This is a genomic window from Wolbachia endosymbiont of Wiebesia pumilae (genome assembly GCF_017869285.1).
Taxonomy (GTDB): Bacteria; Pseudomonadota; Alphaproteobacteria; order Rickettsiales; family Anaplasmataceae; genus Wolbachia; species Wolbachia pipientis.
The window spans coordinates 1038089-1153431 of sequence record NZ_CP054557.1 but is presented as its reverse complement, the minus strand read 5'-3'; the positions used below and the strand labels follow the sequence as shown (position 1 = coordinate 1153431).

Here is a 115343-nt window from a genome sequence, read left to right as displayed (position 1 = left end):
GGCATTCAAGATCGTGATGGTGCTCTAAATCTTTTTACTCAAGCTAAACGAAAAGCTTCAACGCTACAAAGGTTTCTCGCTGATCAGGGATATATTGGTAAATTGCAAAATTACTGTTTATTGAAAACAGGATGTTTATTGACGATTACTAAAAAAGCAGCTGATGCTGTAGGATTTCAAGTTATTCCTAAACGGTGGATTGTTGAAAGAACTTTTGCTTGGCTTTCCAATTTTAGACGTATGAGCAAGGATTATGAGCATTCTCCTCTTACTTCAAAAACTAATATCTCCTTTAATATGATTACTATTATGCTTGCTAAATTAGCTGCTTAGTTCCTTTCAAGACAGGTTCTTAACATAGATCCCTTATTTAACCGCCATACCTTAACATAGATCCCGCTAACACGTAGCGGGATGACGAGGTTATCGTCATGTCACCGCGAACCGTCATACCGTCACGAACCGTCATACCGCGATTCATTCGCGGTATCTCAGCCGCTAACAAGAGATCCCGCTAACACGTAGCGGGATGACGGTTGTCGTTTAGCTATAAATATTTAAGAAATTTACCAAACGAAAAAAAAGGCAAAAGAAGCCCCGTGGTTGGCTAATTACTTACATTATACTTTCAAGTATGGCGTTTTTTTATTCTAAACGCTTAATAACCGCGATTTAGCTGCTTTTTAATGCAACTAACCTTTAGTCATAAATGTTTAAGAAATTTACTAAACAGAAAAAAAGGCAAAAGAAACCCTAGGGTAGCTAGTTATTCACTATCCATTTTTTAAGTTGGCGTTTTTTTATGTTTTAAATGCTTTATAAGCGCATTTTAGCTTATATTAGGTAAAAACCTAGAATTTTATAAAGACATAAGGTGCACATAGTGCAAAAAATTAAACATGAGACGCCAGATACGTGAGTTTTTTTGTCATTTAATCTGTACAGAGAAGATAAATAAATAGCTTCAGTTTCATGATAAGGGGGCTGGCGAGGTTTGTCAAGGAATTTTTATGCAAGAGATCTATTGAAATGCCCCTGTAAAATTATACTATTAATTAGTACACTATAAATTTAAAATTATAGATATGTTAAGCAGATTGGTAATTTTGCTATTAGTTTTTATACTTCCTTTTTCTTCATACTCATACCAGTTTAGAACCAAAGCAAAGCAAGCAGTAGTCTTAGATTTAGCTTCAGACTCATTCATTTTTGACCATAATTCTGATGAAAAAATGGCCCCATCTTCAATGAGCAAGCTAATGACTTTATATATAGCCTTCGATTATCTAAAAGCCGGAATAATACACATGGAGGATAAATTTCGAGTAAGTAGAAAAGCGTGGGAAAGGAGAGGCTCTTCTATGTTTTTGAAAGAAGGTCAATCCGTTACGGTGAGGGAATTACTTGAAGGAATTACAATAGTCTCAGGCAATGATGCCTGCATAACACTAGCCGAGGGCATTGCAGGATCAGAAGAGAATTTTGTGGCTGAAATGAATGAAGTTGCACAAAATTTGAATCTGAATGACAGTCATTTTGTCAACTCAAGCGGGTGGCCAGATGAAGATCATTTTATGAACGCAAAAGACTTGGTAATGCTGGCAAAAAGGATTTTCACCGATTTTCCTGAATATTATGATTTATTTTCCGAACAATATTTGACATATAATGAAATTGTACAAAAGAATAAAAATCTTCTACTTTTTCACGATATTGGGGTTGATGGCTTAAAAACCGGTTATACAAATGCTGGTGGTTACGGCATTGTAGCATCTGCAAAACGAAATGATAGGAGAATTTTTGCTGTCGTAAATGGTTTAAACACTGAGAAAGAGCGAATAGAAGAAGCAAAAAGATTGATACAATACTCCTTAAATCATTTTAACACTAAGAAAATATTCGTTAAAGACAGCGTAGTTGAGGAAGTAAATGTTCTCTATGGAAAAGATAGAAAAGTGCCTATTACAGTTGCAAACGATGTTACCATAACTTACAACCGCAAATTGCATGACCAAATTAAGGTGCGTATTGAATATAAAGATATGATACCTGCACCCATTAAAAAAGGTCAAGAAGTGGGCAAAGTTTTTGTAGAAATACCAGGTATTGAGCAACAAACTACACCACTTTATGCAGCAAATGACGTGCAGGAATTGAATTTCGTAGAAAAGTTTTTTAGGATGTTGTTTTAAGTTTGATATTAAAGCAATTCCGAAAGAGAGATCTATTGCACTTTAGTGTAGTTTTAACTAACAATTTCTGTTACAATACAAGATTGAAATGTTACGAAAATGTGCTGGTTGTATTTGTTGCTGTCTAGTATCCTAGAGATACTGTGGGCTGTAACGCTAAAGTTTAGTAACAGTTTTACTAAAGTTGTGCCTTCGATTGCAACATTGGTAATTATGATCATTAGCATTTACTTTTTATCTCTTGCAGCATGCTTTCTACCTATTAGGGTATGCTATGCAGTTTCCTCTGGAATATGCACAATTGGAATAACTATAATTGGTGCAACCACTTTCACAGAGAATATTAATTTATCTCAAGTTTTATGTATCGTTTTAATTGTAATAGGAAGCATAGGGCTAAAGCTCTCTATTTAAACCTAAAAATTTATGCATGAATTGGATATATTTACTCTTATCGTCACTAATTGAAGTGTTCTGGGTCATAACACTTAAGCATAGTTATGGATTTACTCATCTCGTACCATCAATAATTAGCATACTCTCCATGGCTCTTAGTACATATTTACTTTCGCTCGCTACACGTTCTATACCTATCGGAGTATGCTATGCAATTTGGACTGGAGTGGGCGCTATAGGAGCTTCGATACTTGGAGTTTACCTATTTGATGAACCAGTTAATTTATTCGAAGTAATATGCTTTATTTTAGTTACATTCGGGATTATAGGATTAAAATTGTTTGATACTGCAAAACAAACTGTTGATAAAATGGAATAAAAGATCCCACTGGGATGAAAGAAGCAGATACTCCATATTGTCATGCAAATTGGAATCCAGACTTTTTTCTATATAGCATGGTGAAGACGGGAAACCGTAACCGTTCACACAATGGCGTCAACTTAAGGAAAAATGTCAGAGATTGTGTATAAAATTTCTCTCCAAATTTTTTATCATTAAATTATCCAAAGAGTGCAAGGGACAGCACTTTTGTTTCTGTTTTATTTCAACAAAGAAGTCTAAAATGTGTCCTTTTTAGGTGAAATATGCAAAAAGGAAAAAACCTTATTCTACAAATTAAAAATATAATATACTCGAAAACTTTTCAGAAAATCCATTGTGTTGAGTTTTACACGAACAAGAAAACTTCCTTTTTCGACAGTATTTTCTATGATTTTAAAGTTAGTTAAAAAAAGTTTGGGAATAGAATGTGAACTTATGGAGCCATTGACATGTACCCTCAAAGCAAGCTTTTTCTAAAGCAAGGTATAAGATTTGCCATACAGGCTTTCAAGAATCTAAGCATCCAAACAGCCTATCAGGATGAACCTGAGTTGGAGAGGCTATAGACTTATTGCAGCAGATGGTTCTGGTATGAGATTACCCAGCTCTGGGGAAATTGTATCCGAGTTTGAACCAAATGGAACAACAGGCACCATTGGCAATTTGTTTGTTGATTTGTGTACTTCATTGATTTGCAGTGCTCGTCTTGCAGCTTGGAATATAGGTGAACAAACGTTGGCGGCAGAGCAATTACCCGAAGTTATCACTCAAATGCGTTTATTAAATCAAGAGAAATTATTATTTATCTATGATCGTCTTCAGTAAAATTCATTCAGCAGCATTATAATTTGGAAGTAGATTTTATTTTTCGCTTGCAAAAAAGAAATTATAGTAAGCTATGGGAACGCTGGCGAATTAGATTTTGATTTTATATTAGAAAATGAAAAGCTAAAAAATAAAATGAAAGGACAGAAAGTAAGAGTTATAGTGCTGACATTAGCCAACTGAGAAACAGAGTTTTTGACCGAGACTTTGGAGCAAAGCTTATGTGTTAAGGTGGCACATAGAGGAGTGCTATAAACGACTCAAAGTAGGAGAAGAGTTAGAGAATTTTTCTGGAGAGGCTGTATTACAAGAATTTTGGGCAAACTTGGTCATGTGCAATATATTATCGCTTCATATATGTGATGCACAAGGGCCTTGGAACCCAGATCAAATTACTGAGTATCGTTTAAATTTTTCAGTTTTATTTAGTGTAATGAGACAGAAACTCTATCAGGTACTTATTGCGCCAAAAAACTTTCAAGCCCTTTTTAAGTATACGCGCTAAAGTTAAAATCCGACCGGGACAGCCGCAATAAAGTAGATAAGCCTAAACGCCATCATGTCTTTAGGAGAGTTTGCTAATGAAAGTTCTTAAGTTGACGCCATTGGCTGAACGGATACGATTTATTTCAGTGCATGAGCTGGTCCTTTTCGGGTTTTAGCGCTGTGTACATAACTGCACGAACGTCTAGTTTAGGGGTAAGAAAAATTAGGGCCCGCAAATTAATCCAAACACATAAGTGTAGTGTTACCACCAAATGCTGTAGTGTTAACACTTACAACTTTTTCTGTAGAAAAACGCTGTAAATAATGAGGACCACCAGCTTTTGGCCCAGTGCCAGATAGTCCTCTACCACCAAATGGTTGTATCCCAACTGCTGCATCTATCTGGTTACGGTTGATGTAGACATTTCCAACTGATATTTTTTTACTTATAGTGTCAATTTGACTTTGTATACGACTCTGCAAAGAAAACGTAAGCCCATATCCAGTACTATTTATATCACTTATAACTTCATTTAATTGTGACTTGTTAAAACGTATGATATGTAAAATAGGACCAAATACTTCTTGCTTTAATTGCGAAATTTTTTGTATCTCATAAATATATGGAGGAAAGAAATAACCATTATGAGAATTTGTATCCATGGGTACTTTAAATAACAGATTTGAATCTTTATCCTCTGACATTTTTTGCGTATGTTGAGTGAGCATATCGATAGATGCTTTATCAATTATTGGACCAATATCAGTACTAAGTTGTATTGGGTCACCAATCTTGAGTTCTTGCGCTGCACCGCATATCATTTTTATCTGCTTCTCTGCTATGTCCTCTTGAATAAACAGCACTCTAAGCGCAGAACAGCGTTGGCCAGCGCTGCGAAACGCAGAAAGCAAAACATCCGTAGTCACTTGCTCTAAGAGAGCAGAGCTATCAACAATCATAGCATTTAATCCGCCAGTTTCAGCAATAAATGGCACAATAGGACCATCCCTATTTGCAAGCATTCTATTAATTATTTGAGCGGTTTGTGTTGAACCAGTAAAAGCTACACCGGAAATTCTATTGTCTGGAACTAATATTTTGCCTAAATATCCACCATCCCCAGGAATGAGGTGCAACACATTTTTTGATATCCCAGCTTCATGTAGTATCTTAACAGCTTCATAGGCAATAATCGGCGTTTGCTCTGCCGGTTTTGCCAGCACTGCATTACCTGCTGCAAGTGCAGCTGAAACCTGCCCAATGAAGATAGCAAGTGGAAAATTCCACGGTGATATACACAGGAAAACTCCCCTACCTTCAAAAAAGATGAAGTTATCTTCACCTGTTGGCCCTGGCAATTTTTTCCAGTCGCTCAGTTCATTTTTTGCTATCGTTGCGTAGTAACGTAAGAAATCCACTGCCTCTCTTACTTCCGCTATTGCATCAGATAAAATTTTTCCTGCTTCTACGACCAGAATATAAATCAACTCTTTCATCCTTTCTTCAAGCAAATCTGCAGCTTTTTCAAGGCATTTAGCGCGCTCTACTGCTGAAACATTCTGCCATTCAGTAAAAGCATTATGTGCTATTTCAAGAGCGTTTAAAGCTTGAACACTTGTTGTATTTGACACTTCTCCAATTACATTTTCCAAATGTGCAGGATTCACTACTTCGATAAATTCAGCACTATCAAATAGTGCCTTTCCATCAATTATTGGTCCAACTTGCCACTTTTTTTCACTAAAACCCTTTATATCATCTGCAAATTGTGAGACTATCACAGAATCACTAATATCCATTCCCAAAGAATTTTTTCTTTCTGGTCCCAAAATATCTTGTGGTAATGGAATGCCTGGATGAGGCTCATAATTAAAATTTATAGCTTTTTCCAGTGGATCTGAAATTAACTCATCGATTTTAACGTTAGGATCACTTATTTGATTAACAAACGAACTATTAGCTCCATTTTCAAGAAGACGTCTTATAAGATAAGGCAACAAGTCACTATGTTCCCCAACGGGTGCGTAGACACGACAGCTAACATTTGTTGCAAGCTCTGACATTGCATAATCATATAAGTCTTTTGCCATTCCATGTAAGCGTTGAAATTCAAATCCAGGGTGGTTTTTATCAGCAAGTTCCATGATAGAAGCAAAAGTATAGACGTTATGAGTTCCAAAGCATGGGTAAAAGCTGTTTGGTTTACTCAAAAGTTTCTGTGCGCACATGAGGTAAGATACGTCAGTATAGCTTTTTCTTGTAAATACTGAGTAATCATTTAATCCCAATTCTTGCGTACGCTTGATTTCTGAATCCCAATATGCACCTTTTACAAGCCTCACCATAATTTTGTGCTTTGATCGGATAGCAACATCTTCAACAAAGTCAAGAACAGATAAAGCACGTTTTTGATATGCTTGTACAGCCAAGCCGAGCCCTTCCCACTCAGAAAGTGATTCATCAAGCCGTAATTGTTCAAACAAGATTAAGGAAATTTCAAGCCTTTCTGTTTCTTCTGCGTCTATGCATAGTGAAATGTTGTATTTTTTTGCCTCGCGGCAGAGCTCTAAAACCTTAGTGAATATCTCACCAGCAATTCGGCCAAATTGACTAAATTCATAACGTGGGTGTAAAGCAGAAAGTTTGATTGAAATTCCATGGGATTTAAAACAATCATTTATTTCAGTGGATTCACCTATAGCTTTTATCGAGTGCATGTATGAATTAAAATACTCTTCTGCATCCTCAGTTGTGTGAGCAGCTTCGCCAAGCATATCAAAAGAGTATAAAAACTTACTATTGTCATCTAGTTTTGCGTACCTTAAAGCTTCTTCTATGGTTTCTCCAACAACAAAATGATTACCAAGCATAGACATTGCTTGTTTTACTGCTTTGCAAATGATCGGTTCTCCTAAATTCTTAAGTAACTTAGAAATTGCGTAATAGAACTTCGAATCGCCTTCATTACCTCTCAATATACTGCTACCTATCATTAAACTCCACGTGGAAGCATTGACGAACAATGAAGAAGAATATCCTAAATATTTACTCCATTCTTGATTGGCAATTTTATCTTTGATTAGCTCGTCTATTGTATAATCATCTGGTATTCTAAGTAGCGATTCAGCAAGGCACATCAATGCTATTCCTTCATTATTGGAAAGCGAGTATTGCTGCATAAAGGAATCTACAATACTTAATTTATTGTGTTTGATTTTTTCAATAACTTGTTTTGCAATATTATAAATTCTATTTTTTGAATCAGCCGAAAGCTCTGCTTTTTCTACAAGATAACGTATATAACTCTTTTCATCAGTACGATAAAATCCTTGTAAACGTTTTCTGAGTTCATTAGGTTCTTGTATAGAGCTTATCATATATAATTATCTCCAAAAAATACTCCGACACCATATGTATGGTGAAATTATATCATAACTTTGCGCAGAGCAAATTGCTATTTACAAAGGGATCAGGGCTGGCTAAAAGAAGTCCATGCAATAACTTCACTAAATCAAAAAGATTGTGCAAGTATGTAGCTCAACACTCCACCACACATCAAGTATTTAGTCTCAGTTGCGGTTTGTACACAGCATTTGAGTTGAATTGATTGCTTTGAATTATCCTTTCTTTTGATGATGCATTCTAGATTTCCACCTGGCACTATTTCACCTTTTATGCTTATTACCTCGCTACCATCAAATATCTTTCTGGTTATTCCATTTTGGAATATAAGTGGAAGAACACCCATGCCGACCAAGTTGGACCTATGTATACGCTCAAAGCTTTCTGCAATGACAACTTTAACCCCCAACAATAAAGTACCCTTTGCTGCCCAATCCCTACTTGAACCTGTGCCATACTCCTTTCCTGCCACAATGATGAGAGCTTCCTTGTAGCGCATTGCTGCATCAAAAATCGACATAGTTTCTTGAGAAGGAATATATTTTGTATAGCCGCCTTCGATGCTTACCATTTCATTTTTTATTCTAATGTTAGCAAAAGTCCCACGCATCATTACATTGTGGTTACCACGACGAGACCCATACGAATTAAAGTCCTGTGGCTCAATTCCAAGATTTTTTAAATATATACCTGCAGGACTACTTGAGGCAATATTTCCAGCAGGGGAAATGTGGTCAGTGGTTACGCTATCGCCAAACATTGCCAATATTTGTGCACCTTTTATATCGATTTTATTATTTTTAGGTGATAAATTATCAAAATAGGGCGGATTTTGTATGTAAGTGCTATTTGCATCCCAATTATAGATTTCACTTTTTTCACACTTTATCTTTCGCCAATGTTCATCACCAGAAAAAACATCCTTATACTTTTGTATAAACATCTCACGTGTTACCACATTTTTAACACAATCTTCGATTTCATTGTTTGTTGGCCATATATCCTTGAGATGGACGTCATTTCCATTCTTATCTTTGCATATTGAATCTTTTGTCAGATCAATTTGCACAGTACCAGCAAGTGCATATGCAACAACAAGTGGCGGAGATGCCAAGTAATTAGCTTTGACTAACGGATGAATTCTTCCTTCAAAGTTACGATTGCCAGATAAAACTGCAGCAACGGTTAAGTTTTTGTTTTTAATGCCATCTTCTATATCTTTATTAAGTGGACCAGAATTCCCAATGCAAGTTGTGCAACCATATCCAACTAGATTAAAACCCAAAGCATTTAGATCTACCTGCAATCCAGACTTTTCTAAATATTCTGTTACAACTTGTGACCCTGGAGCAAGAGAAGTTTTAACCCAAGGCTTTGATTTTAATCCAAGTTTAATTGCATTACGAGCTACAAGACCTGCAGCAATCATCACACTTGGATTAGAAGTATTAGTGCAGCTTGTTATTGCTGCAATAACTACACTTCCATCTTGGAGTTTATCGCTTTCCTTTGACTCATTAACTAAAAATGATTTAGAAAAAGACTCTGCCACTTGTGAAAGAAAAACCTTATCTTGTGGTCTTTTGGGACCAGCCATTACTGGCTCCACGCTTGATAAATTAAGCTCTAGTGTGTCAAAAAATGCTAACTCGTCACTACTACGCCACAGTCCTTGCTCTTTCGCATAAGCCTCAACTAGCTTAATCAGCTTTTCTGGCCTTCCGGTTAAGCTTAAATAATCTAGCGTTTTTTGATCAATTGGAAAAAATCCACAAGTTGCGCCATACTCCGGGGCCATGTTTGCTATAGTGGCTCTATCTGCCAAAGATAAATAATCTAAACCATCACCATAAAATTCTACAAACTTACCAACAACGCCTTTTGTTCTTAGGATATTGGTAACCATCAGCACTAAATCGGTCGCAGTTACTCCTTCCGACAATCTGCCAATTAATTTAAATCCAACTACTTCTGGAATCACCATACTAATTGGTTGACCAAGCATCACAGACTCAGCTTCTATGCCTCCAACACCCCAACCAAGAACTGATAATCCGTTAACCATTGTAGTATGGCTGTCAGTACCAACTAAAGTATCAGGATATATGACTCCATCATTATTACACACAACTTGCGCTAAATATTCAAGATTCACTTGGTGGCAAATCCCTGTGCCAGGCGGCACTACTCTAAAATTTGTGAAGGACGATTCTCCCCACTTTAAAAATTGATATCTCTCCAAATTTCTTTTTACTTCTAACTCAACATTCTTACTGAATGCGGAAACACTTCCATAACTATCTACTTGAACAGAATGGTCAATCACAAGATCAACCGGTACAGACGGATTTATATTGCTTGGGTTTCCTCCATTTTTCTTAACATAGTCCCGCATTGAAGCTAGATCAACAACAGCAGGAACCCCTGTAAAATCTTGCATCAACACCCTTGCTGGTTTATAGCTAATTTCGTGATTAGTGTGTTTATTAACGCAGTCTGCTAGTACTCTTATGTCATCTAGCTTTACGTTTACTCCATCTTCATTGCGCAATAAACTTTCAAGCAGAACCTTAAGTGAGCAAGGCAATTTAGTCACATCTATTCCTAAAAATTCACTAGCACTACTTAGGCTAAAATAGTTGTATGACTTCCCGTCAATGTTTAAAGTCGTTTTTGCATTTAAAGAATTGTTCATCCTATCACACTATATTAGTTAAAATTGGAATTACTACCGTTACTTTTTTGTTGTTGACCTTGCTGCTCATACATAGTTTCAAAATCTATAGGACCTAGCATCAGTGGGGGAAATCCACCACTACTTGTAACTCTTGCAATTATTTCTCTTGCAAAAGGGAAAAGAAAAGTAGGTCCGCCAATAAACAAAGCTTGTCTTACCTCTTTCTCACTCAACTCTTTTAAATTTTCTATTGAAAAAATGCCACAATATTTCGTCTCACAAATGAAAGCTACACCATCTTTTATGCCTTCATCTTTTACCGTTGCTTTGACTTCTATATGCAAAGTAATTTCATGAAAAGATTTTTCTTCATTCACTTCTTCTTTGTTTTTCGTCCCTTCTAATTTTGCTGAATTGATATTAACCATTACATTAATATCTGGAGCTTTACTAGAAGAAAGGAATGGCGAATTCGGATTCTCAAATGATAGATCTTTAACATATTGACCGTGAATTCTCATTTTTTGTTGTGGCATTTCTTACGTCTCCTTTAATTAAGTTGAGATATTTAATACTTTCTTATATAATATATTCATTTACAAACGAATAGCAAACCTGATTATAAGTTGATATGAAAAACATATTTTCATTAATAATTAATAATGTTCGGATACTTTATATGCCAAGGAGTTGAGTTACTATGATAGAGCTTGTAATATATGCTTTATTAGCGGCGTTCATTTTTTCACGTTTGTATAATTCTTTAGGAAGGTCAGCCAACCTCAACCTAAAAAAGCTAACTAATGTATTGGATGTAAGCCGAAGTAGAGAAGATGTAGTAGAAAACATTGAGGGTTACATTGATAGCAATGATGAAAATTCAATAAAAGTTACTTATAAACAAATATTAAAAAAAAACAAAGATTTTTCTATTTCCCACTTTATAGAAGGTTCAAGCATAGCTTTTGAATTAATAATAAAATGTTTCAATCAAGGAAATTTGTCTCAGTTAAAACCACTTCTCGATAAAGACTTATATGATAATTTTGCAGAGAAGATTAAACATCGTAAAGAGGTGCACGAGTCTATAATTGTTTCTATCGTTTCACAAAAGATTTTAGAAATAAAGCTAGTAAAAAACGCAGTGTTTATTGCAGTATATTTCCTTTCAGAGCAAATTAACTTCGTTAAGAACAATGAAGGAGATATAATATCAGGTAGTACATCCACTATTAATAAAGTTCAGGATGTATGGCAATTCAAAAAAAATGTTAATTCATCAGACCCAAGCTGGTTGCTTGTTTCTATTCACTATAAAAAGACAAGTAACGATAAGACAAATGATAAGTAAGATGAGTTTTATTTGAAATGGAAAGCAAGCTACGCGAAATAGTACTTGACACTGAAACGACAGGTCTTGACACTGAATCTGGTCATCGAATTATTGAAATAGGGTGTGTGGAATTAATTAACCGCATTCCAACAGGTAAAGTATTCCATCGGTACCTTAACCCAGAAAGAGATATACCTTATCACTCGTTTAAGATTCACGGTATTAGTGAAGAATTTTTAGAAGATAAACCACTATTTTCAGATGTTGCACTTGAATTTCTTGACTTTATGTCTAATGATATTTTGGTAATTCACAACGCTGAATTCGATGTTAAGTTCCTTAACATGGAGTTAAGCAAGCTGAATGCTAGGTTAATTTCCTCAGACAGAGTGCTAGATACATTACCTCTTGCGAGGAAAAAATTCGCAGGATCACCTGCTTCTTTGAATGCATTATGTAAGCGTTTTGATATATCGCTAGAGAATAGAGAATTGCACGGAGCACTAGTTGATGCTCAATTGCTTGCAAAGGTATATGTTGAACTTACAGGAGGGTTACAAACCTTTCTGTTTGATAATGAATGCAATCAGGACAGTAACTCTACATTCGTTCAGCATAAAGTACGTAATCTAACTCCCAGAGAACATTTACCAAATAGTGAAGAAATTGATGAACATAAGAAACTGTTAGACAAAATTAACAATACACTTTGGAATAAATATATTGAATAGGTTAACCAATAAAGATACAATTCAATTTTACTGAGAGCATTCTAATGGTAAGGTTTATAAGATTATTATCTAATGTGCTAGCAGCATTAGCAGTTGTTTTTTTAGGTTATTGTTATTTCACTAAAAAAGGCATATTTGCCCCAGCAGCGATTCACAACGCAGAAGTTAAGATAGGCGGAGATTTTTCTTTAATTAATCAGGACGGACAGATCTTGCGCAGTAGTGATTTTAAAGATAAATACATGATGATTTTCTTTGGGTTTTCCTCATGCAAAAGAATTTGCCCTATGAACCTTGGAATAATTTCAGAAACACTTGCAAAGTTAGATGAGAAAACTAACAACAAGCTACAAACATTCTTCATCACAGTCGATCCTGAGCGCGATAGCACGGAAAGACTTAAAGAATTTCAGCAGCAATTTGACCACAGAATACAAATGTTAACTGGTGAAAGAGAAAAAATAGACGAAGTAATTGCAAAGTATAAAGTATATGCTAGCAAAGTTGGTGGAGAAGAAGAAATCAACCATTCTTCAATAATGTACCTTATTGGCCCTGGAGGAAAATATGTTACACACTTTGCAGCTGATTTAAATTCAGACGAAAGTCAATCTGATAAGATTTTGGCTGAGATAAGAAAATACGTAAACTGAATTATAGATTTTTCTGTTAATTAGTCGAGCATGCAACTGCATGAGCATTATGATTTGAGAGCAATCTCCATGGGAAGACACACACAACTGTACGAACGTTGTAGTTTGGGAGCAATTCCCACCAGTGGGGTGTCATCCCAGTGCCCAGACACTGGGATCCAGCTTCTATGCAACTTAATTAAAAACGTTTGTTTTAGCGTAAGACAACTACCTTTAGCTCATCAGCTCAGTTATAAGCAAAATTTCTGGATTCCAGTGGGCTTTGTTGCATCGCTACTTATGAAAGGCTAACTATAGTTAGGATTATAAGTAACCTATTGAAAATCTTGTTTTTTTGCAATCAATCTGATCAAATTTAAGAATAGTAATTTATTATTTACATTAATAAATTTAATTCTATTGAAAATAGCTAAAGCATTGAAATTCTTGAATTTTAGCCGGATTAGTGAGTGGTAGTGAAATTTCTTTTACTCAAATTTGGGTATTCACTGACCGTTCTTGTTATAAATACCAGAATAATAAGCTACTGATATTCTCCATCTTTTTTATCTTTAATCCATCATAGCTAGCGATGCAACAAAGCCATTCCAGTGTCAAGCACTGGAATGACATCATCTGTTGTGCAATTTACCTTCAAAAATGAATGTTCGTACAGTTATGGAAGACACATTGGAATGACACTATTTGCTGTCTTCAAAAATAAACATTCGTAAAGTTGTGCTTTTAATATGGGTTATCAGTTTAAAAATGTTGCTAATCAGCATATATGAATGTAATATTAATTAACATTCATAAACGAAGCAATACCATGGAAAATAGTTATAATGCCGATGCAATAAAAATCTTAAGGGGTCTTGATGCTGTAAGGAAACGTCCAGGTATGTACATTGGTGACACTGACGATGGATCTGGCTTGCACCACATGGTATATGAGGTTGTTGATAACGCAATAGATGAATCTTTAGCTGGGTATTGTGATAAAATTGAAGTTAGCATAAATAAAGATGGTTCAGTATCAGTAACCGACAATGGTCGTGGCATTCCAACTGACATTCATGAAGAAGAAGGAATATCAGCAGCAGAGGTAATAATGACTCAACTCCATGCTGGTGGTAAATTTGACAGCAATACCTATAAAGTTTCTGGGGGATTACATGGTGTTGGAATCTCAGTTGTGAATGCATTATCAAGCTGGTTGGAATTAATTATTTGGCGCAATAAGAAAGAACACTTTATGCGTTTTGAAGATGGTGAGTCTATTGAACCTTTAAAGGTAGTCAACGAAAATACAAACAAAAGAGGAACTAAAGTCACGTTCATGCCATCAACAGAGACTTTTAATGGCATTAATTTCAGTTACTCAACGCTTGAAAGTCGTATAAGAGAATTAGCATTTTTAAATTCAAATATCAACATTACTTTACGTGATCTGCGCAATGAACCATATACAGAATCTCATTTCAATCAGAGCAATCAATCTAAAGACAATTTTGGTACAGCAAATTTTGTGCAGTATTTAGATAAGAATAAGACACATGTAACTAAAATTGCCAGTATGAAAGGAGATGCAGAAGATCTTGGCATCAGCTTGGAAATATCGATGGAATGGAATGATTCCTACTATGAGAATATGTTGTGTTTCACTAATAATATACGGCAACGAGATGGTGGTACGCATTTGGCAGGATTTAGATCTGCACTAACTAGATGTATCAATACCTATGCAACTAATGAAGGGTTTTTAAAGAAAGCAAAAGTAAATTTAACTGGAGAGGACGTTAGAGAAGGTTTAACTTGTGTTTTATCTCTTAAGATGCCTGATCCTAAGTTTTCTTCACAAACAAAAGATAAACTAGTTAGTTCTGAAGCACGTGCAGTTGTAGAAAGTATAGTTTCTGATAAATTGAGCACAATCCTTGAAACTGATCCCAAATTGGCAGCAAGCATAGTAGAAAGAGCAATCAGGTCAGCAAAAGGAAGAGAAGCTGCAAGAAAAGCGCGCGAGCTAGTTAAAAGCAAAAACAATATTGATATTGCAACTCTGCCAGGAAAGCTTGCTGATTGTCAGGAAAAAGCTCCTGAGTTATCGGAATTATTTATAGTAGAGGGTAATTCAGCAGGTGGTACTGCAAAGCAGGGGCGTAATCGTAAAACACAAGCAGTGCTTGCCTTAAGAGGAAAAATTCTAAACGTAGAACGTGTAAGTTTAGATCGTATTTTTTCATCTGCAGAAATAGGCTCTTTAATTACTGCAATTGGTGCTGGAATAGGGAGTGAACACTTCGATATTGAAAAAGCTAGATATCATAAAATTATCATCATGACAGATGCAGATGTTGATGGTTCACATATAAGAACTTTGATTCTAACTTTCTTTTTTAGACATATGCGTGAAGTTATTGAAAAAGGTTACTTATACATAGCACAGCCACCCCTCTATAAAGTTACAAAGAATGCCAAAGACACTTATATTAAAGATGACGAAACTTTTGAAGAGTATATAATAAACTCAGCAGTTAAAAGATTAACACTAAGTGGTACAGCTACAGAATTTAACAACTTGCGCCTTATTTTGAATAAATGCGTTAGCACTTCTAATATTAGCAAAAATTATGATAGAGAAATACCACAAAATCTCTTAGAGTCATTGCTAATTTTAAGTAAAAAGAATGCTCTATCATCGGCTGATGAGATATTAAAGTATTTGAAGTTAATGTACAGCGAATACACTTGGGAAGTGGAAATAAAAGATGAAGAAAAAGAAATTCATATCTCTAAATTGTTTCAAGGATTGGCAGACAAATATATATTTGCACTTAGTATGCTTGAAGGCAAAGATATGCAAAACATATTAAGTTTGCTTGATGGTATAAGTAATTTATTTAATGGTGATTCATTTTTAAAGTCACAAGAAACTGAAATAAGAATCACTTCTCCAAGTACGCTTGCAAAAATAATAATGGACTATGGTAAAAAAGGTTTAACTCTGCAGAGATTTAAAGGTCTTGGTGAAATGAATGCTGATCAGCTATGGGATACTACGTTAAATCCTGAGGCTAGAACTTTATTAAAGGTTGAAATAAAAGATTGTGAAGAAGCTGATTCCATATTTTCAATATTAATGGGTGATATAGTTGAACCACGCCGTGATTTTATTAATAGCAATGCACTTAATGTGCATGATGTTGATATTTGAACTTTTAGCAAAATGTACGAACGTTACGGGTTTAAGCAAAGACTGTGTCATTCAAGTAGCTGACACTGGTTCCTTTATAACGGTGTCATTCCAGTGCTTGACACTGGAATCCAGGTTGCTCACAAGCAAACTAGCATAGAAAGTGGTTACAACGTTTTCGATGAGATTGCAGAAAGGCTGGATTCCAGTGTCAAGCACTGGAATGAAAGCAGTCCTACGTCATGCCGCGATTCATTCGCGGTATCTCTAGATCCCGCTAACAAGCAGCGGGATGACGGTTGTCAGGGTGTCATCCCACTACCTTCTCCTGTCATCCCAGTGCCTCCCTCCCCTGTCATCCAAGTAGCTTGACACTTGTATCTTTATGATGTGAGGCATTAGAGCTAAAATACCTCACAGGGAGGGTGAAGCTGATGCAACGCTAATGCCATTAAGGCCGAATCCCAGATTTTGCTTCCCTCCCATAGAGTTATAGCTCTTCTCATAATAATCCCAATAAGGTAAGAATGGATTTATGGTAGAGGGGTTTGTATGCCAGCAGCGTATAGTTACGACTTAAGGAAAAAAGCAATGGAAGCAATGGAAGCATTGGATGAAGGAGAAAGTAGAGCAACTGTTGCCAAGTGACCTTACCCAGAAAAAGTGGAGAGAAAGAAAGGAGTTTTTTCGGGTAAAATAAAATTTTGGAGGATTAGAAATGGCAAGAGAATATACGGCAGAATTCAAATTGGAAGCTGTTAAACTGGCAAATGAACAAAGAAAGGCAGGTCAAACAATTACAAAAATAGCAAAGGATTTAGGAATAAAGGGTGGTTTATTAGGAAAATGGATAAAGAAACACAACGAAAAAAAGTCGGCAGCAGATGCATTTCCAGGTAGAGGTAACATGGCTCCTTACGACAAAGAGAGGTTTGATTTACAAAGAGAGTTAGCAAGAGTAACAAGGAAAAGAGACATTTAAAAAAAAGCCCTGGCCAGTTAAAAAGAGTAAAATATTTTTTTATATAGTAACTGCTATAAAGTACAGGAATTATGTAGGATTTTCTGCTAGTGGCTACTATAAGTGGACCACAAGAAAAATAAGCAGTAGAGAATCAGCAAATAAAGAGCTACTCGCAGCTATTCAAAAAATATATCAAGTTTCTAAATGTAGATATGGAGCTCCTAAAATTCATGCTGAATTGAAGGCTTTGGGTAAAAGTTGCAACTTAAAAACAGTGCAAAGTATTATGCAGAAAAATGGTATTCAGGCTATATTGAGAAGAAAATTTAAAATTAAGAAACAACAAACGGACAGTAGCTCCCAATATATTAGACCAAAACTTTATTGTCGATCAACCAAATAAAGTATGGGATTACTTATATAAAAACCAAAGAAGGATGGCTATATTTGGCAACAATAATCGATCTATATTCACGCATGGTAGTTAATGAGCAGTTCAATAAATAAACAATTGGTTATGGACTCTTTATTAATGGCCGTTAACAAGCGTAAACCTGCCAAAAATCTACTATTACATAGTGATCAAGGTTCACAATATACTTCGCAAGGTTATCAATATCTCTTATCCATAAAAAACATAGATGAGTTATAAAGGTTGTTGTTACGACAATTCTGTTGTGGAAAGCTTCTTCAGTTCTCTAAAAAGGGAGTTACCAATAGACACCTCTCGGCACTCTAAACAGCATATCAAAACTGCTATATTTGAATATATAGAAATTTTTTATAACAAACAACGTCACTATTAACTATTGCATTCCTGAGCATTTTGATTCATCATTCTCTTTGTGAAAAACATTCCAAACTTTCTCTCCACTTTTTCTGGGTAAGGTCAGTCAAACCTCCATTTTTTTTATATCAATTTATTACTTTTTTTTCGGTTTGACACACTTTTTTGAACATTCCCAACGAAAAAAGAAAAACAAGGTTTAATTTTCTTTTTTATTTGCGATTTATCTATTAATTAACCGTGAAAGGTTACGTGTAATGCTTCTTCACATAATTATCAATAATTGCCTTAAATTCTTCAGAGACATTATCACCTTGTAAAGTTTTGAAATATTTGCCGTTTTTGTAGACTGCTGAAACAGGTTTTTCTCCATATCCAGGTAAGCTGATTCCCAAATTTGCGTGTTTGCTTTCTCCAGGACCATTTACTATGCATCCCATAACAGCAATGTTCATATGCTCTACACCTGGATTTTTTTTCTTCCACATCGGCATATGAGTTTTTATATAGCCATTCACCTCTTCAGTTAATATACGAAAACGATCGCTACTCGTGCGCCCACAACCAGGACATGAATTAACCTGAGGGTTAAAGTGTCGCAAGCCTATAGACTGCAATATTTCCTGACACACCACCACTTCATTAGTACGCGATTCACCAGGACGTTGAGTCAAAGAAGCCCGTATTGTATCTCCAATGCCATTTTGCAATAAATAAGTAAGCCCTGCTGCGGTATTTACCACACCTTTATTGCCCATACCAGCCTCAGTTAAACCCAAATGCAGCGCATAATTGGAAGATTTTGCAAGTGCCATATAAACTAAAATTAAATCTTGTACTTTGCTAACTTTACATGAAATGATTATTTTGTTTGAATTTAGACCAATTTCTTCAGCTTTTTTTGCACTATCAAGAGCAGACATTACAAGTGCTTTGCGCAGTATAACATCAGAAGGCCTTGAATTACTAAGCGAAGAGTTTTCATCCATCAATTTTTGCAAAAGGTATTTATCAAGACTACCCCAATTTACCCCAATTCTAACCGGAAGATCGTGCATTATTGCATACTCTATCACCCTTTCAAACTTCTCATCACGTTTGTCGCCAAAGCCTATATTGCCTGGATTGATTCTAATTTTACCCAGCATTTTGATGTTGTCTGGATAATCTTGAACTAATTTATCTAGCTCATATTGACCGCAGCCTACCAATATTTTACCGTCAAAACCTTCTTTATTTATCTCTTCTACTATATAAGGTATTGCTCTTGCTACCTCCTCTGAGTTCAAGGCAATTCGCACCAATTCTGAACTTGTACGCGCTAGTTCTGTTATCTCTTTTGCATAATGTTTTGCGCTACTTTTTATATTATCAGCATCTATATGCACGCCAAGCGCCATAGATTGTACAACTACAGGATTATTTCCGCCTATCTTTACTTTTCCAACTTCTACAACATGAGTTTTGTGCCTGGAAATCTGCGATAATTCATATGTATTATCATTCAATATCAGGTCTTTATCTAGCATATTATTAATGGCCAATATTGTGATACTATTTTACTGTGTCAGCTACACTGCCAAATGAACTTGAACCATTCAAACTATAAGCATCTACGTTATCCAAATTAGCAATAGAATCATGCGAGCACGTTCTTCTTGATGGAGTTTCTTTTATAGTGACATTTATAGGAGAAACTTTCTTTTCTCGTGTTGAAGTAACTTTCTTCTCTTCTTGTTGTTCACTTTCATGCTGCTTATTTTCATACTGGAAAACTGACTCTTGATCTATAAATACAGTACCCCTTAAACGTGCGATATTAATACCATGCTGATTTATCATAGTGCTCTCTTCATCGTCGACTATGCAAGCTTCCATGTCATTTGGCTCATTATCAAGACTAGCAATTTTTTTCTCTTTTAATTTTTTGATTAGATCTTCTTTATTTATAGCTCGATCTTGTAATTTTTTTTTCTTGAGCAATTCCCTACGCTTCTCATACAGTTTATATGACTCAGCAAAATCCTCATCTGTATGAAAGTTTGCACCACCAGGGTTACCAGGAGGTATGTATCTCTTACTGAGCTTAGATTTAGCTTCAGCACTATGCACAGTAAAAAAGCTAGAAACCAAAAACATTAATATAAATAAAATTTTAGAAAAAACCCTAAGCATATGGTGCTATAGTAAATATCGTGTTTTAAAAGATAGCAATTAACAAACTTTAAGTAAACCAGAATCTTTACTAACTTTACAATACAAATATTTTTCTAAAAAGTGATATGTTTGCTATCAAAAAAACCTACGCAGACTAAGAGCCTGTCTTGAAAAGAAATGAGAAAGAGAATATGATGAGATAAGTAAAAAATAGTAGGTAAAAATGTATCCAAGTGATATAAGTGACAAAGAATGGGAAATTTTGGAGCCAAGTGTTGCACAAGGTGCAGTAGGACGGCCAAGAAAGCACAATATTAGAACAATTATTAATGCAATAAGATACATAATGAAAGGTGGTTGCCAGTGGAGAATGCTGCCAAAAGATTTTCCGCCATGGAAAACGGTGTATGATTATTTTCTCAGGTGGCGTAATAGTGGCAAATTGGAAGAAATACACGATATGTTAGTAAAAAAGGTAAGAAAAATGGTTGGCAAAAATGAAATACCTTCGGTAGGAATAATTGACAGTCAATCAGTGAAAACCACTCAAAAAGGGGATCCAGAGGATATGATGCTGGCAAGAAAATAAAGGGTAGAAAACGTCACATCATTGTGGATACAATAGGCCTAATTATTACAGCTGATGTTCATAGTGCAGGCATTCAAGATCGTGATGGTGCTCTAAATCTTTTTACTCAAGCTAAACGAAAAGCTTCAACGCTACAAAGGTTTCTCGCTGATCAGGGATATATTGGTAAATTGCAAAATTACTGTTTATTGAAAACAGGATGTTTATTGACGATTACTAAAAAAGCAGCTGATGCTGTAGGATTTCAAGTTATTCCTAAACGGTGGATTGTTGAAAGAACTTTTGCTTGGCTTTCCAATTTTAGACGTATGAGCAAGGATTATGAGCATTCTCCTCTTACTTCAAAAACTAATATCTCCTTTAATATGATTACTATTATGCTTGCTAAATTAGCTGCTTAGTTCCTTTCAAGACAGGTTCTAAGAGAAGAGTAAGGTGTTACAAGTTGCGTAACACCTTTTCAAGAAAAGTGTTATGCAGCTATATGTTTGCAACTTTTAAGTTATTCTGTAGTTTTTCAGTACCATCGGTAGTATCTACATTACTAAGTTTTGCGTCTGGCGTATCTTTAGATAAGTCGTTTTTCTTCTCTTTATCAAGCTTAACTCCCTGATAGATACAGAATGCAACAAAAGAAGCGACCGCTATTGCGGCAACAGCACTGACTATGATACAAGTTGCCATTATTTTTTCTTGATCTGCTACTGCTTCTGTAAGTGTTTTCACTTTTTCTTCTAAACCTGTGAAGTTTTCTTGCAAGCCTGTAAGCTTTTCTTGCAAACCATCGAATTTATCGTTCAAACCGTCGAATTTACCTAATAGCTCTTTAAAATTTCCCGTGAATTCACCCGACAGTTTGATTACTTCTTGTTCCAAACCTGCGAAGTTCCCTGATACCTTCTCTAGTTCTCCCACTCTTTTTTGCAATTCTTCTATTGCTAACTTATCAAGACCCTTAAAATTATACATAATACGTTCCCACAAAGACATTTTTAACCTCCTAGCTAATTAATATATTATAATTTTACATTCCAAATGTTTAAATTATTATTAAATTAACTGTCATTATGTATTGACCTTTTAATAATTTTGTTTGACTTGCTTTTTGAAAGTGCGGAAACTTAAATTAAGGTATTACAAGATTGTTATTCAACCAATATCTCTCTTTTCCCTGAGTAATTTGGAGCGCTGACAATACCTTCCTTTTCCATTCTTTCAACGATGTTTGCTGCTCTGTTATAGCCTATTCTAAGCTGCCTTTGAATGTAACTGGTTGAAACTTTTTGATCTCTTTGAATGATGGCCACTGCTTGGTTATAGAGGTCATTTTCTTCATCCTCCGTTTCATCGTGTGACTCTGTAGAAGAATTTTCATCTTCTTTAGTGATTTCCTCCATGTAGTTTGGCTCACCTTGCATTTTCAGATGATCAACTATATCTTGCACCTCATTATCACTTACAAATGGGCCGTGAACTCGAATGATCTTACCACCAGAGGCCATATAGAGCATGTCACCCATGCCGAGCAATTGTTCAGCCCCTTGTTCGCCAAGTATTGTACGGCTATCTATCTTAGAAGTAACAGCAAAACTGATTCTCGTTGGAAAGTTCGCCTTTATCACACCTGTAATCACATCCACAGATGGGCGTTGTGTTGCCATTATGATGTGTATTCCTGCAGCACGAGCCATCTGAGCTAAGCGTTGAATAGAGCACTCTATTTCTTTGCCGGCAACAAGCATCAAATCTGCCATTTCATCCACGATCACTACAATATATGGAAATGTTTCCATCTTGATTGGTATTTTTTCAAACAGAGGTTTGCCTGTTGTTGAGTTAAAGCCAATCTGCACAACGCGCTCCAATTCTATTCCACTATTCATTGCTTCTGTGATTTTTTGATTATAGTTTATAACATTGCGTACATTCAAATACGACATCATGCGATAGCGGTTTTCCATTTCTTTCACGATCCACTTAAGAGCGACTACAGCCTTTTTTGGCTCTGTTACTACTGGCGTTATTAGATGTGGTATTGCATCATATATTGAAAGCTCAAGCATTTTGGGGTCGATCATTATCATCTTGCATTCGTCAGGACTTAATCGATAAACGAGTGAAAGAATCATAGTGTTAATCGCAACTGATTTACCAGACCCTGTGGTTCCAGCAACGAGCAAGTGAGGCATTTTAGTTAGATCTGCAATAACTGGTTTTCCACTTATTTCTTTGCCAAGCGCAATTGGAAGATTTAAGTTTGCATTTTGGTATTCTGGTGATTCAAGCAAATCACGCAGCATTACAATTTCCCGTTCCTTGTTCGGCAACTCTATTCCCATAGCATTTTGCCCACGAATTATTGAAATACGTGCAGAGAGTGCACTCATCGAACGTGCAATGTCATCTGCAAGGCCAATTACTCTTGCAGATTTCGTACCAGCTTGTGGTTCAAGTTTGTATAAAGTCACAACCGGCCCATAGCATACACTGATAATTTTTCCTTGCACGCCAAAATCACTCAGGACTTGTTCCAGCAGAGATAAATTTTTATTGCTCTCCATTTCATTCAGCTGTTTTCTCTGCAAAGACTCCTCTGCTTTGGAAAGTAAATGAATGCTTGGAAATTCGAACTCACTGAAAATTTCTTTGGTGGCTTTTTTCTGTCTTTCTTTTGGTTGTTGTTTAGTAGTGATTTTAGTTTTATGTTTTTCTTCTACTACTAATGGTGCAATTGAATACTCAGTAGTTTTATGTGATCTGAAGAATGGAACATTTACAAATAAGCAAGCTATTTTTTTACATAAGAAGAATAGAGAGTAAATTGCTCCCTTCCAACCAACAGATCCTACAAGACCTATTAATGTTACTATCACAAATACATAAAACGGGCAGTTATTAACGAGTGCATTCCCTATTATTCCACTGTGTCTGTACCTTGCTGTGATGCCTAGCGAAAGTTGTGGTAATATAGCACATACCCCTAAATTGATTAATATTAAATAGAGAATTTTCAGCAGTATTTTTGCTGACCTGAAGATCAACAAGTAAACTATGGTTGTAGCTATTGTAACACTAGTTAATCCAAGAAATTGAACCAATATATCAGCTAAATATGAACCTACTATTCCACCTAAATTTGTCACTTCCTCATTTGTAGCCGTGTTTAAGGAAGGATCTTTATAGTTATAGCTAAAAACTGATATATATATATATATTAAAAGGGATAGATATATTGCTGATTTTAGATATTTTTTTAACATCTACCTAAAGTAGTAAGCTACTGTATATTTTACAAAGTGAATTGTTATTAGCAATATCATTATAGATAAATCTAATCCGTTGAACGGTGGTATATATCTTCTAATAATCTTTAGTGGTGGATATGTCAATTGGTTCAAGATGTGCATTATGCTACTGACAGTTTCATTATATATGTTCACCATATTAAGTTTAACCAGCCAGTTTAGGACAACCCAACATATTAGAATGAAGCTATAAAGATCAAGTAACGTATTGAGTAGATATATGATTGGATGCATACATATCTATTACACGAAAGTTATATAAAAGACAAGTATTTAGCCTTTTCAAACTCAAAATGTTGTTTTTGCTGAACCAAAAAAAACTTCATTTTTTGAGCTGCGCAAAGCCACCTAAAGTAGAGAATGGACAAGGAAGGAGGGGTGTATAATATATATTAATGTTGATATTTATTTCTTATAAATATCATCTCTATGTCCTATCTCTGTGATAGTTACTATATGATCTAATTGATTTACTCTGTAAATTACACGATAGTCACTAACTCTTAGCCTTCTACATCCTTTTAAGTTATGATGTAGTGGTTCACCAAAATTTATTGGGTCAACTGTAAGACGTTCTTTTATAGCCTTTTGAACTCTTAGCCTTATTATCTTTGGAAGGTTTGGTAAATCTTTTTCAACAACACTCTTTAGAGACTTAACCTTGTAACGCTCTAATCCCACTTAATATCTTCAAAATCAACTGTTTCTGCACCTTCAACATCACGCTCATCAGAAATTTTAGATACTAAAAAATCCTCCATTTCAAGCTCAACTGCTTCTCTAAATAGTTTTCCTGCTAATTCTTGAACGGGCTGTTTAGTAAATTCAGATAATTCAGCAAGATGCTTTAAAGTTTCTTCGCTAAGAGCTATGTTAATGCCTGAATTTGCCATATGTTTTACTGAACTCTACTACTGTAACAGGTATACAACATTTTTTTTAATTTTTCAATAAAGAAAGTTGATGATACGTAAGAAAAATTTTGCCACCTGCGTTAATAAATAATTAAAAATTTAGCATATTTATCTACCCTCTATTCTATTACTTAAGTTAGACCACTTTTTTCTATTAATATTTTTTGTTTATAAAGATGAGCAGTTACTCATCACGCAGTTGATCTATGGATATAATACTACCGTTTGATAGTTTTTCAGTACATTTTTCACTTTTGTATTCTTTATCAGAGTCGATACTGATTTTGTCAAATATTAAAACATCTCCTGAAATTTTATCACGAAACTCACTAATAGCAAAAAACGGTATAGTAATTCGCTCTTGTTTTCCTTGAAAACTCAAACTGACGCTAAATTTATCCTCAGAAACTTTTAAATCATAGAATTGATGCTGTAATATAATAAGCATTTGAGTAGGGTATGACTTTTTCAAACGATCTGGCATGGTCACACCATTAAAATATGTGAAAAATAATATTTCTAAGTGAGGGATAAAACCATTACCTGATATAACATCTAAAGTCTTTTTGATAACTTGAAACTTAGCAGAATTAAGCAGTTTTTTGTAATCTGTTTGCTCCATATAACTTTCACATACGTAAATTTTGGGGAACTTCTGTTACCCGGCGTTCCCTAAACCGTGCTTTAGTAATAAACCGGTTGTGCTAAATTAAGCAGCAACACGATATTCTTCAGCAGCAAAATTATCGTTTGCATTTAAATTATGAACTCTTAGCGGTGGTGTCTAACCGAGCAAAGCTACCATCTTTACTATGCATGTCGATCCTTAATCGCCCCCGTATAATTAAAAAACATGGCGGAGGCGCCGAGTACTGCCCTCGGGTCCAATACACCTATTACAAGGTAATTTTATTGCTATAGTACACAAAATGTACATAGCTATTATGTAGCAACATTAAATAAATGTCAAGATATTATGACCTTAAGTTGATTTATTGCTAAAACAAAATTAATATTCCCAGTAAAAAATTCTGTGCTCTTAACCTGACACATATGGCTTTTTGAATACTCCCAATGAAAATATTTATAAATAAATATTTACTCTTCTTTTTTATTGTTTTTAGGTTTTTCTTGATCAACCATTTCTCCACCGATCTCTTTTATTTTTAGTATCAACGACTCTGGTACATACATGTCAATTACTTCTTCTGCTGTCACAAATAAAGCCTGATAAGAGTGTGAATTTATTATCCAATTAGGCAATATGTCTTCTGCTTCTATTTTATACTCTCCCTCTTTTTTGTCATATACTGTGTAGCAATATAAGTGCACAGCAAAAAATAATACATAAGAGAGCAATATTCCTTTAAGCACTCCGAGAAAGATTCCAGTAACTCTATCGATAAACCCCAACCTTATGGGTGATAATATGTACATTAGCCAGTTATTTATTATCATGAATATAAGATTAAGTATAATAAATACAGAGATTGTAGAAAGTATGTTTAGTGTAACTTTAGAATCAAAATATTTACTATAATTTGGAGCGAAAAAATCATAGTGATTAGCTGTCAGAAAGACCGATAAAAATAGAAACATTAGTGCGCATAGCTCTTTTATAAAGCCTCTAGTTACCGAGATTATTACGCATAGAACAACAATGAAGATAATTAGGCTATCGAAAAGCATGTTTTATATCTATATGGTTTTCAAGATATAATAGTTGTAAATAACAAGGTTGTAAAATTAATTGTATTTATGCTGCATCAATTGATCTAAATACCTAGCGATCATGTCAATTTCTAAATTCAAATAATCATTTACTTTGTTGTACTGAAAAGTTGTATTTTCCCATGTATAGGGAGTGATATTTACTGTAAATTCCTGATTAATAACTGAATTCACTGTGAGGGAAACCCCATCTAGTGTAACGGAGCTTTTTTTTGCAACAAATTTAATTAATTCTTGTGGGCACGATAGTTTGATTTCATGAGAATCTAAATTTTGATTAATTGTTAAAAATTTTACTATCCCATCAACATGACCCTGAACCAGGTGGCCATCGATCTTATCGCTTAATCTCATTGCTTGTTCGAGATTTATTTTTTTTCCTATTCTCCACGTATTTAAGTTAGCAACCTTCATAGTTTCTTGAGATGCTTGGACTGTAAATGTATCGCTCATTATATCAACAACAGTTAAACACACACCAGAGCAAGCTATTGAATCTCCTTTATTTATAGAGGATAAATTTTGTGTCTTGATATGGAAAATTTGATCAGAGTTGGAGTGAGTGGTAGTATCAGTTATAGTCCCGATATCCGTGATAATTCCTTTAAACATATGGTGAAAATAAATAATTTTACCATGAAAAATTTTTTACAACAACTTATTTCTATTTTGTTATAGTTAAAGTAATTCTGGTTTACCGACAATTTAAAAAACGACAAATTCGTCATCCCGCTACGTGTTAGCGGGATCTAGAGATACCGTGACGGTATGACGTAGGAAAACTGAGCCTGCACTAGCTATAGGCGCGAGAAAGGGGATCGTTTTCACTTACTTGTTCAATAGATTCTATAGAATATTCAGAATATATGAAATAAGCCAAACTCAGAACACATAATGCAGTTAATATTGGTAACCCTATGTTCAATGCTAGCCCAATACTTTCTCTTTTTTCTGGTGGCACTAATCCTTTTAACATTAGACTTCTTTCGAAACTAGGATAAAGTAGTAAAAATAGTAATTTTGAGGTAAGGAGAAATGAAGTATGAAATAGTGAAAGAGCTCGATAAAGGGGAGTTTCGTCGACTAACAGGAGTAAAGAGATCAACATTTAACAAAATGGTAGGGATTTTATGTGAAGAGAATAAAAAAAAGAAAGCCAAAGGAGGAAGGAAAAATAAGCTAAACGAGGAGAATATGCTGCTCATGGTATTAGAATACTTACGAGAATACCGTACATATTTTCACATAAGTCAAAGTTATGGAGTAAGTGAAAGTACGGCATATAAAACTGTAAAATGGGTAGAGGATACTCTAATACAACACCCAGATTTCGCATTGCCAGGACGAAAAGAACTCCTAAAAAGCGACGTGGAATATAAGATTCTGGTGATTGATGCAACGGAAACACCTGTAGAGAGACCAAAAAAAAGCAGAAAAGATTTTATTCAGGAAAGAAGAAAAAACATACGCTAAAAACCCAAATAATTGCAGAAAAGAAGAGCAAGAAAATTATTTGTACGTCATTTTCAAACGGGAGAAAGCATGACTTTCGGCTTTTCAAGGAGTCAAAAGTGCATGTATCAGAAGGTATAAAAGTTTTAGCCGATGCTGGCTATAGAGGTTTTCAGAAAATTCACAAAAATGTCGAGTTGCCACACAGAAGGATGAAAAAGAGTCCCTTAATTAAGGAAAAAAAGGTAGAAAATCGGGAGCTAGCAAGCAAAAGAGTAGTAGTTGAGAATGTAATTGGTCTGTTAAAAAGATTCAAAATTATTGCAGACAGATACCGCAATCGGAGAAAACGTTTTGGCTTAAGATTCAATTTTATAGCAGGAATTCACAATTTTGAGCTGTCTATATGAGTTTCGAAAGAGGTCTATTGACACTTTTCCTAACGGAAAATGCCATAAGCAAAGTGTTGATGCAGATGCTACTATTATAAATAGACAAAAATAAGCCTTTTTTGAGGAAAATATAGTTTTTAATGATGATTTGAGTGTAATGTTAGTAGGTGGTAGAGTTTTAGCTTCATTTGTTGCTGGTGAAAGATCTTTAATTGGTAAAGGGTTTGTAGATTTATGAGGAGTATTTTCATGTTGTGGAGAAGGTTGTTGTATATAAACACCTGAAACTAATTTAAGCAATTGCTCTTTTTTTCTATATACTTGTTTTTGTAAATATTCTTTACCTAAAAGTGAGTTACTAAGAGGTTGTGGCCTTTCGAGTATCTGTAATACTTCTGATATCTCGCCTGGCTCTAATATTGCATGTAATTGTTTATCTTGAAAGTAAACAATATTGAATACTGAGCTGAAAATATTGCAAAATGTTTCTGGATCTTGATTTTTGTATCCACTCATCACTTCAATAAATATTTTATCGAGTTTTTTCCCCCTGTGCTCAATTTGGTTATCTATCATAGCTACTCTAGCATCATTTTGTGCTTGTTTTATGGCTAATGGTTTTTCTTTCTCTGATAGTTCTTTGGTCTGCTTTTTTGACTTCTTTTTTCTGTTAGCCTTAAAATACTCTGTGTGCGAAGTAGTTTGACCTACATTCTGTTCTGCTTCTTGAGGTATTGGATTTTCTATACTACCCCCTGTCATCCGAGTAGCTTGACTACTTGGATCCATGTTTCTTTTTTCCTGGTCAAACGCTGGAATAACACCAAATGGTATATTGTTGCTCTGTATAGAAAATTTTGGCAATTGTTGGGAAAAGAATTGTGACGTATTAAAAAAATTGGGTAGACAGAAAAAAGATCTAAACCAGAAAACGTTTTCATGCATTGCAGCAACTACTATCGAAACACGTGTAACTTGTTTTCCATTATTTGTTACATCGAAGCCAAATGAGCCTGTAACTGGTACGATTTGTTTATTTTGTGCATTTTTTTGGTTAGTTTCACTCTGTTCTTTTTTGTCTTCATTTTCAGTTTTTTCTGCATGTTGTAGCTTTTCATTTAGAAATAACTCGATTTGGTACAAGTTGTCCAGGTTAATGTTTTCAACGTCTGTTTGTAGCGTTATCGTTGTGCCCTGCAGAAGGATTTGAGGCGGAGCACTATTTACGAATTCTTCTACAGTTTTATAACTGTTAGTTTTACAGTAGTTATTATATAGTTCACTGCTTTCTTTGGGCACTTTTATGTTGGCTGTAAAATTTTTTTTCCCGGGAAAGGCAGATTTTGAAAAAATTAATTAAAGAGTTTATTCGAAATAATCTTATATTAAAGGTGTCTTTATCTGTTGCTGTTAGCTCAAATGAAAATTCTTGTATATTACTTTCAATACTTCTCGAGCGAATAGTACTGATCTTAATTGTTTCGCTAGAAAATGCTTTACTTATGTTTCTGGATTTTTCCTTAAAGAGCTTAGGTAAATCCTCTATTTTATACTTATTCTTAGTTTCAGTATTACTGTTGTGCATAGTTGATACAGCAAATTCATCAACGCAAAGGTAAATAAAAAAGATTAATCAGTCAATAAATTAATAATCAGAATAGGGCAATTTTTCGGATTGTTGATGATATTTAAAATTTCACTATAATGAAAGTTTAAGCCAGCGTTTTTAAGATGAATAAAGAGTTATTAGATGACATACTTTCACTTGAAGATAAAGCAGTTTCCGAAATTGAGAATGCTTCTTCTTTACAAGATTTAGAAAAAGTTAGGCTATCATATTTGGGAAAAAAGGGTGTAATTAAAGCTTATTTTGACAACTTAAAAGAGATAGAAGACGCAGGAAAAAAGCGCAATTTAGGCGAAGTTATCAACGTTTTACGTAATAAGCTAGATCAGCTTATAATGAATAAGGAGAATATACTAAAAGCCGAAGAAGTTAACTTTAAATTGCAGAACGAGGCAGTTGATATCACGTTGCCTGCGAGGCCAGAAAAAATTGGCAAGGTCCATCCACTCAGTAAGGTTCTAAATGAAGTAAAGCTTATTTTTGCACATATGGGTTTTAAGGCAGTTGATGGCCCTGACATTGAAGATGAATTTCATGTATTTGATGCACTGAATACTCCAAGTCATCATCCTGCACGAGAGGAGCAAGATACCTTCTACTTAAAGAATAAAATAGATGATAAAAGAATGGTACTGCGCACTCACACCTCATCTGTACAGATTAGAACCATGGAAAAAACAAAAAAATTCCCAATTAAAATAGTAGCCGCAGGTAGAGTATACAGAAACGACTTTGATGCAACTCACACCCCTATGTTCCATCAAATAGAGGGGTTATATGTCGATGAGAATGTCAATATGGGCCAGTTAAAATTTACTATTCATCACTTCCTTAATAAGTTCTTTGGCGATAAAGGGCTGAAGATACGTTTTCGTAATAGTTTTTTCCCTTTTACCGAGCCTTCTGCGGAAGTGGACATAAGTTATAAAGGTAGTAAATGGATAGAAGTACTGGGATGCGGTATGACGCATCCAAATGTATTTCAAAATGTTGGAATAGACCATACTAAATACAACGGTTTTGCGTTTGGCATTGGTATAGAAAGGCTTGCAATGCTAAAATATCAAATTAGCGACTTGAGGAGCTTTTATGACAACAAAATCAGCTGGCTTGATCATTACGGTTTTCATTTTTCATCTTTAAGATAAGTGATAAGTAAAACTCATACGTTCGTTATACTTGCTGCAGGGCATGGCAGGCGGATGAATTCAGATTTGCCTAAGGTCCTACACAAAATAGGCAGTTTTTCCATGCTCCAGCATGTCATTTACAATGCAAAACAGTTAAATCCTGAAAATATTGCTGTTGTAGTTGATCAGCCTTTAATTGAAAGACTAAAGTGTTTTAAGGATATACAGTTAATTACACAAGAATTAACACTTGGCACGGGAGATGCGGTCAAAACTGCGATGAGAAACCTAAGAGAATTGCCAGATTCAAGCATAGTTGTTGTGCAGTATGGGGATACTCCGCTCATAAAAAGCAGCACAATAACTAAAATGATTAGTTATTTAGAAGGCAAGGCTCTAGTTTGCCTAGGTTTTAGGGCAAGCAATAAAGAATATGGTAGGTTAATCATTGAGAATGGTTCCTTAAGAGAAATCGTAGAAGCAAAGAGTGATAAAAATAATCATGAAGAGTTTCTTGCCAATGCTGGAATAATGGTTGCATATGCAAAGAATTTACGTGAATTGGTGGAGAAAATAGAGTGCAATAGCTCAACTCATGAATATTATTTGACCGATATAGTTTCCATTGCAGTGAAGAGTAATTTAAATGTCGGTTACGTTATTACCGGTGGAGAAGAAGCAACGGGAATAAATAACAGAAATGACCTTATAAAAGCTGAGTTTTACTTTCAAGAAAATAAAAGAAAAATTTTTACCGACTACGGAGTAACGCTTGTTGCACCAGAGACTGTTTTCTTTTCTCTTGATACGCAAATTGCCAGAGATTCAGTTATTTACCCATATGTTTTTTTCGGTACTGGAGTGAAAATAGAGTCTGGTGGGAAAATACTGCCATTTTCGCATTTAGAAAACTGCTTAATTAAAAGTAATGCTGAGGTCGGTCCATTTACCAGAATACGCGGAAACACAACAATTGGTAATAAGGCAAAAATAGGAAATTTTGTGGAAGTGAAAACAAGTGAAGTTGGTCAAAACACTAGAATAAAACACTTAAGTTATATAGGAAATGCTAAAGTAGGGCAGGAGAGTAATATAGGAGCAGGCACTATTGTTTGTAATTATGATGGGAAAAATAAACATGAAACGAATATAGGGAGCAATTGCTTTGTTGGCGCCAATAGCTCACTAATTGCGCCGCTTAATATTCATGATGAATCTGTAATTGCAGCAGGTAGTGTTATAGTTGAGGATGTACCAGAAAAAAGCCTTGCAATAGCAAGAGAAAAGCAAGTAACTAAGAGAATAAAGTAGTCTAATTTAATTATGTTGTTGTGTCATTTTTAATATTAGACTTCTTGCATAACCATATAACAAACTTTTATTGGGAATAGAAACAAAAAAACTTCCTTGACAAACTCCGCCAGCCCCCTTATCATAACAGTGAAGCTATTGTATTTGCTTTCGCCAATCTGCAGATTAAAAGGTAAGGATTACTTAATGTATCGGCGTCTTATGTTTAATTTTTTGCAGTATATAGATACTGTATGTCTTTACAAAACTTCATCTACATCTAGATTTTTATCTAAATAAGCTGAACGCGCTTATAAAGCGTTACAAGACATCAAAAAATGCCAATACTCGACAGAGATAGTAAAAGACTAGCTAACTCGGGGGTCCTTTGTCTTTTTTTCTGCTTAGTAAATTTCTTAAACATTTGCAGCGTAGGTTAGTTGCAATTAAAAGCAGCTAAATTGCAGTGTTTAAGACTTAAAAAACGCCAATACTGAAAATAGACAATGACTAGGGTTTCTTTTGCCTTTTTTTTCATTTGGTAAATTCCTTAATGTTTATGGCTAAACGACAATCGTCATCCCGCTGCTTGTTAGCGGGATCTATTGCTGAGATACCGCGAATGAATCGCGGTATGACGGTTCGCGGCGGTATGACGTAGGACTGCTGTCATCCCAGTGCGTGACACTGGAATCCCAAAAAAGGATGATGTCATCCTAGTGCTCCTTTTTTTGTCATCCGAGTAGCTGACACTTGGATGACATCGTCATAAAGGAACCAGTGTCAAGCTACTCGGATGACAGGAGAAGGGGCTACTTGCATGACGGTGTCGGTAAACTTAGAGCTATAATAACTATTTGCCTTTTTTCTGCTTAGGTTATGCAAGAAGTCTACTGTCTGAGAAAAGGTAGATAAAAGATGAAAACAGATAGAAGTATTTTAGTAGCTCAAAAAGAACGTTAAGTCATGCTTTTTATTTATATTGACAGCGTATATGACATCGTTTACGATTAAAGTTAATAACAATAATTTATATTTATCATGTTTGCAGTAATTGAGACTGGTGGAAAGCAATATTTAGTAAAAGAAGGTAGTATAATAAAGGTAGAGAAGTTAGAAGCTGAAGAAAAAAAAGAGGTGGAAATCAATAAGGTGATTTGTATTTCAAATAATGGCTTATCTTATTCATCTAATGCTACTGTTAAAGCTGAAGTGTTGGAGCAGTGCAGGGGGGAAAAAATTATAATCTTTAAGAAGAAAAGAAGAAAAAATTACCGTAGGAAAACTGGTCATAGGCAGTATATAACTGTTCTTCGTATAAATGAAATTAGTCTTCAAAAGTAAGAGGTAAGATATGGCAACTAAAAAATCAGGTGGTAGTTCCTGTAATGGTAGAGATTCAGCGGGTCGTAGGTTAGGAATAAAGAAGAATGGGAAGGTTATTCCTGGTAACATAATTGTGCGCCAAAGAGGCACAAAATTCCATCCTGGGAAGAATGTTGGTATAGGTAAAGATCATACGATTTTTGCTAAAATAGAAGGCTGGGTCAGCTTTAGAAGATCAGCAAATAAAAAGACTTTTATTGATATCGTGCCTACAGATAATATGAAAGCTTCAGCTTGAATAAATCATGGGTCTGTAGCTCAGGTGGTTAGAGCGCACGCCTGATAAGCGTGAGGTCGGAGGTTCAACTCTTCCCAGACCCACCATTTAGTAGTTACTAACTGTGTTTTCTATAGCGGTTTTGATATTGTATAAGCAAAAACATGAGTTTATATAAAAATTTAGTAACCAGTGAATCAGTGGCGGCTGGTCATCCAGATAAAGTAGCAGATCAAATTTCAGATGCAATACTTGATGAGTACCTTTTTACTGATCCTTTTGCGCGAGCTGCAATAGAGACTTTAGTCACCAAAGATAACGTTATTATAGCTGGGGAAGTGTTTGGGCCTAACATCAAAAATAGCAGGATTGAAAGTATTGTACGGAATACAATAAAAGATATTGGTTACAAGCACGATGGGTTCCACTGGAGAAAAGTGAAAGTAAATATATTGCTGCATGAGCAATCAAATGACATTGCAATAGGGTTGGATCAAGGTGCTGGAGATCAGGGCATAATGTATGGCTATGCAACAACAGAGACAGAAAACCTTATGCCGGCACCCATTTTTTATGCACACTCGATTCTGAAAAATATCATGAGCGCAGTTAAAGAAGCAAAACTTGGTCCAGATGCAAAGTCACAAATCACTTTGGCATATGAGAATAACCTCCCGGTACGTGCTGAAAGTATTATTGTCTCAATACAGCACCCTGAGGATTTGGATCAATCAAAAGTAAAAGAAATAATTTACCCTTACATAGTTTCATCTTTACCTGAAGGATGGATGTGTCCTGAGGAAAATCTCTTAGTCAATCCAACTGGTAGATTTGTTATTGGTGGACCGGTTAGTGATTGTGGATTAACCGGACGAAAAATTATGGTTGATACTTATGGAGGTTATATTCCACACGGTGGAGGAGCGTTTTCCGGAAAAGATGCAACCAAAGTTGATAGATCTGCGGCTTATATGGCAAGATATCTTGCTAAAAATATTGTCTTTGCAGGCTTGGCTGAACGTTGTCTTGTGCAGCTTTCTTATGCAATTGGTGTATCAAAACCTACTTCATTCTATATTGATACATTTGGTACGAATAAGGTAGAGGAAAGAGTAATTAAAAAGTTTATCGAGAATAATATAGATTTATCAACAAAAGGCATAATCAAGCATTTATCGCTTAATCATCCTATATATAAACGTACAGCCTGTTATGGACATTTTGGTAAAGAGTCAGAAAGTGACGGTGGATTTTCTTGGGAAAGCATAAACTTGTCTGCTGATCTTCGTAGAGAATTCAATATAGAAGGTAATAGTAAAATTTCTTTAGATTGCTAAAATTTTTGATTTACAGCCCCATATTTATATACTAGCTTATTGTTAAAGCATAGCACGCTTTTTCATAATAATTATACCACATTAGTAATAATTTTTATATTCAATTTTTATTGTGAGGCTTATAAAGTGTATAACGAAATAGAAGGAGAACTGTACAACGTAATTGTAAGATGTATGGTCCCAGAGTGTGATGGTGTGGATTTAGTATAAATAATTCTGGAGACTGTGTCCACTGATAACATATAAATTCATAAGGAGTAAGACCCTTAAGAGTTTTGAGTCTCTTTGCATAATTATAAGCCATAACAAAGTTATAAAGGTGTTCTTTAAGTTGCTGGTGCGATTGATAGTAATACTTCTTAACTGTAGCATCCTTTAAAGTTTTATTCATACGCTCGACTTGCCCATTCGTCCAAGGATGGCTAACTTTTGTCAAACGATGTTCAATAACATTCCCTTCGCAAACTCTATCAAATATATGTTGGAAAGCATACTTATGACGCTTCTGGTTTGTAAATTGTATACCGTTATCTGTCAAAATAGTATGGATTTTATACGGTAAAATTCTAATCAAATTACGTAAGAACTCAGCAGCTATGGGTTTTGTAGCACTGTTACGCAACTCAACATAGGTAAATTTGGATGTCCTATCAATAGCAACAAACAAATGTAATTTGCCCTCCTCAGTTCTAACTTCAGCAATATCAATATGAAAGTAACCGATAGGATATTGTTTGAATTTCTTTTTTGACTTAACTTCTCCATCAACAGTTGGTAATCTGCTAATGTTGTGTCTTTGTAAACAACGATGCAAGCTAGAGCGAGTCAAATGCGGAATTGTAGACTGCAGAGCGTAAAGGCAATCATCTAGTGGCAGTAGTGTATACTTGCGAAATGTAACTATTATAGCTTCCTCTTCTAGCGTTAAAACAGTCGATCTTGGACGCTTTGGACCCATATCAGCATCTTTCGTAAATGAACGTTTTCTCCACTTAATAATAGTTTTTGGATTAAGGTTATAATGCTTGGAGAGTTTTGCTATGCTCTCTTTTCTATTTTGTATTGCTCTACGAATCGTCTGTGTTGTTTTGGCGCACCCATGCAATATTTGTCCCATAACTCCTCCTTTGATGGTATTTTTTTCTCATATTTTATCATACCATCACACTCTGGGACTGTACATCTTAGCCGCTAACAAGCAGCGGGATGATGAATTACTTAACCATCATCTACACCGTCATACCGCGATTCATTCGCGGTATCTCAAAGCATAGATCCCGCTAACACGTAGCGGGATGACGGTTGTTGTTTAGCTATAAATATTAAGAAATTTACCAAATGAAAAAAAAGGCAAAAGAAACCCTGGGGTTATTATCCGCTTTAAAATATTGGCGTTTTTTATGTTTTAAACGCTTGACAAGCGAGATTCAGCCGCTTTTAATTGCAACTAACTTACGCTGCAAATGTTTAAGAAATTTACTAAGCAGAAAAAAAGACAAAGAATCCCCGAGTTAGCTAGTCTTTTACTATCTCTGTCGAGTATTGGCATTTTTTGATGTCTTGTAACGCTTTATAAGCGCGTTCAGCTTATTTAGATAAAAATCTAGATGTAGATGAAGTTTTGTAAAGACATACAGTATCTATATACTGCAAAAAATTGAACATAAGACGCCGATACATTAAGTAATCCTTACCTTTTAATCTGCAGATTGGCAAAAGCAAATACAATAGCTTCACTATCATGATAAGGGCGCTGGCGAAGGGTGTCAAGTAAGTTTTTTCGTTTCTATTCCCAATAAAAGTTTGTTATATGGTTATGCAAGAAGTTTAATACTCATAGTTTCAAGCATATACTGAAATATTTCATTAGCTATAGCAACATCTTGGCGTGGGGCTTTGCCGTGTTCTATAAACACAGAGATTGCATAGCGCGGGTTATGGTAAGGGCCATAGGCGATAAATAACTTATGACTTTCGCCCTTAGAGTTTATTTCTGGTGTACCGGTTTTGCCAGCAATTTGTATACCGCTTAGCCCTTTCTTATAGGTTCCAGTTTTAGAATTCACCACATCAAACATAGCTTTTCGAACTATGCTAAGATGCTCACAATCCACATCAATATCGGGAAAATCTTGTATCGTTTCATTCATCTTAATGCGGGGAATTACCTCTTTTCCTGTTGCAATCCTCGCTGCAAGAACTGCAAGCTGTAGTGGTGTTGTAAGCATATACCCTTGTCCTATAACTAAGTTGATAGTGTCACCTAAATACCACTGCGAATATAGCTTTCGTGTACGCCAATCTCTATCTGGCAACAACCCTGGAGCTTCTTCTTTAAACGTTCCAATCAGTGGCCCACTTCCAATACCAAATTTTCTGGCCATTTCTACCAGAGAGTCTACACTTATTTTTTTCCCTATATTATAAAAGTAAGTGTTGCATGATAATGCCATTGCCTCATTTAAAGATACATACCCATGGACTTTGCTTTTCAGACAACGAAATTTCCGCTCACCTATTTTCATATAGCCCTTGCACGAGAATTTCTCTTCTGGTGTTATTATCCCGTCTTTTAAACCCGCAAGCGCAACTATTACTTTAAATATTGAACCAGGTGGAATTTGATATGATAACGCACGATTCACAAGCGGTAATGAAGGAGCATTCAAGCTCTCCCAAGTCTCATTTGATAGCCTGCTAGCAAAAAGATTATTATCGTAAGAAGGTGAATTATATAATGCTAAAATTTCTCCATTATTTACATCAATTACCACTGCGGAGCCTTGGTGATCTTTAAATACCTCTGCGGTTTTCTCTTGCAGATTAATATCAATTGTCAGTTGTACATCTTGTCCGTCTTGTTGTGGTATGCTTGATAATTCTTTTATGACGCGTTTTTTAGAATTTATTTCCTGCTCAGATTTTCCTGACTTGCCTTTCAATATATGATCATATGTATATTCAATACCGCTGATTCCTACTTCGCTTATGCCTTGCTGTCTTTTTGTATATCCGATTACATGAGAACACATTGAACCAAACGGGTAATAACGTTTATAAAGAGCAGTTATTTTTTCTGACGATTTTGCTATTTTAGACTCGACTTCTGATAATGTCTGCAAATCAACTTCCTTACCAGAACCATCAAACAAAACAACATACGAAATTTTGTTCATCGCAAGTTCAATGCTATTCCTATCTAAAATTTTGCCCCGCTTAGGCATAATAGTAGCAACTCTTATTCTATTACTATTAGATAGTGCTTCGTACTTTTGTCTGTTTCGTATTTGTAAATTATATAACCTGCAACTAAAAACCGCAGAAATGGTAAGCTGAATACCACCTAATATGAATGCTCTGCGGTTAAAGACTTTGTTTTTTGTCCACATAACATTCCTTCAAAACGCACTTTTTTCCCCTCTTTTATTGTTACACTTCTGGCTTTTACCGTATTACAAACCCTTTTTTCCCACTCACTTAAGGTCACAAACTTATAACCTGATTTTTTTAGTATTTTAATAATATGAGGTAAAGCTTCAATTGTGTTTGACCTGTTATTGTGATCATGAAACAGTATAACTGCTCCATTATGTACATTACTTAAAACTCTTTCAACTAAAGTTTCTGGCTTATCACCTTGCCAATCTAGCGAATCAACTGTCCATAATATTGAATACATATTTAATTGATCAATATTTTCAATCAGATTATCGTCATAACATCCATATGGCGGACGAAACCATTTTACATCTTGTTTTATTGCATTTTTAATTGCTGTATTTGTCTTTTCCAATTCTTGCAATTGTTCCTCACTTGAAAGTGATGTCAACTTCCTATGCGACCAAGAGTGATTGCCTAACTCATGACCTGATTCATGAATTTTCTTTACTATTTCAGACGTTTTTTCATTTATACGTTCACCAAGCACAAAAAATGTTGCTTTTGCTTCATAGCTTTCCAGAACATTAATAATATCGTTTACTCTATTGTTAGACGGTCCATCATCAAACGTAAGCGCAACAAACTTATCGTCGTTATTCAATAATTTTTTTATATTACTTAAATTTCTATATGATAGATCTAGATTACAACTGAGCCCACAGTATGGTAAATTAAAATTACAATCACTACAAAAAGCCGTACTTGAATATAGTAAGAAAAAAGTGATTATCCTTATAAACATTTGTAATCAGCAAAGTGATAGAATACTACACTTTTTTGCTAAGTTAAGCCATCTTTAATTGCTGTAGCCTTTACTTCATCGCTTCTTTAATATATTGTATTAACAATTTTATATAATATATTATGATTGCAAATATAAATACCGTTGCGCTTCAGGGAATTAGCACAGTAAATGTCAATGCACAAATTCATATGGCAAATGGTATTCCAGCTTTTAATATTGTTGGATTGCCAGATAAAACTGTTGCGGAATCCAAAGAACGCATCAGAGCAGCGTTAAATTCAATCAATCTACTACTACCTCCAAAAAGAATTACAGTTAATCTCTCCCCTGCGGATTTACTGAAAGAAGGTAGTCATTATGACTTGGCTATTGCTATTGGACTACTTGTTGTAATGAATGTGATACCAGTTGAAAAAGTTCAGTCTTATATCATTATGGGTGAGCTTGCCCTTGATGGCAGAGTTATTCCAGTTTCAGGAGTGCTGCCAACAGCGATCAATGCAAAACAGGCAAATAAAGGAGTAATTTGCCCAAGGGGAAATGGAGTAGAGGCTTCATGGGTAAAGAATGTTTCAATTCTAGCTATAGAGAAATTAACTGATATTATCAGACACTTTAAGGGTGAGCAATTAATTCAGCCAGTAATTTTTAAATATAGTGATGCACCCAAAGAAAAAAGATTGGTTCCCGATATGAAGGATATTAAAGGCCAAGTTGTTGCAAAAAGAGCAGCTGAAATTGCAGCAGCAGGTGGGCATAATATGCTTCTTGTTGGCCCTCCTGGTACTGGAAAATCAATGCTTGCTAAGCGCTTTATAGGATTGCTGCCTGATTTAACCGAACAGGAGATGATTGATGTTAATATTATTTCCAGCATAACAAAAACTGGTAATGAAATATTCAAAGTAACTCGCCCCTTTCGTGAACCTCATCACTCATGTTCCATGCCAGCAATGATAGGAGGAGGAAAGAATGCAAAACCCGGAGAAATTACCATGGCTCACAATGGCGTGTTATTTCTTGATGAGCTACCTGAATTTCCAAGACTCGTGCTTGATTCTCTGCGCCAACCACTTGAAGATAGAAAAGTTACCGTTGCAAGGCAAATGCTCACATAACCTACCCTGCCAATTTTCAACTGATAGCTGCAATGAACCCTTGCAGGTGCGGTTATTTAGGTGATGCAAGCAGATCGTGCAACAAAGCTCCAAAGTGTGGCACAGATTACAAAAACAAAATATCAGGCCCATTGCTTGATAGAATAGACATATGCATTGAAATGCCAAACGTTAGCATACTCTCTCCTGAAATCTCTGTGGAGGGAGAAAGTACTAAAATTATAAGAGAAAGAGTGATAGCAGCAAGAAAAGTTCAAACTGAGCGCTATAGTGAATTAAATATTCGTTGCAATTCAGAAGTAAGCGGTGAAGCATTTAATAAATTTACTGAACCAGATCAGGCAGGGTTAGAATTGCTAAAATACGTACTGAAAGAAAATTACATTTCCAATCGAGGCTACACACGCGTATTAAAAGTTGCAAGAACTATTGCAGATCTTGCAAAAAGTGAAGAAGTAAAAAGAGCACACATTGCTGAAGCGCTCAATTACAGAATAAAGGTATATTAAAAAATTAGTTTACTTGACAGGCAATTTTTTTTACTATATGCTTCCTTAATGAAATTTTAACATTCTATTTAAGGAGTAGAGTTATGGCATTAACAAATTATGAGTATAGAAAAGAGGATGGCATTTTTCATGCTATTTCAGAAGGATATATACAAGCTGAAAAATACTGGGGAATTCCTGGTGCTGCTGGTGGAGCTGGTCAGTACGCTATGCATAATAAAGGGAGAACAGCATTATTTCCGCTTGCAGTTGCAAGTGTTGTCTTTACAGCAATGCATATGAAAGCAGGCTTTGTTAGTGCAGCAGAAGCTTCTGGGTTTCTTGCTAAGACTGCCAGTTACTTTGTTGGAACAAATCAAGCAATAGCTGCTTCATTACCTGGATTTATCGGAACAGGTGTTGCTGGTCAGATAGTTGCGGGTGCCATAATGACAATTGCTGCAGTTGCTGCTGTTTATGGAACATATCAAGTTGCCTCAAAATTAAAAGATGTTGCAGTTGAAGCATTGAAAGGGAAAGATCAGACAATATAATAATCTTCAACAAAATAAAAAGGGATAGGTTTCTGTCCCTTTTTATAAACGTTTTCTATTTTTTGCATCGGTTAAGTGATGTCATCTAAGAATCTAGTTATTATAATTAACGGCACTTATTAGTATAAATGTTAAGAATAAGTAAATCCCGTTTACTATTTACGCCTATAGAAGTGAAAAGTATTTGCATATTATTAAAAAAGCGGTAACTTATTATCAAGTGAATTCGCTAAATTTGAGTAATTTAAATGTCTATTGATCTTAGTCTGCCGGAGTTGCCTATATTACACCCAAGGATTACCGTTGTGGGAGTGGGTGGTGCTGGTGGAAATGCTGTGAATAACATGATCCAATCTAATTTGCAAGGAGTGAATTTTGTTGTCGCAAATACCGATGCTCAAGCACTAGAAAAGTCGTTATGTGATAAAAAAATTCAGCTTGGCATTAATTTAACTAAGGGGCTTGGTGCTGGTGCTTTGCCTGATGTTGGCAAAGGTGCAGCAGAAGAGTCAATTGATGAGATTATGGAGCATATAAAAGATAGTCATATGCTTTTCATCACAGCAGGAATGGGCGGTGGTACTGGAACCGGTGCAGCACCGGTAATTGCAAAAGCAGCCAGAGAAGCAAGAGCCGCAGTTAAGGATAGAGCGCCAAAAGAAAAAAAGATATTGACTGTTGGAGTTGTAACTAAACCGTTCGGTTTTGAAGGTGTGCGCCGTATGCGCATTGCAGAGCTTGGACTTGAAGAACTGCAAAAATACGTGGATACACTTATTGTCATTCCAAATCAGAATTTATTTAGAATTGCAAATGAAAAAACTACATTTTCTGATGCATTTAAACTTGCTGATAATGTTCTGCACATTGGCATCAGAGGAGTAACTGACTTGATGGTCATGCCAGGGCTTATCAATCTTGACTTCGCTGATATAGAAACAGTAATGAGCGAGATGGGCAAAGCGATGATCGGCACCGGAGAGGCAGAAGGAGAAGATAGAGCAATTAGTGCTGCAGAGGCTGCAATATCTAATCCATTGCTTGATAATGTATCAATGAAAGGTGCGCAAGGAATATTAATTAACATTACTGGTGGCGGAGATATGACTCTGTTTGAAGTTGATGCTGCAGCCAATAGAGTGCGTGAAGAAGTAGATGAAAATGCAAATATAATATTTGGTGCTACTTTTGATCAAGCGATGGAGGGAAGAGTTAGAGTTTCTGTTCTTGCAACTGGCATTGATGGTCGCAATAATAAATCAGAAACTTCACCTATAAGTCAGAGCGAAGACTCAGAGAAAGAGAAATTTAAGTGGCCATATAGTCAAAGTGAAAGTACACAAGACAAAACACTGGAAACAAAACCAGCTGAACAGGTAAGCGAAGGAGCTAAGTGGGGCAGCAATATCTATGATATACCAGCTTACTTAAGAAGAAAAAAATAATGCAATTTTGGCTACTTAAGTCAGAGCCAAGTGAATACTCATGGCAAAAAATGGAAAAGGAGCAGGTAGTTGAGTGGGATGGTGTGCGCAATTATCAAGCTCAAAATTACATGAAAATTATGAAAGCAAGCGATCTTGCGTTTTTTTATCATACAGGTAAAGAGAAAGCAATACTTGGAATCGTTGAAGTATTTAAAGAGTATTATCATGTTAATGATCCCAAGTTCGGATTAGTGAATGTAAAGTTTTTGAAACCTTTAAATAACCAAGTAACGTTAAATAATATAAAACAAAACCCACTTTTGAAAAATATGACTATATTAAAACAACCACGTTTATCAATTGCCCCAGTTTCGGAAATTGAATGGAATGAAATAATAAGGATGAGTGATGTGTAATACCTGTCATTTCAGTTCCTAAATGATGTCATCTCAGCACACAACGCACAGCTGTATGAATATTTGTCTCGAAGGCAGTGCATTAAACGTTATAGCCGATTTTGCATCAAACACAAAGGTGTCATTCCAGTGCTTGACACTGGAATCCAGCCTTAATGCAACCACATTAAAGCCGTTGTGTTTTAATATAAGATTAGCTACTTTTATATTCACTAACTTGATGTCTAATCAAAATTCCTGGATCCCAGTGCCTAGACACTGGGATGACATCCTTCTAGTGTACAATATTCGTACAGTTGTGTACATGACACAAGGGTCTATAACTCTTCTTTTTTGGATTCCAGTGTCAGCTATTTGCATGACACCCTTACTGATGTGTCACTCATGTTAGAAGTAAATATTCTTGACAAGAAATGGTGCAGCATTATAGAAAATCCTAAAAATTTTGTATTAGGTGTCATCAATGCTTCTCTAAAAGAATTAAAAATAGACCACTATAAACCAAATATATCAATAGCTCTGGCTGATGATGACTTGCTACATCAACTTAATTTAAAATTTAGAGAAATGGATAAGCCAACTAACGTACTATCATTTCCGTATGAACAATTGTCTAATGAGTGCGATTTAGGAGACATAGCAATTTCAATAGACACAATAAAAAGAGAATCGCATGAGTATTATATACCCATTCTTGCTCACATTGCACACATGTTAGTGCATGGATTACTGCATTTACTTGGTTATGATCACCAAAAAAAAGATGAAGAAATTATAATGAAAAATCTAGAAAGAGAGATTTTAGCTTCGCTTGGCTACAATATGTGTGCGATTTAAAAGGAATTTAATAAAAATATAGTAGATGATAATAAAATATGTTATCTACAAAGGGTTTTAGCTATAAACAATAAAAGGTAAGTGATATGGTTCAGTTTTCTTTGCCAAAGAATTCTAAAATTAATCAAAAGGGCAAAATTTATCCTATTCCTGCTAGAGCAAAAAACATCAGAAGATTTCAAATTTACCGTTGGTCTGCTGATGACGAGAAAAACCCTAGAATAGACACATTTTTTATTGATATGGATAGTTGTGGCCCTATGGTACTTGATGCATTAATAAAAATAAAGGATGAAATAGATTCGACTTTAACTTTCAGACGTTCTTGTAGAGAAGGCATATGTGGATCTTGTGCCATGAATATTGACGGAACCAATACTCTTGCATGTACTAGATCTATACATGATATAAAAGGTGACGTAAAAATATATCCATTACCTCACATGTATGTAATAAAGGACCTAGTCTCGGATTTGAGCCAATTTTATGAGCAATACAAGTCAATTAAACCTTGGTTACAAGCAGATAAGCCTGCCCTACCAAATAAAGAATACTCTCAATCTTCTGAAGATAGAAAAAAATTAGATGGCTTGTCCGACTGTATATTATGTGCTTGCTGTTCGACTGGTTGCCCAAGCTACTGGTGGAATAGTGATAAATTTTTAGGACCAGCAATACTATTACAAGCTTACAGATGGATTGCTGACAGCCGTGATAATAAGACAGGTGAAAGACTTGATGTTTTAAACGACCCATTCAAGTTGTATCGTTGTCATACAATAATGAATTGCACAAAAACTTGTCCTAAAGGACTTAATCCAGCAAGAGCAATAGCGAAAGTAAAACAGCTCATGGTAGAGAGAGAAGGAGTTTAAGTATTATCTTTTGCATTCTTCGTAAGAGAACAGCAAACCTTCCGAAGCGTAGGGTATTGTTAATACCCTGAACGCTTTTCCGTTTGTGAAGTGCATCGTATCATCGTACGATTCAAATAATTTTTTGAACAACTCATGTCTTTGGTTACTAATAGTTTGAAAATCCTCTTTTTCTAAAAGCTTTTTAGATTCGAAGAGGTAAAGCATAACTTCGTGATAAGTTGGGTAAGATGCCAAAAATTTTGGGTCAAATTGAAAGGTTTTTATAAAAGCATTATTATAAAATTTTAGCTTTTGATTCTTACTATATATTACTATAGCAACCGGTAACCTCTCAAGCAAATTTTTCTGTGTAGCTAAATAACTGTTTAATTCAGTATATAATTTCTCTGCATCACTAACATCTTTCCCATACATTACTATGCTACCAGAACCTTGTATTGGAATTTTAACAAAATCGAAAACCTTAGGTTCGTTCTTATAAGTTATGACATGTCTTCCTGGTTTTGTGCTATGAGCGCTACCGGTAATAGCAAATTTCTTAGAACCATCTACATATTTATCATAAAACAAGTTATAAAATTCCACCTTTCTACTCTTGTTATATCTTAGTATTGGAAATGGTAAAGAGTTGAAAACGTTTTTATAGCTCTCCACTTCCTGTGTAAGCTTACTATTTTCTAACTCAAGTCCGTTAGCCTTTATCTTACAGTCTGAGACATTCCTTATCCATAACAGCACACCTATCACATTGTTAGAATCATCTATTATGCTTCTACCGTAACATATGCAATAAACCTCACTGTCTTTTGACTTTAAATCTAGAGTAAAAGATTTATTTATTTCCTTTGCCTCAACAAAATTTTTGATTAAGCTTTCTGATTGCTCAAAAAAATTCACAAACTCATTAAATGAGTAAAAAACAGTATTAAGCAAAATTAGTAAATTGGGAGAGAACTTTTCTATACGTTTTTTTGCATCCCAAATATAAAACCCATCATTCACAGTATCAATTAAATTATTTATGATAACATTTTGATGCTGTAAGTTCTTAATCTTATTACTAATTTTTAATTTAGAATAAGAGAGAAAGAATAATATTAGAATCAATATTAAAACCACTTCATACAAAAAAAACATAGCACTTTTAAAACAAATGTAAAAATTTGTAACCGCTCAGAATTATGCTGAAGAGGTATATAAGTAAAGATTGCCTAACATTTGAAAGCCCAATCTCTTATAAAGGTTCACAGAAGATTTCATACAATGTGCTACTATATATTTGCATTCAAGCTGTTTAGCTATCTTTATTCTTTCTAAAACCATTTGGGTACCTATTCCACGATTCCTGTAAATTGGTAAAACTCCATCACTATAAAAACCAGCTACGCTATCTTGAACATAAAGACCGCATGTCCCAATAATTTCATTATTTAGTGTTACAAGAAAAAATCTTAATCTTGAGTTCTTATCATCATAATTTGATAATCCGCGAAAAAATGTGCTGACAATTCCAACGCCATGATAAAAAATTTTAGAAGTGTGTAGATCTAACTGTTCTAAGAGGTTGCTACCATTCACAGCATTTAACCTCAAGTTTGGAATAACATCAGCAGGTAAAAAGTAATTTTTCATATTAAGTAAAGCTTTTTTTGGTGTGCTAACGTGTTTTATTTCACACTTTTCTAAAATATCTCTTATTTTCATATGTGAATTTATTACCCATGTTGCTTCTATATCTCTTGTTCTGAGATAATCTAGAGTTTTTTGTATAGAAAGCTCGGTACATTGATCTCCACAGAACACAAAATTAAATAATGACTCCCTGGTACCATTTATTGTAAATATGATGTTATCAAATTCATCGTGTACTTCCCACTCAGATAAATTCGCTGTGTACAGTATATAATCCTTTAGATTTTGAACAATTAAGCTTGAATAATAAATTTTTTTATCCTGCATACACCAACAATAAACAATAAAAGGCTCCTATAAGAACACAGGCTAAAATTGCAGCTATAACGTCATCTAGCATAATACCTAAAGGACCTTTGGTATTTTTATCGATTAAATTTATAGGCCACGTTTTTATTATATCAAAAAACCTAAAAGAAAAAAAGCACAACAACAATGAAGAACAATTCATCTCTTGGCTTAACAATATCGAAACTAAAAGTATCGTCAGCAATTGACCAACCACTTCGTCAATTACTACCTCTTTTGGATCACATGAAGTCTTGTAATGTTTTATATAATTACCTGTAGACCATAATCCAATTAAGAATAAAAAAGAAATAATTGTTGCACCTAAAATTTTGTTGCTCAGGATTACAGGAACAAGCGGAAAAGAAGCCAAACTACCCACAGTACCTGGCATTTTTTTTACTGTTCCAGACAGCCACCACGTTGATATTAATTTATATAAAAATTTCACAATATATCCAAATACAAAATTAACTTATAAGAACAGAAAGAGTATCCTCTATAGAGGCGCTTTCATACAATAATCTATAGACCGCTTCACATATAGGCATTTTTATCTTTAGCTTTCCTGCTAAATTAAATATGGACTCAGCAGTGCTAAAACCTTCAATCACTGACTTGCCTTCTGACAAAATCTGCTGAACATTAAAGCCATTGTCACTATTACCTATTTTAAACCCAAAAGATAAGTTTCTTGAATTCAAGGATGTGCATGTCATAATTAGGTCACCCAGACATGCTGGCCCAAGTAGTGTATTTATATCCACACTACCGTCACCAATTTTTGCTGAGTATAAAGCCTTAATTTCGCTCATACTTTTCGTAATCAATGCTGCATGAGCATTAAACCCAAGTTTACTACCTAGAACAATCCCACACGCTATAGCAAAAACGTTCTTTAACGCTGCACAAATCTGTACTCCTATAATGTCGTTACTAAACTCCAATTTAACATTTTCTTGTTGCAGCTCTGATACTAGCTTTGAACCTAATGTGTTATTTTGGCATGCAAGAACCATTGAATAGGGTAATTTTCTTGCAACTTCTACAGCAAAGCTAGGACCTGAAAAAATAGCAATAGGATTGTTAGGTAAAATTTCATTTACTATTTCACTAGGTAATTTTAATGTAGACTTTTCTATTCCCTTACAAGCTAAAATTATTGCTACATCTTTTTTCAGATTACAATTATGCAATTGCTGACATACCTTCCTCAGAGACTGAGTGGGAACAGCGAGGATTGTTACTGAAGCATTAATTATGTCTTCAATAGCCAATTTTACTGACACATTATCAGAAATTCGACAACCGGGTAGCTTGTCACTTTCTCTTTTCCCGTTGATTGATTCAAATGTAGTTTCATTGTGAGTCCACAAAATCACATCTTTCTTACTACCTAATGAAATTGCGATTGCTGTACCCCATGCACCAGCACCTAAAATTGATATTGCCACACAATATTCCTGAAAATATTACTTATACTTTAAAATAGTAGGATAAGTAAATTAAAAATATAACACAGACATATAGAATAGTTAAATATTTATTAACCGAAGTATTCTTTTAATAATAGTAACTTTAATTCAATATTTACTAAAAATATTATTACTATCATGGTATGTCTATTATATTTTAGATCTATTTATATAACTTTGGAACAATATATTTACTATTAATTAATAAGTGTAATTTTGATCATTTGTTAATAAAAATTTGATTTATTACTTTCCTTAGTTATATATATTACTAAAATTATAAATTATTTATGGGGTGTAAAATATGCGTATATTATTAATTGAAGATGATCAAGTAAGTGCAAAGACTGTAGTTAACGCCTTAACTTCTGATGGACACTTCTGTGACGTTGTTACTTCTGCACAAGATTATAACAATAATATGGTTTCCTCAAACGGAGATTACTATGACCTAGTTATTTTAGATATACACTTACCTGGTGATATTGACGGATATGATATATTGTTAAGACTAAGAAGTGCAAAAATCAAAGTTCCTGTCTTAATACTTTCATGCATATCCGCTGTCAATCACAAAGCTAAAGGACTCGGGTATGGTGCCGATGATTACTTAACCAAGCCATTTCATAAAAGCGAGTTATTAGCTCGAATTAAGGCCATAGTGCGTCGTACTAAAGGCCATCCTGAATCGGTGATAAAGATTGGTAATATAAATATCAATTTTGATCACAGGGTTGTTGAGGTGAAAGGTAAAACGGTTCACCTTACTAATAAAGAGTATTCTATGATAGAATTGCTAGCACTGCGTAAAGGAACAGTACTAACAAAAGAAATGTTCTTAAATCATCTTTACAATGGCTTGGATGAACCTTCAGATAACAAGATAGTTGATGTTTTTATGTGCAAATTACGTAAGAAACTTGAAAGTGCAAATGATGGAAAAAGCCACATAGAAACCGTTTGGGGCAGAGGGTATGTTCTGAAAGAGTATATTGATGATGATGAATATTCTAATGTTAATGTAGGCGAAAGTAGTGATGGCTATCAAGCAGAACAAGTGAAGGACAACGCATGAAATGCCTACACATTTAAATATAGCATGGCTTATATCGCACGTATCATGTGAACGCCTAGGTGAAATATAAGCCGAGTTCTGTTTATGTAGCTATTTATCTGGAGTAAATGTTACCATTTACCGCATGCGATTTACCCGAGTAGATATGAGGAAAACATAAAATCTACTTCTATTTAATCTTGCTCCTAGTGTTGGTTACTCGACTACCAATGTTGCCATTGCCATGGTGTGCTCTTACCACACCTTTTCACCCTTACCTAAAAATATTTTAGGCGGTAATTTTCTGTAGCCCTATAACTGGAGTTACCTCCGGCGGGCATTACCCGTCACTATTTTTCCTTGGAGCCCGGACTTTCCTCTGCTATGTTTATCACACAACAGCAGCTACTTATTTCACCTAGGAATTATACTTTAACATGAAAATCACAAAAGCAAAAGACAATTTCCTAACAGTCTACATATTAAAAACATTTAGACAAATAGCTAAAGGTGATATTCCGGCACATCATCACTATCCCAAGATAAGCTTTTTTCACTTTTAGACTCCGCTTCAGTTAGTCAAGAGCCTGGTCCACCGCTTGAAGACGATGAGCTACTTCTTGATCGACTACTACTTTCTACTGATATACTATTTAGCACTGTTTCAGATTGATATATAGTTCGCATTCTGTTACCAGTGGTAAAAATTTCTTCATCGCTACTTGAAGATGATCGCCTTCTATAACCCAAATCAGTTAGTTCTAATACAGGAGCAGCATTACGACCCTTAACATATCTATATGCTATGAATCCTATAATTCCAACAATACCTATTGCTCCAACCAAAGATCCCCCTATCATTCCTGCCTTATTAGACCCTATAGCAAGTTGAGTAGGTTGTGGTGAAGAAGTAGACTGAGGAAGTAAAGTCGTGGTGAATATAGGAGTTGTTGACTCTTTTGTTCTAGTACTTGGTATACTAAATACTGTTTGTGTAGTTTTCTCTGAGCTTGTTGTTGGCGCAGTTGGTTCCACTGTTACTGTGCTTGTTTGAGTCGTTGACTCTGTTGAAGGTTTATTCGTTGTAGAAGTAGGTGCAACGGCTTCTGTTGTTGGCTTCACTGTTACTGTACTTGTTTGAGTCGTTGACTCTGTTGAAGGTTTACTCATCGTAGAAGTCGACGCACCAGTCGCTGCTGTAGGTTTTACAGTACTTGTCTCAGTCCCTGAAGTTACTATCGGCACACTAGTTGACGTTGTAGCAACCGTGGTCGCTTGTGAAGTAGTAGTTGTTTTTGCTACTGTCGTTGACTCCGTTGAAGGTTTACTTATTGTAGAAGTAGGTGCAACGGCTTCCGTTGTCAATTTAGTAGTCTTCACAGCGTCGGTTTCTGCTGTGCTAGTAATTGCAGCAGTCGGCGTCTTCTTAGAAGTCACAACCGTTTCTGCAACAGTTATAGGAGCCACGGTACTACTAGAAATAATATCTGGCGTTAATCGACCGTTAATGATATTAACAAAATCACTGAGAGTTTTGATGCTATTTGCCGGTATTATTGTTGCTTCAGAAGATTTTCCAGAGCCGTTTTGATTAAAAGTTACAATATTTTCTCCACTTACCGCAGTTACGATAAAACCACCCTGACCGTTGCCTTTAATATATAATTGCTCTATAGGATCTGTAAATTGATAGATAGGAAAATCTGACACTGATCCATTTTTAAGTAGAGTTGCTATATGTAACCTCTGCTCATTAGCTGATTGGTCATTTTCAAGAAAAGCAACTAGATCATTTCCTTCCGTTTGTTCAACATACTGCAAAAAGCTTATTTCATGTTCTCTAGAAAGAGATAGTGCTTTATTATCTATTTGACCTTTTCGATTACCAAGTAAAAAGCCATTAACTCCATCCTTCAGACCCTGAATCACTTTAGCCATATCAAATTTAAAAATACGTGTTTTTCTCACCTCTTGATTTTCCTTAGTAATCCTTTTGCTCACTTGCGAATAAAGCATCGTGTTTCCATTTAATGCCAATTGCCCCTGATTATCAAAATTGAACAATTTTCTTTCTGTAACACCTTTTTCTCCAGTCAATACCTTAAATTTTCCGCTCTCGCTTGACTTTAAGTACCAAGAAACTAAAGTTTGATCCTTTAAGTTATGGGCGATTACAATTACGTCACCATTACCAACTTTCACTGCTCTTGGTTGAAAGTAACTATTGCCCACATTTGCAAGACTATTATTATCAATATTCTTTTGTAATTTTCTTTTATCTAAATGTTCAACTGAAGGAGTATTAACTGATTGTTTAATTCCGTAAGTGTTAAAAGATAAGCCTTTAACGCATTTTTCTCCTTCTTCGCTAATTCCTTCTTCAGGAAAGATAACTCCAACTTTATCTATTTCAGCTGAATCTTCTATTAATGTGAGAGATAATTGATCTTTGAATTCATTTGCTACGCTGATATTTGTACCACATTCGTATGTTTTTGATTGATATAATGGACTAATAAGTAATTTTACTTTACTGCTCCCATTACCATTATCTTGATAGCTGAGTCCGTAAGCAACTCCATTCCCCTCAATTAATTCTACGTTTGTTGGATTAAAACCTATCGCTTCTTTAATTTCCGGTGTATTTGAGTTGATCCCGAGCAATCTTCTTAATATAGACATAATTTTATTTAAAATATTAATAAAATGCTATTATGATTACTCCTGTGTGTTAATGTCAATGAAAATTTTAACTAAAATTAAAAAATTAATATAATATTTTATACTAAAAGGTAAATATAAGCTTGAAGAGGGCTAAGAAGCTTTATGCTATTTCTCAAAAAACCAACAATTGCAATCATTGGTTCTACAGGTATAATCTGTTAAAGTTTACACGAGTCTCATGAATGATAGAAAAAGAAGAGCAGTTTAGTTTTACATCAGAAAACCTCAAGAAAGCGGGAAAGTTTATAGAGATGTATCCCAAAGGTAGAGAAGGTAGTGCTGTTATGCCTTTACTATATCTGGTTCAAGAGCAATGCGGATGGGTTTCTGAATCTGCTATGCGTTATGTTGCTGATATGCTGCATATTCCACATATTCGTGTATATGAAGTGGCAAATTTTTACACCATGTATAATTTAAAACCAGTAGGCAAATATCTAATACAAATTTGTAGAACAACTCCTTGCTGGTTGTGCAATAGTGAAGAAGTTTTAAATACCTTTAAAAAAAAACTTGGAATCAATATCGGTGAGACTACTAAAGATAATTTGTTCACTTTAAAAGAAGTTGAATGCCTAGGTGCATGCGTTAATGCTCCCGTTGTGCAGATCAATAATGACTTCTATGAAAATCTTACTCCTGAGAAAGTAGAAAACATCATAACAGAACTTTCAGGCAAATAGATGAAAGAAGAATTTTCATTCAAGAGAATCAAGCAATCAGGTTCTGCAAGAGTTGGAACAATTAAAACTCCAAATGGAAGCGTAGAAACCCCCGCTTTTATATTCTGCGCAACAAAAGCTGCAATTAAAGCTGCAGATATTGAAAGAATAAGTGAAGCTGGTACCCAAATCATACTTTCCAACACCTATCACCTAATGCTTCAACCAGGAGAGAATACTGTTGCAAAACTTGGTGGTTTGCGCAAGATGATAGGATGGAATGGGCCAATGCTAACTGACTCAGGTGGATATCAGATATTTAGCTTAGGCCACGGATCAGTTTCGGAAGAGATAAAAGGAATAAGAAAAAAACAAAAAACTTTGATCAAAATTAATGAGGATGGGGCAATTTTTCGTTCTTACATTAATGGTAAAATTTATTGCTTAACTCCTGAAAAATCTGTACAAATTCAACAGAAATTAGGTGCAGATTTAATCCTAGTTTTAGATGAATGCACTCCATTTCACGTAAGCAAAGAATACACAGCAAAATCAATGCTCATGAGCCACAGATGGGCTGAACGTTCTTTAAATGAATTTGAAAAAAACAATAATGGCAAGCAGGCACTGTATGGAATTAGTCAAGGCGGAGTGTATCAAGATTTACGTAGAGAAAGTTGTGATTTTATCAACGATTTGCCATTTTTTGGTCAAGCAATAGGTGGATCACTTGGTCAAAGTAAAGAGCAGATGCATGATGTAGTTTCTTTCACTATGGACCACCTGAAAAAAGACAGGCCTACTCATTTGCTTGGTATTGGTGGAATTGTGGACATCTTTCGCGGAGTAGAGCTTGGAATTGACACGTTTGATTGCGTGCATCCAACCCGCTTAGCAAGGCATGGTGGCGCACTTGTTAAAGTAAAAAACAGAAATTCTATTTCTTCAAAGTGCAAAGAGCATATTAATTTGCGGAATCAACGATTTGAGCTGGACAACAACCCAATTGAAAGTGACTGTTTATGCTTTACCTGCAGAAAACATTCAAGAGCTTATATACACCATTTACTGAAAGCTAAAGAGCTCCTGGCTTACACGCTCGTTACCATTCATAATATTTTCTTTATGAATAAGTTAATGGCATCAATAAGGCAGGCTATATTAGATGATAGGCTAGATCGGGAGAAAAATAATTGGATTAGTGAGACACCACTACACTGTGAATTATACACCTAGTTCATATTTTTCTACGCTTATTTTATATTCCCTAAAACAGAAAAAGCCTTCCTCTTCCTACTCTTTCTTCCTTGGCTAATCCATAGTTAGCGTTTTTTGCACATGTGCGTTGCATTTTTTAATCTTCTTTAAAAACTTGACAATACATGACAACACTGGTATGTTAAAAATATAGTTTTTGTGAGGTATTTATGGTTAACAATAAAGAAAAACATCAAATAGCGTTTTGCGTTTCAGCCGTTACATTCTTAGCTGGGTTATCATTAATCGCAACTGCAATTGCAGTGGGTACCGTACCTGCTATAGCTGCTTGTCTAGTGATAGGAGGAATTTTGACTGTCTTGTCTGGTGTGCAAGCAGTAGAAAGCTATTTATTTTTACGAAACAGCGAGAAAACTTTGAATAAACTGATAAGTAATATACGCGATGAACCAGAAAGCAAACTTTTTATAGAAAGGATTTTGCAACCGTTCATTGAACTTTTTAGTGAGCTTAAGCAACATAATTAAAGTACACTAAGCTTTAAGCATAGAAACCACTTTATCGTAACTTGGCAATGATTCAATTTCTCCAATTGCAGCTAGAGTGGTTTTTTCATGCTGAGATAACAATTCTTCTGCTGCTTTTTTTACGTTAGCAGTGGTAACTGCACTAATTTTTTCTATTAATTCATTTTTACTGATGTACCTATTATAGTTACCGTAGTAGTGTCCCAATGTTTCAGCACGTGAGCTAACACTTTCGCGTGACATTAAAATTTGGGATTTTACTCGCTCTTTCACTCTATTTACTTCTTCTTCCTTCAGATCATCTGTAGACAACTTCTTCAACTCTGTCGTTATAGATTTTAAAAGCTTATCTAAGTTACTACTGTCTGTACCAGCAAAAATGGAAAACATTCCTGTATTAGTATAGCTGGAATTAAATGAATAAACAGAGTAAGCTAATCCCTGCTTTTCCCTTACTTCCTGAAATAAACGTGATGACATTCCGCTCCCTAATATAGAATCAAGCACTTGAAACGTGTGATATTTATCGTCATGGCGAGAAACACTAGGTAGACCAATTAGCAAGTGTACCTGATCTAATTTACGATGTTCTAAACACTCACCACCAGTACAGCTCGCATTTTGGCTTTTTTTCAGCTTTTTAGAATGAATCTTTGAGAGAAAATCTTTGGTTAATGCAACAACTTCTTCATGTTCAACATTTCCTGCAACGGCAAATAGCATATTCTCACCAAAGTAATGCTCATTTATGTAATTATCTAGATCTCCTCGAGTAAAAGATTTTACAGTATTTTGCGTGCCTAAGATTGACCTACCAAATGGTTGGTCTTTATAAGCTGCCTCAAAATATTTGTCGAAAATAATGTCACTTGGTGAATCATTAGTTTGAAAAATCTCTTGTATTACAACACCCTTCTCACGTTCCAATTCATCTTCTGGAAACGTGGAATTCATCAATATATCTATTAATATAACAATACCAGTTTTTATGTCTTTCTTGAGGACTTTTGCATAATAGGTGGTGCTTTCCCTACCGGTGCTAGCGTTGAAAACTCCACCTATGTCATCAAAAGCTTTTGCAATTTCAAAGGCAGTTCTTGTCTTCGTCCCTTTGAAAGCCATGTGTTCTAAAAAATGGGATATTCCATTTTGCTTTGCACTTTCTGCTCTACTGCCAACACCAACTCGTATGCTTAAAGCTACGGAATCAATATCACGCACCTGCTCAGTTATTATGCGCAGACCATTATCTAATTTTGTTACCCGGGGTATATTCATCTCATATATTCTTCTAAGTTCTCTTCTGCAAAATCCCAATTAATCAAATGATCAAGGAAAACTTTTATGTAGTCAATTCTACGGTTTTGACAATCTAAATAATAGGCGTGCTCCCACACATCCATAGTGAGTAGTGGCACTTGGCCATAAATTATTGGCAAATCTGCATTTGGAGTCTTGGTGATTTTGAGCTTTCCTAACCTACCTTTTTCGAGCACTAACCATACCCATCCACTGCCAAACTGGCTTACTCCATGACTAGAAAATTCTTCATAAAATTTATCAAAGCCACCGATATCGTCTTGAATTTTTTTTGCTAGAAGACTACCATCTTTAGGCTTACCACCACCATTTTTTTTCATTGAATTCCAATAAAAAGTATGGTTCCAAACTTGTGCTGCATTATTAAATATAGGCAAGTTGCCGCTATTACCATGCACTTTTGTTATTAATTCCTCAATTTTTACATGTTGATAATCCGTATTTTCAACTAGCTCATTGAGTTTATTTAAATATCCTTTATGGTGCTTATCATAATGAAAATCTAAGGTTTTTGCAGATATATAAGGCTCCAAAGCTGTTTTATCGTATGGTAATTCAGGTAAAGTAAAACCCATAAAAACCTCTTTATTTCTAACCTACTTGGATGGTAGGGCAATATATGCTTTTGTGCAACATATAATTAATAGCTAAAACATTTAGGTATCTATTGCATTATTCTAAATTATACTACAATAACGATTATTATATAAGCCATAGAAATGGATTAAATGCAAAAGTTACTTGACACCCTTCGCCAACCCCCTTATCATGAAACTGAAGCTATTTATTTATCTTCTCTGTACAGATTAAATGACAAAAAAACTCACGTATCTGGCGTCTCATGTTTAATTTTTTGCACTATGTGCACCTTATGTCTTATAAAATTTCTACCTACATAAGCTGAAACGCGCTTATAAAGCGTTTAAAACATAAAAAAACGCCAACTTAAAAAATGGATAGTGAATAACTAGCTACCCTAGGGTTTCTTTTGCCTTTTTTTCTGTTTAGTAAATTTCTTAACGTTTATAATTTAGATTAGTTGCGGTTTAAAAGTAGCTGAATCGCGGTTATTAAACGTTTAGAATAAAAAAACGCCATACTTGAAAGTATAATGTAAGTAATTAGCCAACCACGGGGCTTCTTTTGCCTTTTTCTCCGCTTGGTAAATTTCTTAATGTTTATACGGAAGGTGTCATTCCAGCGCGTGACGCTGGAATCCCAAAAAAAGGATGATGTCATCCGAGTAGCTGACACTGGGATGACATCATAGGGGCGCTGGCCTGACAATCGTCATTCCGCTACGTGTTAGCGGGATCTAGAGATACCGTGACGGTATGACAAGGGAGAACAGTTGTATTCCTGCACAATTTATTCTCATGACAAAAACGTCTTAACTTTCTCTCTACTTTTTCTGGGTAAGGTCAATTTTGTGAAAAAATGGATTGAATTATAGGCAGATTTGGCTATTATTTGTAATACATGGGTATTAGGTAAAATGTTTAAATTTGATCCTTTATTATTAGCTCGAATTCAGTTTGCCTTCACAATAGCCTTTCACATTATATTTCCTGCTTTCACGATCGGGCTTGCAAGTTTTCTAGCCTTTTTGGAATGGTGTTGGCTTAAGACTGGTGATACACGTTTCCGTGATGTTTATAAATTCTGGATTAAGATTTTTGCCGTTGCTTTTGGCATGGGAGTGGTATCTGGAGTTGTAATGTCATATCAACTTGGTGCCAATTGGTCGATTTTTTCTGACCGCATAGCCAATGTTCTCGGCCCTCTATTTTCCTTTGAGGTTTTAACAGCCTTTTTTCTGGAGGCATCTTTTTTGAGTATTATGCTATTTGGATGGAATAGAGTAAGTTCTCGTATGCACTTTGCTTCTACTTGTATTGTTGCAGTGGGAACGCTTATTTCAGCTTTTTGGATTATTGCGGCCAACAGTTGGATGCAAACACCCGCTGGATTCACGATTGGTGAGAATGGTCTCCTATATCCAACCAATTGGTTAGAGATTATTTTTAATCCTTCTTTCCCTTATCGCTTTATTCATATGGTAACAGCAGCCTATCTTACAACAGCTTTTGTGGTTGGTAGTGTAGGAGCATTTTATCTTTGGAGAAAACGACATGCTCCTCAAGCAAGAATTATGCTTGGTATGGCAACCATTATGGTAGCTTTAGCTGCACCATTTCAGCTGTTCATGGGAGATAGGCATGGATTAAATACACTAAAGCATCAACCTGCTAAGATTGCTGCAATGGAAGGTATATGGGAAACCGAAAAAGGGGCTGGCTTACTTTTATTTGCTTATCCGGATCAGCAAAATGAAATTAATCACTACGAGATAAAAATTCCTAATCTTGCCAGCTTGATCTTAACACATGATTTTTTAGGAGAAGTAAAAGGATTAAAGGAATGGAAAAAAGAAGATAGACCACCTGTAGTATGGGTATTCTGGTCCTTCCGTATAATGGTTGGAGTTGGAATTTTAATGATCATAATTGGGTCAGTAAGTGTTATACAGTATCTTCGTGGCAAATTATTCCAAAGTTGTTTCTTACATGGATGGTGGATATCAATGATGCCGTCTGGGTTCATAGCGTTACTTGCAGGTTGGTTTACTACTGAAATTGGCCGTCAACCTTACACTGTATATGGAATTATGCGCACAATTGAATCATTTTCATCTGCGATTACCGGTCCTCAGGTTGCATGGTCTTTGATTGCATTTATCGTTATGTATACCCTTATATTTGGAGCAGGTAGTTACTATATTCTGAAACTTATATACAAAGGAATTCCTGTCATTAAAGAAGAAGAGCAATTTTATAAACACGGTATTGGAGCTTCAGCGATTGATGCTGGTACATCTGGAAAGGACAACAATCATGTTTGATTTTTCTTCCTTAATTAATTTACCCCTAATCTGGGGATTACTAATTGCCATAGCTGTTTTACTGTATATTTTAATGGATGGGTTTGATTTAGGTATTGGTATTTTACTTCCTTTTGCACCGTCAGATAAATGCCGTGATCACATGATAAGCTCAATTGCACCATTTTGGGATGGAAACGAAACATGGTTGGTATTGGGTGGTGGAGGGTTGTTTGCTGCTTTTCCTCTTGCATATTCAATATTAATGCCTGCTTTTTATATTCCAATCATTATTATGCTGCTTGGCCTTATAGTGCGCGGAGTATCCTTTGAGTTTCGTTTTAAGGCAGAAGGAAAATACAGGCGATTATGGGATTATGCCTTTCATTTTGGGTCACTTGGTGCTGCATTTTGCCAAGGCATGATTTTAGGTGCATTTATACATGGTGTAGAAGTAAACGGACGCAACTTTTCTGGTGGCCAATTTGATTGGGCAAGTGCTTTTAGTGTAATGACAGGCATTGCTGTGATATTTGGATATGCACTTTTAGGTTCTACATGGCTCATAATGAAGACAGAAAATATAACACAAGAATGGGCACGCAAGGTTGCTTCTTATACGCTTGGTTTTGTAGGTATTTTCATGGGACTAGTGAGTGTAGTGACACCATTTTTAAATGAACGTATTAAAAACTTTTGGTTTAGCATGCCAAATTTTTATTATTTATTTTCTATTCCATTACTCACATCTTGGCTATTTTTCATGCTGTGGTTTGATCTTCAGAATACTAAACGGGAGTACCGTCCATTCTTTCTCAGTATTGCTATTTTTTTTATGGGATATTTAGGTTTAGGAATTAGTATCTACCCATGGATTATACCTTTTCAATATACCATTCTGGATGCAGCCGCTTCTGGGCCAAGTTTATCTTTAATGCTCATTGTTATAATACCGCTTTTACCAATCATTTTAACTTACACTGGTTATTGCTATTATGTCTTTCGTGGAAAATCAAATTATGAACACACATATTAAGGAGTTAGTGACCTTATGGTTAAAACGTTACCCTTAAATCAAGCAGTCGTTCAGGCAATGGCGTCAACTCAAGAACCTTCATTAGCAAACCCTCCTATGGATTTTCTGAAAAGTTTTTGAGTATATTGTATTTTTAATTTGTAGAATAAGTTTTTTTCCTTTTTGCATGCTAACCAAAAAGGGTTCTGTCATCCTTCTTGTCATATAAGTAGCTTGACGCGGGCATTCAGTTTTCTTTATAATTTTCTTTGTGAAAGAACAAAAATGCTTATTTGTAACCATAGCTGGCTTACCAAATGCTGGGAAGTCTACATTAATTAACAGCATCATAGGCAAGAAAATTGCAATTGTCACCCCTAAAGTGCAAACAACAAGGACGCAAATAAGGGGTGTTGCAACATGCAACAACACACAAATTGTCTTTACTGACTCCCCAGGAATTTTCTCAGCAGAAACAAAACTTGAAAAAGCTTTAGTCAAATCTGCATGGTCGGCAGTTAAGGATAGTGACATCACTTTGTTGCTTGTTGATGTAAGCAATTATTTGAAAAATATAGAAAGAATTAAGACTATATTTATGCGGCTGCAGCGCACAAAAGGCAGATGCATTTTGGTTATCAATAAAACTGATTTGGTAAAAAGGCCTGAATTAAAGATGGCGCATGAACATCTGAATTTGCTTTATAAATTTGAAAAGGTTTTTATGATATCAGCATTAAAGAATGATGGACTTTCTGATTTGATGAATTACTTGTCTGAAGTTGCATCGGTGAGCCCCTGGTTTTATGAAGAAGATCAAATAACCGATTCCTCGACAAATTTTTTATCAGCAGAAATTACGAGAGAAAAATTATTCTTGAACTTGCGTGAAGAATTGCCATACTCTACAGCTGTTATAACTGAACAATTTGAGGAAAAAAAAGATAAGAGTTTAGTCATCAAACAGATCATATTTGTGTTGAAAGATAGTCATAAAAAAATAGTACTAGGAAAAGATGGCAGTAATATTAAAAAAATTAATATCGAAGCGCGTGCTGAACTAGAAAAATTATTTGAGTGCAAGGTACACCTCTTTTTATTTGTGAAAGTGCGACCTTGGATCGACCGTCCGGAGGAGTATATAGGCAATGCTTAATTCTTTATTGGTATTTGATATTGAAACTATACCAGATGTAAATTCCTGCAAAAATTTACTCAATATTAGTGATGATAGTAGTGTAGAAGAGAAGAGGGATGCATTAACAAAATATCATCTTGAAATAACAAACGGGCAAAACTCTTTTCTGCGTCAGCCTTTTCACCTTGTTGTAGTTATTAGTTTTTTACTTTGCAATATAAGCTACCAGAGTGGTTATGAGGTGTTCACACTGCAAGAAATAAGATCTGGAGGCACACTAAATTCCAGTGAAAAGGAGCTAGTGAAAGGATTTTTTAACTACATATCAGAGAAAAAGCCAAGATTAGTTTCGTTCAACGGACGCACTTTTGATATACCAGTGCTGAAGTATCGTGCTATGGTCCATGGCATTCAAGCAGAATATTTTCATAAAGCTGGCGATAAGTGGAATAGTTACAATCAGAGATATAGCAGTGATTGGCATTGTGATTTGCTTGAATCCCTCTCTGATTTTGGAGCTTCTGCGAGAGTAAAAATGAACGAAGTTTGTGCAGCATTTAATCTTCCTGGTAAGATTGGAGTTGATGGGTCACAAGTTATGGACTTATACGATAGCGGCAAGATACAAGAGATTCGAGATTATTGTGAAACAGATGTAATTAACACTTATTTGATTTACTTAAGGTTCATGCATCATCAGGGAAGGATTACTACTGAAAGCTACAACAAAAGTGTGGAAGAGCTACTTTTAGAGTGCGAAAAAAAAGAATACCTAAAGAAATTTAAAGAAGAATGGCAAATAACTTGTGGTGGAAAAATTTTACTTCCATAGAATAAATAGTCGAGTTATAATGCACTAACAAGCGAACCTCTGTACTAAATTTTGGTTAATATACACGTTGAGCATATTAAGAAAGTTGCTTTTAAGGTATTGCATTTTACTTTTATTTTCGTTATAAGGTTGCTTTAAGTTGAATTTTCAACATTTTTATACTATTTACATTTAAGATATGATTTCGAAATTTTTTGGGGGCACTTCATGAAAAAGTCTATGTATACTAGAACTGCTCTAGTTTCTTTATTAACTTTATGTTCTTTCAGCAGTTTTGCAGCTGACTTTCCTGATGAGAGTATGAAGGAAATAAAAAAGCAAGAGAGCACAAAAACTTCTGGAAAAGTGGAAGTTATGAAAACATCAAATAAAAAACTGAAAGAAAAGATGGACAGAATATGTAATGCTGATCCAAGAAAAAAAGCTGAAGAGCTTAAGAAAAAAGAGGAGCTAAGATTAGCAGCCGAGCAGAAGAAAAAAGAGGAGATCAGGCTAGCAAATGAGAAAAAAGCAAAGCTTATAGAGGATTCAAAAGCGAAAGCTCTAAACGCTAAGAATTCTAATATAGAAAAAGGTAAAGTTTCAAAAACTAAGCGTTCTAAAACTAAGAATGCTAAAGTTGAAGCTAAAGATGTAAAGAAGGATATAAAAGTTGTTAACAAAAATACAGAGGAAAAAGGTAAGGCAAGTCCTGTTGTTTCAGTTGGTGGAGTTGATATTATCGATACCAATCAAGGGCAAAGTAATTTAAGAATAACTTTTGGTGGTGTTGTTGATGCTCAAGGTTATGGCAAAGCTGGACCAAGTGGCGCAGATTATAAACGTTATAACGTTATGCCAAACAGATCTACAGAGTATTATAATGCCACTCCAGATATAACAAGAGGAGCAAATCCAATATTCTATGAAGGAATAGGAAATATTGGTGATTACAGCAACGATATGGGTATGATTGCTGACGCGATATTGCACCTCAGAGCAGAAAATAAGAATGAAGATTTAGGTCTTCTTTATGGTGCTGACGTGCAGTTTCATGTTCCAGTGACCGAAGGTAAGGGAGCTTCACAGGGTGTTTATGCTGCAAAAGGCAGAAGTGCGCATGTGTTTGTTAACTCAAAATATGGTGACGTGAAGCTTGGTTACCAATTTGGTCCTGAGGCTCTGATGAGGCTTGATGCAACAAGAATTGCGACTGTTGACGGAGCTGCAGATAGTGACTGGTTCAGAAAAGTGAACTTAGAAGGAAGCGCTGCTAGCTTTCCATTTTATGTAACACCACGTCTTTACACTGAAAGTTTTTCGAGTGAAAGTGAAAAATTCTCTTTCCGCATGGCAGAGAAATATAACAAAGGCGTTATGACTACACTGCCATTTAGAGTTGCTTACTACTCACCAAATTATATGGGCGCAAGATTTGGTATCAGCTACTCACCTCGTTATGATAGTGGTTTGTTTACTGTAAAAGAAACAGTTTCAGAAGATAAAGGCGGTAAGATAGAACATAAGGAAACGATAAAGCATGTCGGCCCAGACTATGAGCACATAGTAAGTGCTGGTGCATCATATGAATATGACTTTGATAAACATAACATAAAAGTTAAAACTTCTGCAGTTGGTGAATATGGCTTTCCAAAGCAACCAAGTAAAGATAAGCATCTTTATAAGGAATTTGTGGAGTATAATGACCTGATGGGTGTTAATTTTGGTGTAAGCGCTGATTATAAGATTAATGAAGATCAAGGCGTAAAGTTTGCTGCCTCTTTTGCATACTTGGGCAAATCTGGTCAACCGAAGGGTATTAAAAAATTAATTGGTGATACCTATACGGAAATTGATAGTAAAGATGCTACTGATGGCAAAAGAGTGGAAGGGCTGAAAGCTCAATTTGGTAAAGATAGTATAGATACCATGTATTGGACTGTAGGAGCTGGGTATCAACATGAGAATATCTACACAAGTTTGACGTATTTTGGCAGCAGAATGAATGACAAAGATATGCTTCATGATGGTGCACTTGGCGTTCAATATGATCTGTCTCCTGCATGCAGTAAGAGCAAATTTGTTCCTTACGCAGCTCTCCATTATTTTATGACTAACGAAACAGGTAAGCTGAAAGATGAGTCTGATGCTGATGTACCTTCTAACCAAGGAATTCTCCTTCTTACTGGTGTGAAGTTTTCTTTCTAACCAGCCAGTACACACCACAGTTAACTGTGGTGTATTCTTGTCTGTTAGTGTTTATTTGTCGATCAAATAAACATATGGTGTCCTCTCTCCTGTCATCCCAGTGCGTGACACACAACTGTACGAACATTGTGATTTGAGGACACTCCACCAAGAAGGATGTCATCCCAGTGCCCAGACACTGGGATCCAGCTTTCCATGCAACTTCATCAAAAGCGTTTATTCAGCATAAGATCAGCCACTTTTTATGCTCACCAAATCAGTTTGCTTACTTACAAGCAAAATTTCCTGGATTCCAGTGGGCTTTGTTGCATCGCTACTTATGAAAGGCTAACTATAGTTAGGATTATAAGTAATCTATTGAAAATCTTGTTTTTTTGCAATCAATCTGATCAAATTTAAGAATAGTAATTTATTATTTACATTAATAAATTTAATTCTATTGAAAATAGCTAAAGCATTGAAATTCTTGAATTTTAGCCGGATTAGTGAGTGGTAGTGAAATTTCTTTTACTCAAATTTAGGTATTCACTGACCGTTCTTGTTATAAATACCAGAATAATAAGCTACTGATATTCTCCATCTTTTTTATCTTTAATCCATCATAGCTAGCGATGCAACAAAGCCATTCCAGTGTCAAGCACTGGAATGACACCCTATGGTCACCGGAATGACGCTTTATGGCTACTTAGATGATGAGAAAAGAACACACTGCCCTTATTCTACTGGCCGTATAGCTACTTTCAAATTTAATCAATTAAGCAGGAGGCCCCTATGCAAACCACACTAAAAAATCATTTAGCTGGAGAATTACTTACCACCGCTACGTGCTGGAAATTAAAGCTCGCAGGTGGAGAAGTAATGGGATTCACTGACTATGATGAAGATTTAAATATTGATAATATACTCTATAAATCTTCAAGTGGATTTACAGCCAGTAGTATAATATTAAACAGCGATTTGAAAACTGATAATCTAGAAATTGAAGGGATATTAAATAGTGCTGATATTAAAGAAGAAGATGTTTTATCAGGAAAGTACGACTTTGCAAATATTGAAATATTTCTTGTGAATTATAAAGACTTGACCCAGGGAACAATGAATCTACATTCAGGAATTTTTGGTAAAGTGACATTAAGTAGTGGAAGATTTATTGTTGAAATTAGAGGGCTTTCAGCAAAGCTTGAGAGAAGCATAGCAGAATTATACTCTCCTGCATGCAGAGCACAATTTTGCGATGATAAATGTAAAGCCGATACTAAAAAATTTAGTAAAATAAGTACAATCACTAAAGTAATAGACGAAAGAAGATTTGAAGACACGAATTTAACTGAGAGTGATGAATATTATAAGCACGGAGCAGTAAAATTCTTTGGCTCAATAGCGTTTGAAGGTGTAGTAAAAGAATATAAAAATAAAGTAGTTACGTTGTTTACTTCGCCTCCATACCAAATTTTTGCTGGAGATAAATATTCAATACTCGCAGGTTGCGATAAAACATTTCCAACTTGCAGAAGCAAGTTTAACAATACTGTGAATTTTCGTGGTGAACCCTATATACCAGGTTTTTATATTGTTTAGCAGTACAATTTTCAATATTATGAATAAGCATGGAAAGGTGGCTGAGTGGTCTAAAGCACACGCTTGGAAAGCGTGCACATATGAAAATATGTCGGGGGTTCGAATCCCCCCTTTTCCGTATGTTACTTCTAGAATAGTATAAAACCCCCGGTCGCGCACACAACTGTACGAACATTGTAATATGGTACAATGTTACAACTATGCGGTGGTAATTTACGATAAATTCATGTAGCCATTTCAAATTTAGCCATACCAATGTCAGTAAATTGATTAAGCAAATAACACTTGAGTAGCAGTTCCTTCCCACGATTAATTTCAGATTTGTTCCGAAAATTAAACCCGAATGTTTGTTTCAGTCGCGAGAAAAAACTTTCTACATAAGATCTTTTTCCGTAGTTTGTTTGCCTTTTCCACCTCTTCATTCCATCTTCGCTGTATGACTTTATTAGTCTAATTGCAGCATTTCTCTCTGCCATACTTTGGATGCTCTGCTGCATTGTTTTTTTGGAGGAATTTTTGTCTTTATGCCGCATTCATCACACAATTTATAGAGTTTATGTCTGTCATATGCTCTGTCTGCATATAGTGCTTTTATGGCATGCTGAAAATTAACTCCTTTAAGTAAATCGCAAGCTCCATAGTGATCAGACCGTTACTGTATTTTGCAGCTATGGCTTTTTTGCTGTTTATATTCAACATTACATGCAATTTTCTTGTCTGTTCATAACCACGATATTTTCTGTCAGCGCTATTTTCCTTGCTGTGTGTTGTTATAAATGCTGATGCTTGTGCTATCTATGGCAATTTCGATATCTTCCATATTATTTTTATCAATTCTGCAATCATTGATCTTAATATTAAGTTTTTTTTGAAGCTTGCGAATAGCTGATAACTGCCAAATCTCTTCCTATTTGTTGCAAATATCCTTTTATAAACCCGACTGTTTGTCTTAAGCCAATTCTAAAAAGATTAACGATTATATGCACTAAAATCACAACTTTATCACTATAAATATAGTTGCCGCCCTGCATTTTTGGACTATTTTCATACCAATTTTCGATAGCTTTATCGATGTAACGAAAAATATTTCCTCTTTTTTCTAGAAATTTGTTATATTCATGGCAGTTACTAACTCTCATTTTTTGTGGCATATTTTTCCTTAAGCGGTTAAATGGCTATTTTATAATGAATTTTGTCAGTAGCCACCAGATTTTTTCAGTTGCGATGCAACAGAGCCATCCCAGTGTCAAGCACTGGGATGACAGGAAAAGAGGCTATTTGGATAACATCTTTCTTCTTGGTATAAATTACTTTTATATCTCAATGTTCGTACAGCTATGCACGTTGCCGCATAGTGGATGAGGTGTACTACCTCTAAGAGTATACATTATCTCACATAATAATATAATATTTCGTTCATAAATCAACGTTTTTAACATGCAGCAAGAACATTTCCGTTGTAATTAAGGTTCTTAAGATGTATATTAATGAATCTTGTTTTCAATAAATAATGAAAGTAATAATTGTCATGATAATGTTATTGTGTAGCAGTTACACAATGGCAAGCGAGCGAATAATTCTAGTGGATAAAAAACTATCTCAAGGATATGTAGCTCCAGTGCTTACAGAAGATAGCGTTATTTTATCAGACAAGCACGGCGCTTTATATTCCTTTGATATTGATAACTCAAAGGCTATGAATTGGAAATTACACCTCTCACATAGGAAAAAAATTAGTAACATGAGCCTATTGCGTCACAGAGGAAACGTTTTCTTTATAGTGGATAACGTTCTACACACAATAGATGCAAAAACCGGCGAGATTCAGTGGGAAAAAGAATTGAGAGCTCCAGTAAGAGGGAAAGCAGCAGTAATAAATAATAAATTGGTAGTATTGACTATTGATAATTATCTGTACGTGTTTGATATAAAAGATGGCAGCTCCGTTTGGACTTATCAAAACGGTATCAATGAGGTTCGAGATTGGTATTCCATATCGCCAGCAATTTCTAACGATAAAATAATAGCGCCATTTTCAAATGGTGAGTTAATAGCTTTTAATGAAGACGGTAAAAAATTGTGGAGCCAAAAATTGGCTACAAACCTTTTGGATACAGAGCTCACAGATGTAACTACTACACCAAGAGTGCTTGGCGATACTTTAATAGCTACAAATAATTCTTATATTTATAGCATTGACGTGAAATCAGGAAATATTTTATGGTCAAAGTCACTGCAAGTAAAAAGTGTATCAGACATTGAATCATATTACAGTCCTCTCATTCCTGTAAAGAAACAAAAAGAAGGCGGAAGAATTTTTATAGTTACTAAAGACGATAAAATAATTGGCCTGGATATAAAAAATGGAGAAACAGTCTGGGCATCTGATTTAATAGAAAATACGCAATTGTTTGCTCCAATTATGCATGCCCATACACTGTGGGTGACAAGCAATAAAGGTTCAATGTTTGCTTTTCCGGGATCTGAAAGTGCAGGAAAGGTAGTCAAAGTACCTGGTAATGTGTTTCACACTCCAGTGTTTACTCGCAATAAGATATATGTAACAACTGAGGGAAAAGGTGTTTATTCTTTAGAAAATAGGTTTGTTTTTTATGACTGATTATGATTTAATTGTTATAGGTGGTGGCCCAGGAGGCTATAAGTGTGCTATCGCTGCTGCAAAACTTGGATTGAAAGTTGCCTGCATAGATAAAAATAGCATTTTTGGTGGTACGTGCCTGCGGGTTGGGTGCATACCCTCCAAAGCATTGCTCCATTCTTCCTATCAGTATGCTCACACGAAAAATGATCTGTCGAAGCTTGGCATAAAAATTAAGGACGCAAGTTTCGATTTAAAAGAAATGCTAGGCTATAAGGACGCCAGAGTTCAGGAACTTGGAAAAGGTATAGAATATCTGTTTAACCTTCACAAAATCACTAAAATCAATGGGCTTGGGAAAATTACTTCTTTTGACCAAGGTAATCTTGAAGTTTCAGTTGAAGGTAAGGTGCTGAAGACAAAAAATATAGTAATTGCAACCGGTTCTGATGTTATTTCTTTGCCAGGAATTAATATCGATGAGAAAAGTATTATTTCATCAACTGGTGCATTATCTTTAACTGAAGTACCAAAAAAACTTGTCGTAATCGGAGCTGGGGCAATAGGGCTTGAAATGTCTTCTGTATGGAGGAGGCTAGGGTCTGAAGTCACTGTAGTAGAATTTTTTGACAGAATCGCTGCAGCAATGGATGGAGAATTAAGTAAGTCTCTACTTTCTAGTCTACAAAAACAAGGAATAAAATTTTTACTTAGCACTAAAGTTGAGGAGATAAAACAAAGTAGTAATTCTTTGAGTATGAAAGTTTGCTCTGTAAAAGATAATCAAACAAACACTATAGAGGCGGATAAGGTATTGGTGGCAGCAGGACGCAAACCATGCACTGAGAATCTTGGTATTGATGAAAAAATAGAAAAAGATAATCGCGGTTTCGTTCAAGTTAACAACAGATATGAAACTAATGTGAAAGGAATATTTGCTATTGGTGATGTGATTGGTGGAGCAATGCTTGCTCATAAAGCAGAGGAAGAAGGAGTGGCAGTTGCAGAGATAATAGCAGGACAGTCACCTCACGTTGATTATGGAATCATACCATCTGTCATTTACACTCACCCTGCGGTTTCTTCGATTGGTAAAACCGAAGAGGAACTCAAAAATGCTGGCCGTAAGTACAAAGTTGGTAAATGTCAATTTGCTGCAAACGGCAGAGCAAAAATCACTGATGATGCTGAAGGATTCGTGAAAGTGCTGACTTGTAGCAGAGCAGATACAATACTAGGTGTGCATATCATAGGGGCATACGCTGATACGCTAATCAACGAAGCAGCAGTTGCAATGGCATATGGCGCAGCAGCAGAGGATATATACAGAATTTGTCACTCTCATCCTGATATAAATGAAGCCTTTCGAGATGCGTGCATCGATGCTTTCTTTAAAAAATAATTGTGGACCTCGGTTCAATCATTGAAAAATGGTATGAGTGGCTGAGGTGCAACAGATCTTATTCACCAAACACTTTAGAGTCATACATGAGGGACTTGAAGGATCTTATAAGTTTCCTAAATACTCACATTGGTGGAGAAGTAAATGTCGGCACTTTGGAAAAATTGAGCGCACCTGAGTTAAGAAGTTGGCTTACCTCTCGTTACGCAAGAGGTGTAAACGCAAGATCCAACACTCGAGCACTCTCAGTAATCAGAAATTTCTTCAAGTACATAAAAAATAACCACAATATAGACAATGAAGCTGTATTTTCCTTATCAAGGCCAATTCAGAGAAGAACTTTGCCCAAAGCATTATCAATACCTGATATAAAAACTTTATTGGAAGAAATGAAACTATCCGATCTGGGCAAATCTTGGGTGGTAAAAAGAGAAATTGCGATTATCGTCCTGCTATATAGTACAGGCTTAAGAATCAGTGAAGCGTTGAACCTTAGGGTTAGTGATATTAACAATGAAAGTTTAATAGTAACAGGTAAGGGAGATAAACAAAGGCAGGTATTCATTCTCCCAGTAGTAAAAAAATGTATACAAGAATATGTAAAAGCCTGTCCTTACCTTGATGAAGCACAACATCTTTTTGTGGGAGTAAGAGGAAAAAAATTGGGAAGAACTTATGTGGCCAATCGTTTGCAAAAAATAAGGAGAATGTTAAATTTACCAGAAATTTTATCTCCACATGCATTTCGCCATAGTTTTGCTACTCATTTGCTTCAGGAAGATATTGACATAAGATCAATACAACAACTGCTTGGTCACTCAAGCCTGGAAACTACTCAAATTTACACTCACCTCAATTATCAAGATGTTTTTAACATGTACAAAAATTTTCAGCAGGGCCTGGAGAAGAAATCAAAACTTTAACTTCGTTCTAAACCACCAAGCTGAGTGCTTTCAACATCACTAAGTATTGTGTTTGCTTTATATAAACTACAACATCCTAATAAAAAAAAAGCCAGTGCAACTGCTGTAAAGAAAGCACTTATTATCCCTGGATAATCTTCTATTACTAAACATGCAACAACAGTATATACTCCGAGCAATATAAAACATGCAGAAGCGTAGTTGCTTAGTTTTCTACCAGAAGAAATTGCTTGCGAGGATTTTTCGTTTTTATTACTACGGAGCAGTCTATTTTCTGATGAAAGCCTATCTCTTTCTTCCCTTACTTGTTCCAAATCTCTTTTTAATCGTGAAATTTCGACAGTGTCGCTTGCTCTTCCACACACAATTCTTTTAAATTCAATCAATTCACTTTGTTGAGCCGATTTTTCCTGCCTTACTTGTACTAAATCTTTTTCTAATTGTGAAATTTTGCCAGTTTTATTCGTTAGCTCTTGCTCTTTCTCTACAAGTTGAGCTTTTGTTCTTTCAAGCCCTTGTAAAAACTTCTCAAAATCTTCTGGTATATTATTCGTATTTGCAGGAAATTTTTCATTTAAATAATCTTTAATAGAGTTAACTGGATTATCAACACCCCCCAATGCAGCAGTAACAACTGCACGATTTATAAAACAATTATCTTCTACTAATTTTTTCACATCATCTAAATCTTTTCTATTAATAGTATCAGTTAATCGGCTCTGAATAGCTTGTTCAATTGTTTGCTTTAATTGTGCATACTGCTCGTAACTAAAATCTAGGTCTTTATGTTTTAAAAGTTTTGTCAATACTTCTTTTTCATCTTCTGTTATCGTTCGTAAACATAATCGAATAATTAAGCTAAGTGGTGTTTTTATTCTTCCATCTTGGGTTCTTCTCCAGCAATTAGGATGAAGCTCTTGATTCAATAGTGTTTTCGCTTGGCAAATATTTCCGCTAGAAAGAGCAGCTAATAATTCTTTTCCTTTCTGTGCTTTTTGTATTTCTATTATCAAATGCCCAGCACGATTTTGTCTAGCACATCCCTCAGGATTTTGATGGTTTTTATTGGTTAGATAAGTGTTTATGTTTGGATGACTTAGTAAGAGTTGTAAAGTTTTCTTTTGTTGAAAGCACATTGCTAGATGCAAAACTGTATTGTTATTATTTTGTTCAGAAATATTAACATCTATGCTCCGTTGCAGTAGGAGCAACCTAATCATATTCTGATATTCTTTTTCTGTTTCAGAACCTGTCTTGAAAGGAACTAAGCAGCTAATTTAGCAAGCATAATAGTAATCATATTAAAGGAGATATTAGTTTTTGAAGTAAGAGGAGAATGCTCATAATCCTTGCTCATACGTCTAAAATTGGAAAGCCAAGCAAAAGTTCTTTCAACAATCCACCGTTTAGGAATAACTTGAAATCCTACAGCATCAGCTGCTTTTTTAGTAATCGTCAATAAACATCCTGTTTTCAATAAACAGTAATTTTGCAATTTACCAATATATCCCTGATCAGCGAGAAACCTTTGTAGCGTTGAAGCTTTTCGTTTAGCTTGAGTAAAAAGATTTAGAGCACCATCACGATCTTGAATGCCTGCACTATGAACATCAGCTGTAATAATTAGGCCTATTGTATCCACAATGATGTGACGTTTTCTACCCTTTATTTTCTTGCCAGCATCATATCCTCTGGATCCCCTTTTTGAGTGGTTTTCACTGATTGACTGTCAATTATTCCTACCGAAGGTATTTCATTTTTGCCAACCATTTTTCTTACCTTTTTTACTAACATATCGTGTATTTCTTCCAATTTGCCACTATTACGCCACCTGAGAAAATAATCATACACCGTTTTCCATGGCGGAAAATCTTTTGGCAGCATTCTCCACTGGCAACCACCTTTCATTATGTATCTTATTGCATTAATAATTGTTCTAATATTGTGCTTTCTTGGCCGTCCTACTGCACCTTGTGCAACACTTGGCTCCAAAATTTCCCATTCTTTGTCACTTATATCACTTGGATACATTTTTACCTACTATTTTTTACTTATCTCATCATATTCTCTTTCTCATTTCTTTTCAAGACAGGCTCTCAGAGCCTGCAGACAAATTAGTAACTATGGACATCAAAGGTGTCATGCCTTCTTTATCAAACGCATTAACATCCGCACCCTCTGCCAGAGCTTCTTTAAAATCTTCTAGGTTTCCATCATCAATAGCCTTAAATAGCTGTTTTGTTGATTCACTTAGCTGTCTTGAAGTTGTCGGATTTCGAGCTTGCGATGCCGTGTTATCACCACCTCCATAAGCTCCATAATATGCTACACCGTTTCTATAAGGCATACTAAACCCTCTTTATTAATGATTTACTAATATAATTATGTAAAAGAAAAGGAAAATTGCAAGCAATTTATCTAAAATCCTAGAATTAACTACGACTCCAAAAACTTTTCTGCATCAAGCGCAGCCATGCATCCTGTTCCTGCTGCAACTACTGCTTGACGATATACCTTATCTTGAACATCACCTGCAGCAAACACTCCTGCCCTACTAGTTAAAGTTGTTCCAGGTTTTGTAATGATGTAACCCTGCTCATCCATTTCAACAAAGCCTTTAAAAATACCCGTATTTGGTGCATGCCCGATTGCAATGAACACTCCATCCACTTTTAATTCTTGGGTTTTATCGATCTCTGCTGATTTAATCGCAATACCAGCAACCCTTTTTGGATTTTCTTCTCCAAGAATCTGCTCTACGGTATGGTTCCACATTACTTTTATTTTATCATTTTTAAAGAGCCTACCTTGCATTACTTTTTCCGCTCTTAATTTATCACGCCTGTGTATTAATATCACTTCTTTGGCAAATCGAGTTAAAAATATTGCTTCTTCAACAGCAGTGTTTCCACCACCAATCACAGCTACAACTTTATTCCTAAAAAATGCACCATCGCAAGTCGCACAAGCTGAAACCCCATAACCCTGAAATTTCTTTTCACTTTCTAAACCAAGCCACTTCGCTTGCGCACCAGATGCAATGATAATTGCATCTGAATAGTAGTCATTGATATTACCAGAAGATCTAAATCTATACTCATTAAAGTCCTCAAGTTGTTCAACGCTTTTTATCTCATCATCTATTATTTTTGCTCCAACCTTTTCTGCATGCAACCTCATTTGCTCCATTAGTTCTGGACCCTGTACTGAAACAAAACCAGGATAATTTTCAACATCTGTAGTAATTGTAAGCTGACCACCAGGCTGCATTCCCGTTACTACAATTGGCTCTAAGTTTGCACGTGCTGCATATATAGCAGCAGCATAACCCGCTGCCCCGGATCCAATAATAAGAACTTTTGTACTAAACTTATAATTCTTCACTATATGAGTTTAGATAATCAGCTACTCCTTCATCGCTTGCCTGCATTGCTGGCTTACCTTTTTTCCACCCTGCTGGACACACCTCACCATGCTCTTCATTATGTTTAATTGCATCAACGATTCTAACGAATTCATCGATATTACGCCCTAAAGGCAAATCATTTATCGATTGATGACGTACAATAAATTTATCATCAATAACGAAAGTTGCTCTCAGCGCAATTGAGTCATCATATAAGACCCCATAGTCTCTTGATATAGACTTTTTGATATCAGACACTAAAGTGTAGCTAATCTCTCCAATACCACCATCATTAACTGGAGTGTTTCGCCATTTATAATGTGAAAATTTTGAATCTACACTTATTCCTATCACTTCAACACCACGCTTTGCAAACTCATTTATTCTATTATTGAGCGATATCAATTCAGTTGGGCAAACAAAAGTAAAATCAAGTGGATAGAAAAAAAGGACAGCATACTTATTTTTTATGCGCTTACTCAGACAGAAATCATCAACAATTTCTCCGTCAGAGAGAACAGATGAAGCAGTAAAATCGATAGCAGATTTTGTTACAAGATTCATAATTAACCTATTCTTTTAAAATAACTTTAATTTTACATCTTGATAAACTTATATGCAAGTTTTCTTTGGTTTTAGTCCTATAAAAACTTCCTAAAATAGCTCTTCTTTTTTACCGATAAGATACAATCCAGGTTGGAATACTGAGTTGGTGAGTATAAAATTCTACGTCATGCCACCGCGAACCGTCATACCGCCACGAACCTTCATACCGCGATTCATTCGCGGTATCTCTAGATCCCGCTAACAAGTAGTGGGATGACGGTTGTCGTTTAGCTATAAATGTTAAAAAATTTACCAAACAAAAAAAAGGCAAAAGAAGCCCCGTGGTTGGCTAATTACTTACATTATACTTTCAAGTATGGCGTTTTTTTATTCTAAACGTTTAATAACCGCGATTCAGTTGCTTTTAAGCCGCAACTAATCTAAATTATAAACATTAAGAAATTTACTAAACAGAAAAAAAGGCAAAAGAAACCCTAGGGTAGCTAGTTATTCACTATCCATTTTTTAAGTTGGCGTTTTTTTATGTTTTAAATGCTTTATAAGCGCATTTTAGCTTATATTAGGTAAAAACCTAGAAGTTTTATAAAGACATAAGGTGCACATAGTGCAAAAAATTAAACATGAGACGCCAGATACGTGAGTTTTTTTGTCATTTAATCTGTACAGAGAAGATAAATAAATAGCTTCAGTTTCATGATAAGGGAGTTGGCGGAGTTTGTCAAGTAAGTTTTTCGCTTCTGCGGGCTACTTGAATAACGGCTACAATGTTCATACAGCTATGTACATAGCTGGAACCCAAAAAAAGAACCAAGTAGCCAAGCTACTTGGATGACAGAAGGTAATATAAGAAGTCTATTGGCTCTCGTATACCTTAGTGAAACTTAACAAGTTTATCTATAGTTTTAGTGATGATTCTTGGAGTATCCGGAGAAACTGCTGAGCTCAGCCTATTTAGTCGCTCTATAGCAAACTCGCTGTTCTCATTTGTTATGAAATCACATAAAATATTTTCTATATCCTTAGTAACACTTTCATGCTTCCTCAGAGGATGATTATGTGGATACCTATTGATGGTTCTGATGCTAGAATACTCAACAAAAGCTTGATCCTTAAAAGCAAGTTGTCTCAATTTCTCTTTGAATTTTCCTTCTTCCTCTTTTGCTAAAAGGCGAGACTTTATCAGTGATTTTATAATCAAATTTATAGCTTGATGCATTTCAGAATGCACTATAACTTTAATGGTATTTTCTTCTGCTATACAATCATAAATACTTTTTTCGCTCTTTAGTGACTCTATAAGCGTTCTGCTATTTTGTGAATTCAATTCCAAATTCTCTTCACTCATAGGAGTTATTATGAAGGTGTTCTTATTTACTCTGATGTTAAATTGTGGAAATCCTTCAGAAAAGGAAAATGCTACATCCTTAGATTCAAGTGCGTGATTGCATGCAGAAAAAAGGGTATGTGCTATGATGCTGCTGGGCACTTCCATTCCGTGTTTACTCAGGTGATTCAATACATTTTCAATATCATGATATGTAAAGCCTGTATCTTTTAGCAATTCAACAACTTCTTTGCCGTTGTGCTGCTTGTACTCTATTTTCACTTCTTCTGTAAAAAGTGTTTTAGCTGCTATATGTTTATCAAGCACTGTGAAAATCTTGATGAAATTCTCTAAATCTTGTTTGTTAACTAATTCGATACTAATTAAGTTTCTGCTAATAATTGAAATATTTTTTGTCATTTTTTCCCACTAAAAAAACTCACTGAATGAATTGTATTTTTAATTCATTAAGAATTGTTTAAAGTGAGCATACTAGTTTTCATTTACGTATTACACGACAAAACAAGATAAAAAGTTACATAAAATCATCATGTGGTATAACACACTCTCCACATTCATCATTGCTGTTTGTGTAGGTTGTGACATCAGTGTGATTGTCATTATTATTTAGCATATCATCCAACTTTCCTTCTTTTTCAAGATCCATCAATTTGTCACACCCCCCAATGTGCTTATCGTTGATAAAAATCTGTGGAACTGTTCTAACGTTATACTTTGATTTTATGTCGTTAAATAGATCTGAGTTTTTGAGCACATCAATTTCTTCATACTTCACACCTTTTTTATCTAGTAAATCCTTTGCCCTTATGCAGTATGGACAGCCCTTCTTTACATATATCACAACATTTTTCACAATTTATCTCCGTAGCTTACTAAAATATAGTTATTATATATAAGAAACATGTAAAAACATCAAATTGTATGAAAATTATTTATAATTGTGAGCAAGGAATAGAAAATAATATAGCACTAACCTTCGGAAATTTCGATGGCATTCATTTAGGACACGAGTTTGCAATTTCTACTCTAAAGAAGGTAGCACAAGAAAGAGGATTACCCTCTGCAGTTTTAACTTTTGAGCCTCACCCATCAACTGTTTTATTTGGTAGAAACAATTTTAGGTTAATAGACCAAGAACAAAAAAAGGAACTAATCAGCAGCTATGGTATAGATTACTTATATATTATTAATTTTAATAGAGGTTTTTCTGAGGTTAGCTGCGATGACTTTATCAGTGAGATTTTAATAGATAAATATGGCGCTAAACACATAATTGTCGGAGAAAATTGCACTTTTGGTCATAAACGATTGGGTAATATATTAACTCTAGAGAAATATTCTGAAATATATGGATACTCTTTGACTAAATTAGAGCCATTAACAATTGACGGCAAAATTTGCTCTTCTTCAATAAGGGAGTATGTACAAAGGGGCGAAATAGAAATTGCTAATAAATTGCTCGGCAGGCCTTATCAAGTTTCTGGTGTTGTGACAAAAGGTGCATGTAGAGGTAGAGAAATAGGATTTCCAACCATAAATATTCCTATAGAAGATTGCATGATAAAACCTAAGTTTGGCACATATTACGCTAGAGTGACTTTTCCTGATAGTAATCCAAATTGGTTATATGGAGTAGTCAATATTGGTATGAGACCTACTTTTAAGGATCTGAAAAAGCCTATAATAGAAATGCACATATTCGATTTTGATGAAGACGTATATAGTCATAAAGTCAATATACAACTTTTAAAATTCATAAGGTCAGAAAAAAAATTCCATAGTATTGAGGAGTTAACAAAACAGATAAATTATGATATACTTAAAGTTTATAGGTTAAAGGCAAATTTATGAAAAAGTTATGCTTAGTTGTTATATTAATTATAGTATTGATTGACCAAACGAGCAAATTGTACATAAACTCATTGATTGATGAAGGAGAATCAATTGAGATCGCTAGTTTTATAAAACTAGTTGAAGTTTGGAATTCAGGTATTAGTTTTGGAATGTGTAGCGCTTTACCACATGGCGGTTTCTTTTTTTCAGCATTTTCAATACTAATAATTGGTATACTTGCATATTTGATATACAAGTCTGACGATCAGTCAACTTACCTTGGTTTTTCTCTGATGATTGGTGGAGCAATCGGAAACGTAGTTGATAGGATCTATTGGGGAGCTGTATATGATTTCATATATTTTCATATTGATGATTGGTATTGGCCAGCCTTTAATTTAGCAGATTTATCTATAGTTTGTGGAATGTTTACATTGTTATATAAGTGGTATATATACGATATGCTTATTTCTAAACAAAATGAGGAATAAAATAATTGTTTTTATATTAGGTCGAAATAATGCTTCATAAGTTTTTTAGTTTTCTTATACTACCTGTACTTTTTTTTACTTACCCAATTTCTTCGAATGCTTTAAACATAGAGCACAACATAAAATATACTAAACTCAATAACGGACTAGATGTTTATGTTGTTTCTAATCATCGGATTCCAGCCGTTTTACATGCAGTAATATACAAAGTTGGGGGAATGGATGATCCAATCGGCAAAGCAGGATTGGCTCACTACTTTGAACATTTAATGTTTGAAACTACAGGAAAGTTCACAGATATAGAAGCCACTATGAGTAGCATTGGGGCTCAATTTAACGCGTTTACCACTAAAGAATATACCTGTTATTATGAGTTGGTCCCCAAAAAAGACTTACCACTGGCAATGGAAGTTGAAGCAGATAGAATGGGAAACTTTAATGTTACTCAAGACAAAATAGATAGAGAAAAAAACATTGTACTGGAAGAAAGAAAAATGAGATTTGATAACCAACCTCATAACTTGTTATGGGAAGAAATGGATAGTGCATTTTATCGTACTGGCTATGGTAGATCTGTTATTGGCTGGGAGAGCGATATCAAAACTTACAATCAGGATGACATAACGAGGTTTCATGATAACTATTATCACCCCGGCAATGCAATATTACTGATTGTGGGTGATGTGGAACTTGATGAAGTAGTGAAATTAGCAGAAGAAAAGTATGGCGAAATTAAAGCTAAGCCTATAATTAGGCATTACCCTAATCAGGACCCAGTACATAACGCAGGTCTATCGGTGACCTTAGAAAGCACTGAAGTAAAAGAACCAGTTTTATATTTTCGTTATCGTGTACCCTTATTTGAGCATATAAACGAAGCTTCCGCTGCTCATTTAGCGGTTGACATTTTAGGTGGCGGCAAATCCAGCAAACTGTATAAAGATTTGGTTTTAGGTAAAGATGTGGCAGTATCAGTGTTTGCTTATTATAATAGCCTAGCTTTTAGTGATGGCTACATTGATATTATGATAATTCCAAAAAGTGGCGCTAATTTAGATATTGTTGAAAGAGAGTTAGATAATACTATTAATGGCTTCGTATCTAAAGGGGTGACGAGCGAGGAATTACAAAGCTCAAAATATAGGTATAAGGCAGCACAGTTTGATAATCTATCTGACTTAACTCATATAGCGATGTTCTATGTGCCACACCTTGCACTTGGTATTCCACTTGATGAAATAGATATTTCATATAGCAAGATTAATGATGTCAATCTAGAGGATGTAAATAATAAAATCCGTGCTATTTTTTCTGCTAATAAGTTAATTGGTCGTTTATTACCAAAAGGAGATAATAATGAGAATAAGTAAAATTATATTTCTATTTTTTTTCTGTCTAGGCTTTAATTTACAAGCAAGTGGTAACCTAAATATAGAGGAGGTCACTACCCGTAAAGGATTTAAGTTTTTATTTGTAGAAAATCATGATTTGCCAAAAGTTTCACTAAATATATCGTTTAAGGATGCAGGTTATGTGTATGAGAATAAGGAAAAACAGGGGCTTGCTTGGTTTACTTCTCTTGTAATCCAAGAAGGGGCAGGAAAAAATGATGCCAAAGATTTTGCGAAAAAGCTTGAAGATAAAGGGATTAGTTTAAATTTTATTGCTGATTTAGAAGCATTTAGGGTTTCATTAAATACTTTGTCTGACAATCTAGAGGAAGCAATTTCATTACTGAGCGATACTATAATGCGTCCTAAAGTTGACCCTGAAGGGTTGAATAGAGTTTTCGAGAAAGCCAAAGTTGATTTTAATAATCTTGAAAAAAATCCTTATTTTGTTGCTGGAAAAGAATTAGATACGTTATTGTTTAAAAAACATCCTTACTCAAAAAGTGTGTACGGTACTCTTGATACTATAATGAGCATTACTAGAGACGATGTTTTAACATACATAAAGCGTAATTTTGCTAAAGATAACATAGTTATCAGTGTTGCTGGTTGTACAAAAAAAGAAGAAATTATTACGCTATTAGATAAATATTTATCTAAATTGCCGTCAAAAAGATCAAAAGTTAGAAAAATACCTGTAAAAAATAATTTTGGTTCTGCAGAAAGTAAGAATATTTTTATGGATATACCACAGAGTGTGATACTTTTTGCTCAAAAAGGTATAGCTTATGAAGATCCTAATTATTATAACGCTGGTGTCTTAATTGATGCACTTGGTGGCATGAGGCTGAATTCAATATTAATGACAGAACTGAGGCAAAACTTGGGTATTACTTATGGTGTTTATGCAAGTATTATTTCCAATAAACATGGAAATATTATATCTGGATTTATAAGTACTGATAGTTCTACTGCTGGCAAAGCTATATCAGCAGTAAAAGATACATTTAGCAGAATAAAAAAGCAAGGAATTGACGAACAATTGTTCAAGGATGCAAAAATTGGCTTGGTAAATAATCTTGTCCTTTTCCTGTCCAATAACACAAATACAGCAACGCTGCTAGATAATATGCAGATAAATGATCGTGATGTTAACCGTATAAATAATTATGCGAATATCATTAATGATGTTAAATTAGAGGAAGTAAACGAACTGGCAAGTTCTTTACTGGAACCTGAAAATTTATTTTTTGTTGAAGTTGGAAAAAACGCTCAAGGTCAATAATTATTACAGTCATATATCTTCTGCTATTGACCTTACTGCTTCTACATAACACTTATGCTCCTCAGCTAGAATGCGTTCTGAGAGGCTTTGAATATCATCAGCTGGTAACACTGGTACAACAACTTGAGCAATTATGGCTCCAGCATCAACTTCAGGAGTGACATAATGTACAGTACAACCTGTAATTTTTACACCTGCTTTTAGAGCTTGCTCTTGAGCGTTTAGGCCTTTAAAAGACGGAAGTAAAGAGGGATGAATATTTATCACCTTGTTATGCCATTTACTCAGAAAATCAGCTTTGAGAATTCTCATAAACCCTGCAAGGCAAATTAAATCAACCTTATGTTGAACAAGTATTTCGTGAATTTTACCAGCATCAAGCGGTTTATCTTTAACAATAAACGCTGAGATTCCTGCTTGCTCTGCTATTTTCAGACCAGCAGCTTCGCTATTATTTGTGATAACACATGCAACTTCTGCGGAAAAATTCTGATCTTGACATGCTTCTATTAAGGCCTGCATATTCGACCCCCTACCTGAAATTAGTATTCCGAGTTTTATCTTTTTCATTATAGCACAGTTAGTTTAGAATTTAGTTAATACTAACAAAACAGCTCAAAAGGAAAACTTATTTTATAGCAAAGAAGGCAGACTAAACTCTTTATATAAGTGGACCTCTAATTTTGGACCTCACTGGACAACACAAAATAACGAATAGCCCCATGTACCCAGCTAAAACTAGCTTTAATGCTTAGATATTGTGCTATTTTTGTATAATATACTACTATAAGTATATATTTTTGTAATCGCGTTATTATTTATTTAACAAAGTATTAGTATAATTTATTACACTGGATTAAATGGAGAAAGTTCAATGAGTAAATTACCGAACAATGCAAAAATAGGTAAATCTCAGGTTACTCAGTGGGAGGTAATAAAAAATTGTGAATATGCTGATAATTGCTTGTCAAAAATAGTAACTTTGTACGTTATTAGAATAACTCAGCTATCAGATTTTTATACGAGTGACGAACCTGAAATTAACACTGTTTTAGCAAGAATAAGCGTGACAAGTGAAAATGTATTTTTAAACAAGGCTACTACTATTGAAGTTATGGAAGGTATTTTTCCGTATAAATTCAACAGCAAGAAGAGAAATAACGTATTAAGGTTAGAAGATTTGTATAATTATTTATGTTCTATTGTTAACAATAGCCTTCCAAAAGAAATGCTTGAAAGTCTTGTAAGGGAATATAAGGATGCTGTTAACTTATTTAAAGCAATTACTTAACTGAACGTAGTATTTTTAAGATTTTATTTTCTATTTCAGAAATGCCGCTTTCAAGATCTTTATCTATCAAATACATGGTAGAGAAATATGTTTTCTGCTTACTTTCAACATTGATAGTTAAAGTTCCGGGAGTGATTGTGACTGAATTGGCAAATAACGCAATGCTTTCATCATTATGCCCTTTGCATTTTCTTAGAATAATGATTGGCTCAAGCTTAGATTTGAGTTGTAGCACCTTTTTTGTTACATAAACACTTGATAAAATGATTTGGTACATTAACCATGGTATATAACTTACTAACTTATAAAACGACAGTCTACTCGTACTATTTAAAATCTGGCTAAGAGCTCTTTCAGCGTTTATCAACCTTCTAAAGATAAACGATGTGAATATAGAGGAAAACACTCCACAAAAAATAAAAAACGGCTCAAAATAACCAGACAATACAGTCCATAGAACAAATAAAATTATAAATGACAGAGAAAAAAACTTGATTTCCTTCCTAAAGTTGAGGTTTTTCATAGTCTGTAATATAACTTAAATGACTCTTTAAGGAAAGATAATAACGAATATTTAGGTTCTTGACTTCTATGTTAAAAGATATAACAACTAAGTTATGTCTTTTAAGTGAGGAAGTTATGAAATATGACAAATTTATGGAAATATTAAAAAAAATAAATGACCTTTCAGATTTGAGCAAGGACAATATAGTTGAAAAAATAAAAGCTAAGTTACAAGAAGAAGATCCAGATTTATGTCAAGAGTGGGAAAAGAGTAAACCTGACAACGATAGTGGATCTGGCATAAATTACATATTTACTATATCTCGTGGTCAAAATTCTAAGGAAGTCAAATTGTTACATCTTGCTTCTTATTGGAACTGTGCAAATGTAGCAAAAGCTCTGATTGAAAACGGGGCAGATATTAATGCAGAACATGATAATAAAATTACTCCTTTACATATTGCTGCTCACTATGGCCACGAAGATGTAGTAACCATTCTAACTGGAAAAGGAGCAATTGTTGATGCAAAAAATGGTGATGGATGGACTTCTTTACATTTTGCTGTTGAAAAGAACCACGAAAATGTAGTAAACACTCTAATTGGAAAAGGAGCAAATGTTAATGCAGAAAATGATAAAGGATGGGCTCCTTTACATCTTGCTATTACAAATGGCCACAAAGAGATAGTACAAGTTCTATCAAAAGCAGAAGGAATCAACGTTGATGCAAAAAATAGTGATGGGTGGACTCCTTTACATCTTGCTGCTGCAAATGGCCGCGAAGATATAGTAGAAACTCTAATTGAAAAAGGAGCAGATGTTAATGCGAAAGATCATTATAAATGGACTCCTTTAACATTTGCTTTTCAAAAAGGCCATGAAGTGGTAAAAGGAGCTCTATTAAAGGCACAAGAGAACATCAAAGCTTTGCATTCAGCTGTTAAACATAATAATGAGGAGGAGGTGAAAAACCTATTAAATAAAGGAGTAAACGTTAATGCAAAAGATGATGATGGATGTACTCCTTTACATCTTGCTGCTGAAAATAACCACATAGAGGTAGTAAAAATTCTAGTTGAGAAAGCAGATGTTAATGCAGAAGGTATTGTGGACGAGACTCCTTTACATCTTGCAGCCAGAGAGGGCCATAAAGATGTAGTAGACATTCTAATCAAAAAAGGAGCAAAGGTTAATGCAGAAAATGATAAAGGATGGGCTCCTTTACATCTTGCTGCTGAAAATAACCACATAGAGGTAGTAAAAATTCTAGTTGAGAAAGCAGATGTTAATATAAAGGATGCTGATAGATGGACTCCTTTGCATCTTGCTGCTGAAAATGGCCACGAAGATATAGTAAAAACTCTAATCGCAAAAGGAGCAAAGGTTAAGGCAAAAAATGGTGATAGACGTACTCCTTTACATCTTGCTGCTAAAAATGGCCACGAAGGTATAGTAAAAGTTCTGCTAGAAGCTGGAGCAGACCCTTCATTAAAAGATGTTGATGGAAAAACGCCAAGAGACCTCACTAAAGATCAAGGTATAATTCAGCTTTTAGAGGAAGCGGAAAAAAAGCAAACGTTAAAAAATGAGAATAAAAAAACGCCAAAGGATCTTACTGAAAATAAAGATGTAATGCAGCTTCCAGAGAAAAAGGAAGAAAAACAAATTGGAAAAAATGCAATTATGAAAGAAAAAGAACAGTCTGCAAAAAATGCAATTGTAAAAGGTGTTGTTGTGTGTTTTGTAACTGCAGTGATAGTTGGTGTTGCACTTGCATTTGCTACTGCCCTATCTGTACCAGCAATAATTGGGCTAGCTGCAGGATCTGCGCTCATAGTTGGTGCTGGTCAATATATAATGTCAAAGCCTAAAACTGAAATGAAAGAAGTAAAGGAACTTGTGCCTAGAGAGACAGAAAAAACACTTACTTGATTTTTGTTATCCTGTTGCTATCAGACTAGCCTGGCACCTTATATTTATTGGGATAACTGTTTTATTATGAATTAAGTCAAAAACTCTGTAATATATTGAAGCTTAAAGATATCTTTAGATATGGAAGTTATTGCAGAAAATAGGAAAGCAAGGTTTGAATATTTCATCTTAGAAGAATTTGAAGCGGGTATGGTCTTATTAAGCAGTGAAGTTAAATCGCTAAGAGAAAGAAAAGTAAATATTTCCGACGCCTACGTTGTTGAAAAGAATAGCGAAGTATGGCTGCACAATATGCATATTGCAGAATATAAAGCTGCGAACCGAAAAAATCATAAACCAAAAAGGGAACGTAAATTACTCTTGCATAAAAAGGAGATAAATAAACTAATTGGTCAAATCAAGACTGCTGGGATAACTGTTGTGCCGCTTTCGGTCTATTTTAACGATAAAGGATTTGCAAAAACTAAAATTGCCATTGTAAAAGGAAAAAAACTCTACGATAAGAGAGCAACCATAAAACAGAGAGAGTGGGATCGTGAAAAAAGTAGATTGTCTAAGAATAATTTATAGCAAAATATGTCTTTAAATCCAGTAATTTTCAGCATCGGTCCTGTTTCTATATATTGGTATTCCTTAGCCTACGTTTTGGGTATAGTGTTTGCATATTGGTATTTACATAAGCTAGATGACCAAAAAATATTTACTAAGAATTTTTACGATTCGTTATTAACAGCCACTATTGTAGGTATTATCCTTGGAGGTAGACTTGGCTACGTATTGATATATGATCCAGTTCTTTATATAAGCAACCCTATTGAGATATTGAAGACCTGGGAAGGAGGGATGTCATTTCATGGTGGTGCTATAGGAGTTTTGCTTGCAGTAATAATTTCGTGTAAAAGACATAATATCCCTACATTTTATGCACTGGACCTAGTTTCTTGCGGAGTTCCCATAGGTTTATTTTTAGGTCGCATAGGCAATTTTATAAACGGAGAGTTATTTGGCAGAGTTACAACTATGCCATGGGGTATGGTATTTCCAGAGAGTGGTGATAATTTGCTGCATCATCCAAGCCAGCTTTATGAGGCACTTTTTGAAGGACTGCTACTTTTTGCAGTTGCAAATTCACTGTTTTTCTTAACTAGAATAAGACTGTATCACGGTGCGTTAACTGGTATTGCAGTTATGTGGTATGGAATAGCACGTTTTTTCGTTGAGTTCTTTCGCGAACCAGACTATCAAATTGGCTATTTGTGGCTTGATTTAACTATGGGGCAGTTGCTTTCTATACCTATGGTTTTGCTAGGAATGCTTGTATATCTAGGCGCATTAAATTTAAAATTTAATACGAAATCTGTCACATAGAGAAAAGGTGAGTTCAATAGAAAAATGTAGCCAGAAGCCCCACATTATGCACAATTGTACGAATTTTCTGCGTTGCAGTAGAATGAATCGGTGGGCTTTGTTGCATCGCTAGCTATGATGGATTAAAGATAAAAAAGGTGGAGAATATCAGTAGCTTATTATTCTGGTATTTATAACAAGAACGGTCAGTGAATACCTAAATTTGAGTAAAAGAAATTTCACTACCACTCACTAATCTGGCTAAAATTCAAGAATTTCAATGCTTTAGCTATTTTCAATAGAATTAAATTTATTAATATAAATAACAAATTACTATTCTTAAATTTGATCAGATTGATTGCAAAAAAACAAGATTTTCAATAAGTTGCTTATAATCCTAATTATAGTTAGCCTTTCATAAGTAGCGATGCAACAAAGCCATCCCAGTGTCAGCTACTTTCATGACACCATTTGCTGTGCAGTTTACCTTCAAAAATGAATGTTCGTACAGCTATGGAATGAATCGCGGTATGACGTAGCTTCGCTATAGGCAATGAAGGAAATATTAACTATACTTCTTTTTACCATTGTTTATATTTCCTATTCACATATATTAATATTTTACTCACTTAAAGTAAGCTAACTACCGTTATTAATATTTTTGTAATAAAAATTGTATATGGTGCATGTAATCAAATTAAGAGGAAGATTGTGGAAATTACGCCATCAATAAAAAAAGAATTGAAGCAAAGTACTCTATATGTTTGCCTAGAACAATGCAAAAGTGCATTTTGGTTTATCTTTTGGTTTAGTGCGGGAATCAATTTATTAATGTTATTCCTACCACTTTATACCTCTCAAGTGCTTGATCGGGTGATATCGAGCGAAAGTGTATCAACACTAACTATGCTGACAATTATCACTTTATCTGCATTTGCATGTTCTGCAATGCTTGAAACTTGTCGATATTTAGCCATGGCAAAAATAGGTGATTGGATCGATAAAACTGCAACACCAGATCTGATAGTAAGGTCAATCAGGCTAACGTCAGTGCAGAGCTCAACTTCAAGTGGTGAAGCAATACGAGATCTCGGAGTGATAAAAAATTTCATTACAGGAAATGGTATATTCTCACTGTTTGATACTCCATGGTCGTTAATTTACCTTGTTGTGATTTTCATGATACATACCTCCACGGGGTTTATAGCTATTACTGGAATTATTATATTAGTCTCTATGGCAATATGGAATGAACTTGCCACTAAACGAATATTACAAGAAACCAACGAAGAAACTATACGGAATATCAATGCTATAGATGTTGCAACAAGAAATGCAGAAGTGGTTGAAGCTATGGGCATGTCAGAATTCATAGTCTCTGATTGGTGTAAACGAAATGATCAGAACCGAGCAATGCAAATTAAAGCACAAAATCGCTCTAATGTAATTACTGGAATCACTAAATTTTTGCGCTCAACTCTGCAAATATCAGTAATTGGAACAGGTGCATTACTTGCAATCACAGCTCATAAGACTGCCGGTAGCATCATCGCTGCTTCAATTTTAATGGGTAGAGTATTAGCACCATTTGACGCTGCGGTTCATACTTGGAAGTTTTTAAATCAGGCTAGAATGTCATATGGAAGGCTACAAAGACTTATATTAACATCGCCAAAAAGAGAGCAAACGATGGCTCTACCAGAACCTGAAGGAAAATTGGAATTTGATAGAGTATTTTTTACTCCTTATGGAAGCAATAAGCCGACAGTAAAAGGAATATCATTCATTATAGATCCTGGAGATGTAGTTGGTGTTATTGGTGCAAGTGCTTCTGGTAAATCCACTATCGCAAAATTAACTGTTGGTGTATGGAAGCCAATATCTGGTGTAGTCAGACTAGATGGCGCTGATGTATATACTTGGAATCGAGAAAATTTTGGTAATTATGTTGGCTACTTACCTCAGGATATTGAGTTATTTAACACTAGTGTCAAAGCTAATATTGCTCGCATGAGGCCAGATCCAAATCCTGAAGAAATAATCAAAGCAGCAAAAATTGCAGGAATACATGAACTAATACTAAGCTTACCAAATGGATATGATACAACAATAGGAGGTCCTGGAGGAGTAACGCTCTCTGGCGGCCAAAAACAGCTTCTTGGACTTGCCAGAGCTTTTTATGGTCACACAAAACTTTTAGTACTTGATGAACCAAACGCTAACTTAGATAGCAATGGAGAGGCATGCTTAATTAATGCAATTGGCATTGCAAGAAAACAAAATACTACTACTGTTATCATCACTCACAAGCTACCGTTATTGTCCGTAGTTGATAAGGTGATCCTCATGTCAGATGGTGTCATTTACGCTATGGGACCAAAAGATGAGATTTTGAGCAAATTAGTTGCTCCATCATCAAGTACCACAGAAGATGAGCGCTCTTCAGCAAATGGTTAGTTTACTTACAATAAATTCTGTATCTGAAATAACAACTGTTCCAGAAAAATATATATTTCTTTACCATTAGAAATAATATTACAAGAATAGTAAATAGATTAATAACTCTTATTAATTAAAGTCAATCGGCAGATATAGCTAAAGTGGCTTAGGTTTACCTACAATTTGAAAAACAACAAATTCGTCTTAATGAATTTTCTTAATTTGTTATCTAAATAACTTAATATTAGTGGTAATTTTATAAAAAAATTATAATATAAATAATGTTGCTGCGAAAATTTATAACAATATTTCCCTCTAACGTTTAATGAATTTCAATAAATTGCCTTTTTAATTCTAGATAAGTATATGCTTTGTTAATATGTTTAGTTCAAAATCCAAAAGTAAGTTTATGCTTTCTATTGGAGAAGAAGGCATAATGTTACTATATTTTAAAAATAATACTTTAAATAAAAGGTATTTTGTTAAGGGCAAAAACGATAAAGCAGTTTCCGATTTAATTTCATGTCTTTCGTCAGATAAAAAAGCACCTTTATACCTGGTGCTTAATCATGCAGATCAAAATTACTCGCTACAGTTTATTACAAGGGCAAACAAGATTAGTGCCTATCTATCAGCAAAAACAAAGATGGAGCATTTTTCTCGTAATAATGACATAAGTTCAGTTTTTTTGGTTGAGAAGCCAAACAAATTCAATCAAAACTGGTGCTATCTTCTTGTTTCATCAAAAGCAAAGCATTTAGTAGAATATTGGTTGAATGTGTTTATTGAGATAGGCTCCAACTTTAAGGGAATATTAATGTTTCCTATAGAAATAAGTAATATAACAAAAAAGATTCTACATAAAGATCCTAATAATTGGAAAATTATAGTTGCTGCAACTAAAACGGGAGGCTATAGACAAGTGGTTCTTAAAGAGAATAAAATGGTATTTACGCGCTTAACATCATTTACTAATGATAATTTACCAGGAATTATCGCTGGTGGAATATATCAGGAAGTGCAAGATACTATTCGATCCTTAACTAAGTTTGGGTTTGAAAAAAATAACCCTATCGACCTTTGTATCATAGTGTCAGAAGATATCAAAGCTAGTTTATCAGTCATAAATTTTTCAGAGAACAGTGTGAACATATTAACTCCATATGAGTTAGGCAAACTATTAGGAGCAGAACTAGCTATAAGTGAAAAAGATAACTTTTGCGATACCATAATTTTGTTTCATAGCTTTAAGAATAAATTAGCAGCTATTTTTAATACAAAGGAAACTAAAGAATTTTATCTATTCAATTACCTTTATTTAAACTCTCCTCGAATTTTTCTATACTTCGCCCTGGTTTTAGTTATAACAGACACCCTTTGTTTGCTAAATTTGTATTCAAATTTCAATGTCGCTGATAATTTATCAGCAAAGCAGAACACCTTAAATAACCAATTAACAAAACTTAGCCAAAGCTATAATGTAAAAAAAATAGATGAAATTTATGATTTTATTAATATCAATAATATTTTATCAAAAATAGAATACTCTCCTCTTACACAAGTTAAGTATGTAGAAAAGTTAAAAATACCAGGTATAGAGCTTCGATCATTTGAATGGAATTATAATGAGGCAAAAAGTTATATTACCACAACTTTAAAGTTTAATTTTCAATCCGGTAAAAATATTTCTCATCAATACGAGAAACTACGAAAAAATTTAAACGATAATTTTCGTACCTATGACATTAATATTTCTAGCTTACCTGCTGCTAAAGAGCAAAATCTATCTATTGATGTTGAAATAGGAGAGGCAATGTAGATTAATGACTATCTCTCAATTAAAAAGAAAAGCTACAATTCAGTTTATATCGTATTTGTTATTATCTGTTGGATTAATAGGGTTATTAACATATGTTGTTATCTATAACGAAAAGATTTATAATAAAAACCAAATTGCGATTAATAAAATACGTTCTATTAATTTACAGATTACTGGAATTCAAAAAAAGGAAGTTGTTCTAAATAAAAACCTAGATTTATGGAAAAAAATTTCTTCTTCAAATTTACATAGTAGCAGATACATTGCAAATTTAAATTTCGAGCTTAGCAAGTTATATAAAAAGTACTATATATTAGAACCTGAAATATCAATTTCTATACCCGAAGAAGTTGAGCTCCACAACAAAAGTGAACGCACAAAAGTAATAAAAAGTGAAGTGGTCCTAAATTTAAGCTCAATCAGCGATAAGCATATTTTTTTATTTCTACAGTCTATTCCAAATCTGCCCGGTTATGTTATGATCAAATCTCTTATTTTAAATAAGCAGAGAAATATTGATGCTGCAACTATGAATCAGATTTTGAATGGTAATATGATAGAGATAGTGAGAGCTAATATAGTCTTTGATTGGTATACTATATTAAGTAGATAAGGTGATGAACATAAAGCTGTTTTTTATTTTTACGCTACTCATTTCCAATGTTAATGCATATTGCAGTTGTGAAGATATCATAGAAAGCATAGAAATTTGTAAGGAGTATTCTTGCCGACAATATATTGGCAATGAAGATTTTATTGAGCATAAAATATTAGGATTAAATAGTGGGAATTTATGCGTATATATAGAAAAACAAGGTAATGATGAAATGGTTTGTCATCATTCTCAGTATGGAATGATGATAGAAAAAAGATATTTTGAAAGTATTCTTAAAGTTGGCAATCAAGAAATCGACGATTTTATTGATATAGCAAATTTGCGTGCAAAAGAGTGTTTCTTTATCAACAATCAAAAACTAAGCTATACAGATCGGGACGATATAATAAGAGAAGCAGTGGAAAGTGACTTTGACGTTTTGTCACAATATAGTAACGTAAAAAGCATTTTTTTTGATGAAGAGCCAGTTAATAGAATGGTCAATGAAATGGAAAAGTTCAATTTACAATCTTCAAGAGCTGCAAAAGAGGAGGTATCAGATAATTTCAACGGTAAGGTAGTGAGTTTAGACTCAATTTTATATCTTTCTCCCGATACATGGAAAATATGGGTAAATGGAAAACTGTTTATAAATACTAAGGATTTAAAAGTGCACTCAGTCACTGAAAATTATGTAACTTTTGTATGGACCGTAGATCAAAAAGCAATAAAAAAGCATGCGAATGATTCTCAAAATGTATATTTTGGATATGGGAGTATTATGTTTACGCTTTATCCAAAACAAAAATTTGACTTGGATGGCTTATCTATTAAATAACTTAAATATATATGCGCTTGTAGCTCAGTTGGATAGAGCGTTGCCCTCCGGAGGCAAAGGCCGTGGGTTCGAATCCCTCCAAGCGCACTTTTAATTAAATTTGACAATAGTATTTTCACATAAGATAATAAAAGGATTTATTTAGAGCATAATTATGTCTGGTGGTACCATAAACAAAGTCATACTAGTTGGTAATTTAGGAAAAGATCCTGAAATTAGGACTACACAAAATGGAAAAGAAATGGCAAGTTTTTCAATAGCCACGTCTGAAAGTTGGACTGACAAACTTTCCGGTATGCGCTCTGAAAAGACAGAGTGGCATAATATCGTAATTTTTAGTGAAGGATTAGTAAAAATCGTCAAAGATTTTGCACGTAAAGGCAGTAAAGTTTATGTTGAAGGTTCTTTGAGAACTAGAAAATGGACTGACCAAAACGGTGGTGAAAGATACACAACAGAGGTGGTTCTATATAATTTTAATAGCGCTCTTACTCTCTTGGATTCACGAAATAGTGCGCCAAATTCTGATTACAAGCCAAGTGAATACAAACAAGGTGAAACAGAACAAAAAGATAAACACGAAAGTTTTGACAACGATATAAAAGATGAACTACTCGACGATGAAATACCATTTTAACAATTTAAATTGAAATCTACATTTTTATGGACTGCTTGTGTTACTCCTTTTAATTGCAATGGAGATAGTATAGATTATAGCAGTTTGCAGCGTTTACTGACAATGCAAGTTAAAGCTGAAAATGGCGTAGTGTTGCTGGGTAGCACAGGTGAAGGCCTATCGCTTACTGATTCTGAAAAACGCGAGTTAGTTGAATTTGTATGTGAGCTAAAATTAAATACAAAAATTATAATTGGCGTACCAGGAGTGAATCTATATCAGACTCTTGAATGGCTTGATTTTTGCAAGGGTATGCCTATTCATGGCTATCTAATGACAACTCCCATTTATGCAAAGCCCGGAATTATGGGGCAGACTTTATGGTTTGAAAAGCTGCTTGAGAAAGCACATGTGCCGGTTATGTTTTACAATATTCCATCAAGAGCAGGAATAAATCTTCACGCTGAAACTGTACGCAACTTATCCAGCCACGAAAAATTTTGGGCTATCAAAGATTCAAGTGGCACTGTTGATACTTTAGCTCAGTATAAGAAAGTTGCACCAAATATTGAGGTCTTTTGTGGAGATGATAATATGATATCCGATATGGCCGCTTATGGTGCGGCTGGCCTGGTTTCCGTTGCTGCCAATGTTTGGCCGCGCGTAGCACATGAATACGTTAAGCAGTGTCTGAACGACGAACTTTCTTCACTGTCATTCCAGCGCGTGACGCTGGAATCCAGAAGGAAACCTGTTCAAATGACAGAAAATGACATGAAAAGTTCAACAGATATCTGGCAACAAGCCTGCAAAGCCCTATTTATTGCCAGCAACCCAATACCCACTAAAGCACTTTTGCATGATATTGGGCTCATAGAACATCAAACTGTCCGCCTACCGCTCAGCACAGAAGACTTGCCTTCTGTTGAAAAATTGAGGCAAGTCAATAAAATGATTCTTGGATGGAAAGAATTGGCTACTCTCTAAATAGTCTTGCAACTTTGATTTAATATACAATCCAAGTTTCATTTGAACACTCCCAAACTTATCACTTTATGCCACTGGTCTTCATCTAAAATTTCTACACCTAATTCCACTGCCTTTTTATATTTGGATCCTGGTTTTTCTCCTGCAATTAGGTAGTCAGTTTTAGCAGAAAGATGTGAGCTGACCTTTGCTCCTAGAGTTTTGGCTCTTACTTTTGCCTCTCCTCTACTCATAGCAAGTAGCTTACCAGTAAACACTATAATTTTATTATTTAAAACAGAGTTACTAGAGTTGGAGCTCACAGGAAGAATTTGAAGACAAGCAGTAAGATCATTTAACATTTTGATGTTATGTTCCTTAGAAAAAAATGATTCCAAAGATTCAGCTACTTTTTTTCCTATGCCGTCTATACCTACTAGCTCAGTATTATCTGATGACAGTTCAATCATCGAATTATACCAATTATAATAAGAAACATAATAATCTGCAAGCAATTCTGCTGCAACTTGGCCAATAAATCTAATACCTAAAGAAAATATAAACCTATCTAGAGTTATTACCCTTCTGCTTTGTATAGCATTTAATAAATGAGCTATTGATTTCTTGCCCCAACCAGACTGTTCTTCCAGATTAAATTCATCCAATCTTTCTTCTAAAGTAAAAATATCGGGAATTTGTTTTATCAGACCAAGGTCGTAAAAAAACTCTATCTGCTTATCACCAAGGCCAACAATGTCAAATGCATCTTTCGATACAAAATGCTTTAGTTTTTCTATTATTTGAGCTTTACAGGCAAATTCCTCAGGACATCTTACTGCAGCCTCTCCCTCAACCTGACGTACTTTACTACCACATTCAGGGCATACTTCAGGAAACACAAATTCAGGTGTATTTGGAAGACGAGAATCTCTGCTTACTTCAACGATCTGGGGAATTACATCCCCTGCCCTTTTGATTGTTACAATATCTCCCTCTCTTATGTCTTTACGTTTTATCTCATCTTGGTTATGCAGACTTGCTCTACTAACTAGCACCCCACCAACATTGACTGGCACTAAATCTGCAACTGGAGTTAAAACCCCTGTTCTGCCCACCTGTATAAATATCTTGTTTAACTTTGTTTTTGCATAAACCGCAGAAAACTTGTATGCAAGTGCTGAGCGCGGTGCTTTGTGAGTATTCCCTAGACGATTTTGTAGTACCAAATCATTTACTTTATAGACTATTCCATCAATATCATAATCCAAGTTATAGCGACAGTTATAGACTTCATTATAGAACTTCAGCATTCCATCTAAACTACTCGTTAAGGACTGATGCTCATTTACGCAAAAACCAAGTGCCTCAAGCTTATTTAGTACCTCACTTTGACTTTTCTCTGCTCCACCAATCAAAGAATAAGCAAAATATCTAAGAGGTCTGCTTGCTGTAATGTTTGCATCCAATTGCTTTAGAGAACCAGCGGCTGCATTTCGAGGATTGGCAAATTCATCGTTTTCATTTAACTTTAAAAAGTCGCTGTTACTGATGTATATTTCACCTCTTACTTCTAGTCTTCCTTGCACACCTTGCAAAAACTTAGGAAAGCCTTTTATTGTTGCAACATTGTGAGTGACATCTTCCCCTACAAAACCATCACCTCGAGTTGCAGCTTTAACAAATCTTCCATCCTCATAAATTGCAGAAAACGACAACCCATCAATTTTTGGTTCACATAATATCTCTATTTTGTCCTCAATTAAAAACCTCTTTATTTTAGACAAAAATTTCTCTACACCTTGTTCATCATAAGCATTCTCAAGGGAAAGCATAGGTTCTTGATGTTCCACCTTAGAAAACCTCTCATCAGGTGGAGCACCAACACTATCTTGTGTTGCATAAATTTCTGGCTCTATTTCAGCTAACTTTTTCTTCAGTTCATCATATTCAGCATCACTTATTTCTGGCTTATTTTTTTGGTGATACAAAACATTATGATAATTTATTTGATCTTGCAGTTTTTCTCTCATCTTTTCTAAGTTAGTCATGATACCAATATAATGCTACATTAGCCTTTGTCGTCAAGCTGTGAATTTTCTTGAATTTATCATATGGTCTTAATCCATCAAATATCAAAGGTGCCACAATGCTATAGCCATACTTATTCTTCTCTCGCTCAATTGTATTAGCAGATCTCACTTGCTTTAGCCATATATTTATATAAAATTAAAATAAATTAGAGTAAACAATATTGCTGTTTAAATGCTAACAAGATTCGCTCCAAGCCCAACTGGCTACCTCCACGTAGGAAACGTACGAACTGCCTTGGTTTGTTGGATGTACACACGCAATCAAAATGGAAAATTTTTACTCCGTTTTGATGATACTGACCTTCAGCGTTCAGATGTCAAATATATAAATGATATCATACAAGATTTGAAATGGATTGGTATCAATTGGGATGCAAGTTTCAAGCAATCAGAGCGCTTTGAGCGTTACAATGAGGTGTTTTTGCAGTTAATAAAAGAAGGGCATATTTATGCATGCTATGAAACAAGAGAAGAGTTAGACATTAAACGAAAATTGCAGTTAAAACAAGGACTTCCCCCTGTATATGACAGAAGCGCGTTACTTCTAACTGAGCAAGAGAAAATTAGTTATGAGCAAGAAGGAAGAAGACCACATTTTAGATTTAAGTTGAATAGAAATGAGGTTGTTAAATGGAATGATGAAGTTAAAGGTGAAATAAATATTGCAACCAGTAGCATAAGTGACCCTGTGGTAAAAAGAGAAGATGGAATTTACACATACATGTTACCTTCTGTTATTGATGATGTTGACTTTAATGTAACCCATGTTGTACGCGGGGAAGATCATGTAACTAATACCGCAGTTCAGCTCCAAATGATTAAAGCATTAAAAGCGAAAATCCCTACATTTGCTCACCTTTCTCTGCTACATTTTGATGATAGCAAGATATCCAAGCGAACCGGCGTGCTGGACATTAAATCTATAAAAGAAGACGAAATTGAACCGATGGCACTAGTTAGTTATTTAGTGAAGCTTGGAACATCCAATCCAATTGAAGCTTGCGCCTGTATGCAATCTTTGATTGATTCATTTGACATTAAAAAATTTAGCTCAGCATGTACGCAATTTAGCTTGAGTGAAGCATACAAGCTAAATAGCAAAGTGCTGCAACAAATGCCATTTGAAATTATACAAGAACGTTTAAATCAAATTGGAGTGGACTCCTCAGAGTTTTGGTATTTTATAAAGAACAATATAGAAAGGTTTTCTGAGGTGGCCAAGTGGTGGAAAATATGCAAATCCGATATAGAGCCTGTGATTCTTGATAAGGAGCTTATAAAAATTGCGTTCAATGCATTGCCCCAAGGTGATTGTAATGAAAACACGTTGTCAGAATGGGTCAAAACTATTCGACAAACAGTGGATATAAAGGCAAAAAACCTATTTACGCAGTTGCGTTCAGCTTTAACAGGAACAGAAACAGGACCAGAGCTCGCTAAACTATTAATTTTTATCGGCAAAGAAAATATCATTGCAAGGTTAAAAGAAAAGTGAAAACTAAAGAATTATAGCTAATGCAATCCCTACGTCATACCGCGATTCATTCGCGGTATCCCTTAGCCGCTAACAAGTAGCGGGATGACGGTTGTCGTTTAGCCATAAACATTAAGAAATTTACCAAATGAAAAAAAAGGCAAAAGAAGCCCCGTGGTTATTATCCGCTTTAAAATATTGGCGTTTTTTATGTTTTAAACGCTTGACAAGCGAGATTCAGCCGCTTTTAATTGCAACTAACTTACGCTGCAAATGTTTAAGAAATTTACTAAGCAGAAAAAAAGACAAAGAATCCCCGAGTTAGCTAGTCTTTTACTATCTCTGTCGAGTATTGGCATTTTTTGATGTCTTGTAACGCTTTATAAGCGCGTTCAGCTTATTTAGATAAAAATCTAGATGTAGATGAAGTTTTGTAAAGACATACAGTATCTATACACTGCAAAAAATTGAACATAAGACGCCGATACATTAAGTAATCCTTACCTTTTAATCTGCAGATTGGCGAAAGCAAATACAATAGCTTCACTATCATGATAAGGGAGCTGGCGGAGTTTGTCAAGTAAGTTTTTGTATTTTAATTTTAGAATTTTATAGGCTTTTGTTCTTATGAAAATTATGTTCTCATGAGTAAATTAATGTTATCCTTTTTTGTTGATCTAAAGTTTTTTATGTTCATACACTTGCGTGTTCATAGTGTTTATTCGCTGCTTGAAAGCTCGATTAAAATTGAGGAGCTGATCGGCCTTTGTTTGCGAAATAAAATGCCAGCGGTTGCAATTACTGATTCAGGTAACTTGTTTGGCTCACTTGAATTTGCAGAATATGCGGCAAGTAGGGGAATACAGCTAATAATAGGATGCAATATTATAGTTAAACATTCAGAACAAAATTTACCTATATTATTGCTTGCAAAAAATGAGCAAGGGTACACTAATTTAGTCACTTTGGTGAGTGAGTCTTTTAGAAAGCGCAAGAATAACAGCGATATTCCTTACGTTGATTTTGATGAGCTATTGAATTTAAGTACGGGTCTGATCGCTTTAACCGGTGGATGTTTGGCTCAACTATTGTTGAGGCAAGATAAAGAAACGGTTGAAAAACTGCTTTCAGCATTCAATGGTCATTTATATGTTGAATTGCAGCGTCATGGGTTGAATAAAGAGCTAGAGCTTGAAGAAGCTTTGATAGACTTTGCTTATCAGCGCAATATACCACTAGTTGCAACGAACGATGTGTTTTTTCCAAATAGGTCTGACTATGAGGCTTATGATATATTAACGTGTATATCGGAGGGGAGTTATGCCCTGGAGAATAACAGAAAGAAGTTAACTACCGAGCATTACTTCAAGTCTGTGGCAGAAATGGAGGAGCTGTTCAGCGACATTCCCGAAGCAATTCATAACACTTTAGTGATAGCTAAGCGGTGCTCTTACATGCCAAGAAGCAGGCAGCCTATTTTGCCTAAATTTCCTTGTCGAGAAAATAAAACTGAGAATGAAGAACTGAGGGAGCAGGCAGTTGCAGGATTAGAATTCCGTATTGCGAATGAGACAGACATAGACCTTAAACAATACTACGATCGGCTGAATTACGAACTGAGTGTGATAACTTCGATGAACTACGCTGGCTACTTTTTGATAGTTTCTGATTTCATTCGTTGGAGCAAAGCAAATGGCATTCCAGTTGGTCCAGGAAGAGGCTCTGGTGCTGGATCAATTGTTGCTTGGGGCTTGCAGATTACAGACCTTGATCCAATAAAGTTTGGCCTAATATTTGAAAGATTTTTGAATCCTGATCGTGTATCGATGCCTGACTTTGATATCGATTTCTGCCAAGAGAAAAGGGACCTGGTTATTGATTATGTTCAGAAAAAGTACGGTTATGTTGCTCAAATAATCACTTTTGGAAAATTGCAAGCAAGGGCAGTATTGCGTGATGTTGGTAGAGTATTGCAAATGCCTTACTCTCAAGTGGATAAAATATCTAAAATGGTTCCATTTAATCCAGTAAATCCTGTAACTTTATCACAAGCGATAGAGTTTGATCAAAACCTGCAGAAAGAACGAGATAGTGATGAGGTAATTGCAAAGCTTCTTGATATATCTCTTAAGCTTGAAGGAATATATCGTCACGTTTCAACCCATGCTGCTGGAATTGTAATATGTGATCAAAAGTTGGAAAATTTTGTTCCTGTGTATTATGATCCAAATTCAGCTTTGCCAATCACTCAATACAGCATGAAATATGTGGAGAAAGCTGGGCTAATAAAATTTGATTTTCTTGGACTTGGTACGCTAACGCTAATAGATCATGTATGTCGTTTAATTAATCGTGATGGAAAAAAGATTGATATTTCTTCAGTTTCTTTGAATGATCAAAAAACCTATGAGATACTCTCAAGCGGTGATTCAATTGGAGTGTTTCAGCTTGAAAGTTCGGGAATGAGAGAAGCTTTAATTAAACTAAAACCGGACTGCATTGAAGATATTATCGCTTTAATTTCCCTTTATCGTCCAGGACCTATGGATAACATTCCAACTTATGTTGCAAGAAAACATGGACTTGAAAAGCCAGATTATATTCATCCGTTACTTGAGGAAGTATTAAAAGAGACATTTGGGGTAATAATTTACCAAGAACAAGTGATGGAAATAGCCCGTATTCTTTCCGGGTATAGCTTAGCGGAAGCAGATTTGCTGAGACGTGCTATGGGTAAGAAAATCAAGGAAGAGATGGATAAACAACGTGAACTTTTCATCCAAGGGGCAACGAAGAATGGCGTTGATTACGACAGGGCAAGTTATATCTTTGACCTTGTTGCAAAATTTGCTGGTTATGGGTTCAATAAATCTCATGCTGCAGCATATGCGGTGATATCTTATCAAACGGCTTACCTTAAAGCTAATTATCCATTAGAATTTTTTACAGCACTAATGAATCTGAATATTGATGATAGAGATAAACTGAATTTATTTTATCATGCAGCAAAGTTTAGTGGCGTTACCGTTCTTTCACCTGATATAAACAAGTCTCAAGCTGAATTCTCAATAGAGGATGAACGCATACGTTATGGTATTGCTGCCTTGAGGAATGTTGGTTTTTCTATAGCGGAAGGAATAGTGAACGTACGTTCAAGCGCTTGTAAGGACATATGGGAATTCATTCAAAATTCAGGTCATATAATAAATAAGAGAGCGCTAGAAAGCCTGATTAAATCCGGAGCATTCGATAGCGTGCATAAGAACAGAAAGCAGCTATATGAGTCAATGGACACGCTGATTTACTTTGCAAATAAAAACAAACAGGATAGAGAATCAAGTCAAGCTGCTTTGTTTGGTAGTCTTGATGTCCTCAAACCGAAACTTGAGAATGTGGAAGATTTTGATGAAGAGGAAAAATTAGAACATGAGTTATTTTCACTAGGATTTTATTTAACTAATCATCCGCTTGAAAAATTTAGAACTCTTCTGGAAAAGTTAAATATTGGGTTTATCGGAGAAAATAGAACAGCAAAAACTGCTGGGGTAATATTAAATGCACGTATGAGAACTTCAGAGCGTGGAAGGTTTGTTATCCTCACACTTTCTGATCCCCATAACGTTTCTGAAATAGCATTCTATAATAATGAAATAATAGAAGAAAAAAGAGATTTATTTTCACCAGGAACATTTGTGATAATTGATCTTGAAGCTTCGGAAAATACAACAAGATTAGCAGGCAAGGATATATCTGAGTTTACAAAAAGAGTCACTTCTACAATAAAAGAATTAGTTCTCACCACTGAGTGCACGGATTCGCAAAAAGCCGCTATGGAATTAAACACAATATTGAAAGATGAAGGCAGAACCAAAATAATGCTAAAACTTCTTCTCGAAAAACATAAAGTGAGCATCTTATTACCAGGTGCATACTCAATTGCTCCTCAAGTAATTTATGAAATATCTAATTTAAGCTGGATTAAAGGCGTAGAAATTAATACAAATAACTTGCTTATATAAAAAAGCTTTATATAATGAAATATTTAATCGGTATTAAAGGAAGATATAGTGAATCTTTATGAATTTACTTTTATAGCACAACAAGGATTGTTACAGCAAGAAGTAGAGGAGATGGTCCAAGAGCTAGCTGTTTCATTGAAAAATATTAAAGCAGATATTATGTTCCAGCAAATCAGGGATATTCTGAAAAAAGGAAATGACAAGCTTACAAAACAAGAGTTAGAAGTGCGTGCTGAGGACATTAAAGAAAGTCTAGTTGCTTACTCTGATTTCTTGGAAGATCTTACAAAAATTTTATGGGTTGAATTAGAAGAAGATCTTTCAAATTTGAAAGAAGTGAAGTCAAAAATCGATAAAGAGTTGAAAGATGACCTAAAAGATTTAGGAATAACGCAAGACTTTACAAAATTTCTAGGAGGCAGTACTAAAAGTGCGTTTATCCATAACGCAGTAAATGCTTTGAAGAGAAATATTTCAGAACATCTAATAAAGATTTTTCAAGATATTTTGAAAGATTTTAGAATAAACGGTCCAACTCAATCGAGCAAAGCGTTGGAAATGCTTTTGAAAAACATTGAAGCATCAGGATTAATCAAGTATGAACATTGGGGTCTTTTGGATTTTGCATATCACAAAAATAAAATGAAGAGCGGTCATTATTGTATAATGTGCATAAGTTCTACTGCAAGCATTCTGGATGAATTTATGCGTAGAATGAAACTTAATGAGAACGTTATTCGCCACTTTCCTGTGCAGGTTGATAAAATTTTTGAAGGTAAATCTCATATGATGAATAAACAAATTGAGGAGCAAAGCGCATAATGATGAAAAGACGAAATAGTTTTAATAATTCTTACGTATCTGTAAATAATAGGACTGGCTTTAGGCGTTCTAAAGTTTGCCCTCTTGCTGCGTCTAAAGATGAAGACATAGATTATAAGAATATAGATTTATTATCCAAGTTTACCTCTGACTATGGTAGGATATTACCTAGAAGATTAACAGGCGTATGTGCAAAAAAACAAAGGAAGTTACGCTTAGCGATCATAAGGGCACGTTTTTTAGCTCTTATTCCTTACTGTACTAAAAAAGTTTAGGTAATTTATGTTGATAATTTTAAAGGAAAATATAAGGACTTTAGGTAAGCTTGGTGAAGTTGTCAAAGTTAAACCAGGTTATGCACGTAATTTTCTTTTTCCACAAAGAAAAGCGGTGAAAGCTACCAAGGAAAATTTAACAAGGCTAGAGGAGCAACGTTTATTACTGGAAGAAGAGAATATAAAAAGATTAAATGTAGCAAAAGAGCTTGCGTTGTCACTACATGATAAGTTTGTGGTATTAATAAAGCAAGCTTCAGAGGATGGTAAAATTTTTGGTTCTGTAACAACACGTGAAATTGCGAAAATTTTACTACAAGAAGGACATGTGATAGATCACCGTAGTTTATCTTTTGGTGGAGTAAGCATCAAAAACTTGGGTGAATACCAAGTAAACGTAGAATTACATAGTGAAGTAGTAGTACCAATTACTATATACGTCGTGAAATCCGAAACAGATGCAAATGAGCTAAGGCAAGTAAAATTGCAAAATCAGAAGTCTGAGCAACAAGAGGCAGAGCAAGATGCGAATAAAGAAGCTACTGATGGTGATGATAGCTGATCAAAGATGATCCCTTGTTATAGTCGTAAAGAAATGTCTGCCATGGCTAAGCTGGTGTCATCCCAGTGCTTCCCTCATGTCATCCCAGTGCGTAACACTGGGATCCAGTTTATTTCATCATGGACATTATTTTATGCTTCTAGAATCCGTTGTCCATTGAATAATTTGCAAATACTTTTATACCTGGATTCCAGTGTCACGCACTGGAATGACACCATTATTGGAGTAAATCAAAAATGATCCCACGCTATAGCCGTAAAGAAATTTCTGCCATGGCTAAGCTGGTGTCATCCCAGTGCTTCCCTCATGTCATCCCAGTGCGTGACACTGGAATCCAGTTTATTTCATCATGGACATTATTTTATGCTTCTAGAATCCGTTGTCCATTGAATAATTTGCAAATACTTTTATATCTGGATTCCAGTGTCACGCACTGGAATGACACCATTATTGGAATAAATCAAAAATGATTCCCCGCTATAGCAGAAAAGAAATGTCTTCCATTTGGGAGGAAAATAATAAATTTAATATATGGCTTAAAATAGAAAAATTAGCGTGTGAAGCTCAAGCAAAGTTAGGAGTGATTCCGAATAATATTGCTGAGAACCTCTCTGGTGCTATTGAATTTGATGTTGAATGTATCAACGAAATTGAATCCATTGTAAAACATGATGTTATAGCTTTTCTGACATATATTGCTAAAAAAGCGGGAGTTGATGTTCGTTATCTTCATTATGGAATGACAAGTTCTGATGTTTTGGATACATGCCTTGCGGTGCAACTGAAAGAGTCCTGTGATATTTTGCTCGAGAATCTAAAAAATTTACTTGCAGCATTGAAAAAAAAAGCTGAGGACTATAAAGATATTGTTTGTGTTGGACGCAGTCACGGAATGCATGCAGAACCAACAACTCTTGGAATAAAATTTGCCAGATTTTATGCTGAATTTAAACGCAATTATCAGAGATTAATTAGCGCGCAAAAAGAGATCTCAATTTGTAAAATATCAGGTGCAGTAGGCAATTTTGCAAATGTTGATCCGTTTGTTGAAGAATATGTAGCGAAAGAAATGGGACTCATACCTGAAACCATATCATCTCAAATCATTCCTCGTGATAGACATGCCATGTTCTTTTCAGTTTTGGGAGTAATTGCAAGTTCAATAGAAAATGTTGCTGTTGAAATTCGTCATTTGCAAAGAACTGAAATCGGCGAAATTTCTGAGCATTTTTCCACTGGGCAGAAGGGAAGCTCTGCTATGCCACACAAATGTAATCCTATTTTAAGTGAAAATCTGACTGGACTCTCACGTTTAATACGCAGTTATGTTTTTCCTGCGTTAGAAAATGTTGCATTGTGGCACGAACGTGATATATCACACTCGTCTGTGGAAAGATGCATTGCTCCTGATGCTTGTATAACAATGGATTTTGCTTTAGTGCGATTAACAGATTTGATAGATAAATTGGTGATCAATAAGGAAAACATTGAAAAGAACTTAAATTCTTCAAAAGGTTTAGTTTTCTCACAGCGTGTATTGCTTGAGTTAGTAAATAGTGGTTTGGCGAGGGAAGAGGCGTATAAAATTGTTCAGAGCAATGCAATGAAAGTGAAACAAAACAACAGTGATTTTCTGGCCGAATTGAAACAAGATAAACCCTTACTTAAGGTTATTAACTCGGAAAAACTTGAATCTTTGTTTGATTTGAAGTATTATACGAAACATATAGATCGTGTGTATAATAAGGTTTTTAATTAGGCTGAGTAGCTCAGTTGGTAGAGCAGGAGGATCATAATCTCTTGGTCGGGGGTTCAAGTCCCTCCTCAGCCACTCGAACTAAACTATGTTTAGCAAAGCAGTGCTATTGGTGAAACCCAGTGTCAGTTACTTGGAATGAGTTGTATATCCACTCAGGTGAGGAGACAATGGATAAGAGATTGTGAAAAGGGTTTAGCTTTTGGCCTATGATCTCTTTAAATGACAGAATTTCACTACAAAACTTAACTTTCTTCTATGCAGTTAGCTAAGTCAAGAAAGGTGAATCTATCTCTTGTTGTAAACGCAAGATCGACCACTTTACAATATTGTTCTTTATTCCAACTGAGGTGCTCTGGTAAGTGTGGAATTGATAGATCTTCAAATATTTTTTGCAGGTGTTTTGCAGGTAGTAAATTTTGCTTAATTAAACTGGAAATATTATGCCATTCTTTACAAATAATCTCTTGGATTTTTTGCTGCATAATTTGCTTCTGTTCAAAAGTTCTTACAAATTCGATATTATCAAAGTACTGAGTTATATGTTTTACATCTAAAGTGGTCGGTTTGATAATCGGGTTTTGTATTGATAATATCTTTTCCTGTAAATTAGCCATAGTAATCGTTGTGACAGCAATTTTTTCACCATGTAGTGAGGAATAATCTTTTGTTACCATTTCCATTGCGTGAGCTATCATATGCTCTCCTTGGCTTGCAGAATAGCTGCCTTTTGACATCACCATTCCAAGTCCTGAAATTAGTAGAACTTCCATAAGTAATAGGACCTCTTTTCCACTTCTTTTAGTAAGCGCCGTATATTCTCTTAGCAAAATTTGCTCCAAATCGTGAACAAGTGTAAAAGGTAATTCATTGTATTCTGTGCTAAGCAACAAATGAGATAGTAGCCAGTCAGCCTGAACTGTTGAACGACAAATGAAATCTGCAAATCCGCTTAATGTGAGGCGCAGTGGCGCATTGGCAAGTATGTCTATATCTATATATATTGCTCTTGGAAGATGTGCTTTGAACGATTTTTTATATCCATTTACTAATATTGAAGCATTTGCGGATGTATATCCATTCATAGAAGCGGCTGTTGGAAAGGATATATAATCTTTTTTCTCGAGGTAGCTTGCATATTTGCAGATATCGTTAACGGTGCCGCTACCAAATGCAACTATTAAGTCACTGTCTTTTACTTTGTTTCTCACTAGATTTACGGTTTCAAGAGAGGCAGCTCTGCTTGGTGTCATTTCTCTACTTGATGTCATCCCAGCGCGTGACACTGGAATGGCAGGTGGGGTTGGAATAATTAAATGAGAAATTTTATTAAATACGTTTTTGTTTAAAAGTTTTGCTGTATTTTCATCTGCAACTAGAAAGATGTCATTTCCGTGTTGTGTGCATATTTCATAGATATCATCAGCAAGGTGGTAATCTGTTATTACTTCCCTTAGAAAAGTTTGTTCGGTTTGATGTAATATTTGTTTTAAATAGTGCATAGAGTGTTTACAATATAGCAGTATAAGTATTTTAAGATTGACATGAAAATTGACCCTGTAGAGCTAACTAGGAAATTGATCTCTTTTGAGAGTATAACACCAGAAGACAGCGGGGCAATAGAGTATATAGCAACAATCTTCAAGAAGAGCGGCTTTGATTGTGAGATTTTAGAATTTGGTGATAAAGTTAAAAATCTTTATGCGAAATATATAAATGGAGTACCAAATTTGTGCTTTGCTGGGCACGTTGATGTTGTACCACCTGGTCAGTTAAAAGATTGGGCATTTGGTCCATTTAAACCAGAAGTGAGGGATGGAATGCTATATGGAAGAGGGGCCGCTGATATGAAAAGCGGAGTAGCTGCATTTATTGCTGCTATGGTAAATTTGATTGCAGAGAAGTTTCAGTTCAATGGTTCAATAAGTGCATTGATTACCAGTGCTGAAGAAAGCATGGAAGAATATGGAACAAAGGCAGTTTTGGAATGGATGAAAAATAAGCAGAAAAAGATAGATTTTTGTGTGGTTGGCGAACCAACCAGTAGTGAGAAATTAGGTGATACCATAAAAATAGGCAGAAGAGGTTCTGTAACATTTGAATTAATTTGCCATGGAAAACAAGGGCACGTTGCCTACCCAGACCTAGCAGACAATCCAATATATAAGGTAATATCGATATTGAGTAAGGTAAAAAATACTACTTTTGATCATGGTAATAAATATTTTCAGCCTTCACATTGCGAAGTTACTACTATCGATGTTGGAAATAATACTAGCAATCTAATACCTGGCTCAGCAACTACACGTTTTAACATTCGATATAACAATGAACAAACACCGGGTGGCTTATATAAGCTGATTGATGAAATATGCTCCAGTGTAACTAACGATTATAAACTTTCTATGCATAGCAGCAGGGACGTTTTCCTCTCTACTCCCGATAGAAATACTGATATTATGCTTGATGCAATAAGTAAGGTTACCAACATTGATGCTATACTTAGCACAAGTGGTGGCACATCTGACGCTGCGTTTATCAAAGATGTTTGTCCAGTGATTGAATTTGGTATAATCAACAAAACTGCACATCAGATAAACGAATGCGTATCAGTAAACGATATACACAAGTTAACAGCTATATATAAGGAATTTATAGAAAATTATTTCAATCCCACTAATAAAATATTGAATCAGGTCAACGTAGTTAGTAATATATCTAGTGGTCCATTGTTAGCTTAGATGTAATCAGATCTCTTGCATAACTGTTGTTTGAATAATAACTTGTATCATTCCAGCAAAATGTGTCAAGTAAGTTTTTTCGTTTCTATAGCTACTTGGATGACAAAAAAAGAAATACTAGACTTTATACCTTTTGCACTCAAATTCACATAAATCATGAATTATGCACGTTTCACACGAAGGTTTCTGTGCTTTGCAAACATATCTACCATGCAAAACTAGCCAATGATGAGCATAAAGCAGGTATTTTTTGGGAACCACATTTAAAAGAGATTGTTCTGTTTTAAACACATCTTTTTCTTTCACAAGCCCGATTCTATTGCTCACTCTAAAAACGTGAGTATCAACTGCCAATGTTGGAATGCCAAGCCCCGAATTTAAGAACACATTAGCGCTCTTTCTTCCCACTCCCGGCAAAGACACCAAATCATCGAAATCAGTAGGCACTTTGCTATTGTACCTCTCAATCAATATTTTGCTGAGCCCGATTATGTTTTTTGCTTTGGAATTATATAAACCAATACTGCTTATGCATTTTCTTAGCTCACTCTGCCCAAAACTCAGCATTTTTTCTGGCGTATCAGTGATACTAAATAGCTCCTTTGTAATTTTATTAACGCTTATATCAGTTGTTCGCGCTGATAGAACTATCGCAACTAATAACGTAAAATCATTGGTATAATTCAGCTCTATTTTTGGTGCAGGATTTGATTGCTTGAATTTTTCAAATATCAGTTCTACTTTTTTTGAGTCCATGCATAGAGCTAAAAGCTTATACTACACTGGTTGCTGTGCAAATTCAATTCCTTTAGGCTTAGATAGTCCTTCAGCATTAACATCAGACATATCAGTTTTTACCTCATCAAAATTCCTCTCAGCAAATTCGCTTGCCACTTCCGCAAAACACTTTTTAATAAGAGGCATAACAATTGGCATTAACAGTTTTCGTGGATCATACCATCCTAACAGGTCAGTTTCCTTTTGTACCCTATCTCTTGGATCCTCTTCTAGTAAATCTTTTGTGTGCTTTTCAGCATATATTTCACAGCCTTTTGAGAAAAAAGGAGCTAACATTTCAATTAATACTGCCAATAACAATAGTGAACCAAGTATGGTTCCACCAACAGTTAATCTATTAGCAATGAAATTTGTTGTAAGTAGATAAACAGAAAAAGCAGCTAAAGGATAGTTGATAAGAAGCTTACTGCCTAGCGCGATATAGTTCATTTTACTTATGAATTCATCAGTGGAAATTTCTGAATTTTTATACTTTTCCATATAATAATTCACTAATAAACCAAAGGCTCTACTAATAGCGATGTTAAATGCTATGATCCACCATGAAAAATAGCAACCTATAGTAACTGTAGTTAACAGGCCTAAGGGTAGAACACTAAGAGCCTGTCTTGAAAAGAAATGAGAAAGAGAATATGATGAGATAAGTAAAAAATAGTAGGTAAAAATGTATCCAAGTGATATAAGTGACAAAGAATGGGAAATTTTGGAGCCAAGTGTTGCACAAGGTGCAGTAGGACGGCCAAGAAAGTACAATATTAGAACAATTATTAATGCAATAAGATACATAATGAAAGGTGGTTGCCAGTGGAGAATGCTGCCAAAAGATTTTCCGCCATGGAAAACGGTGTATGATTATTTTCTCAGGTGGCGTAATAGTGGCAAATTGGAAGAAATACACGATATGTTAGTAAAAAAGGTAAGAAAAATGGTTGGCAAAAATGAAATACCTTCGGTAGGAATAATTGACAGTCAATCAGTGAAAACCACTCAAAAAGGGGATCCAGAGGATATGATGCTGGCAAGAAAATAAAGGGTAGAAAACGTCACATCATTGTGGATACAATAGGCCTAATTATTACAGCTGATGTTCATAGTGCAGGCATTCAAGATCGTGATGGTGCTCTAAATCTTTTTACTCAAGCTAAACGAAAAGCTTCAACGCTACAAAGGTTTCTCGCTGATCAGGGATATATTGGTAAATTGCAAAATTACTGTTTATTGAAAACAGGATGTTTATTGACGATTACTAAAAAAGCAGCTGATGCTGTAGGATTTCAAGTTATTCCTAAACGGTGGATTGTTGAAAGAACTTTTGCTTGGCTTTCCAATTTTAGACGTATGAGCAAGGATTATGAGCATTCTCCTCTTACTTCAAAAACTAATATCTCCTTTAATATGATTACTATTATGCTTGCTAAATTAGCTGCTTAGTTCCTTTCAAGACAGGTTCTAAGAGCTTGATAATCCTTACCTACAATTTGTTCAGCTTTTATCTCTAGTACGTTAAACAGATCATTATTATCATAAAACTCCTGACCAGTTAACTTAAAATGTTGACTCATTACTACACCTCACATAAATACACGATACTATTAGTATAATATATTTAATGTTTCACACAAGCATAAAAATATCAAGCAACCACTAAGAGAAGAAACCCTCTTTCCCATCATACAAATACAACTTATCCATTCTCACCACATCAAAATTATGTTCCTCAAATTTGATTAGCAAGTTATTCACATCACTATTTGTAATTTCATTATTTGCAATGAACCTGCAGGTTATTTGGTCACTTGAAGACTTTGAACTTCCTGGCCAAATCGCAAGGCCTTTTGAATATATTGCTATAATCTGCGGATTACTTGTTTCAAACAACTTCACTATTTGGTCAAAGTCAGCCGGCTTACTCCAGGCAAGCGTTATATCGCTACCCACTAGTTTTTTAATCTTATAATCCTGTTCATAATTATCCTGTATTTTATCCACTTTACTATTTGGATCACTGCCAATTATAAGCTCAGATAATGTTTTCGGTTTTTTTCCTAGATTGTCTATAACAGCTTCTGCAAATTCTTTTGTACCAACTTTCTGTTTACTTCTTTTCTCCTTATATAAATCGGCAGTGTGTATTCCATCCTCCAAAGTCTTGAGCCATGCATCGTAGATTAGTTTTGCAGTACCCACTTGACCTATGTAAATTAGCATATGCACTGCAGCATTTAAAAGACCAGAAGGATTGGCTATGTTTTTTCCTGCAATATCAGTGGCAGAACCGTGCACTGCTTCAAACATTGCGTATTCATTCCCGATGTTGCTACTTCCGGCAAGCCCCACAGATCCAGAGGTTTGTGCGACTATATCTGATAATATGTCGCCATATAAGTTCTCGGTTACTATAACATCAAAATTCTCCGGTTCTGTTGCAACACGCGCCATTCCAATATCAACTATATAATGTTCTGCCTTTATATCTGGGTATTCCTTTGCAATGCGATCAAACGCGGCATGGAAAGTTCCGTCAGTCATTTTCATGATGTTATCTTTAGTCAGGCAAGTTACTTTTTTTCTGTTGTGTTTTTTTGCATATTCAAAAGCGTACCTGCATATCTTCTCTGAGCCAGATCTAGTAATAATTTTAGTGCATTGGTAAGAGTCACCAGTGAGCCTATGCTCTATTCCGGTGTAAACGTCCTCTTCATTTTCACGTATCACTACGATATCAAACTTATCGAATTTATTTTCTATAACAGGATGATATGAAATGCATGGTCTGATATTTGCATACAACCCTAGATTTTTTCTGAGTGCAACGTTTAAGCTTTTGTGCCCTTTACCTTGAGGAGTTGTTGTCGGAGATTTTAATAATATTTTTGTCCTTTCAATTGATTCCCAACCACTTGGAGAAATTCCGTGAGACCATTCTTTACTGTAAACACGCTCCCCTATTTCAATAATATCTATTGAGATTTCCGCTTCTGCTTCGCGCAATATCGACAGCACCGCTTCCATGATTTCTGGTCCGATACCGTCGCCATATGCAACTGTGATTAGTGTTGACATAACTTCCCTAGTTATAAATGATTTAATATTAATTTAAATAATAGAGTGGCACAAGTAGCTAATATTACCCAAGTTAGTATATTTACGGTTATTTAATAACGTATTTTTATATCATATGATGATATTATGAAATATAGGTGGGGTTATGAATACTGAAATAAATGTTAAAGTAAATTATGTAGGATTTACAAGGCGTATTGTAGCAGAAATACTTGACCTCATCATATTTTCCCCTCATTTTATCTTCGGTTTTATCTATGGTGTATTCATCGTATCATTACAAGATCAAGATAAAGACTCTTTTCAGGAACTTGCACAACTAGCAACAGAAATACCATTTATAGTTTCTACAGTGGTCGCAACATTAGTACTAACAATATCCAAAATATTAATGGTAACAAAACTTGGTGGTACCCCAGGAAAACTATTGTGTGGTATGCATATTAAAGATGCTAATACATTTACAAATGTTACCCTTATGCAAGCAACAATAAGATGTATTTCTAAGATGTACAGTCCCAGAGTGTGATGGTATGATAAAATATGAGAAAAAAATACCATCAAAGGAGGAGTTATGGGACAAATATTGCATGGGTGCGCCAAAACAACACAGACGATTCGTAGAGCAATACAAAATAGAAAAGAGAGCATAGCAAAACTCTCCAAGCATTATAACCTTAATCCAAAAACTATTATTAAGTGGAGAAAACGTTCATTTACGAAAGATGCTGATATGGGTCCAAAGCGTCCAAGATCGACTGTTTTAACGCTAGAAGAGGAAGCTATAATAGTTACATTTCGCAAGTATACACTACTGCCACTAGATGATTGCCTTTACGCTCTGCAGTCTACAATTCCGCATTTGACTCGCTCTAGCTTGCATCGTTGTTTACAAAGACACAACATTAGCAGATTACCAACTGTTGATGGAGAAGTTAAGTCAAAAAAGAAATTCAAACAATATCCTATCGGTTACTTTCATATTGATATTGCTGAAGTTAGAACTGAGGAGGGCAAATTACATTTGTTTGTTGCTATTGATAGGACATCCAAATTTACCTATGTTGAGTTGCGTAACAGTGCTACAAAACCCATAGCTGCTGAGTTCTTACGTAATTTGATTAGAATTTTACCGTATAAAATCCATACTATTTTGACAGATAACGGTATACAATTTACAAACCAGAAGCGTCATAAGTATGCTTTCCAACATATATTTGATAGAGTTTGCGAAGGGAATGTTATTGAACATCGTTTGACAAAAGTTAGCCATCCTTGGACGAATGGGCAAGTCGAGCGTATGAATAAAACTTTAAAGGATGCTACAGTTAAGAAGTATTACTATCAATCGCACCAGCAACTTAAAGAACACCTTTATAACTTTGTTATGGCTTATAATTATGCAAAGAGACTCAAAACTCTTAAGGGTCTTACTCCTTATGAATTTATATGTTATCAGTGGACACAGTCTCCAGAATTATTTATACTAAATCCACACCATCACACTCTGGGACCATACATCTAAGGGAAGCATCTGGATTATTTTTCGCTTTTTGCTTCATCTGCATTATCATGGTTATACTTTTCTATATCTTTTAATTGTGCTAATTTTATTTTTGTTTGCAGTATTTGATCAACGCAAACAGACTTTTTACGATAAAATTGCAAAAACAGTAGTGATAGACTATAAATCTAGTTGATATTTTTCTTTATAGGTAGTACATGGATAAAAAAGTAAACTACTCAACGATGACAAGACGTACTCTAGCATTTATAGTTGATTGTATTTTATTTATCGCAATACCATTTGGTTTAATGGCGGTGGATTTCTCACTTACACACGCAATACAAGGGATCATGGGTGCAATAATTGTAATCACCACGATTGTATTTTCTTTATTTTTAATGATACCATGTATATTTCATATATTCATGCTAGTAAAATTTGGCGGCACTCCAGGACACTTGTTATTTAGCATGCGGTGTAAAAGACAAAGATACATTTGAGTCAATCACTACAATGCAAGCAATGAAAAGGACTATAGCTCTTTTTATAATTTATTGCATATCACTTTGTAATCCCATTTTATTCTTAGCTATACTAATCTTAGTTTTAGTATGTGCAGTAGGTGATGAACATAAACAAGCTTTTCACGACAAAATTGCAAACACGGTAGTGATAGATTATAAACCTAGTTGATATTTTCCTTTAGCTGTCTGCCACCAAGGGTGTCATTCCAGTGTCACGCGCTAACTTAAGGTAAATTGCCAACTTAACTATAAATATATTTTGGTAAATCCAAATTATTTTAGCTATAAGAGCGTTTTACTTTTTGCTCAACATATCCATCATAACTGGCTTACTTTTAGTGATTCATGGAGTTAAAAAAGTCAGCATTGCTCTTTGTTAAAAGTAGTTTGTCACGTAAAAATTCCATTGCTTCAACGGGTCCCATAGGATTGAGTATCCTACGCACCACCCATATTTTATTTAGTATAGCCTTATCAACTAATAGCTCTTCCTTCCTTGTTCCGGATTTTGTAATATCAATAGCTGGAAATATACGTTTATCAGAAAGTTTTCTATCAAGTATGATCTCAGCATTTCCTGTACCTTTAAACTCTTCAAAAATAACTTCATCCATTTTTGAACCAGTCTCTATAAGAGCTGTGGCGATTATAGTTAAAGAACCCCCATTCTCAATATTACGAGCTGCTCCAAAAAAGCGTTTTGGTCTCTGCAGTGCGTTTGAATCTACACCACCAGTTAGAACTTTCCCAGACGAAGGAATAACCGCATTATAAGCACGTGCAAGTCTAGTAATATTGTCAAGTAGAATTACCACATCTTTTTTATGCTCAACCATTCTTTTAGCTTTTTCTATTACTATTTCAGCAAGCTGTACGTGACGGTAAGCAGGCTCATCGAATGTAGAACTTACTACCTCACCTTTTACAGAACGTATCATATCTGTTACTTCTTCAGGTCTTTCATCTATAAGTAACACTATTAATTCTACTTCAGGGTGATTTATAGCTATAGAGTTAGCCATTTGCTGAAGCAATACAGTTTTTCCTGTGCGAGGTGGAGCAACTACTAACGCTCTTTGCCCTTTTCCAAGAGGAGCTACTATATCTATAGCACGCATGCTTAAGCCTTTTTTATCATCACCATTATTACACTCAAGTACTATGCTTTCCTCAGGATAAAGAGGAAGCAAATTATCAAAATGGACGTACTTTCTTAATTCACTTACTTCAGTAGAGTTTATACTTTGAACCTTAGTTAAAGTAAAATATCTCTCTTTATCACCAGGTGGCCTTATTTCTCCATATGCCATATCTCCTGTACGTAAATTAAACTTCTTTATTTGCCCGTTAGAAATATAAACATCATCGGTACTTGGGGCATAATTTGCACTTGCTGAACGTAAGAAACCAAAACCATCAGGCAATATTTCCACTATTCCACTCCCTGTGGTTATGCCTCCTTCTTCACTCATTTTTTTCATTAAGCTGAATATTATTTCCTGCTTTAGCATTCTACCATTGCTTTTACCGTTAGTTGAAATTTTTCTTTCTTCAGCTAACTCTAACAATTCTTCTGCTGTTTTCTCTTTTAATTCGCTCAGATCTAATGTTTTTCTGTTTTTCTCAGTACCTTCATTGACCATCTGTTTTACTGTATCGTTATTGTAAATTTGCTCACTTTTTTCAGGTTGAGCTGTAACCTTTCCTTTTGCCAAAACATCTTCATTGATTGTTGTCATAATCCTCCAAAAATTTTAATTGATGCTTACTAACCTAAAATGTGACTATAAGATAATAAATTAGGCTGAGTTAGTTTCAGTGCGTATTAAGCTTAATTATCATTAAACCCCGTACTTTACTTACATTATACTAATAAACACTAGCAAGTCAAGTTAATTTAATTTAATGTTAACAAAACACAAAAATTTGAGGATTTTCAATAGCTATTCTTTATATTTTTTTAACCTTTCTTGCTTCTCCTCTTCTACTTTTGCTTTTTCCACTTCTGCTTCTAAATTTTCTTGACTACATAAGCCGAGTAGTACAGGATCTTGGGGTTTTATATTTTGCATGTTATGATGAGATCCATCTCTTACC

Annotated in this window: 104 protein-coding genes, 4 tRNA genes, 2 other RNA genes and 7 pseudogenes (2 of these 117 running past the window's edge); 70 read left to right on the top strand and 47 right to left on the bottom strand. The window is 35.0% G+C overall.

Annotated elements, in window-relative coordinates; translation table 11 throughout:
* The 5 genes and pseudogenes from HUB92_RS06035 to HUB92_RS06015 form a co-directional block, all read left to right on the top strand.
* Positions 1 to 333 (top strand): IS5 family transposase gene (locus HUB92_RS06035; RefSeq protein WP_410543339.1) (it extends 434 nt beyond the left edge of the window). Within the gene, positions 1 to 333 belong to an annotated coding region that runs on past the window's edge; the region does not span the whole gene.
* A gap of 752 nt (positions 334 to 1085) precedes the next feature.
* Positions 1086 to 2192 carry a D-alanyl-D-alanine carboxypeptidase family protein gene (locus HUB92_RS06030; protein ID WP_010082605.1) on the top strand — a complete coding sequence of 369 codons (1107 nt, stop codon included), beginning with the start codon at positions 1086 to 1088 and terminating at the stop codon, positions 2190 to 2192.
* 99 nt (positions 2193 to 2291) lie between these two features.
* Complete coding sequence (locus HUB92_RS06025) at positions 2292 to 2606, top strand: DMT family transporter (protein WP_010082606.1); 315 nt, start codon at positions 2292 to 2294, stop codon at positions 2604 to 2606.
* Positions 2607 to 2622: 16 nt separating this feature from the next.
* A complete protein-coding gene (locus HUB92_RS06020) occupies positions 2623 to 2967 on the top strand; it encodes a DMT family transporter (RefSeq protein ID WP_006279756.1) in 345 nt (114 codons plus the stop codon).
* 266 nt (positions 2968 to 3233) lie between these two features.
* Positions 3234 to 4377 (top strand): annotated as a pseudogene (locus HUB92_RS06015) (transposase).
* Positions 4378 to 4518: 141 nt separating this feature from the next.
* On the opposite strand, the gene putA reads toward HUB92_RS06015, so the two are convergent.
* From putA to secB, 3 genes are all read right to left on the bottom strand, one after another.
* Positions 4519 to 7659, bottom strand: a complete 3141-nt coding sequence (gene putA / locus HUB92_RS06010; protein ID WP_209472704.1) for a bifunctional proline dehydrogenase/L-glutamate gamma-semialdehyde dehydrogenase PutA — start codon at positions 7657 to 7659, stop codon at positions 4519 to 4521.
* Positions 7660 to 7793: 134 nt separating this feature from the next.
* Positions 7794 to 10379, bottom strand: coding sequence for an aconitate hydratase AcnA (acnA, locus tag HUB92_RS06005; protein ID WP_209472702.1), 2586 nt, complete (start codon positions 10377 to 10379; stop codon positions 7794 to 7796).
* 14 nt (positions 10380 to 10393) lie between these two features.
* Positions 10394 to 10897: a protein-export chaperone SecB gene (gene secB / locus HUB92_RS06000; RefSeq protein WP_209472700.1), complete on the bottom strand. Its 504-nt coding sequence runs from the start codon at positions 10895 to 10897 to the stop codon at positions 10394 to 10396.
* A 164-nt stretch (positions 10898 to 11061) separates the two neighbouring features.
* Here secB and HUB92_RS05995 point away from each other — a divergent pair, with 164 nt between their 5' ends.
* The 7 genes and pseudogenes from HUB92_RS05995 (at position 11062) to HUB92_RS07300 (ending at position 18066) form a co-directional block, all read left to right on the top strand.
* On the top strand, positions 11062 to 11712 hold the full coding sequence (locus tag HUB92_RS05995; RefSeq protein WP_209472698.1) for a Tim44/TimA family putative adaptor protein: 651 nt from the start codon (positions 11062 to 11064) through the stop codon (positions 11710 to 11712).
* A gap of 17 nt (positions 11713 to 11729) precedes the next feature.
* Complete coding sequence (dnaQ, locus tag HUB92_RS05990; RefSeq protein WP_209472696.1) at positions 11730 to 12425, top strand: DNA polymerase III subunit epsilon; 696 nt, start codon at positions 11730 to 11732, stop codon at positions 12423 to 12425.
* A gap of 44 nt (positions 12426 to 12469) precedes the next feature.
* On the top strand, positions 12470 to 13078 hold the full coding sequence (locus tag HUB92_RS05985) for an SCO family protein (RefSeq protein WP_010962368.1): 609 nt from the start codon (positions 12470 to 12472) through the stop codon (positions 13076 to 13078).
* Between the two features lie 30 nt (positions 13079 to 13108).
* Positions 13109 to 13369 carry a hypothetical protein gene (locus HUB92_RS05980; RefSeq protein WP_010962369.1) on the top strand — a complete coding sequence of 87 codons (261 nt, stop codon included), beginning with the start codon at positions 13109 to 13111 and terminating at the stop codon, positions 13367 to 13369.
* Between the two features lie 517 nt (positions 13370 to 13886).
* Positions 13887 to 16274, top strand: coding sequence for a DNA topoisomerase (ATP-hydrolyzing) subunit B (gene gyrB / locus HUB92_RS05975; RefSeq protein WP_209473392.1), 2388 nt, complete (start codon positions 13887 to 13889; stop codon positions 16272 to 16274).
* 93 nt (positions 16275 to 16367) lie between these two features.
* Positions 16368 to 16625, top strand: a complete 258-nt coding sequence (locus HUB92_RS05970; protein WP_010962372.1) for a hypothetical protein — start codon at positions 16368 to 16370, stop codon at positions 16623 to 16625.
* A gap of 346 nt (positions 16626 to 16971) precedes the next feature.
* A pseudogene (locus HUB92_RS07300) lies at positions 16972 to 18066 on the top strand (IS3 family transposase).
* 186 nt (positions 18067 to 18252) lie between these two features.
* Here the strand turns inward: HUB92_RS07300 and ispG are convergent.
* Positions 18253 to 19533 (bottom strand): flavodoxin-dependent (E)-4-hydroxy-3-methylbut-2-enyl-diphosphate synthase, encoded by a 1281-nt coding sequence (gene ispG / locus HUB92_RS05950; protein ID WP_209472694.1) that lies wholly within the window; start codon positions 19531 to 19533, stop codon positions 18253 to 18255.
* 25 nt (positions 19534 to 19558) lie between these two features.
* Positions 19559 to 20179 carry a TRP75-related protein gene (locus tag HUB92_RS05945; protein WP_209472692.1) on the bottom strand — a complete coding sequence of 207 codons (621 nt, stop codon included), beginning with the start codon at positions 20177 to 20179 and terminating at the stop codon, positions 19559 to 19561.
* 205 nt (positions 20180 to 20384) lie between these two features.
* On the opposite strand from HUB92_RS05945, the gene HUB92_RS05940 reads away from it, so the two are divergent.
* A protein-coding gene (locus HUB92_RS05940; RefSeq protein WP_410543339.1) for an IS5 family transposase occupies positions 20385 to 21151 on the top strand; the annotation gives its coding sequence in 2 pieces (ribosomal slippage) (positions 20385 to 20712 and positions 20712 to 21151; 768 coding nt in all).
* A 79-nt stretch (positions 21152 to 21230) separates the two neighbouring features.
* Here the strand turns inward: HUB92_RS05940 and HUB92_RS05935 are convergent.
* The 10 genes and pseudogenes from HUB92_RS05935 to HUB92_RS07050 all read right to left on the bottom strand — a co-directional run.
* Positions 21231 to 21740 carry a hypothetical protein gene (locus HUB92_RS05935; RefSeq protein WP_209472690.1) on the bottom strand — a complete coding sequence of 170 codons (510 nt, stop codon included), beginning with the start codon at positions 21738 to 21740 and terminating at the stop codon, positions 21231 to 21233.
* Positions 21741 to 21895: 155 nt separating this feature from the next.
* The gene (locus HUB92_RS05930) at positions 21896 to 24010 is read right to left on the bottom strand and encodes an FtsK/SpoIIIE family DNA translocase (RefSeq protein ID WP_209472688.1); all 2115 of its coding nucleotides are present in this window, start codon (positions 24008 to 24010) and stop codon (positions 21896 to 21898) included.
* Positions 24011 to 24289 (bottom strand): YggT family protein, encoded by a 279-nt coding sequence (locus HUB92_RS05925; RefSeq protein WP_006279515.1) that lies wholly within the window; start codon positions 24287 to 24289, stop codon positions 24011 to 24013.
* Positions 24290 to 24460: 171 nt separating this feature from the next.
* Complete coding sequence (locus tag HUB92_RS05920) at positions 24461 to 24736, bottom strand: type II toxin-antitoxin system RelE family toxin (protein ID WP_209472686.1); 276 nt, start codon at positions 24734 to 24736, stop codon at positions 24461 to 24463.
* Positions 24727 to 24948 (bottom strand): hypothetical protein, encoded by a 222-nt coding sequence (locus HUB92_RS05915; RefSeq protein ID WP_006279415.1) that lies wholly within the window; start codon positions 24946 to 24948, stop codon positions 24727 to 24729. The genes HUB92_RS05920 and HUB92_RS05915 overlap by 10 nt, the downstream gene beginning before the upstream one ends.
* Before the next feature lie 205 nt (positions 24949 to 25153).
* Positions 25154 to 25591 carry a ClpXP protease specificity-enhancing factor SspB gene (locus HUB92_RS05910; protein ID WP_006279412.1) on the bottom strand — a complete coding sequence of 146 codons (438 nt, stop codon included), beginning with the start codon at positions 25589 to 25591 and terminating at the stop codon, positions 25154 to 25156.
* A gap of 21 nt (positions 25592 to 25612) precedes the next feature.
* Positions 25613 to 25943: a transfer-messenger RNA gene (ssrA, locus tag HUB92_RS05905) on the bottom strand.
* A 124-nt stretch (positions 25944 to 26067) separates the two neighbouring features.
* Complete coding sequence (locus HUB92_RS05900; RefSeq protein WP_010962383.1) at positions 26068 to 26658, bottom strand: CvpA family protein; 591 nt, start codon at positions 26656 to 26658, stop codon at positions 26068 to 26070.
* Positions 26659 to 26715: 57 nt separating this feature from the next.
* On the bottom strand, positions 26716 to 27312 hold the full coding sequence (locus HUB92_RS05895; protein WP_010082169.1) for a riboflavin synthase: 597 nt from the start codon (positions 27310 to 27312) through the stop codon (positions 26716 to 26718).
* 181 nt (positions 27313 to 27493) lie between these two features.
* A pseudogene (locus HUB92_RS07050) lies at positions 27494 to 27676 on the bottom strand (hypothetical protein); the annotation flags it as partial.
* Positions 27677 to 27735: 59 nt separating this feature from the next.
* Between HUB92_RS07050 and HUB92_RS05890 the strand changes: the two are divergent.
* Positions 27736 to 28562 (top strand): IS5 family transposase gene (locus tag HUB92_RS05890; RefSeq protein WP_209472530.1). Its coding sequence is split into 2 segments (ribosomal slippage): positions 27736 to 28123 and positions 28123 to 28562, totalling 828 coding nucleotides; the frame shifts between segments, so codons are not numbered across the junction.
* 15 nt (positions 28563 to 28577) lie between these two features.
* On the opposite strand, the pseudogene HUB92_RS05885 reads toward HUB92_RS05890, so the two are convergent.
* A pseudogene (locus tag HUB92_RS05885) lies at positions 28578 to 30129 on the bottom strand (hypothetical protein); the annotation flags it as partial.
* Positions 30130 to 30275: 146 nt separating this feature from the next.
* Here HUB92_RS05885 and pheS point away from each other — a divergent pair.
* The 6 genes from pheS (at position 30276) to metK (ending at position 35531) form a co-directional block, all read left to right on the top strand.
* Positions 30276 to 31319, top strand: a complete 1044-nt coding sequence (gene pheS / locus HUB92_RS05880) for a phenylalanine--tRNA ligase subunit alpha (RefSeq protein ID WP_209472684.1) — start codon at positions 30276 to 30278, stop codon at positions 31317 to 31319.
* Positions 31320 to 32612: a bifunctional UDP-N-acetylglucosamine diphosphorylase/glucosamine-1-phosphate N-acetyltransferase GlmU gene (glmU, locus tag HUB92_RS05875; RefSeq protein ID WP_209472682.1), complete on the top strand. Its 1293-nt coding sequence runs from the start codon at positions 31320 to 31322 to the stop codon at positions 32610 to 32612. It abuts the gene before it with no gap.
* Between the two features lie 1020 nt (positions 32613 to 33632).
* Complete coding sequence (rplU, locus tag HUB92_RS05870) at positions 33633 to 33935, top strand: 50S ribosomal protein L21 (protein WP_006279565.1); 303 nt, start codon at positions 33633 to 33635, stop codon at positions 33933 to 33935.
* 10 nt (positions 33936 to 33945) lie between these two features.
* Positions 33946 to 34215 (top strand): 50S ribosomal protein L27, encoded by a 270-nt coding sequence (rpmA, locus tag HUB92_RS05865; RefSeq protein WP_006279564.1) that lies wholly within the window; start codon positions 33946 to 33948, stop codon positions 34213 to 34215.
* A 9-nt stretch (positions 34216 to 34224) separates the two neighbouring features.
* Positions 34225 to 34301: transfer RNA gene (locus tag HUB92_RS05860), tRNA-Ile, on the top strand.
* A gap of 57 nt (positions 34302 to 34358) precedes the next feature.
* On the top strand, positions 34359 to 35531 hold the full coding sequence (metK, locus tag HUB92_RS05855) for a methionine adenosyltransferase (protein WP_209472680.1): 1173 nt from the start codon (positions 34359 to 34361) through the stop codon (positions 35529 to 35531).
* A gap of 100 nt (positions 35532 to 35631) precedes the next feature.
* On the opposite strand, the gene HUB92_RS05850 is transcribed toward metK, so the two are convergent.
* The 3 genes from HUB92_RS05850 to HUB92_RS05840 all read right to left on the bottom strand — a co-directional run bounded on the left by HUB92_RS05850 (position 35632) and on the right by HUB92_RS05840 (position 39714).
* Positions 35632 to 36648 carry an IS481 family transposase gene (locus HUB92_RS05850; protein WP_244663058.1) on the bottom strand — a complete coding sequence of 339 codons (1017 nt, stop codon included), beginning with the start codon at positions 36646 to 36648 and terminating at the stop codon, positions 35632 to 35634.
* Positions 36649 to 37345: 697 nt separating this feature from the next.
* Complete coding sequence (locus tag HUB92_RS05845; protein WP_209472678.1) at positions 37346 to 38920, bottom strand: penicillin-binding transpeptidase domain-containing protein; 1575 nt, start codon at positions 38918 to 38920, stop codon at positions 37346 to 37348.
* The gene (locus HUB92_RS05840; protein WP_209472676.1) at positions 38875 to 39714 is read right to left on the bottom strand and encodes a polysaccharide deacetylase family protein; all 840 of its coding nucleotides are present in this window, start codon (positions 39712 to 39714) and stop codon (positions 38875 to 38877) included. The genes HUB92_RS05845 and HUB92_RS05840 overlap by 46 nt, the downstream gene beginning before the upstream one ends.
* 122 nt (positions 39715 to 39836) lie before the next feature.
* Between HUB92_RS05840 and HUB92_RS05835 the strand changes: the two are divergent.
* From HUB92_RS05835 to HUB92_RS05820, 4 genes and pseudogenes are all read left to right on the top strand, one after another.
* Positions 39837 to 41344: pseudogene (locus HUB92_RS05835) on the top strand (YifB family Mg chelatase-like AAA ATPase).
* An 83-nt stretch (positions 41345 to 41427) separates the two neighbouring features.
* Positions 41428 to 41877, top strand: coding sequence for a hypothetical protein (locus tag HUB92_RS05830; RefSeq protein WP_209472674.1), 450 nt, complete (start codon positions 41428 to 41430; stop codon positions 41875 to 41877).
* A 248-nt stretch (positions 41878 to 42125) separates the two neighbouring features.
* Entirely contained in the window at positions 42126 to 43322 is a 1197-nt protein-coding gene (gene ftsZ, locus HUB92_RS05825; RefSeq protein ID WP_010962790.1) for a cell division protein FtsZ, read from the top strand.
* Entirely contained in the window at positions 43322 to 43720 is a 399-nt protein-coding gene (locus HUB92_RS05820) for an EVE domain-containing protein (protein ID WP_007549395.1), read from the top strand. The genes ftsZ and HUB92_RS05820 overlap by 1 nt, the downstream gene beginning before the upstream one ends.
* A gap of 228 nt (positions 43721 to 43948) precedes the next feature.
* Here the strand turns inward: HUB92_RS05820 and HUB92_RS07000 are convergent, their stop codons facing one another.
* Positions 43949 to 44080 (bottom strand): hypothetical protein, encoded by a 132-nt coding sequence (locus tag HUB92_RS07000; RefSeq protein ID WP_255322244.1) that lies wholly within the window; start codon positions 44078 to 44080, stop codon positions 43949 to 43951.
* 24 nt (positions 44081 to 44104) lie between these two features.
* On the opposite strand from HUB92_RS07000, the gene ybeY reads away from it, so the two are divergent.
* Together ybeY and sdhB are read left to right on the top strand one after the other, a co-directional pair.
* Positions 44105 to 44557 (top strand): rRNA maturation RNase YbeY, encoded by a 453-nt coding sequence (ybeY, locus tag HUB92_RS05810; RefSeq protein WP_010082473.1) that lies wholly within the window; start codon positions 44105 to 44107, stop codon positions 44555 to 44557.
* A gap of 86 nt (positions 44558 to 44643) precedes the next feature.
* Positions 44644 to 45432, top strand: a complete 789-nt coding sequence (gene sdhB / locus HUB92_RS05805; RefSeq protein WP_010082472.1) for a succinate dehydrogenase iron-sulfur subunit — start codon at positions 44644 to 44646, stop codon at positions 45430 to 45432.
* 3 nt (positions 45433 to 45435) lie between these two features.
* Here the strand turns inward: sdhB and HUB92_RS05800 are convergent, their stop codons facing one another.
* Genes HUB92_RS05800 through HUB92_RS05785 form a run of 4 tightly spaced genes read right to left on the bottom strand, consistent with a single transcriptional unit; the run spans position 45436 to position 48869 of the window.
* Positions 45436 to 46572 carry a PAS domain-containing protein gene (locus HUB92_RS05800; RefSeq protein WP_010962793.1) on the bottom strand — a complete coding sequence of 379 codons (1137 nt, stop codon included), beginning with the start codon at positions 46570 to 46572 and terminating at the stop codon, positions 45436 to 45438.
* A gap of 42 nt (positions 46573 to 46614) precedes the next feature.
* The gene (locus HUB92_RS05795; RefSeq protein ID WP_006280097.1) at positions 46615 to 47394 is read right to left on the bottom strand and encodes a GNAT family N-acetyltransferase; all 780 of its coding nucleotides are present in this window, start codon (positions 47392 to 47394) and stop codon (positions 46615 to 46617) included.
* A complete protein-coding gene (locus tag HUB92_RS05790; RefSeq protein ID WP_209472672.1) occupies positions 47384 to 47866 on the bottom strand; it encodes a phosphatidylglycerophosphatase A family protein in 483 nt (160 codons plus the stop codon). The genes HUB92_RS05795 and HUB92_RS05790 overlap by 11 nt, the downstream gene beginning before the upstream one ends.
* 19 nt (positions 47867 to 47885) lie before the next feature.
* On the bottom strand, positions 47886 to 48869 hold the full coding sequence (locus HUB92_RS05785) for an NAD(P)H-dependent glycerol-3-phosphate dehydrogenase (RefSeq protein WP_010962796.1): 984 nt from the start codon (positions 48867 to 48869) through the stop codon (positions 47886 to 47888).
* Positions 48870 to 49194: 325 nt separating this feature from the next.
* Here HUB92_RS05785 and HUB92_RS05780 point away from each other — a divergent pair, with 325 nt between their 5' ends.
* Positions 49195 to 49965 carry a response regulator transcription factor gene (locus HUB92_RS05780; protein ID WP_010962797.1) on the top strand — a complete coding sequence of 257 codons (771 nt, stop codon included), beginning with the start codon at positions 49195 to 49197 and terminating at the stop codon, positions 49963 to 49965.
* Positions 49966 to 50016: 51 nt separating this feature from the next.
* Here the strand turns inward: HUB92_RS05780 and rnpB are convergent.
* Positions 50017 to 50366: RNase P RNA component class A (gene rnpB, locus HUB92_RS05775), an RNA gene on the bottom strand.
* A 157-nt stretch (positions 50367 to 50523) separates the two neighbouring features.
* Positions 50524 to 52626 carry a hypothetical protein gene (locus HUB92_RS05770; RefSeq protein WP_044471262.1) on the bottom strand — a complete coding sequence of 701 codons (2103 nt, stop codon included), beginning with the start codon at positions 52624 to 52626 and terminating at the stop codon, positions 50524 to 50526.
* A gap of 224 nt (positions 52627 to 52850) precedes the next feature.
* Here HUB92_RS05770 and nuoE point away from each other — a divergent pair, with 224 nt between their 5' ends.
* From nuoE to HUB92_RS05755, 3 genes are all read left to right on the top strand, one after another.
* On the top strand, positions 52851 to 53351 hold the full coding sequence (gene nuoE, locus HUB92_RS05765; RefSeq protein ID WP_010962799.1) for an NADH-quinone oxidoreductase subunit NuoE: 501 nt from the start codon (positions 52851 to 52853) through the stop codon (positions 53349 to 53351).
* The gene (tgt, locus tag HUB92_RS05760; protein WP_010082445.1) at positions 53352 to 54566 is read left to right on the top strand and encodes a tRNA guanosine(34) transglycosylase Tgt; all 1215 of its coding nucleotides are present in this window, start codon (positions 53352 to 53354) and stop codon (positions 54564 to 54566) included.
* Positions 54567 to 54757: 191 nt separating this feature from the next.
* The gene (locus tag HUB92_RS05755) at positions 54758 to 55075 is read left to right on the top strand and encodes a WD_0736 family protein (RefSeq protein WP_010082444.1); all 318 of its coding nucleotides are present in this window, start codon (positions 54758 to 54760) and stop codon (positions 55073 to 55075) included.
* Between the two features lie 6 nt (positions 55076 to 55081).
* Here HUB92_RS05755 and HUB92_RS05750 read toward each other — a convergent pair whose 3' ends face one another.
* A complete protein-coding gene (locus HUB92_RS05750; RefSeq protein WP_209472670.1) occupies positions 55082 to 56353 on the bottom strand; it encodes a M16 family metallopeptidase in 1272 nt (423 codons plus the stop codon).
* A complete protein-coding gene (locus HUB92_RS05745) occupies positions 56350 to 56970 on the bottom strand; it encodes a superoxide dismutase (RefSeq protein WP_209472668.1) in 621 nt (206 codons plus the stop codon). Before HUB92_RS05745 ends, HUB92_RS05750 begins: the two co-directional genes overlap by 4 nt.
* 920 nt (positions 56971 to 57890) lie before the next feature.
* On the opposite strand from HUB92_RS05745, the gene HUB92_RS05740 reads away from it, so the two are divergent.
* The 7 genes from HUB92_RS05740 to HUB92_RS05710 all read left to right on the top strand — a co-directional run bounded on the left by HUB92_RS05740 (position 57891) and on the right by HUB92_RS05710 (position 66144).
* Positions 57891 to 59297 (top strand): cytochrome ubiquinol oxidase subunit I, encoded by a 1407-nt coding sequence (locus HUB92_RS05740; protein ID WP_209473390.1) that lies wholly within the window; start codon positions 57891 to 57893, stop codon positions 59295 to 59297.
* Positions 59290 to 60312 carry a cytochrome d ubiquinol oxidase subunit II gene (gene cydB, locus HUB92_RS05735; protein ID WP_010962802.1) on the top strand — a complete coding sequence of 341 codons (1023 nt, stop codon included), beginning with the start codon at positions 59290 to 59292 and terminating at the stop codon, positions 60310 to 60312. The genes HUB92_RS05740 and cydB overlap by 8 nt, the downstream gene beginning before the upstream one ends.
* 250 nt (positions 60313 to 60562) lie before the next feature.
* Positions 60563 to 61447, top strand: coding sequence for a GTPase Era (gene era / locus HUB92_RS05730; protein ID WP_010082484.1), 885 nt, complete (start codon positions 60563 to 60565; stop codon positions 61445 to 61447).
* On the top strand, positions 61440 to 62261 hold the full coding sequence (locus HUB92_RS05725; RefSeq protein WP_006279435.1) for a 3'-5' exonuclease: 822 nt from the start codon (positions 61440 to 61442) through the stop codon (positions 62259 to 62261). Before era ends, HUB92_RS05725 begins: the two co-directional genes overlap by 8 nt.
* A gap of 207 nt (positions 62262 to 62468) precedes the next feature.
* Complete coding sequence (locus HUB92_RS05720; RefSeq protein ID WP_209472666.1) at positions 62469 to 64448, top strand: WD0745 family porin; 1980 nt, start codon at positions 62469 to 62471, stop codon at positions 64446 to 64448.
* 771 nt (positions 64449 to 65219) lie between these two features.
* A complete protein-coding gene (locus tag HUB92_RS05715) occupies positions 65220 to 66026 on the top strand; it encodes a phage/gene transfer agent baseplate hub protein (protein WP_209472664.1) in 807 nt (268 codons plus the stop codon).
* A 31-nt stretch (positions 66027 to 66057) separates the two neighbouring features.
* A tRNA-Ser gene (locus HUB92_RS05710) sits at positions 66058 to 66144 on the top strand.
* Between the two features lie 106 nt (positions 66145 to 66250).
* Here the strand turns inward: HUB92_RS05710 and HUB92_RS07295 are convergent.
* Positions 66251 to 67177, bottom strand: a pseudogene (locus HUB92_RS07295) (IS5 family transposase).
* A gap of 359 nt (positions 67178 to 67536) precedes the next feature.
* On the opposite strand from HUB92_RS07295, the gene HUB92_RS05695 reads away from it, so the two are divergent.
* The 3 genes from HUB92_RS05695 to HUB92_RS05685 are packed head-to-tail and all read left to right on the top strand — an operon-like array spanning position 67537 to position 70950.
* Positions 67537 to 68646: a BamB-related PQQ repeat family beta-propellar protein gene (locus HUB92_RS05695; RefSeq protein WP_209472662.1), complete on the top strand. Its 1110-nt coding sequence runs from the start codon at positions 67537 to 67539 to the stop codon at positions 68644 to 68646.
* A complete protein-coding gene (lpdA, locus tag HUB92_RS05690; RefSeq protein WP_209472660.1) occupies positions 68639 to 70027 on the top strand; it encodes a dihydrolipoyl dehydrogenase in 1389 nt (462 codons plus the stop codon). Before HUB92_RS05695 ends, lpdA begins: the two co-directional genes overlap by 8 nt.
* 2 nt (positions 70028 to 70029) lie before the next feature.
* Positions 70030 to 70950, top strand: coding sequence for a tyrosine recombinase XerC (locus HUB92_RS05685; protein WP_209472658.1), 921 nt, complete (start codon positions 70030 to 70032; stop codon positions 70948 to 70950).
* On the opposite strand, the gene HUB92_RS05680 is transcribed toward HUB92_RS05685, so the two are convergent.
* The 7 genes from HUB92_RS05680 to grxC form a co-directional block, all read right to left on the bottom strand.
* Complete coding sequence (locus HUB92_RS05680; RefSeq protein WP_244663057.1) at positions 70947 to 72170, bottom strand: ankyrin repeat domain-containing protein; 1224 nt, start codon at positions 72168 to 72170, stop codon at positions 70947 to 70949. The genes HUB92_RS05685 and HUB92_RS05680 overlap by 4 nt on opposite strands.
* Before the next feature lie 44 nt (positions 72171 to 72214).
* Positions 72215 to 72981 (bottom strand): IS5 family transposase gene (locus HUB92_RS05675; protein ID WP_410543339.1). Its coding sequence is split into 2 segments (ribosomal slippage): positions 72215 to 72654 and positions 72654 to 72981, totalling 768 coding nucleotides; the frame shifts between segments, so codons are not numbered across the junction.
* A gap of 52 nt (positions 72982 to 73033) precedes the next feature.
* Positions 73034 to 73297: an ankyrin repeat domain-containing protein gene (locus tag HUB92_RS05670; protein ID WP_244663056.1), complete on the bottom strand. Its 264-nt coding sequence runs from the start codon at positions 73295 to 73297 to the stop codon at positions 73034 to 73036.
* A gap of 89 nt (positions 73298 to 73386) precedes the next feature.
* Positions 73387 to 74334, bottom strand: a complete 948-nt coding sequence (trxB, locus tag HUB92_RS05665) for a thioredoxin-disulfide reductase (protein ID WP_209472656.1) — start codon at positions 74332 to 74334, stop codon at positions 73387 to 73389.
* Complete coding sequence (locus HUB92_RS05660; protein ID WP_012673206.1) at positions 74321 to 74920, bottom strand: peroxiredoxin; 600 nt, start codon at positions 74918 to 74920, stop codon at positions 74321 to 74323. The genes trxB and HUB92_RS05660 overlap by 14 nt, the downstream gene beginning before the upstream one ends.
* Before the next feature lie 874 nt (positions 74921 to 75794).
* Positions 75795 to 76667 (bottom strand): hypothetical protein, encoded by an 873-nt coding sequence (locus HUB92_RS05655; RefSeq protein ID WP_209472654.1) that lies wholly within the window; start codon positions 76665 to 76667, stop codon positions 75795 to 75797.
* A 115-nt stretch (positions 76668 to 76782) separates the two neighbouring features.
* Positions 76783 to 77121: a glutaredoxin 3 gene (gene grxC / locus HUB92_RS05650; RefSeq protein ID WP_007550037.1), complete on the bottom strand. Its 339-nt coding sequence runs from the start codon at positions 77119 to 77121 to the stop codon at positions 76783 to 76785.
* Between the two features lie 68 nt (positions 77122 to 77189).
* Between grxC and ribF the strand changes: the two genes are divergently transcribed.
* Genes ribF through HUB92_RS05630 form a run of 4 tightly spaced genes read left to right on the top strand, consistent with a single transcriptional unit; the run spans position 77190 to position 81268 of the window.
* Entirely contained in the window at positions 77190 to 78119 is a 930-nt protein-coding gene (ribF, locus tag HUB92_RS05645; protein ID WP_151807603.1) for a riboflavin biosynthesis protein RibF, read from the top strand.
* Entirely contained in the window at positions 78116 to 78592 is a 477-nt protein-coding gene (lspA, locus tag HUB92_RS05640; RefSeq protein WP_006279329.1) for a signal peptidase II, read from the top strand. The genes ribF and lspA overlap by 4 nt, the downstream gene beginning before the upstream one ends.
* 29 nt (positions 78593 to 78621) lie before the next feature.
* Positions 78622 to 79962 carry a M16 family metallopeptidase gene (locus HUB92_RS05635; RefSeq protein ID WP_209472652.1) on the top strand — a complete coding sequence of 447 codons (1341 nt, stop codon included), beginning with the start codon at positions 78622 to 78624 and terminating at the stop codon, positions 79960 to 79962.
* Positions 79949 to 81268 (top strand): M16 family metallopeptidase, encoded by a 1320-nt coding sequence (locus tag HUB92_RS05630; protein ID WP_010962819.1) that lies wholly within the window; start codon positions 79949 to 79951, stop codon positions 81266 to 81268. Before HUB92_RS05635 ends, HUB92_RS05630 begins: the two co-directional genes overlap by 14 nt.
* A gap of 9 nt (positions 81269 to 81277) precedes the next feature.
* Here HUB92_RS05630 and purN read toward each other — a convergent pair whose 3' ends face one another.
* Complete coding sequence (gene purN, locus HUB92_RS05625; RefSeq protein WP_010082490.1) at positions 81278 to 81838, bottom strand: phosphoribosylglycinamide formyltransferase; 561 nt, start codon at positions 81836 to 81838, stop codon at positions 81278 to 81280.
* Positions 81839 to 82142: 304 nt separating this feature from the next.
* On the opposite strand from purN, the gene HUB92_RS05620 reads away from it, so the two are divergent.
* Positions 82143 to 82559 carry a hypothetical protein gene (locus HUB92_RS05620; protein WP_010082489.1) on the top strand — a complete coding sequence of 139 codons (417 nt, stop codon included), beginning with the start codon at positions 82143 to 82145 and terminating at the stop codon, positions 82557 to 82559.
* Here the strand turns inward: HUB92_RS05620 and HUB92_RS05615 are convergent.
* Entirely contained in the window at positions 82552 to 83082 is a 531-nt protein-coding gene (locus HUB92_RS05615; RefSeq protein WP_010962821.1) for a Na+/H+ antiporter subunit E, read from the bottom strand. The two genes, HUB92_RS05620 and HUB92_RS05615, sit on opposite strands and share 8 nt — an antisense overlap.
* A 68-nt stretch (positions 83083 to 83150) precedes the next feature.
* Here HUB92_RS05615 and HUB92_RS05610 point away from each other — a divergent pair, with 68 nt between their 5' ends.
* From HUB92_RS05610 to dapA, 10 genes are all read left to right on the top strand, one after another.
* A complete protein-coding gene (locus HUB92_RS05610; RefSeq protein ID WP_209472650.1) occupies positions 83151 to 84995 on the top strand; it encodes an ankyrin repeat domain-containing protein in 1845 nt (614 codons plus the stop codon).
* A gap of 120 nt (positions 84996 to 85115) precedes the next feature.
* Positions 85116 to 85565, top strand: a complete 450-nt coding sequence (smpB, locus tag HUB92_RS05605) for an SsrA-binding protein SmpB (protein WP_007548863.1) — start codon at positions 85116 to 85118, stop codon at positions 85563 to 85565.
* Between the two features lie 6 nt (positions 85566 to 85571).
* Positions 85572 to 86363 carry a prolipoprotein diacylglyceryl transferase gene (gene lgt / locus HUB92_RS05600; protein ID WP_010962823.1) on the top strand — a complete coding sequence of 264 codons (792 nt, stop codon included), beginning with the start codon at positions 85572 to 85574 and terminating at the stop codon, positions 86361 to 86363.
* A 690-nt stretch (positions 86364 to 87053) separates the two neighbouring features.
* Positions 87054 to 88799 (top strand): type I secretion system permease/ATPase, encoded by a 1746-nt coding sequence (locus tag HUB92_RS05595; RefSeq protein ID WP_209472648.1) that lies wholly within the window; start codon positions 87054 to 87056, stop codon positions 88797 to 88799.
* Between the two features lie 361 nt (positions 88800 to 89160).
* On the top strand, positions 89161 to 90600 hold the full coding sequence (locus HUB92_RS05590) for a hypothetical protein (RefSeq protein WP_209472646.1): 1440 nt from the start codon (positions 89161 to 89163) through the stop codon (positions 90598 to 90600).
* A gap of 4 nt (positions 90601 to 90604) precedes the next feature.
* Positions 90605 to 91213, top strand: coding sequence for a hypothetical protein (locus HUB92_RS05585; protein ID WP_209472644.1), 609 nt, complete (start codon positions 90605 to 90607; stop codon positions 91211 to 91213).
* A 4-nt stretch (positions 91214 to 91217) separates the two neighbouring features.
* Positions 91218 to 92033, top strand: a complete 816-nt coding sequence (locus HUB92_RS05580; RefSeq protein WP_209473389.1) for a hypothetical protein — start codon at positions 91218 to 91220, stop codon at positions 92031 to 92033.
* A 13-nt stretch (positions 92034 to 92046) separates the two neighbouring features.
* Positions 92047 to 92120 (top strand) — tRNA-Arg (locus HUB92_RS05575).
* Between the two features lie 67 nt (positions 92121 to 92187).
* Positions 92188 to 92670, top strand: coding sequence for a single-stranded DNA-binding protein (locus tag HUB92_RS05570; protein WP_010082448.1), 483 nt, complete (start codon positions 92188 to 92190; stop codon positions 92668 to 92670).
* Between the two features lie 9 nt (positions 92671 to 92679).
* On the top strand, positions 92680 to 93636 hold the full coding sequence (dapA, locus tag HUB92_RS05565; protein WP_209472642.1) for a 4-hydroxy-tetrahydrodipicolinate synthase: 957 nt from the start codon (positions 92680 to 92682) through the stop codon (positions 93634 to 93636).
* Positions 93637 to 93674: 38 nt separating this feature from the next.
* On the opposite strand, the gene ligA is transcribed toward dapA, so the two are convergent.
* On the bottom strand, positions 93675 to 95663 hold the full coding sequence (gene ligA / locus HUB92_RS05560) for an NAD-dependent DNA ligase LigA (protein WP_209472640.1): 1989 nt from the start codon (positions 95661 to 95663) through the stop codon (positions 93675 to 93677).
* Between the two features lie 214 nt (positions 95664 to 95877).
* Between ligA and gltX the strand changes: the two genes are divergently transcribed.
* From gltX to HUB92_RS05515, 9 genes are all read left to right on the top strand, one after another.
* Positions 95878 to 97200, top strand: coding sequence for a glutamate--tRNA ligase (gene gltX, locus HUB92_RS05555; RefSeq protein WP_209472638.1), 1323 nt, complete (start codon positions 95878 to 95880; stop codon positions 97198 to 97200).
* Positions 97201 to 97868: 668 nt separating this feature from the next.
* Positions 97869 to 101198 carry a DNA polymerase III subunit alpha gene (gene dnaE / locus HUB92_RS05550; RefSeq protein ID WP_209473387.1) on the top strand — a complete coding sequence of 1110 codons (3330 nt, stop codon included), beginning with the start codon at positions 97869 to 97871 and terminating at the stop codon, positions 101196 to 101198.
* Between the two features lie 48 nt (positions 101199 to 101246).
* On the top strand, positions 101247 to 102020 hold the full coding sequence (locus HUB92_RS05545; RefSeq protein WP_010082465.1) for a 30S ribosomal protein S6: 774 nt from the start codon (positions 101247 to 101249) through the stop codon (positions 102018 to 102020).
* A complete protein-coding gene (rpsR, locus tag HUB92_RS05540) occupies positions 102020 to 102295 on the top strand; it encodes a 30S ribosomal protein S18 (RefSeq protein WP_007548890.1) in 276 nt (91 codons plus the stop codon). Before HUB92_RS05545 ends, rpsR begins: the two co-directional genes overlap by 1 nt.
* Positions 102296 to 102302: 7 nt before the next feature.
* Positions 102303 to 102857: a 50S ribosomal protein L9 gene (gene rplI / locus HUB92_RS05535; RefSeq protein ID WP_209472636.1), complete on the top strand. Its 555-nt coding sequence runs from the start codon at positions 102303 to 102305 to the stop codon at positions 102855 to 102857.
* 33 nt (positions 102858 to 102890) lie between these two features.
* On the top strand, positions 102891 to 103097 hold the full coding sequence (locus HUB92_RS05530) for a hypothetical protein (RefSeq protein ID WP_244663055.1): 207 nt from the start codon (positions 102891 to 102893) through the stop codon (positions 103095 to 103097).
* A complete protein-coding gene (locus HUB92_RS05525; protein WP_138344574.1) occupies positions 103094 to 103327 on the top strand; it encodes a hypothetical protein in 234 nt (77 codons plus the stop codon). The genes HUB92_RS05530 and HUB92_RS05525 overlap by 4 nt, the downstream gene beginning before the upstream one ends.
* On the top strand, positions 103324 to 104616 hold the full coding sequence (gene purB, locus HUB92_RS05520; RefSeq protein ID WP_010962833.1) for an adenylosuccinate lyase: 1293 nt from the start codon (positions 103324 to 103326) through the stop codon (positions 104614 to 104616). Before HUB92_RS05525 ends, purB begins: the two co-directional genes overlap by 4 nt.
* Positions 104616 to 104688 (top strand) — tRNA-Met (locus HUB92_RS05515). The genes purB and HUB92_RS05515 overlap by 1 nt, the downstream gene beginning before the upstream one ends.
* A gap of 170 nt (positions 104689 to 104858) precedes the next feature.
* Here HUB92_RS05515 and HUB92_RS05510 read toward each other — a convergent pair.
* Positions 104859 to 106115, bottom strand: a complete 1257-nt coding sequence (locus tag HUB92_RS05510) for an iron-containing alcohol dehydrogenase (protein WP_010082501.1) — start codon at positions 106113 to 106115, stop codon at positions 104859 to 104861.
* A 42-nt stretch (positions 106116 to 106157) separates the two neighbouring features.
* Here HUB92_RS05510 and dapE point away from each other — a divergent pair, with 42 nt between their 5' ends.
* Entirely contained in the window at positions 106158 to 107354 is a 1197-nt protein-coding gene (gene dapE, locus HUB92_RS05505; RefSeq protein WP_010082500.1) for a succinyl-diaminopimelate desuccinylase, read from the top strand.
* 117 nt (positions 107355 to 107471) lie between these two features.
* Here dapE and nth read toward each other — a convergent pair whose 3' ends face one another.
* Complete coding sequence (nth, locus tag HUB92_RS05500) at positions 107472 to 108110, bottom strand: endonuclease III (RefSeq protein ID WP_209472633.1); 639 nt, start codon at positions 108108 to 108110, stop codon at positions 107472 to 107474.
* 21 nt (positions 108111 to 108131) lie between these two features.
* Positions 108132 to 108758: pseudogene (locus HUB92_RS05495) on the bottom strand (molecular chaperone DnaJ); the annotation flags it as partial.
* A gap of 58 nt (positions 108759 to 108816) precedes the next feature.
* Between HUB92_RS05495 and HUB92_RS05490 the strand changes: the two are divergent.
* Positions 108817 to 109583, top strand: a protein-coding gene (locus HUB92_RS05490; RefSeq protein WP_410543338.1) for an IS5 family transposase whose coding sequence is annotated in 2 segments (ribosomal slippage) — positions 108817 to 109144 and positions 109144 to 109583 — 768 coding nt in all. Because the reading frame shifts where the segments join, the coding sequence is not laid out codon by codon here.
* On the opposite strand, the gene HUB92_RS06995 is transcribed toward HUB92_RS05490, so the two are convergent.
* Positions 109580 to 109714 (bottom strand): hypothetical protein, encoded by a 135-nt coding sequence (locus HUB92_RS06995; protein WP_256437784.1) that lies wholly within the window; start codon positions 109712 to 109714, stop codon positions 109580 to 109582. The two genes, HUB92_RS05490 and HUB92_RS06995, sit on opposite strands and share 4 nt — an antisense overlap.
* Positions 109715 to 109796: 82 nt before the next feature.
* Positions 109797 to 111215 carry an isocitrate dehydrogenase gene (icd, locus tag HUB92_RS05480; protein WP_209472631.1) on the bottom strand — a complete coding sequence of 473 codons (1419 nt, stop codon included), beginning with the start codon at positions 111213 to 111215 and terminating at the stop codon, positions 109797 to 109799.
* Positions 111216 to 111360: 145 nt separating this feature from the next.
* On the opposite strand from icd, the gene HUB92_RS05475 reads away from it, so the two are divergent.
* On the top strand, positions 111361 to 111744 hold the full coding sequence (locus tag HUB92_RS05475) for an RDD family protein (RefSeq protein WP_244663053.1): 384 nt from the start codon (positions 111361 to 111363) through the stop codon (positions 111742 to 111744).
* 45 nt (positions 111745 to 111789) lie between these two features.
* Positions 111790 to 112740 (top strand): IS481 family transposase, encoded by a 951-nt coding sequence (locus HUB92_RS05470; protein WP_209472420.1) that lies wholly within the window; start codon positions 111790 to 111792, stop codon positions 112738 to 112740.
* Positions 112741 to 112754: 14 nt separating this feature from the next.
* On the opposite strand, the gene HUB92_RS07140 is transcribed toward HUB92_RS05470, so the two are convergent.
* Positions 112755 to 112883, bottom strand: a complete 129-nt coding sequence (locus tag HUB92_RS07140; protein WP_256359310.1) for a hypothetical protein — start codon at positions 112881 to 112883, stop codon at positions 112755 to 112757.
* 54 nt (positions 112884 to 112937) lie between these two features.
* On the opposite strand from HUB92_RS07140, the gene HUB92_RS06985 reads away from it, so the two are divergent.
* Both HUB92_RS06985 and HUB92_RS06980 read left to right on the top strand, forming a co-directional pair.
* The gene (locus HUB92_RS06985; protein ID WP_338063133.1) at positions 112938 to 113222 is read left to right on the top strand and encodes an RDD family protein; all 285 of its coding nucleotides are present in this window, start codon (positions 112938 to 112940) and stop codon (positions 113220 to 113222) included.
* Positions 113223 to 113235: 13 nt separating this feature from the next.
* Positions 113236 to 113415 carry an RDD family protein gene (locus HUB92_RS06980; RefSeq protein WP_338063132.1) on the top strand — a complete coding sequence of 60 codons (180 nt, stop codon included), beginning with the start codon at positions 113236 to 113238 and terminating at the stop codon, positions 113413 to 113415.
* Between the two features lie 166 nt (positions 113416 to 113581).
* Here HUB92_RS06980 and rho read toward each other — a convergent pair whose 3' ends face one another.
* Positions 113582 to 114985, bottom strand: coding sequence for a transcription termination factor Rho (gene rho / locus HUB92_RS05455; RefSeq protein WP_007549497.1), 1404 nt, complete (start codon positions 114983 to 114985; stop codon positions 113582 to 113584).
* Between the two features lie 204 nt (positions 114986 to 115189).
* A protein-coding gene (locus tag HUB92_RS05450) for a cell cycle transcriptional regulator TrcR (RefSeq protein ID WP_010082495.1) crosses the window boundary here: on the bottom strand, positions 115190 to 115343 show its 3' portion. The gene runs 449 nt beyond the window's last position; only the last 154 of its 603 coding nucleotides appear in the window; its start codon lies off the right edge, out of view; it ends in the stop codon at positions 115190 to 115192.

Coding starts and splice junctions, on each gene's coding strand:
- HUB92_RS05635 (WP_209472652.1), top strand. CDS start 78,622: ATGCTTCATAAGTTTTTTAGTTTTCTTATACTACCTGTACTTTTTTTT.
- smpB (WP_007548863.1), top strand. CDS start 85,116: ATGGAAGTTATTGCAGAAAATAGGAAAGCAAGGTTTGAATATTTCATC.
- ftsZ (WP_010962790.1), top strand. CDS start 42,126: ATGTCTATTGATCTTAGTCTGCCGGAGTTGCCTATATTACACCCAAGG.
- rpsR (WP_007548890.1), top strand. CDS start 102,020: ATGATGAAAAGACGAAATAGTTTTAATAATTCTTACGTATCTGTAAAT.
- HUB92_RS05585 (WP_209472644.1), top strand. CDS start 90,605: ATGACTATCTCTCAATTAAAAAGAAAAGCTACAATTCAGTTTATATCG.
- HUB92_RS05985 (WP_010962368.1), top strand. CDS start 12,470: ATGGTAAGGTTTATAAGATTATTATCTAATGTGCTAGCAGCATTAGCA.
- HUB92_RS05795 (WP_006280097.1), bottom strand. CDS start 47,394: ATGCAGGATAAAAAAATTTATTATTCAAGCTTAATTGTTCAAAATCTA.
- putA (WP_209472704.1), bottom strand. CDS start 7,659: ATGATAAGCTCTATACAAGAACCTAATGAACTCAGAAAACGTTTACAA.
- sdhB (WP_010082472.1), top strand. CDS start 44,644: ATGGTTCAGTTTTCTTTGCCAAAGAATTCTAAAATTAATCAAAAGGGC.
- HUB92_RS05910 (WP_006279412.1), bottom strand. CDS start 25,591: ATGGAGCAAACAGATTACAAAAAACTGCTTAATTCTGCTAAGTTTCAA.
- HUB92_RS05935 (WP_209472690.1), bottom strand. CDS start 21,740: ATGTCTTTGTGGGAACGTATTATGTATAATTTTAAGGGTCTTGATAAG.
- HUB92_RS05695 (WP_209472662.1), top strand. CDS start 67,537: ATGAAAGTAATAATTGTCATGATAATGTTATTGTGTAGCAGTTACACA.
- HUB92_RS05610 (WP_209472650.1), top strand. CDS start 83,151: ATGTTAAAAGATATAACAACTAAGTTATGTCTTTTAAGTGAGGAAGTT.
- ribF (WP_151807603.1), top strand. CDS start 77,190: ATGAAAATTATTTATAATTGTGAGCAAGGAATAGAAAATAATATAGCA.
- pheS (WP_209472684.1), top strand. CDS start 30,276: ATGAATAAAGAGTTATTAGATGACATACTTTCACTTGAAGATAAAGCA.
- HUB92_RS05980 (WP_010962369.1), top strand. CDS start 13,109: ATGCAACTGCATGAGCATTATGATTTGAGAGCAATCTCCATGGGAAGA.
- HUB92_RS05570 (WP_010082448.1), top strand. CDS start 92,188: ATGTCTGGTGGTACCATAAACAAAGTCATACTAGTTGGTAATTTAGGA.
- HUB92_RS05800 (WP_010962793.1), bottom strand. CDS start 46,572: ATGTTTTTTTTGTATGAAGTGGTTTTAATATTGATTCTAATATTATTC.
- HUB92_RS05590 (WP_209472646.1), top strand. CDS start 89,161: ATGTTTAGTTCAAAATCCAAAAGTAAGTTTATGCTTTCTATTGGAGAA.
- HUB92_RS05925 (WP_006279515.1), bottom strand. CDS start 24,289: ATGCATCCAATCATATATCTACTCAATACGTTACTTGATCTTTATAGC.
- HUB92_RS05900 (WP_010962383.1), bottom strand. CDS start 26,658: ATGCTTTTCGATAGCCTAATTATCTTCATTGTTGTTCTATGCGTAATA.
- HUB92_RS05830 (WP_209472674.1), top strand. CDS start 41,428: ATGGCATTAACAAATTATGAGTATAGAAAAGAGGATGGCATTTTTCAT.
- HUB92_RS06995 (WP_256437784.1), bottom strand. CDS start 109,714: ATGAGTCAACATTTTAAGTTAACTGGTCAGGAGTTTTATGATAATAAT.
- HUB92_RS05820 (WP_007549395.1), top strand. CDS start 43,322: ATGCAATTTTGGCTACTTAAGTCAGAGCCAAGTGAATACTCATGGCAA.
- gltX (WP_209472638.1), top strand. CDS start 95,878: ATGCTAACAAGATTCGCTCCAAGCCCAACTGGCTACCTCCACGTAGGA.
- HUB92_RS06025 (WP_010082606.1), top strand. CDS start 2,292: ATGTGCTGGTTGTATTTGTTGCTGTCTAGTATCCTAGAGATACTGTGG.
- HUB92_RS05615 (WP_010962821.1), bottom strand. CDS start 83,082: ATGAAAAACCTCAACTTTAGGAAGGAAATCAAGTTTTTTTCTCTGTCA.
- purB (WP_010962833.1), top strand. CDS start 103,324: ATGATTCCCCGCTATAGCAGAAAAGAAATGTCTTCCATTTGGGAGGAA.
- metK (WP_209472680.1), top strand. CDS start 34,359: ATGAGTTTATATAAAAATTTAGTAACCAGTGAATCAGTGGCGGCTGGT.
- HUB92_RS05850 (WP_244663058.1), bottom strand. CDS start 36,648: ATGGGACAAATATTGCATGGGTGCGCCAAAACAACACAGACGATTCGT.
- HUB92_RS05620 (WP_010082489.1), top strand. CDS start 82,143: ATGAGTAAATTACCGAACAATGCAAAAATAGGTAAATCTCAGGTTACT.
- HUB92_RS05845 (WP_209472678.1), bottom strand. CDS start 38,920: ATGTGGACAAAAAACAAAGTCTTTAACCGCAGAGCATTCATATTAGGT.
- HUB92_RS05725 (WP_006279435.1), top strand. CDS start 61,440: ATGCTTAATTCTTTATTGGTATTTGATATTGAAACTATACCAGATGTA.
- HUB92_RS05930 (WP_209472688.1), bottom strand. CDS start 24,010: ATGTTAAAAAAATATCTAAAATCAGCAATATATCTATCCCTTTTAATA.
- rpmA (WP_006279564.1), top strand. CDS start 33,946: ATGGCAACTAAAAAATCAGGTGGTAGTTCCTGTAATGGTAGAGATTCA.
- HUB92_RS05660 (WP_012673206.1), bottom strand. CDS start 74,920: ATGAATCTTGTAACAAAATCTGCTATCGATTTTACTGCTTCATCTGTT.
- cydB (WP_010962802.1), top strand. CDS start 59,290: ATGTTTGATTTTTCTTCCTTAATTAATTTACCCCTAATCTGGGGATTA.
- HUB92_RS05470 (WP_209472420.1), top strand. CDS start 111,790: ATGGGACAAATATTGCATGGGTGCGCCAAAACAACACAGACGATTCGT.
- nuoE (WP_010962799.1), top strand. CDS start 52,851: ATGATAGAAAAAGAAGAGCAGTTTAGTTTTACATCAGAAAACCTCAAG.
- ybeY (WP_010082473.1), top strand. CDS start 44,105: ATGTTAGAAGTAAATATTCTTGACAAGAAATGGTGCAGCATTATAGAA.
- HUB92_RS05525 (WP_138344574.1), top strand. CDS start 103,094: ATGATCCCACGCTATAGCCGTAAAGAAATTTCTGCCATGGCTAAGCTG.
- HUB92_RS05715 (WP_209472664.1), top strand. CDS start 65,220: ATGCAAACCACACTAAAAAATCATTTAGCTGGAGAATTACTTACCACC.
- gyrB (WP_209473392.1), top strand. CDS start 13,887: ATGGAAAATAGTTATAATGCCGATGCAATAAAAATCTTAAGGGGTCTT.
- secB (WP_209472700.1), bottom strand. CDS start 10,897: ATGCCACAACAAAAAATGAGAATTCACGGTCAATATGTTAAAGATCTA.
- HUB92_RS05580 (WP_209473389.1), top strand. CDS start 91,218: ATGAACATAAAGCTGTTTTTTATTTTTACGCTACTCATTTCCAATGTT.
- HUB92_RS05720 (WP_209472666.1), top strand. CDS start 62,469: ATGAAAAAGTCTATGTATACTAGAACTGCTCTAGTTTCTTTATTAACT.
- HUB92_RS05670 (WP_244663056.1), bottom strand. CDS start 73,297: ATGCCTTATAGAAACGGTGTAGCATATTATGGAGCTTATGGAGGTGGT.
- rplI (WP_209472636.1), top strand. CDS start 102,303: ATGTTGATAATTTTAAAGGAAAATATAAGGACTTTAGGTAAGCTTGGT.
- dapE (WP_010082500.1), top strand. CDS start 106,158: ATGAAAATTGACCCTGTAGAGCTAACTAGGAAATTGATCTCTTTTGAG.
- ispG (WP_209472694.1), bottom strand. CDS start 19,533: ATGCTAGATAAAGACCTGATATTGAATGATAATACATATGAATTATCG.
- HUB92_RS05755 (WP_010082444.1), top strand. CDS start 54,758: ATGGTTAACAATAAAGAAAAACATCAAATAGCGTTTTGCGTTTCAGCC.
- nth (WP_209472633.1), bottom strand. CDS start 108,110: ATGGACTCAAAAAAAGTAGAACTGATATTTGAAAAATTCAAGCAATCA.
- rho (WP_007549497.1), bottom strand. CDS start 114,985: ATGACAACAATCAATGAAGATGTTTTGGCAAAAGGAAAGGTTACAGCT.
- HUB92_RS05630 (WP_010962819.1), top strand. CDS start 79,949: ATGAGAATAAGTAAAATTATATTTCTATTTTTTTTCTGTCTAGGCTTT.
- HUB92_RS06985 (WP_338063133.1), top strand. CDS start 112,938: ATGGATAAAAAAGTAAACTACTCAACGATGACAAGACGTACTCTAGCA.
- dnaE (WP_209473387.1), top strand. CDS start 97,869: ATGTTCATACACTTGCGTGTTCATAGTGTTTATTCGCTGCTTGAAAGC.
- HUB92_RS05840 (WP_209472676.1), bottom strand. CDS start 39,714: ATGTTTATAAGGATAATCACTTTTTTCTTACTATATTCAAGTACGGCT.
- HUB92_RS05655 (WP_209472654.1), bottom strand. CDS start 76,667: ATGACAAAAAATATTTCAATTATTAGCAGAAACTTAATTAGTATCGAA.
- HUB92_RS05745 (WP_209472668.1), bottom strand. CDS start 56,970: ATGGGTTTTACTTTACCTGAATTACCATACGATAAAACAGCTTTGGAG.
- HUB92_RS05750 (WP_209472670.1), bottom strand. CDS start 56,353: ATGAATATACCCCGGGTAACAAAATTAGATAATGGTCTGCGCATAATA.
- HUB92_RS05995 (WP_209472698.1), top strand. CDS start 11,062: ATGATAGAGCTTGTAATATATGCTTTATTAGCGGCGTTCATTTTTTCA.
- HUB92_RS06980 (WP_338063132.1), top strand. CDS start 113,236: ATGCAAGCAATGAAAAGGACTATAGCTCTTTTTATAATTTATTGCATA.
- tgt (WP_010082445.1), top strand. CDS start 53,352: ATGAAAGAAGAATTTTCATTCAAGAGAATCAAGCAATCAGGTTCTGCA.
- HUB92_RS06030 (WP_010082605.1), top strand. CDS start 1,086: ATGTTAAGCAGATTGGTAATTTTGCTATTAGTTTTTATACTTCCTTTT.
- dnaQ (WP_209472696.1), top strand. CDS start 11,730: ATGGAAAGCAAGCTACGCGAAATAGTACTTGACACTGAAACGACAGGT.
- HUB92_RS05770 (WP_044471262.1), bottom strand. CDS start 52,626: ATGTCTATATTAAGAAGATTGCTCGGGATCAACTCAAATACACCGGAA.
- HUB92_RS06020 (WP_006279756.1), top strand. CDS start 2,623: ATGAATTGGATATATTTACTCTTATCGTCACTAATTGAAGTGTTCTGG.
- HUB92_RS05945 (WP_209472692.1), bottom strand. CDS start 20,179: ATGCTTAGGGTTTTTTCTAAAATTTTATTTATATTAATGTTTTTGGTT.
- lspA (WP_006279329.1), top strand. CDS start 78,116: ATGAAAAAGTTATGCTTAGTTGTTATATTAATTATAGTATTGATTGAC.
- purN (WP_010082490.1), bottom strand. CDS start 81,838: ATGAAAAAGATAAAACTCGGAATACTAATTTCAGGTAGGGGGTCGAAT.
- HUB92_RS05475 (WP_244663053.1), top strand. CDS start 111,361: ATGAATACTGAAATAAATGTTAAAGTAAATTATGTAGGATTTACAAGG.
- lpdA (WP_209472660.1), top strand. CDS start 68,639: ATGACTGATTATGATTTAATTGTTATAGGTGGTGGCCCAGGAGGCTAT.
- HUB92_RS05915 (WP_006279415.1), bottom strand. CDS start 24,948: ATGGCAAATTCAGGCATTAACATAGCTCTTAGCGAAGAAACTTTAAAG.
- HUB92_RS05740 (WP_209473390.1), top strand. CDS start 57,891: ATGTTTAAATTTGATCCTTTATTATTAGCTCGAATTCAGTTTGCCTTC.
- HUB92_RS05780 (WP_010962797.1), top strand. CDS start 49,195: ATGCGTATATTATTAATTGAAGATGATCAAGTAAGTGCAAAGACTGTA.
- HUB92_RS05895 (WP_010082169.1), bottom strand. CDS start 27,312: ATGTTTAAAGGAATTATCACGGATATCGGGACTATAACTGATACTACC.
- HUB92_RS05680 (WP_244663057.1), bottom strand. CDS start 72,170: ATGATTAGGTTGCTCCTACTGCAACGGAGCATAGATGTTAATATTTCT.
- rplU (WP_006279565.1), top strand. CDS start 33,633: ATGTTTGCAGTAATTGAGACTGGTGGAAAGCAATATTTAGTAAAAGAA.
- ligA (WP_209472640.1), bottom strand. CDS start 95,663: ATGACTAACTTAGAAAAGATGAGAGAAAAACTGCAAGATCAAATAAAT.
- acnA (WP_209472702.1), bottom strand. CDS start 10,379: ATGAACAATTCTTTAAATGCAAAAACGACTTTAAACATTGACGGGAAG.
- icd (WP_209472631.1), bottom strand. CDS start 111,215: ATGTCAACACTAATCACAGTTGCATATGGCGACGGTATCGGACCAGAA.
- HUB92_RS05510 (WP_010082501.1), bottom strand. CDS start 106,115: ATGCACTATTTAAAACAAATATTACATCAAACCGAACAAACTTTTCTA.
- HUB92_RS07000 (WP_255322244.1), bottom strand. CDS start 44,080: ATGCAAATAGCTGACACTGGAATCCAAAAAAGAAGAGTTATAGACCCT.
- HUB92_RS05530 (WP_244663055.1), top strand. CDS start 102,891: ATGTCTGCCATGGCTAAGCTGGTGTCATCCCAGTGCTTCCCTCATGTC.
- lgt (WP_010962823.1), top strand. CDS start 85,572: ATGTCTTTAAATCCAGTAATTTTCAGCATCGGTCCTGTTTCTATATAT.